This window comes from Streptomyces sp. NBC_00285, from assembly GCF_036174265.1.
Taxonomy (GTDB): Bacteria; Actinomycetota; Actinomycetes; order Streptomycetales; family Streptomycetaceae; genus Streptomyces.
The window spans coordinates 3422048-3537390 of the sequence record NZ_CP108055.1 but is presented as its reverse complement, the minus strand read 5'-3'; the positions used below and the strand labels follow the sequence as shown (position 1 = coordinate 3537390).

Genomic DNA, 115343 nt, shown 5'->3' with positions numbered 1-115343 from the left:
TGGGCTGGCGCATGGTCAACCCGAGGATGGACCCGCAGTGGACGATCCCGCTCGGCGAGTCGGCCGAGCTGATCGCCGAGAAGCACAAGATCAGCCGTGAGCAGCAGGACGAGTTCGCGCTGGCCTCGCACCGCAAGGCGGCGGGGTCGTTTGACGCCGAACTCGCGCCGGTGCCGGTGCCGGTCCCGCGGCGCAAGGGCGAGCCGGTCGTCTTCGGCGCCGACGAGTGCGTACGGCCGGACGCGTCCCTGGAGGCGATGGCGAAGCTCAAGCCGTCATTCCGCAAGGACGCCGGCACGGTCACCCCGGGCAACGCCTCACCTCTCAACGACGGGGCCGCCGCCCTGCTGCTCGTCGACGACGAGGGCCTTGCCGCGACCGGTCGCGAGCCGCTGGCCCGGATCTCCGCGACCGGCGTCAACGCCCTGGACCCGCACTACTTCGGACTCGCCCCCGTCGAGGCCGTAAACCGGGCCCTCGCCAAGGCGGGCAAGGGGTTTGACGACCTGTCAGTACTGGAACTGAACGAGGCCTTCGCCGCCCAGGTGCTCGGCTGCGTGGCCGAGTGGCCCGAGTTCGACCCGGCGATCCTCAACCCGCAGGGCGGTGCGATCGCCCTCGGGCATCCGCTGGGTGCGTCCGGGGCGCGGCTCGCCGGCACCGTCGCCCACCAACTCGCCCGCAGGGGCAGCGGGGTGGGTGTGGCCACGCTGTGCATCGGAGTGGGCCAGGGTCTCGCTCTCGTCCTCGAACGTTTCCCGGGGCACGCGGGTTCACTCCGCAGCCGAAGCGGTGGGTGGTCGAGCAGACTCTCGGCACCCTCATGCTGCACAGACGAGGAGCGGGGCGGTACCACTCGCTCGAACAGTTCCCACCACTCATCCGGCACCAGACGCTCAGCGTCCCCACCACGCCGGAACATCGAGCACGCCACATTGAGACGACGTCCAATAACCGGACTTACCGGTAGACCCTGCCTGGGCACGCCGCGTCCTTCCCGGTGATTTCCCGCTGCTCCCCGAGGAGTGCACCGAAGAGCCCGGCTACGGCAAGGAGCGTCTCCACGACGGCCAGGGCGAGAGCCGCGTGCATCAGTGTGAGGCTGCCGCTCTGGTAGTGGTTCTGGAGATGGTTCGTGTGATCCATCCCGGGCTGGACCGCCGGCCACAGGACATGGGTCGTCAGCATCACGACGTTGAGCATCGCCATGGCCGTCCATTCGCCTGGTCCTGACGACCGCCACAGCATGACCGCACAGCCGAGGCAGGTCAGTGCCAGCACCAGCAGGACGACGGCGAAACGGTCGACGTGCTGGCGCAGCATGGCCGCGTGGACAAAGGCGGAGATCACGGCCAGGCTCGCGGCCACCCGGCGGAGGGTCCCATGCCCTGTGGATGCGGTCATGGCCTTACGATCCGTGGCAGTGCGACGTCGTGCCGCGAGGTGCGTCGAGTGCGGGATTGCGGTCGAAGAAGCCGACGGGCTTGAGCTTGAAGCCGGTGTAGTCGACGGGCATGACCGGCCAGTCCTCCGGGCGTGGGAAGTGGGTGAGGCCGAAGGTGTGCCACAGGACCACGTCCTCGCCGTCCAGCGGGCGGTCACCGGCGACGAACGACTCCAGGCCGTCACCGCCGGGGCTCTGGTTGACGATCTCGCCGGCGGGCCACTTCTGAGCGGGGTCGTACTGCGTGACCCACAGGTGACGAGTGGCGAAGGCGCCGCGCTTGGCGATCACGCTGGACGGGTCGGCCAGCAGGGTCGGCTGTCCCTCCGGGTGGAGGGCGTAGGACACGTCCTCGCCCAGTCGGTTCTGCTTGTCGGGGTTGCTGACCAGCCACGTACGCGAGCGAAGATTGTCCGCCGTGCGGCGGGCGTCGAGTTCCGAGGTGAGCCGGGTGCGAGCCTGTCGGAAGGCGTTGCCGTGGGGGTTGGTGTCGCTGACCGGGACGGCCACTGCGTCGAGTTCGTCGACGGCATTGCGGTGGCCGTCGACCGCCAGGTCGAGGCGGGCACAGAACAGGTGCTGGTGGAAGGGGGCGCCCAGACCGGGAGCCATCTGGGTGGCGAAGCCGTCCGGGCCGGTGTAGGCGGAGGTGAAGACGATGCCGGTCGCTTTGGCCTGCAGTTCGATGGTGCCGTCGAGGTAGAGGTACCAGTAGAAGCCGTAGTCGTAGTTGCCGATGGTGAGGAAGAAGGAGATGACCAGGCGCCGTGAACGGCGGGTCTCGGTCATGCCGTTGAAGAGGTCGGTGTGCTTCCACAGCACGCCGTAGTCCTCCTCGTGCAGACAGATCGCGTTCTTGACGATGCGGGGGCGGCCCTTCTCGTCGCTGATCGTGGCGTCGAAGTACGTGATCTCTCCGAGACAGTCGCAGCCCAGCTCCAGGGAGTTGGTGTAGCGGCCGAACATGTACTCGCCCTGGTCGAAGTAGTTGATCCAGTAGCGGGCGGGAGAGGGGTCACCGTACGGGACGACCATCTCGGGGATGGACGCCCGGTAGACGACGGGGCGCACCTCACCGCCGTCGCGGAAGCCGAGCTGGTGCAGCACGAGTCCTTCACGGACATCGAAGGTGAAGCGGAACGACCAGTCCGCCCAGCTGATCAGATTGCCGTCCACGGTGAAGCTCGGGCCGTCGGGCTGGATGATCTCCAGGGCCTTGAGGTCGGTCCGCATCGGCGCCGCATGCGGGCTTGCGTCCCACTCGCCGCGCTCCATCGGCACCGCCAGTTCGGCGCTGTCGACCACCTCGAAGACCTCGCCGGCCGTCAGGTCCACGTAGGCGCACACGCCGTCGATGGGGTGGGCCCACGGCAGGTCGGCTTCGTCGAGCTGGAGGAACGCCAGCACGCGGCAGACCCGTCGAGCCGTCTCGTCCTCGTGGCCGAAGTTCCCGGCCGAGAGCGGGACGGCACGCACCTTCTGCGGGTCTACGCCCCGCTTACCCAGGGCGCTCAGCCACTCCTCGCTGCGCAGCAGCATGGCCTCGATGTCGTCGAACTCCTCGTCGAGGATGGGGGCTTGCCCCTCGCCCGCCGCGTCCACGGTCCTCGACTCGACGACTCTGCCACCCTCGCCGCTGGTGACGTCGGCCACGGCGACGGTGGCGACCGAAGTCTCGCGGTCGATGAGGATCATGTTCACCCGGCGTCGTACGGCGTCGCCGTCGCGGTGGGCGAGGACCTCGTGCTTGGGCGGCTCCTCCAGCCCGACGTACACGAACCGGGTGGTGTCCGTCGTCAGTCCGGCCTGCTGGGCGGCCAGCCGTGCGGCGTCGATCTCCTCGGCTGCGAGGAGTGACAGGGGGTGGGTGGCCGAGGGGGACGTGCCCGTCCGCTCGGTCGAGGCGGTGGCGTGGGTCATGGCGCTTCCTTTGTGAAAGTTCGTTGCTACGGAGACATCGCTTGTCGTCGGCCCGGGCGGCTGCGTTGCCGCTGGTTCAGTGGTCGTGCTGGGCGATTGCTCGCAGGAAGGCGACGGTTTCCATCTCGCGGTTGGTGGACTCCTCGCTGGACGTCCCGTATCTGCGGTTGGCGGACAGCTTCACGATGGTCGTGTTGCTGGCCGGGTCGACGTAGACGAACTGGTTGTAGACGCCGATAGCGCTGAACTCGCCGCGGTTCCCGGCTGGGATCCACCACTGGTAGCCATAGCCCAGGTCGAAGTGGTGCCCGCCGACCAGGGGCCGGCCGGGCTCCAGATGAGGGGCGGCGACGGTCACGGAGTCGCGCACCCAGTCCGCCGGGACGATCTGCCGGCCCTGCCACACGCCACCATTGCGGTAGAGCTCGCCGAGCCTCGCGTAGTCGCGGGCGGTCAGGTTGAGGCCGGCGAAGGACAGCTCCGTGCCGGCGGGGTCCACGATCCAGTAGCCGGGCTCGGCCATACCGAGGGGCTCGCCCAGCTTCTCCCGCATGTAGTCCGCGACCGAACGTCCGGTGGCCCGTGCCACGAGCGCTCCCAGCACCTGTGTCTCGCCCGAGTTGTAGCGACACAGGGTGCCTGGCTCGCTCTCGCGGACCATGGTGGCGACGAAGTCGTCGAGCGTTCCGCCGATGCCCAGCGCGGCCATGGTGAGCAGGTAGACGTCCGAGGTCGGGTCGTTGTAGTCCTCGTTCCAGCGGGCGCCCGAGGACATCCGCAGCACGTTCTTGATGGATACGCCGTCGTACGCGGAACCGGGTTGCACCGGCACGTAGGAGCTGATCGGCTCGTCGATGCTCCCGATGTGTCTTTCAGCGACCGCGATCCCGACGAGCGCCGAGAGGAAGCTCTTGGCCACCGACATCGACAGCCACTGGACGTCCGGTCCGCCGGTCAGGGCGTAGCGCTCGTACCGGGTGACGCCATCGATGAGGACGAGCAATGCCGCCGTGTCGGTGTCGGCCATGAACTCCTCGGCCGATCGCACGGTGCCGTCGAACTCGTAGGTCTCCGGCAGGCCGATCGGATCACCCTGCGGCAAAGCGTGGGGCTTGGACGAAGAAGCCATCTCGCGGGTGTCGAGCAGGTCCTTCACCCGGGAGAAGTTCTCGTGCTGCGGCGCCCCGGTGAAGAGGTTGAGATCGGCCAGGGTCTGGCGCTTCTGATCGGTCATGGTCGTCCTTCGATCGGTGAGGAGGAGATCGGCGCTCACCACTGCCCGCCTCATCGAGGGGAGTGGGCTCACCGCCGGCTGAGCCCAACGTCGGGGCTTGCGTGGACAACGGGCTGGAGCAGGGCCGATACGCGGAAAGTAGCAGTACCACTCGGTTAGGATAACCACTTGGTACGCTTATTGTCCCTTTGGCGTGGAGTGAGGATCTGTGGCGATGAGTACAGAACGGGTCGACGGGAGAACACTCCGCTTCCAGCACCGGAGACCGGAGCTACTGGCGGCGGTTACTGAGTACGTCCTGGCCCACGGCGTCACCGACCTGTCCCTGCGGCCGCTGGCCCAGGCACTCGGAGTCACCCACGCGACGCTGCTGCGGCACTTCTCCTCGAAGGAGGAGCTGATCACGAGCGTCGTGGACAAGATCCGCACCGACCTCGCCGACCGGCTGACCGGTGACGAGGAGCTGCGCGCGGCCAATTCGGCAGCCGAGCTGGTGAAGGCTCTGTGGCCGCGGCTGTGCGAGCCCCGGGAGCAGCGTCAATTCCTGCTCCTGTTCGAGATGGTCGGGTACAACGGCTGGAAGCCGGAAGGCGACCGTGGCTCGGCGCGATCGCTTGTCGGCGACTGGCTGGACATCCTCATCGGAAGGCTCATGCAGGACGGCTGGCCGTCCGAGGATGCCTCAGCACTCGCCACGCTCCTGCTCGCCCAGGTCAGGGGACTCCAGCTCGACCTCCTCGTGTCCGGGGACCGGACGCGGGTCGATCGTGCGCTCGAATTCTCGCTCCGGCTCATGGAGCGTCCGGCAGCGCGTGATACGCCGGGCTCTCACGGCTGAGGGTCGCCGTGCACGCCGTGGACGGCATCGGTCGTAGGGCAAGGCGATCAGGCGGTCTCGGGGACAGGCTGTGCGACGGCGGTCTCCAGGTTCCGTGGCCGCCGCCACAGTGCCAGGAGTACGCCAACCGCGAAGGCCCCCAGTGGTACGGCACCCAGGGCAGTCGCCAGCGTGGTCGAACCACCTATGAGCAGAGGGAAGTTCGCGACCGCGAGCACCAGGCAGCCGGCCAGGCCCAGCAGACCGAGGCCCGGGGCGACCACGGTGTGCCAGGTGCGCGGGTCCCGGCGGGTGCGGCGGAAGTAGACGATGACGGCCAGGCAGGTCAGGCTCATGAGCAGCAGGATGCCCAGGGTCGCGGTGCCGGCGAGCCAGGCGAAGACCTGGGTGACCGGGTCCATCCCCGTCACCGCGCAGACAGCCACCAATACCGCTGCGCAGGCCGACTGCAGCAGCGAGGCCATGTGTGGCGAGCCGTGCCGTGGGTGGCGGCTGCCGCTCAGCCGAGGGAGCAGGCCCGAGGTTCCCAGGGAGTGGCCGTAGCGGGCCAGTACGTTGTGGAAGGACAGGGCAGCGGCGAACAGGCTGGTCAGCAGCAGTACTTGGGCGATGTCCGCCACCGCGGAGCCGAGATGGTGCTGCATCGTGGTCAGCAGCATGCCGCCCGGGTCGGTTGTTGCCGCCCGAACGGCTTGGTCGTCGCCCCAGGCCGACACCAGCGCCCAGCTCGACAGTGTGTAGAAGCCACCGATCAGCAGAAGGGACAGGTACGTGGCGCGCGGGATCGTACGGTGCGGATCGCGGGCCTCGTCGCGGAAGACGGCGGTGGCCTCGAATCCGAGGTAGCTGGCGATGGCGAAGACGAGGCCCAGGCCGAGCGAGCCGGAGCCGACCTGTTCGGGCTGCAGGAACGCGGTGGAAAGCCCCGACGAGCCACCCCCGCGTACGACGACCACGGCGTCCAGGGCGAGAACGACTCCCACCTCGCCCAGCAGCAGGACGCCGAGCACTTTGCCGCTCACGTCGATGTGCCGGTAGCCGAGGAATCCGACACCGGCCAGGGCGACCACCGCCCACAGCCACCATGGAAGCGACGGTCCGCCGTAGTGCTGCACCAGGTCGGCGGCCACCGCCCCCAGGTAGCCGTACACCGCCAGTTGTACGGCGGTGTAGGTGACCAGGGCCAGGTAGGCGGCGCCCTGACCGGTCGGCCGGCCCAGGCCGTGCTGCACGTAGGTGTAAAAAGCGCCGGCCTGCGGCACGTGGCGGGTCATCGCGCCGTAGCCGACGGCGAACAGCAGCAGGATCACGCAGCAGATCACAAACGTGGCGGGGAAGGCGGCCCGGTCGCCCAGCGCGATGCCCAGCGGGACCGTGCCGCTGACGACGGTGAGTGGGGCGGCCGCGGCCACCACCATGAAGACGATCGAACCGGTGCCGAGGGAACCGGTCAGCGTGGGTGCCGCACGATCGGCGGACATCCGACCTCCATGAGGGAGTGGCGCCCGGGGGCGCTGGGAGCGGGGACTGCCGCACACACTGGAGCCTCGCGGTTGCCGGACCGTCACCGGAGCGTCAAGCGGCTGTCATCCGTAACGGGAAAACCGGCGCCGTTCACTCTCAGGCGAGGAAACATGCCGGACGCCTCTCCGACACGTCCGGCAACAGTCGCGCCGCTTACCGTGCCGCCCATGACGATCCAGACGGAGCAGCCCACGTTGCGTCCAGGCCCGCGCTTTCCGGGCCTGGACCGGCGCACCCTCGGGCCGATCCAGGTATTCGCCCAGTCGGTGTCCGCTGCCGCTCCAACGGCGGGGATGGCCGCCACGCCTGCGATCGCCGCATCCACCGCCGGAAGCGGCACGGTCTGGTCGTTCGTCATCGCCACCGTCGTCGCGCTTCTCATCGCCGGATGCATCGGGCAGTTCACCCGGCGCATGGCCGCCGCCGGGTCGCTGTACAGCCTGGCCGCCAAGGGCTTGGGACCCGCCGGGGCCTTCGCCTGCGCCTGCGCGCTGCTGGTCGGTTACGCACTGCTGGTCTCGGCGGCGCTCGCGGGGGCGGCGATCCACCTGCATGCGCTGCTGGGCCGTACCGGAGCGTCGGCCGGGGTCTCGGTGGCCGCCACGACAGTGCTGCTGGGCCTTGTCGTCGCGGCCTGCGCGGTCCGCGGCATCCGGCTCTCCGCCGGGGTGGTGCTGCTCGTCGAAGGGCTGTCGATCACTTTGATGCTGACGGTGTTCGGCCTCCTGCTCGGCGGCGACGTCTCTCGGCTGCCGACCCCCTCCGCGCACGCCGCGGAACCGGCCGGCGGCTTCGGCGGAGTGGCCGCCGCGGTAGTTCCCGCCCTCGCTGCCTTCATCGGCTTCGAGTCCGCGGCGGCCCTCGGAGTCGAGGCTCGCCGCCCGTTCCGCTCCGTCCCCCGCGCGGTGATGTGGACCGCAGGTGTCGCGGGCGTCATGTACGTGTGTGCGGCGGCCGTCCAGGTAAGCCTGACCGAGGACGCCCGCGTGCTGCCCCTCGGCGTCCTGGCTTCGGCACAGCGACTGCCCTGGGTATCGCCCCTGTTGGACGCGGGCATCGCCAGCTCCTTCCTGGCCTGCGCGCTCGCGACCGCCAACGCCCTGGTCCGGGTGCTGTTCTCGCTCGGTACCGAGGGCCTCGCGCCCCGTGGACTGCGCCGCACCCATCGCGTTCACCGCACTCCGCACCTCGCCATCGCGGTGGCGCTCCCGGTGACGACCGTGTTGCCGGCGGCCATGATCGGTGGCGGTGTCCCGGCCGAACGGGTCCTGGATCTGTTGCTCCAGGCTTCCACCGTCGGCTACCTTCTCGCCTACCTGCTGGTCTGCCTGGCCGTACCGCTCTTCCTGCGCAACATTGGCGAGTCGACCCCCGGGCCGGTGGCCGTCGCCCTGGCGGTCGTGCCGGTGCTGCTCATCGCGCTGGGGGCGTTCGCCGTCTCGGTGCCGGGCGGCGCGTTCGCCCTGACGTTCGCGGTGCTCGGCGCGGCGGCGCTGGCCTGGTACGGGTGGCTGCGCCGCCGCCTGCCCGACCGGCTCGCGGGCATCGGCGTATACGACGAGACGTCCATAGCCGACGTGCTCGACGACCACCCACGAACTCCCGTCCCCGGCCGGTTCAGATGAGCACCCAGGGCAACGCGCTGCACGTACTGGAACAGGTCGTGGCCGCCGGCCCCGGGGTGACCGCGAAGGAGATCTCCACCGCTCTGCGGCTGCCGCCCGCAACCACCTACCGCCTGCTCAACCTACTCGTGGCCGAGGAGTACCTGGTCCGCCTCCCCGACCTGCGGGGCTTCGCCCTCGGCCGCCGCGCCGCCCGGCTCTCCCTCTCCCAAGTGCCCGAACCCTGCGCCGCCGCCCGCGCCGTGGTCACCGCACTCAGGCACCGGGTGCGCTGGGGAGTTCACCTGGCCGCCTACACAGGCGGACGCCTCACCCTGACCGATCCCGATCCCGACCACCCGCCCACTGATGGCACCCTCCTCGCCCGCCACCCGCACGCCTCCTCCCTCGGCAAACTCCTCCTCGCCGACCAGTCCACCCGCCGCGCCGGAGCGCACGACCTGCGGCACCTCACCGAGCACACCATCACCGACACCGCTCGCCTCTCACACGAACTCGCCGCCGTATCCGACACCGGAGTCGCCAGCCAACTCGGCGAACTCCGCCTCGATCGCGGCTGCCTCGCCGTCGCCATCCGTAACCCCGCAACCAGCGTGCTCGTCGCGGGCCTCGCACTGTGCGCTCCACCCGACCGCATCCAGAAACTGGGCACCGAACTACTCCCGGTCCTCCGCGACCACGCAGACCAACTCACCCCGCTGCTCTCCTGAGACCGTGTCCTGAGTGGTGAGGCGGATGAGCCGTTTGTAGCAGCAGAGGACGGCGGCGAGTCCGAGAAAGGCCAGGTAGTTGCGGGGATTGTGTCGTAGCAGGGGCTCAAGCGTCGGTAACCGGACAGCCAGGACCGCGTCCGCTCGATGACCCAGCGGCGTCGCACTCAGCGTTCGCTGGACTCGACGCCCTTGCGGGCGATGCACCCCCCGATCCGCTTGCCGCGCAGCCAGACCCCTGCCCCCAACCTCGCCTGGAAAGGGACATCACCTCACGAACCACCCTCTGAAACCAAGACACATCCGGTGTGCAGCAAAGCCGGAAAGGGAATCCGCTGCGCATGGTTTCGAGACCCGCTCCTCAGCTAGGGAGAGGGTCCGTGAACCGAGTGCGCGTGCCCATCCGGGACGCGTTCTGGACGCAGGTTGGACACAAGGATCGGAAAAGACTGACAAGGGCCGAGAAGGGGCGAGGTGCCAAACCCCTTCTGAGCTGGGAAAACTGCCAAGATTGGCATTGATCGGCAAGGACCGCCAAGATCCCCAATGGACTCATAATCCGTCGGCCGTGGGTTCGAGTGTCACCCGCCCCACCTGTGCAGGCTTCTGACCTGCTGAAACGTTCATTTTTGGGTGGCGGATCGTCAACTTTGCCTGGGCGGACTGAATCCGCTGCTCGTGGGTTTGGGGTCCGGCGGCGTTCCGGGGGGATTCAACCCCTCTGACCTGCGGCGGAGTGGGTGATCGAGGTCGTCACTCGCCGGCCGGGCGACTCCCCGAGGGCCGATGCCAAGGCCCAGGGGCCGTACAGGGGCCGAGAGGGCGCAGCGGTGTCCAGGCCGGGCGACTCGTTGCCCGATTCACCTGCTGTGTGGGCACTAGCGGTGCGGCCGTTGGCCCTCGCGCGGACGGCCGTGAAGAACTCGTCGCCCGGGGCGTCCTTGAGCAGTTAACCCGCGCCCGCCTCGATGGCCGGCAGGGTGTTGGAGTCGGCGTCGAAGCCGACAATGACGGGACCGGCGTGGGGCTGCCCTATCGGCGCGACGGTGGCGAGGCGGCTGAGCTTCTGGCCCCCGGAGAGCACGCTCTCGTTTCCTGGGCCGCTACAACTTCACCGCCTCCACCCCGGCCGGCGGCGCCCTACGCCCGCTGCGCGACCCGGACATACTCGAACTCGACGAACTCGACGAACTCGACGAACTCGACGAACTCGACGAACTCGACGAACTCGACGAACTCGACGAGGGCGACGAGGGGTAGCGGGAGCGGACTCTGGCCAGATATGTGCGCTGACGAAGACGTACCACTCCGGTGTGTAGACGCGCTTGAATCGGTTTGCACCCGACGATGCTTTCAGCGCTTGACCTTGACGCAACGGCAGGGTTTCTACTGGCGGCATGCGAATCGGAGAGATCGCCGCGCTCGTAGGGCTCACCACCCGGGCGATCCGGCACTACCACCATGTCGGGCTGCTTCCGGAACCGGAGCGGCGCCCCAACGGCTACCGGGCCTACAGCGTCCGTGATGCCGTCATGCTCGCCCGGGTGCGCAGGCTCACCGAACTCGGCCTCAGCCTCGATGAAGTGCGCGACGCCCTCGCCGATGATGCCGGGCGCGAACTGGCCGAGGTGTTGGAGGAACTCGACGCCGACCTGGCCCGCCAGGAAGCCGACATCCGGGAGCGCCGCCGCCGGCTCAGCGCCCTGCTCGCTGAGCCGCCCGGCGCGACCGGGCCCGTCTCACCCGCCCTCGCCGCACTGCTGGCGCAGGCCCCCAGGACAGACTCTCCGAGCGCGGCCAAGGACCGCGAGTACCTCACGCTGATGGACGCCACCAGCTCCAGTAGCCAAGAGATTTTCGCGCTGCTCGGAACACTGGTCGCCGATCCCGCGGTCGTCGAACTGTATGAGCGCCTCGACGCGCTCGCCGAAGCCCCCGCCGACGATCCGCGGATCGCACCTCTGGCAGCTGACCTGATGGCAGCCGTCCCCGAGGAACTGTTCGCCGCAATCCCCGAGGACGGGGCGGTCGTGACCGGGTTCAAGGAGGCGCTGCTCGCCGAGTACACCCCCGCACAAGCGGAAGTCGTGGGCCGGCTCATGGACGCGTTCATGGAGAGGGGCCGGGGATGAACGGCCGACCAAGGGGCGTACGGGCGGCGCGGGTCGCGGTGGCCGCGGTGCTGCCGGGGGAACTGGCCCTGGCGGCCTGCCTGGTGGCCGGGGTCCGGCCGCCCGGGTGGGCGCTGGCGGGCGCCGAGGCGCTGGTGCCCGCAGTGCTACTGCTGGAAGCCTGGGTGCTGCGCTCGCTGTACGTGGCCGCGCGCACCCGCGGCGCGGACCGCCGGGCGGCGCGGCGGGTCGCCGTACAGGAGGCGGTGCCGGTGACCGTCCGGCGCCTGGTCCTCCACGAGCTACGCGCCCTCGCCTCCCTGGGGCGGTGGGTCCGGCGCGGCACGCACGGGGTGCGCCCCGGGGACCTCGCTGCCGCGTACACCGGGCCCCAAACCGCGATGATGTACGGGCTGCTCTTTGTCATGGTCGTCGAGACGGTGGGCCTGGCCTTCCTCATCCCTTGGCCAGTGGTCCACCGGGTGATCCTGGTACTCGACCTGTACGGCGTCCTCCTCGTACTGGCCCTGCACGCCGCCTGCGTCACCCGGCCGCACGTCGTGCGCCCCGACGGCTCTCTGCGGATCCGCTACGGAGCCCTCTTCGACCTCGCCGTACCGCCGGACGCGGTCGCCTCGGTCCGCGTCGACCGGCGCTACCCCGAAGGCCACCTGGTCACCCTCTCCGAAGACGGGGTCCTCGACCTGATCGTGGGCAGCCAGACCTCGGTGACCCTGAAGTTGAACCGGCCACTCCCCTTCACCCGCCCGCTCGGCGCATCGGAAGAGGCTCACACCATCCGCTTCCACGCCGACGACCCGCGCGCACTGGTCGGCGCACTCCGTCAGCCCGCCTGAGCACACAGGTTGGTCTTCGCCGAGACGTGACGCCCGGCAAGGTGCTCCCTTTTGGCTGACCGGGCTGGCCTGGTCCCACGTCTGTCATTATGACGTCAGTGGCGTATGCTGCCAGTGTAATAAATAGCAGATGGGGGCATGTGTAGGGCTTGGGAGATCGTTGTGGTCGAGCCAGCTCTTTCGTGGCTTCACAGCCTGCGCCGTACTGACCGCGACACCCTGATTCAGGTCAGCCAGGCTGTCACTGCCCTTCAGGAGGAAGGTCCCGCGCTAGGCCGCCCTCTGGTGGACACGATCAAGGGCTCGGCGCTGTCCAATCTCAAGGAGCCCCGCCCCGGCTCGGCAGGAGCCACGGAAGTGCGGTTGCTGTTCGTGTTCGACCCGGACCGCCAGGCCGTGATCCCGGTCGGCGGTGACAAGGCGGGCAACTGGACCGGCTGGTACCGCGTCGCGGTGCCCCAGGCGGAGCAGGCGTATGCGGAACATCTGAAGCGAATCGATGGAGAGGACGGGGCACGATGACTGATCACCTCAAGGACCCGCAGGCCGTCTCCTGGGGAGACCTGGCCGAGGACTTCGCCTTCACCGATGCCGAAAAGGATCAGGTTCAGAAGGGAGCTCAGGCGATGGTCCTGGCCTCTCGTGTGCACCGCCTCGCCGAGTTGCGGAAGCGGCAGCACGCCACACAGGTCCAGGTTGCCGAAGCCATGGGTGTCACCCAGGCTCGCGTCTCACGCATCGAGAAGGGGCAACTGGAGCGCAGCGAGGTCGACACCCTCGCTGCCTACGTCAAGGCGCTCGGCGGCAAGCTGAAGATCGTCGCTGATTTCGGTGACGAGACCTACGTCCTCGGCTGACCCGACCGATCGACAAGCTGTGACCCAGGTTCACGCGCAGTCCCGGGGGCACGCTCCTCGGCTGGACTGGGCGGACGCGGCTGATGCTGTGGTAAGCGTCCAACTCATCGGCCCCCAGGGGCCATTGAGGGGCCGCAAGGACAGGAACAGCTCGACAAGCACTGCACAGGGCTGACACTGACCAGCACGTCTGACCTGCAAGAACGGCCTGAATGGGCACTGATCGGCAAGGACCGCCAAGATCCCCAAAGGACTCATAATCCGTCGGCCGTGGGTTCGAGTCCCACCCGCCCCACCTGTGCAGGCTTCTGACCTGCGGAAACGTTCCTCGTGAGGTGTCGGAGCGTCAACTGTCGCTCAACGGACTGAATCCGCTGCTCGCGAGTTCGGAGTGGGGTGAGGATCTTGCTCCCTCGCCGGGCAAGCGTCGCGCTGACCTGCGGGAATGCTGACGAGCGAAGCTTGAGCCGACGAGTCGGCAACATCTTCTCGACCTCATTTTCATGATCGTAGGGACGTGTTGGGGACGCGGGGTTTCAGTGGGGCCGTCGGCCTCCGTCCGCAGGCTCTTCGTTCAGCGTCCGGAAGGCCTCCGGCCGGGGCTGCCTACCGGATTCGACCACAGCTTCGAGGAGCCTGATCGCACCGGCACCAGGACGTGAGGGGCTGGTGCGCGCGGACGGAAACTGCCCGAATTGAAACGGCCCAGGTGTTCCGATGAGTGGCTCGACCGCGGGGCCGCCGTCGCTCACGCTGTGATGCGGTCCCCAGAGGCATGGCGCGCCGACGCCGGTGGCGAGGGTGCCCAGCAGGATCCGGAGCGCGGTTTCGGGTAGAAGCGGTGGGAGGCGGACCCCGAGGTAGCCGGGAGTTCTCGACTTCGGTGGTCGTGGTCAGCGAGCCACCGACGAAGATCGCGCCGCCGAAGACGAGCAGGCGGAACGCGGTGACGATCTGCTCGGCTCAGGGCCAGCTTGTGGGGGTTTTCAGTCTTCGGCGGCGCCGGCCAAGCGCGATCACGGCGCGCACGTGCAGGAAGCGGTAGTGCAGGGTCTTCGGAGTAACTTTGGCCATGGTGCCTGTGCAGGTGAGGAGTTGGTGCCAGCAGCGCAGGTCGGCTGCGATTGCGGTGCCGGTGAGGCATGCCCGGTTGACGCGCATCCAGCGCGAGGGGAAGCGGCTGAGGCTCTCGGGAGTCGGCTGCTGGGCGCACCGCCGTGGGGCGCCAGGGCGGTGCGCCGCGGCGCCACTATGACTGCTGGTTGATGAGCCCGGCGTAATAGCCGAGGTTCCGCTCGATCTCATCGAGACCGACCTCGGCGATGGCCTTGCCCAGCTGCGGCACGCGCGCCTGGAATCCCGGCCAATTGACCGACTTGGCGAACTCCGCCCAGGACGCGCGCAGGTCGGCCACCGGCGGCAGGGTCGACCGGTTGATCTGTGCCTTCGCGCCCAGGACGGACGCCCTGTCGAAGGACGCGATGCGCGCTGCCACGCCGTTGACGAGGTCATCGAGTTCGGCGTCGGGGACGGCCCGGGTCACCCATCCGTACTTCTCGGCGCGCTCGGCGTCGTAGTCCTCGCTGGTGAGGACCGCTTCGAGCGCGCGATCCCGTCCCAGCAGCCGAGCCAGACGGTCGCTGCCGCCACCGCCGGGGACGATGCCGATCGCGACCTCGGGCTGGCAGAAGACCGCCTCCTCGAGGCTGGCGTAGCGCAGGTCGAAGGCCAGGGTGATCTCGTCGCCCCCGCCCCGCGTACGCCCGCGGATGGAGGCGATGCTGACGAAGGGGGCGCTGCTCAGCCGCGTGACGAGTTCGACCCACGTCGGGGTCCCGTCCGCGCCGTTCAACGCCAGGAGTTCGGGCACCTGGCCGAGATCGGCGTGGTTGAAGAAATATCCGGGCGTACCGCTGTCGAAGACGACGACCTGGACCTTCTCGTCCCTGCTCAACTCATCGACGACAGCGAGCAGTTGGACGACACTGTCCGCGCCGACGACGTTCACGGGCGCATTCGTGAAAGTAACGCGGCGGATCTTCGGCGCCACGGTCTCGATGCTGAACATGCTGTGCTGCGTCATGCTGTGCTCCGGTTCTGAAGTGTTCGAGTGGTGGTGGGAAGGGTTGTGTGGGCCGGCGTGAACGCGCGGTGCAGGTACGCCGGCGGGAGATTCGGCCGTACGACCCGGCTGCGCTCCACGCTGGAGAACCGCGTCGCCAGCTCGGCCGCGAAGCGGGCCGGGGGAGTCCAGGCCGCGTGGACGTAGGCGAAGGTGCTGAACCGGCCGTCCGCGCGCAGTACGCCGGTCACCGCGTCGAGGATCCCGCGCTGCCGCCGTGCGGCATGACGGTCCACGGCAGACCGGACACGACGGCGTCGACCGGATGGGGGACGAGCGCCGGCAGGTTCTCGGCGGAACCGTGGACCACCTCGACGGTGCTGTCCCGGCACCGGTCCGCGAGCCGGCGGGCGAAGACGGGGTTGAGCTCGACCGCGACCAGCCGTGTCCCCGGTGCCAGCCGTCGCCGTATCGCCTCGGTGATCGCACCGTGCCGGACCTCAACTCCACCACGGCGTCGGCGTGTTCCAGATCCAGGCCGGTGGTCATGGCCTGCGCCAGTGTCGCTGAACTGGGGGCGACGGCGACGGCGCCGGTGAGCCGGGGGCGGCGAAGGAACTCGCGCATGATCGACATGTCCGAAACCTAGGGAGCGTCTGGGTCGTCGGAAACCATCCCGAGCGCCCGACGGGGTCACCCGCCAGGACGAACCAGTCCGCTCTCGTAGGCCATGACGACGGCCTGAATCCGGTCGCGAAGGCGCAGCTTGGTGAGGATCCTGGCCACGTGAGTTTTGACCGTGGTCTCGCCGAGGAACAGCTTCCCGGCGATCTCCGCGTTGTTCAGCCCGCGGGCCACCAGGCTCAGCACCTCGCGCTCGCGGTCGGAGAGCACGTCGAGCGTTGCGTCGGTGAGCGGAGCGAGGGCACCTGTGATGTAGCGGTCGATGAGCCGCCGTGTCACCGAGGGGGCGATGACCTTGTCGCCGCGCAGGACGCTGCGGATGGCCACGAGCAGCTCGGCGGTCGGCGCGTCTTTGACGAGGAAGCCGCTCGCTCCCGCACGCAGCGAGGCGTAGACGTACTCGTCGCGGTCGCACATGGTGAGGGCCAGTACCTGCGTCCGGGGCAACGCGGCCCGAACCTGCTCGGTCGCCGAGATGCCGTCCAGGCAGGGCAGCCGTACCTCCATGAGGACGAGGTCCGGGCGCAGGGTGAGCGCCTGCGCCACTGCCGTCTCGCCGTCCCCGGCCTCGCCGACGACCGTGAGGTCCGGCTGGCCGTCCACGACCATGCGGAGGCCGGCCCGCATCAGCTCCTGATCGTCGCAGATCAGCACGCTGGCCTTCTGCGTCATGGCGCCCGGCCAAGGCCCCGGCCGGCCCCGGTGACGAGGACGGTGTGAGTGGAAAGGTTCATGGAAGGCTCCGGTGAGTCGGTCGGTGAGCAAGTGCGTCGGTGGAGGTCAGCGCGGTGGGATCGGCTTCGCACGCGCCCTCCCCGGCTGATGGCGGTCTTCGAACGCGGCCAGCGCGACGACGATTGCGGCGGCGACGACGGCCGACAGGCAGGCCGGCACCGCCGTCGTGACCGCGCATCCGACGACCAGGGCGGACAGCGTGATCAGCCGTGCCGGGCTCAGTGCGTCGAACAGGGTCGCCCCGTGCCAGGTCTGCGCTCCGATGTAGAGGGCCGGCCCGCCGAAGAGGAGCAGGTTCGTGGTGATGCCGGCGTGCTCCACCAGATGTGCGATGACCCGTTCGTCGCCCGCGGCGGCGGCGATGATTCCGGCGACGGAGGCCATGAGGCTGATGACGCCGCTGCGCCCCGCCCGCATGGGGTCCTCGGTCTGCTCGTAGTGGTGGACGACGTGTTCTGAGCGGCTGAAGAACAGCCAGAACAACGCGATGGTGCCGGTGAGCGCGACACCGCTGGTCAGCAGGGTCATGGGCGCGTACGGCGCCGTGGTGAGCGCGGTGCCGGTGGTCATGATTGTCTCGCCGAACGCGATGATCATGAACAGTCGACCGCGTTCCAGCAGGTGGCCGCCGGCGAAGGCGACCTCTCGGGAGTCCAGCCTGCGGCCGGGCAGTGGATGCGCCGCCCAGGTGCCCGCCAGCTCGATCAGGATGGCGGCGGCCCACCAGGTCAGCCGCGCGCCGCCGTGGACCGCCGCGCCGATCAGCCACAGAGGTGCGGCCGCGACGAACCAGACCAGGACGCGGATGAAGTGCTCCTGATTGACCCGGTCGAGGCCGACGGTCAGCAGCCATACGGTCCGGCCGATGTGAATGAGCAGGAAGGTGGCGACGAAGACCCAGCCGGCGTCGTCGAAGGCTCGTGGGATCGCGGCGTTCATGAACAGCCCTGCGAGCATGACCCCCAGTAGCATCCGCCTGGTCCGCGGGTTCTCGGCCGGGACGAGGGTGACCGCCCAGGTGGTGTACGCCCACGCCGCATAGACGGCGAGGTAGAGCACGAGCGCCTGGGCGGTGCCGGTCCAGGTGGGATGTACGAGGAGCCGGTGCGACAACTGGCCGATCGCGAAGACGTAGACCAGGTCGAAGAACAGCTCCAGCGGCGTGACCTCCCGGCGCGCCGGGTCGCTGGTCACCTGCACGATGACTCTCCTCAGTGCGGGAGGCGTCCCGACTTTGTCGTGCCTCCTGTGGGGCCGGTGTCCGTGTGAACGTCAGTCGGCGAGGAAGGCGCTCACCTGGCGGGCGAAGTCCTTGGCGTGCTGGAAGAGGAAGGCGTGCCCGGCGTCGCTGTAGGCGACGAGGGTGGCGTGGGTGAGGTGCTGGACGGCGGTGTAGGAGGCCAGGGCGGGGATCATCGCGTCCTGCATGCCGGTGGCGTACAGGACGGGTTGCTTGATGGACGCCAGGTCCGCCCGCACCTGCTCGAAGGGGATCTGCGCGTCCTTGCCGATCGCGGTGATCTGGCCCATGGCCGCCGCCTCGGACACGTCGGGGTGGCCGGTGGCCAGCCGGGTGGCGACCCGGGCGAGGTGTGCGTACCCGGCGGCGCGCCCGGTGTCCGTCTCGGGGAAGAAGAGGAACACCAGGTCGTCCCCGGTGACCTCGGGCTTGGTCATGGTGGCCCGCACCTTGGGGTCCGGGTCGGGAGCGCCGGGCACCGTGCCGCCGGGGTTGGCGGCCGCCACGACCAGCTTGCGGACCAGGTGGGGCCGGGTGCGGGCGATGTGCTGGGCGACGGTGCCGCCCAGGGTCCAGCCGAGCAGGTCGACCTGCGTGAGGCCGAGGGCCTCGATGAACTCGACGGTGCCGTCGGCGAGTCCATCGACGGAGTCGCGTGGGGTGCCGGTGGTGCAGCCGGTGCCGACGTTGTCGAACACGATCACGTCGTGGGAGGCGGCGAGGTCGTCCAGGAACTCCGGGTCCCACCAGTCGAGGGTCCCGCGGACCCGGTTCAGCAGGACCAGCGGGATGCCGCCCCGGGGGCCGATGCGCCGGTAGGTGAACGTCGCGGAGGGGCCTTCCACGGTGAGGTCCTTCGCCGCGTCTGCCAGATAGGTGCTCATGGCGGGCTTCGCTTTCCTGTCGCTGCGTTTCATGACGGTCTTGTGGGAGTGGTCAGGCGGGCAGGCGGTTGAGCTTGCGCAGCTGCTGATCGAACATGCGGGAAGGGACGATGCGGCGCATGGTGCGCACGCGCCCGGTCATGGCGCCGGCGGTGTAGCGCAGCTTCGGCTTGGCGTCGGTCGCCGCCGCGACGATCTCCTTGGCGACGACGGCGGGGTCGTCGCCGTCCTTGACCGCGCCGGCCATGTACTCCTCGAAGACGTGGCGCTGCTTGGCGTAGACGTCCAGGGGCTGGTCGGGTCGCACGCTGGCGGCGTCGAACGCGGTGTTGGTCCAGGCGGGTTCGACGAGCAGGGACCGAACGCCGTACTCGCGGAGCTCGTGGTCGACGGACTCCGAGTAGCCCTCGACGGCGTGCTTGGAGGCGGCGTAGACCGCCATGTAGGGCTGCGGCATGAAGCCGACGATGGACGAGATGTTGACGATCCGTCCGCTGCGCTGGGCGCGCATGTGCGGCAGGACGGCGTTCGTCATGCGGATGACGCCGAAGACGTTGATGTCGAAGAGGCCCTGCGCCTGCGCGGCGGAGCTTTCCTCGGCGGCGCCCGCCGAGCCGATGCCGGCGTTGTTGACCAGGACGTCGATCCGCCCGAAGCGGTCGATCACCTCACCGACCGCGGCGGTCACCGAAGCGTCGCTGGTCACGTCGAGGTCGAGGAAGGTCACGCCGTTGAGGGGGGTGACCTGCGAGGTGTCGCGGCTGGTGCCGACCACCTCGTGGCCCGCCGCCACCAGCGCGAGGGCGGCCGCCTTGCCGATGCCGGAGGACGCACCCGTCACGAGGGCTACCGGACGTGTTGTCGCCATTGTGGGCTCCTGATTCATGGACTGCTTCGTCTTTACGGGGGTGTGGGGGTCGCGGCGTCGGACGCGGACGCCCGTCATGCCGAGGTACGTCGCCGTCGCCGCAACCTCCAATCAGTTTCACCAATGTATCAACTTTTCATTCAAAGGCAACATGAGAGCATCAATTAAAAAGACATCCGTAGCGTTCACGTATCTCTTACGGAGGGTCACGACGTCAGCGGGTCCCCCCCCCGGAGGGCCCGCACCGCACCCGAGGAGCGCCCGCTCGAGCACTGTGGGAGGCATGCCTCTGTGTCGGTGCCCGCCCTGCTGCGGCCCTCCGGATGGACCAGGTCGGCGGCCCGTTGCGCGGCGATGCCCCGCCGGGCTCGGCTCCGGCGGGGCATCGGGCATGGGGCCGGTCTGCGGTCACCGCTCCTGTCGGCGCCGGCGACCGTCTCAGGGGGAGGGGCCGTCAGTGGTCGAGGAAGGCGTTCACCTCGGTGCCGAACTTGACGGCGTACTGGTAGAGGAAGCCGTGGCCGGCGTCCGGGTAAATGTGCAGCTGCGCGTTGGGGAGGTACTTGGCCAACAGGTGGGAGTTCTTGGCGGGCATCAGGATGTCGCTCTCGCCGTCGGCGACCAGAGTCGGCTGGAAGAGGGCGTTCAGGCGCACCAGCTTGGACTTGTCGGGGATGCCCCACTCGGACCACGCGGTGAGCTGGCGGTCGCGGGTGGCGAGGCTGGAGGGGGCGTCGGGGTCGGTGGTGCGCTGCCCGAGGCGCTGGAGGAACTCGCCTCCCGCGGCCTGGCTGGAGGCGGTGTTCTTGAAGAAGAGGAAAAGGTAGTCCTCGGGGCCCGGGTTGTCCTTCAGGGTTCGCTGCAGGATGTTCGGGTCGGATGCGCGCTGGTCCACTCCGCCCTGGGGGCCGGTGGCGGCCAGGACCACACGGCGGACCTGCCAGGGGCGGCGCAGCGCGACCTCCTGGGCGACCTCGCCGCCGAGGGAGAAGCCGAGCACGTCGTAGCGGGGCAGCCTGAGGGCGTCGATGAAGTCGATGGCGTCCAGGGCCATCTGCTGGACTGTGCTGGCGGTGGTGCCGGTGGAGCCGCCGACACCGACGTTGTCCACGAGGATGACCTCACGCTTGGCGGCGATGGTGTCGATGAGCTTGGGGTCCCAGCTGTCGAGAGTGCCGCGGAAGTGCTGGAAGAAGACCAGCGGCACGCTGCCCGCGCTGGGGTGGCCGAAGCGGCGGTACTGGTAGGTGACGCCGTTGGCGGCCTTGACGCGCAGGTTGGGGGCGGTGCTGGCGCTTTCCGCGTTCTGCGCCTGGGTGGCCGAGTGCCGCGTGCCGCCGGAGCTGGCGCTCACGGCATTGGCCATGCTCGGTGCCGTGGCGACGACAGCCGCGACGACCGACATACTGGCCAGCGCCATCGCGGTCCGCCGGGAGATACGGGTACCTCGAGTGTTTGAGGACATGCCAATTCCTTGAGTCGGGCCGGAGATCTCCCCCGGCGCGTTGAACCTGCCGTGCGCTCCGCGCATGCTCTGCGGGCGCGCGGGAGTTGGGGCTATTCCTGACCCGGCGACTTCGTCGAAAAGGGCTCGCCCCCGTACGCATGTGAAAGCCCCAACGGGTCCGGGGACCTCCCGCTTGGATGCAGACCGGAGGTCACGGACTGCGCGAGGGTGGGGGAGCTGGGAGCGGCGACGCCGGTGAGCCGGGGGCGGCGAAGAGACTCCCGCATGATCGACATGTGCTGAAGCTAGGGATCGGCAATGTCGTCGGGAGTCGTCCCGGGCGCTCGACTGCGTCATCCGCCAGGGTGAATCAGTCCGCTCGCTTGGGTCATGACGACAGCCTCTGTCCGGTCGGGCCCGAAGCGTCGAGAGCATGACAATTGCTCGGGTCATGACCGGAGGGCTTGCCCCGGAGTGGTGAATCTGTCGTGCGCCGACATGGTGAGCTGCGCGAGCCGGTGTCGCCGGCTTCCGGCCGCTGTCGCGACGCACCTGTCGAGTGGGCACCGGCGTGGAGGGCGAAAGCGTCGCCTGACCGGCGACTTCGTCGAGTCGTCGCCTGTCGGGAGGTGTGACGCAAACCCCGATATGTATCATCTATGTATCAGGTAGAGGTGCATGCGCGGCAGGGGAGAGTCAGTTATCGGGATACCCGTAGCGTTCACGTATCCTCTACGTGGGGACGAAGACGAACGAGACAGGGAGACCGCTATGGGCCGACCGCTGCGGGCAGATGCCGAGCGCAGTGTGCGTGCGATTCTGGAGGCGGCCGAGCGGGTCCTCGCCAACGACGCCGGTGCCTCCATGGAGCAGATCGCCGAGGCGGCGGGGCTGACCAGGATCACGGTGCACCGCCGGTTCGCGAATCGGCAGGCGCTGCTGGAGGCGCTCGCCGTCTCCGCGAAGCAGCAGCTCCTCGACGCCATCGGGGAAGCCCGGCCCGACTCCGCCCCCGCGCTCGTGGCCCTGTACCGGGTGACCGCGAACGTCCTGCGGGTCAAGGACACCTGGCGCTTCACCCTCAGCCACGCCACGCCCCATACCAGCGCCGCAGCCGCCATCTGGGAAGAGATCGACACCTACACCCTCGAACTCCTCGCACGAGCGCAGAACGAGGGACTCCTCGCCCCGGACGCGGACCTGGACTGGACGCGGCAGGTGTATTACGCCCTCCTGAGCGAAGCCCTCGACAGGCCGGGCGCCGACCAGGATTCAGCCGCGCAGGACCCGGACGCGCTGGCCGCACTCGTCATCGACACACTCCTGCACGGCGCGGGACCACGCGGCTGAGCCTCAACTGCTCGACAGGACGCCGGATCCACCGACCGACCGTCAGCACCGTCGAAGCGTGTCGACGACCCTCACTCACACCTGGCGGCGCTGGTTGGCCTGCGTAGCCACGCGGACGCGCGGGACGATCCCCACGGCAGCCCCCGTTTCGGCCTGCTGGGTTCCGGTGCCGTATGAGGTAGGCGCCCTCGGCTGCCTGGGGAGTCGCCCCTGGCCAGGCAGCGGGTCGGCCTACGCTTTACGCGGTCGAGGGGCTCAGGTCCAGGCAGGCGCCGGGATCGGTGGTCCCGTACGTTCGCGGACGTCCGAGAGGGCCACTCCGGGGGCGAGTTCGACCAGGGACAGGCCGTCGGCCGTGATGTCGAGGACGGTGAGGTCGGTGATGATGCGGTGGACGCAGGCCTGTCCGGTCAGCGGGAGGGTGCACTCGTTGACGATCTTCGGGGAGTCGTCCCTGGCGGTGTGTTCCATGAGGACGATGACCTTGCGGGCGCCGTGCACCAGGTCCATGGCGCCGCCCATACCCTTGATCATTTAGCCGGGTACGGTCCAGTTGGCGAGGTCACCGACCGCGGAGACCTGCATGCCGCCCAGCACGGCGACGTCGATGCGGCCGGCCGCCAGCAGGATGCCGAGCCCCCGGCCGTCCACGCCGCAGTTGTTGGAGGCCACACGCAGTCCGCCGGCGCCCTGGGCGTACAGGGCGTCGATGAGGACGGTGGGGATGCCGCACAGCCCGAAGCCGCCCACCGCCAGCGAGGCCCCTTCCGGTATGTCGGCGACCGCGTCGGCGGCCGAGGCCATGACCTTGTCCACGTTGTGCATGCCTTTCTCCCGGTGCCGGGCACTGTGTCGGGCACCGGGGTTTGGCAGAGGCGGGTTGTTCAGGGGCGGAGGCAGCAGACGGGGGAGAGCCGTCGCTCCGGCCCGCCCCCACGAGTACCGGGAGTCATCCCCTGCGGCGGGCAGATGGCAGACGGATTGGGGCGACGCCCTCGACGACGGTGTTGCTGATGATGCCGATGCCCTCGACCGTCATGGTGACGATGTCGCCGGGGGCCAGCGGCGGGGGTTCGAACGTGCCGTTGCGGCCCCAGAGTTCGGCCAGGCAGCCGCCGTTGCCGCAGGTGCCGGAGCCCAGGACGTCGCCGGGGCGGATCCAGGTGCCGCGGGAGGCGTACGCCGACATCTCCTCGAACGTCCAGGCCATGTTGGCCAGTCGGTCCTGGCCGACGGTCTCGCCGTTGACCTGCACGGTCAGTCCGAGGTCGAGGAAGCCTTCCGGGTTGCGGTGGGGTTCGAGCTCGTCGGCCGTGACGAGCCAGGGGCCGAGGGTGGTTGCAGTGTCCTTGCCCTTGGCCGGGCCGAGTTTGACCTTCATCTCGCGGCCCTGGAGGTCGCGGGCGGACCAGTCGTTGAGGATCGTGTAGCCGAGGATGTGGTCGCGTGCCTGCTCGGGGGTCAGGTCCCGGCCGGCCTTGCCGATGACGGCGGCCACTTCGAGTTCGAAGTCGAAGCGTGCGCAACCCGGCGGCACCGGCACGTCGTCGTGGGCGCCGATCACCGAGTACGGGTTGGTGAAGTAGAACGCGGGGGCTTCGTACCACTCGGCGGGGACGGTGTCGCCGTATCCCTGGGCGATGCCCGCGACATGGCTCTCGAAGGTCACGTAGTCGCGTACGGTCGGCGGTCGCAGCGGTGGCAGCAGCCGTACGTCGGCCAGGGGCAGCGGCAGGGAGCCGGTCAGGGCACGTTCGCCCGCCCCGCGCAGGGACTGCTCGCCCTCCATGACCAGATCCAGCAGTTCGACGGGGTATTCGAACGGGTGGACCTGATCGTCGGCGACGGCTCCCGCCTGCCATTTCCCGTCGTGGACGAAGGTCGCGAACCTCATGCCGGGCTCCCCTCCGCCTCGGCCGGCCGCGTGCCGCTGGGCCGGAAGCCGACGAAGACGGCGGCGATCACAGCGGCGGCCGTACAGGCGGCGGCGGTGAGGATCAGTCCGTTGTTGTAGCCGTGGGCCAGGGCGTCCGTGGTGTACGGGGCGAGCTTGGCGCTGAGCGGGCCGAGGTCGGCGGTGTGCAGGGCGATCGGGCCGCCCTCGTGCAGGACGGCGGAGGCGATGCCGTGCTCCTTGGGGGTCAGGCCCGCGTCGGCGAGGCTGCCGGTGAGCTGACTTGTGGCCATGCCGAGGGCGACGGCGCCGACGATGGCGGGGCCGAGGGTCTGGCCGAGGTCGCGGACCAGGCTGGTGGTGGCGCTGGCCATGCCGGTCAGGGTGGGCGGTACGACGTTGACGGCGGCGGCGGTGAGGGCGGCGACGACCAGACCGAAGCCGACACCGTTGAGCACCAGCGGCCCGAGCAGGGGGATCAGGCCGCTTTCGTGGATCGGCACCGCGCGCAGCCACAGTTGGGCGCCGGCCAGCGAGACGAACCCGGTGACGAGCATGGGGCCGGGGCCGACGCGGTGCAGCAGGCGGACCAGCAGCGGCCAGATGAACGGGGTGATGCCCTGGACGATCACGAAGGGCACCGCGGCCTGGAAGGGGCTCTGGTGCTGGATGACGCCGAGGCGGATGCTCAGGTCGTACGCGCCGCCCAGGAAGCCGAACATGCCGATCACCGCCATCGCGGCCGACGCGGCGAAGGCCGGAATGCGGAACAGCTCCAGGCGCAGCATCGGGGCCGCGCTGCGGCTCTCCACCAGCACGAACGCGACGATGAACACGGCGAAGGCGACGAAGGACGCGACGACGGGTGCCGAGCCCCAGCCGTCGGAGGGGCCTTGGATGATGCCGTACAGGAGGGCGACCATGGCCACGGCGATGGTGATCTGGCCCGGCCAGTCGAGCGAGCGACCTTCGGGGGCGCTGGACTCGGTGGCCAGCAGCCAGGCACCCACCGCGGTGATCACGGCGAGCACGCCGGTCACGCCGAACGCCCACTGGAAGGAGGCGTGTTCGACGATCCCGCCGGACATCAGCGGGGCGATCAGGGCACCCAGCGACAGGGCCGTGGTCCAGGAGGCCAGCCCCTTGGCTCGCGCGGCCGGTGTCGGCGTGCCGGCGATGATCATCGACAGGGAGGCGGGGAAGAGCGCGGCGGCTCCGATGCCGGAGATCGCCTGACCGGTGATCAGCTGGGCTGCCGAGTCGGAGGTGGCTGACACCAGATAGCCGACGGCGGACAGCAGCGCCGCGCCGACCACCAGTTTCTTACGGCCGTACAGGTCGCCCACGACGCCGAAGGTCAGCGCGAGGACGGCGGCGGGCACCAGGAAGGCGTCACTGATCCAGGTCAGTTCTCCGCCTGATGTCTGGAGGGTGCGCTGCATGACGCCGTTGATCGCGGCGGGCAGGACCAGGCCGATCTGGGCCAGGCAGACGGCCAGACAGGCGGCGATGATCGTGCGGGTGTGGTGTGCCGTGGCGGCCGGTGGGGTGTCGGACCACGACGGGGCGGCGGATGGGTCGTAGGCGGGGACGGAGACCATGTCTCCTCCTTGGCAGGGTTGGCGGGACGTATGGCCCGAGGGGACGGCGAGGAGTACGCGCACCGGAAGGGGCGGTGCGCCGGTCGGCGGAGGGCGGGGCGTCGTCAGACGCGGGGGCAGAGCTCGGCCATGCAGCCGAACAGCCCGGGGCCGTCGAGTGGGGGCAGGGTGGGGTCGAGCTCCCGGTAGACGGTGTGCACGTTGACGGCGAGGCGTTCGCTCTCGTGCAGGTCGGCGAAGCGGCCGAGGCGGATGTCGCGGGCCGCGTCCAGGGCCGGCATTCCGGCGGTGAAGCGGGCGGTGGCCTGCTCGTGGACGTATTCGAGGTAGTCGCGGATCTCACGGACCGCCTGTTTGGTGGTGACGGGGCCGTGGCCGGGCACGACAGTGTCTGCGTCGAGGCCCAGCAGCAGATCGCAGGCGGCGAGCCAGTGGGCGAAGGGGCCGTGCCAGACGATCGGCGCCGCCCCGGCGAAGACGATGTCGCCGGTGTAGACCGTCCGGGCCTGCGGCACGTGCACGATCGTGTCCCCGGCGCTGTGCGCGGGGCCCACGTCGATGAGGCGGACCTCGGTGCCGCCGATGTTCAGGATCGTCTCGCCGTCGAAGATTCGGTTCGGGAGGGCGGGTTCGATGCCCGCGTAGTCGAAGCGGCCGAAGATCCGTCGCGCGAAGTATCCGGCGGGGCTGTCCATACCGGTCAGTGCCAGCATCTCGGCCGGACCCACCTGCCGCATGTCGGCCACGGACCCGCGGGCCGCGATGATCTCGGCGTGGGCCACGAGCTGGTTGCCGAACCAGTGGTCGCCGTTGCCGTGGGTGTTGACCACGGTGGCGATCGGCGCGGTGGCGGTCAGCGGCGTCAGCGCGTCGAGCATGGTCTTGGTCAGCCGCAGGTCGTAGAGGGTGTCGACGAGCAGCGACTTGCCCCGGCCGGTGATCAGCCCCGCGTTGCTCATGCCCCATCCGGCATCGCCCGCGATCCAGGCGTAACAGCCGTGTCCGAGCTCGACACAGCCTGTTCGGGATGCCACGGAAGCCACGTTGCCTCCTGTCTCGTCCCGCGTCAGATAGCGAGACCTCGGTATATGTTTGGACTGGAGTCCATCAATGGAGGACAATCTAAGAAGGTGGTATGGCGGCGTCAATACCCGTGCAGCCCTGTGCTGTACTGGAGGCCATGAAGATCCCGGAGGCAGGAGTCGAAGTCGTGCCCGCAGCGCCGCCCGTCGGACGCCGGGAACGCAAGCGCCAGCAGGTGCGCGATCAGCTCTACGCCGCGGCGCTGCACTTGTTCGTCACCCAGGGGTACGAGGCGACGACCATGGACCAGATCGCCGAAACCGCCGACGTTGCCCGGGCCACCGTCTTCAACTACTTCTCACAGAAGGTCGGGTTCCTCGAGGAATGGGGAGCCCGCCGCCGAGCCCGCGTCAACGAGATCCTCGGCTCCCAGCGCGCCGAGGACCTGCCGGTCGGAGACCGGCTGCGCCGTTACCTGAAGGAGATGGCCGACCTCAATGTCGCCTCCCGCGCCGAGACCACCGTCCTGATGGACGCCTCCGCGAGGTATGGCAGCCTCCTTCAGGATCCGTCCCTGGAGATCGAACTCGCCAGGATCGTCGAACAGGGTCAGCAGCGCAGGGAGATCAGGGCAGACGTCGGCTGCGACCAGGCCGGACAACTGCTGGCCGCCTGCTATTTCACGACAATCCTGCGCTGGATCCGAGAAGAACCAGCCCCCTTCGACCTCCACGAGCGACTCACGGGGGCGCTCGACATCATCCTGCCGGGTCTCCTCGTCGGCGAAGCGGCCTGACGCGGCACGTCACCTTCATCCAGCGGCTCACGCAGAGGCGACCCCACCCTTCAGCCGCCCTACGCCCCGGGCCTACTGGTGGGCCGCTGGGGCACTGCCGCCGTGGGAGGGGTACATCGCAGCCGGGGTGTTTCACCTCTGTGAGCCGACACGCGCCGATTTTCTCTACTCGGTAACCAGCCCGTCTCACCGGGACGAGCTCGCGGAGGAACTGGACGCGCTCTGCCTGCTCTCTCCCGATGGCGGCTTGGCGCTCGTGGGCGTCCGCGTCGGCGGCGGCGCTCTTCGAGCGGTTCCAGACCTCCGGCGGTCCAGTGCGGGTCACGATGGCCGTCGGGGACGTACAGGCCAACGTACGCGTCGAGCCGTTCGCGGGCTGACGATGCCCCTACGAGCAGCCGCCCGCGCTCGGTGCCGACCACCCCTCGCTCCACTCCAGGGTGCGCAGCAGTAACTCGTCCTTGGAGTGGAAGTAGTAGAGGAGATCACCGCTGCTCATGCCGGCCTCAAGACCGAGTGCTGCCATGGTGAGCTTCTCCAGACCGCGCTCGGCGATCATCTCCATGGCCGTGGCGAGCAGGTCCTCGCGGGGCGGTGCGGTGTTGCGACGATGGGTGCTTATGGGGCGGACTCCACCCGGACGGTGTCCGGGACGAGCCGGGTCTCGTAGCCGCCCGAGCAGTCGGAGGCCGTGATGGCGACCTCGGCTCCGCACGAGCAGACGCGATTGACTCCGTAGTACGGGCTCAGGCCACAGCAACCGCTGATGCGCGAGGTGTCGGGGTGAAAGCCGAGGTCGACGACGTCGAGCGGGTGCAGGACGTACGTGCCGCACGGCCCGGCGGAGACGAGTGAGCCCCGCTCGTCGGACATCCACATCCCGCCGGGCACGATTCCGTCGTACGCGTCCTCGTCCTCGCACGGCTCGAACGGCGCCCCGAACGGCAGCGGATCGACCACATAGACGCCGCGCGGCACGCTCGCCGGGCCGTGTCGTCGTCCCTCCGCGTCGGGCCTGCCGTCCCAGCCGGGGTACTCGGGCATCTCGTCGATCCGCCGGACGGGCTCGGTCAGACGGAGCCCGCAGGCGGCGCAGCACAGTACGTTCACTTGTATGTTCTACCTGACCTTCGTGGCTCTCAGGCCTTCGGCTACTGCGTGACAGGACGGTCGCCAAAGGCCGGGACAGCATGACCTTCACCGACGTGGCAGCCCGGTCTCTGGCCCTCAGTCGCAGGCAGGGTTGTGGGTTGTGGACGCGACCGGTCTGTCTGAGGCTGGTTCCGGTGGACGGGATCGCATCTTGACGTCAGGGAGGATGCTCCACCCCGGTGCCTGGGATGGAGCATCAGCGCGTCGGTAAGGGACTCCGTCGCGCGAAGGGTTCCAGCCACTCGGCTGAACTGGGCGGACGCGGCTGCTGCTGTGGTGAGCGTCCAACTCATCGACTCCCAGGGGCCATTGAGGGGCCACAAGGACAGGAGCAGGCCGACAAGCACTGCACAGGGCTGACACTGATCAGCACGCCTGACCTGTAAGAACGGCGTGAATCGGCAATGATCGGCAAAGGCCGCCAAGATCCTCAAAGGACTCATAATCCGTCGGCCGTGGGTTCGAGTCCCACCCGCCCCACCTGCGCAGGCTCCTGACCTGCGGAAACGTTCATTTTTGGGTGGCGGACCGTCAAGTTTGCCTGGACGGACTGAATCCGCTGCTCGCGACTTCTGAGCGGGGCGAGACTCTTACTCCCTCGCCGAGCAGACGTCGCGCTGACCTGCGGTAATGCTGATGATCAGGGCTTGTGCCGACGAGCCGGCAGTGCCTCCGCGGCTTCGACCTTTGATCCTGGGGACATGTTGGGGACGCGGGGTTTCGGAGGGGTCTGCTGACCACCGTCCGCGGGCCATCCACCGGCCGCCCAGGAAGCTTCCGTGCGGGACTGCTGACCAGGTTCGGGTGCAACTTCGAGGAACTCGCACCGGGGCGCGAGGGCTTGGTGCGCGCTGGGCGGAAACTGCCCGAACAGAAAAACGGCCCGGTCTGTTCGATGAGCTGCTCGAGTGGGCCGCCGTCGCCCCGCGCAGCCCATGGCTTCATGGAGATCGCTGTTCCTCGGGGGTATGGGCGCCGAGGTCTGGTCCGATGATGTCGGCCGGTTCGGCTCGAGGGCCGGGAAGTCTCCCGCCGGCCAGGGCGTCGCCGACCAGCGTGCTTCGAAGAGGGCAGGGCGTAGTACTGCGGTACTAACGGGTCCCGCCGTATTCCGTTCCGCGGTACGGGATGGTTGCCCGATACCGCTCCTACGTTGAGATCGCGGGTCAGTCAGGACCGGCTCACCCAATGATCTCTTCTCCTGGTGGGAGTACTCCGTGGCCACCTTCCTCTATCGGCTCGGCCGGCTGGCGTTCCGGCGACGACGCGTCGTCGTGATGCTGTGGGTCGCCGTCCTGGCCGCCATCGGCATCGGCGCCATGACTGCGCCCGGCACCTCCTCCGGGGCCCTGAGTGTTCCGGGTACGCAATCGCAGAAGGCGATCGACCTGCTGCGGAAGGAGTTCCCGCAGGCCTCCGCCGACGGCGCCACCGCACGTGTGGTGTTCGAGGCACCCAGCGGGCAGAAGCTCACCTCCGCCGCCAACAAGGCCGAGGTCGAGTCCCTCGTGGCGAAGCTGGAGAAGTCGCCGCAGGTGTCGGGCGTCACCGATCCCTTCACCAGCGGCCTGGTCAGCAGGTCCGGCACCATCGCCTACACCCAGGTGTCCTACAAGGTCACCCAGGCCGACGTCAGCGGCGCGGCCCACGCCGTCCAGAGCGACGTCGTAGCCCAGGGTGAGAAGGCCGGCCTGAAAGTGAGCCTGGGCGGCAACGCCGTCGAGGCCAAGGCCGCGAGCAAGGCGGCCGAGCTGATCGGTGTCGGGGTCGCCGCCATTGTTCTGGTGATCACCTTCGGCTCGATGATCGCCGCCGGACTGCCCCTGCTCACCGCCATCCTCGGGGTGGCCGCGGCCGTCCTGTCGGTCACGCTCGCCACCCGTTTCTTCGACCTGGCCTCGTCCTCCACGACCCTGGCACTGATGCTGGGCCTGGCCGTCGCCATCGACTACGCCCTGTTCATCGTCTCCCGCTACCGCAACGAGATCCGCGACGGCCATGAACCGGAGGAAGCCTGCGGACGTGCCGTGGGCACCGCCGGGTCGGCGGTCGTCTTCGCCGGCCTGACCGTGATCGTCGCGCTGAGCGGCCTGAGCGTCATCGGCATCGCCCTGCTCACCGCCATGGGGCTGGCCTCCGCCTTCGCCGTGGCCGTCGCCGTGGTCATCGCGCTGACCCTGCTGCCCGCCCTGCTCGGCTTCGCCGGTATGCGAATCATGAAGGGCAAGCTGCACACCCGCCGCATGAAGGCGCTGGAGCGCGGCGAGGGCGAGTCGATGGGTGTGCGCTGGGCGAAGTTCGTCACCCGCAACCCGGTCAAGGTGCTCGCGGTCTCGGTGGCCGGCCTGGCATTGGTGGCCATCCCCGCGATGTCCCTGAAGATGGCCCTGAACGACGACTCCGGAAAGCCCCCCGGCAGCACCCAGCGCATCGCCTACGACACCCTCAGCAAGGGCTTCGGGCCGGGCTTCAACGGGCCGCTCACCGTGGTCGTCGACGCCCGCAACAGCGACGACCCCAAGGCCGCCGCCCAGAACGCGTACACCATGCTGGGCAAGCTGGACGATGTCGCGGCCGTCCGTCCTCCCTCCTTCAACCAGGCGGGCGACGTGGCCCTGCTCGGCGCCGTCCCCAAGAGCGCCGGCACCAGTGAGGCCACCAAGAACCTCGTGGGCGAGATCCGCGGCCACGGCGGCGCCCTGCACCAGGAGACCGGCGCCGACCTGATGGTCACCGGCCTGACCGCCGTCAACATCGACGTCAGCACCAAGCTCTCCGACGCCCTCATCCCCTACCTGGCCATCGTCGTCGGCCTGGCCCTGATCCTGCTCCTGCTGGTCTTCCGGTCGATCGTGATCCCGCTCAAGGCCGCCCTGGGCTTCCTGCTCAGTGTGGTCTCGACCCTCGGTGTCCTGGTCGCGGTCTTCCAGTGGGGCTGGCTGAAGGACCTCTTCGGCGTTGATCAGACCGGGCCGATCGTCAGCCTGCTGCCCATCGTGCTGGTCGGCGTGGTGTTCGGACTCGCCATGGACTACGAGGTCTTCCTCGTCTCCCGCATGCGGGAGGAGTACGTCCACGGCGCCGAACCCATACAGGCCATCGTGCAGGGGTTCCGACACAGCGGCCGGGTGGTCACCGCCGCCGCCATCATCATGATCTCCGTCTTCTCAGGATTCCTCCTCGACGACGAGGCACTGATCAAGTCGATCGGTCTGGGACTCGCCGCCGCCGTGTTCTTCGACGCCTTCGTCGTCCGGATGACCATCGTCCCGGCGGTGATGGCCCTGCTCGGCCACCGCTCCTGGACCCTGCCGAAGTGGCTCGACCGCATCCTGCCGAACGTGGACGTCGAGGGCGAGAAACTGCGCCACACGCTCGAAGCCGAGCAGACGGACTCCGCGCCCGCGTCCGTACCCGTGCTCGCCGGTGCCGCCGCTACGGTCCACGTGGGCTCGGACGACCACCGTGCCCCCCGAGCCTTCACCGGCGTCCGCGGTTCTGACGACACGGAGACGCAGGCACCTGCCCAGAAGGCCGACGCGACGGAGCCGCAGGCACCGGCCCGCAGGAAGCTGCTGAAGAACCCGTTGCGCAGGAGTTGACGACAGCGAGCCGCAGCACCGGCTTCCGCACCGGCTCCTGACGTGGTGGCCGACTCTCACCGGCCGTCCTCCCCGCCCCGCCCGCCGGCCCGATCCCCCCGGGTCGGCGGGCGGCCCGACCTTGCGAAGGGCCCACCACCGTGCCCGCACCGAGTGCCCCCGCGCCCGCCCCACACCCGGACGAACGCCAGTTCCTCCAGGCTCTGACGAGCGATCCCGAGCAGCGGGTGATCGCGTCGGTGGTCTCCCGGCTCGCCTCGTGGCGGCGGGCCGACCGGGCCCACCCCTGGGTCCGGCGGTGGGGGGTCCCGGTGTTCTGCCTCGCGGTCGGCAGCGACGCCTACGCCAATCCCCACAACGTCAGCGACCCCCAACTGCCGATCGTCCTCGCCTTCTGCATCCCGCTGCTGTGGCGGGAACGACGCCCCCTGCTGGTCTTCGCCCTCACCACGGCCGTCTCGATCGTGTCCCTCCCTCTCGGTGTGCTGACGGGCGCGGAGTTCGCCCGGGTGGTTGCCCTCTTCAACGTCGGCCGTCACTGCAGCCCACGCCAACTGGCGGCCGCCACGGGCGTCACCCTCGTGCAACTCGTCGCATGGGCCTACTTCTTCTGGCGCGGCCGGCAGCTGGAGTACGTCACGCGTCCGGAGCCCGTGACCTTGATGGTGATGGTCGCCATGGCGGCGTTCGCGGCACTGGGCCTGCTCCTCAGGCTGGCCTACGCCTACATCGACGCACTGAAGAAACAACGCGACCAGCAGGCCCGGCTCGCCACCGCGCAGGAACGCACCCGCGTCTCCCGGGAGATGCACGACATCCTCGGCCACACCCTCGCCGTCATCGTCGGCCTCGCCGACGGCGCCGCCGCTCTCGCCGAGGCCAAGCCCGAACGCGGCGCTCAGACCCTCCGTCTCATCGGCGTCAGCGGCCGCGACGCCCTGGCCGAACTGCGCCGCCTGCTCGCCGTCATAGGCGACGACCACGACGACCACGACGGCCGGGACGGATCGCACGGCGTCCCACTGGCCCCGCAGCCCGGCCTCGCCGACCTCGACGCGCTGCTCGACCGAGTCCGCGCCGCCGGCCCCACCGTCGCCCTGCACGCGCACGGCGACCTCACCGGTCTGGCCCCCGGACTCCAGCTGTCCGTCTACCGCATCGTCCAGGAAGCCCTGACCAACACCGTCAAGTACGCCGTCCACGACACCTCGGTCCACGTCTCCATCGCCGTCGACCCCGACACTGTGCGCCTCACCGTCGAGGACACCGGCCCGCCCCGCTCGCCACGTGCCCGCCGTGGCCCGACCGGCGGTGGCCGGGGCCTGGTCGGTATGCGTGAGCGGGCCGCCCTCTACCGGGGAGAGGTCACCGCCGGCCCCAACCCGCACGGCGGCTGGACCGTCCACGCCGTCCTCCACGTGCTCGCCCCATCCAGCACCGCCACGACGACAGGAGAGAACCCATGGGAGCCTACGCACGCGCAGCTCTGGCCGGAATCGTGAGCTGCGGTGTTCTGCTCACCGCCGTCCTCATCGGACGGCCGGACGGCAACCGGGACAGCTTCCAGGACGAGCGACCGAGGCCGGGGCCCTACGTCGCGCTGGGCGACTCCTACACCTCCGGCCCGAAGATCCCCCGACAGTCAGGGACACCGGCCGGCTGCGACCGCTCCGACCACAACTACCCCGCCCTGGTGGCACGCCAACTCGGCGTGCCCGCCGCCGACTTCAGGGACGTCAGCTGCAGCGGCGCCACCATCAGCGCCCTCACCGCGCCGCAGAAGACGTCCAACGGCACCAATCCCGCCCAGCTCTCGGCCCTCTCGGCACGGACGCGACTGGTCACCCTCGGCATCGGTGGCAACGACATCGGCTTCGGCTCGACGGTCACGAAATGCGTCACGATGGGTGCGATGTACCGCGCGACCGGCAGCGGCCGCCTCTTCTCCGACGACGCGCCCTGCGAGAAGCAGTACGTCGACGGCGGCACCGACGAAGTGAAACAGAAGATCCAGGCAACCGGCCGAAGGCTTTCCGCGGCGCTGGCCGAGATCGAACGGCGCGCGCCGAAGGCCCGGGTCTACGTCGTCGGCTATCCGTCGATCCTGCCCGCCGGAGGGAAGGGCTGCGGCAGGGAGCTGCCCCTCGCACCCGGCGACGCGAGCTACCTGCACGACAAGGGGGAGCAGCTCAACACCATGCTGCACGAGCAGGCCGAGGCAGCGGGAGTGACGTACGTCGACACCTACTCACCGTCCGTCGGCCACGACGCGTGCTCGGCGCAGAAAACCCGCTGGATAGAGCCCCTCCAGCCCAGCAGCCCGGCCGCCGCCGTCCACCCGAACGCGCACGGCGAGCAGGGCATGGCCGATGCCGTGCTCCGCACGATCGCCCCATAGCAGCCGCGAGGAGGAGGAACGTAGTACTCCGGTACCGGCCGGCGTCGCCGTATTCCCGTCCACGGTGCCGTAGCGCCCGTCGATACCGCTTCTAGGGTGAGGTCCGGGCCCGGCAGGCCCGTCCGCGCAAGACCTCTTACGATCACGGAAGAGCGATCGGTCCCGGTCGGCGCTCTGCCCCAGGCGCCGCCCGCCCGCACCGCGAAGGGCACAGACCTTGACCCCCACGCCGCCACACGATTCCCGGCCCGAGCTGCCCGAGGCACTGACGAACGACGCCGAGCAGCGTGTCATCGTGTCGATCATCGCGTGGCTGTCGTCCTGGCGGTGGGCGGACCGGGCCCACCCCCGGGTCCGGAGGTGGGGCGTACCGCTGTTCTGCGCCGCCCTGGGACTGCCCTCCGTACTCCATCCTGTCGGCGGATCCGGGGTCTCCGAAGAGCTGGTCCTCACCGTCGCCGTGGCCGTTCCGCTGCTGTGGCGGGAGCGCAGGCCCATGCTGGTCTTCGCGCTCGTCACCGCCACCGCCGTGCTGACGGAGTCCACCGGGACCCTCCACGGCGCCAACGCCAGTGCCGACGTCGCCCGCATCGTGGCCCTGTTCAACGTCGGCCGCTTCGCCACCCCCGGCCGGCTGCTCATCGCCGTCGCCGTCTCCCTGACGCAGCTCGTCGCCTGGGCCGCCACGCTCTGGCGCGACGGGCAGCTGCAGTACGCCGCACGGCCGGAAATCCTCATCCTGCTGGGGGTGGTGACCGTGACGGCCATCGCCGGTCTCGGTCTCGCCACCCGCCTGGTCAACGTCGTCATCGCCGCCCTGCAGAAGGAGAAGGACCAGCAGGCCCGACTCGCCGTCGCCCAGGAACGCGCCCGAGTCTCCAAGGAGATGCACGACATCCTCGGCCACACCCTCGCCGTGATCGTCGGTCTGGCCGACGGCGCCGCGGGCCTGACCGAGGCGAAGCCGCACCGCGGTGCCGAGACCCTGCGGATCATCGCCGGCAGCGGCCGCAGTGCCCTCGCCGAACTGCGCCGCCTCCTCGCCGTCATCGGCGACGAGAGCGACCGGCCGCACGATGCCCCGCTCGCCCCGCAGCCCGGCCTGGCCGACCTCGATCCGCTGATCGAACGTGTCCGCGCGGCAGGTACGGCCGTCACCCTCGGCACCGACGGTGACCTCACCGCACCGGCCCCCGGTCTCCAGCTCGCCGTCTACCGCATCGTCCAGGAAGCCCTCACCAACACCCTCAAGTACGCCGCCGCCGACACCTCCGTCAGCGTCCGGGTTGCCGTCGGTTCCGACACGGTCCACGTCGATGTCGAGGACACCGGCCCCCCGCGCGCACCCCGGTCCCGCAGACGGAGCACCGGAAGCGGCCGCGGTCTGGTCGGCATGCGCGAGCGCGCGGCCATCTACCAGGGCCGGGTCATCGCCGGCCCCAACCGCGAAGGCGGCTGGAGCGTCCACGCCCGCCTCCTGACCGCCCCGCCCCTCCACACGACCACAACGGAGAACCCCCGCACATGACCACCGTGCTCATCGTCGACGACCAGGCCCTGCAACGCCTCGGCTTCAGCATGCTGCTGGAACAGCACCCCGACCTGACCCTCATCGGCGAGGCCACCCACGGCGCCGAAGCCGTCCGCAAGGCCGCCGAGCTCAAGCCCGACGTCGTCCTCATGGACGTCCGCATGCCCGGCATGGACGGCATCGAGGCCACCAGACGCATCGTCGAGTCCGGCGGACGCTCCCGCATCCTGGTCCTGACCACCTTCGACCTCGACGAATACGCCTACGACGCCCTGCGCGCCGGAGCATCCGGGTTCCTGCTGAAGGACGCCATGCCCGACGAACTCGTCGCCGGCATCCGCGCGGTGGCCGCCGGGGACGCCGTCATCTCGCCCGGTCTGACCCGCAAGCTCATCGATGCCTTCGGCAGCCGTCTGCCGGGCCACACGCCCGAACAGCAACGTCAGCTGGCCCGCCTCACCAACCGCGAACGCGAGGTGCTCACCGCCGTCGCGACCGGCTGGAGCAACACCGAGATCGCCGAACGCTTCTCCCTCGCCGAATCCACCGTCAAGTCGCACGTGAGCAGCATCCTCACCAAGATCGGGGTCCGGGACCGGGTCCAAGCCGTGATCTTCGCCTACGACACCGGCCTTGTCCGGCCCGCCTGAACGTGGCCGGTGGGCGTTGTCCCAGGCCCGGACGCCGGTTCCTGGGCTTCATCAGACAGCGGACGGCGCTTCCTTCGCCGCAGCAGCACGCCCCCGATCACGATCAGCGCGACCAGGGCGAGGGCAGGGCCGCCCAGGGTGAGGACGCGCTGGAGAGAGGTCGCGGCGGCGTATCCGACACCTGCTTCCGCCGTGGCCCACACACAGGCGGCGACGACGCTGTAAGGAGCGATGTGGCGGTAGGGCAGGCGGGTGACGCCCGCGGAGTGCGGGGCGAGAGTGCGCACCACCGGCAGGAAGCGGGCCAGGAAGACCGCTCGGCCGCCGTGGCGCGTCATCAGCGTCTCGGCCTGGTGCCAGGCGGCATCCGGTATCCGACGGCCTATCCGGCCTCCGCGCAGCCGGGCACCGAGGAACCTGCCGGTGCGGTGGGCGAGGAAGTCACCCGCAACCACGGCTCCGGCCGCGGCAGCGATCACGAAGGGAAGGCTGAGGGGGCCGGTGCGGGCCATTGCGCCGGCGGTCAGGAGCAGGGTGAGCGTGGGGATGAACGCGCCGACGAGAAGGATCGACTCGGCCAGGACGGCGGCGGCCACCACCGCGTACGCCGAGGCCGGCGAGATATGACCGAGGATGTCGGAGAGCGCGTTCACCGACTCGCCCAGCCGGTCTGCGGTTCGGGCTGGTCCGTTTCCGTGGAGACGAGAGGGCGTTGCAGATGCCAGACGTAGGCGGGGGGAACGTTGGCCCATACCGTCCAGCGGCCTGTGGCGTAGGTGCGCTGGTAGGCGGCCATGACGTCGTCGACGGCGGCGTGGCGTCGGGCTTCGGCTCGCGATGCCGTCAGGGCACGCGCCTTGCGGGTGCCGAGGTAGGCGAAGTAGGTCAGCGTGCCGCCGGGGTGGAGCAGTTCCATGTAGCGGGCCATGATGCGCTCGACCTGCACGGGCGGGAAATTGGTCAGCGGCAGCCCCGAGACGATCACGTCGTACCTCTGGTCGCTGTCGAGCTGCTCGACGTAGGTCTGATGCACGTTCACCTGTGCGGGCCTGGCAGCCAGGTCTGGATGCGTGGTGACGAGATGGCGCAGTCGCGCGGCGAAACGTGGGTTCGCCTCGACGATGTCCAGGCGGCTGGCTCGGGGCAGTGCGGGTATCAGGGTGCGGGTGACCGCGCCGGTGCCGGCACCGGCCTCCAGGACCGCAAGCGGGCGGGGCGCCTGAGCCCGTACGGGATCGGTCAGAGCGCGGGCCAGGGCCTTTCCGCTGGGGGCTATGGCACCCGTGGTGCGCAGATCACGGGCTGCCTCGATCAGGAACATCCAGCCTTCGGCGTTGCGCTGCGCCAGGACACGGTCGTGGGAGGTGGTCCAGTCGTTCATGGAATCAACGCTAGAAAGCAGCGACCGGCATCGGATCCGCCGTTCTGCGACGGCTTCCCCCTACGAAAGTAGGGGATGAACATCGCCGACCGCCGGACCGAACGGCGCACCGGTCTGCCTAGCATGGGCCAGGTGAGCAGCAGAGAAGGCCGCAGATGGGCGGCCTACGGGCGAGGCGCACTCGTGGGGTTGTGCGTACTGGCCGCCGCGTCGAACGACATCTCGTTCGACGGGCGCCACCTGGTCCCCGTCATCACCGCGGCGCTGGTGTGCGGAGTGGCCCTGCTCGTGCCCCGACTGCGCCGGCCGGTCGCGCCGCTGCTGGTCACCGTGGCCACGGCATGGTGGGGATGGCCATTGCTGCCGCTGCTGGCAGTCGCCCTGTTCGACCTGGCCGTGGATCGCCGGGCGCGGGTGGCGGTGGGATGTGCCGTCGCCGCCCTGGGCGCCAACCTGCTCAGCTACCGGGCCACCTCCCTGTGGACGGCGCAGACCTACGCGTCCACGCTGCTCCTCCCTGCGCTGGCCGTCCTCGTCGGGCTGTGGCTGGGTGGCCGGCGCCGCCTGGTCCGGGCACTGGCAGCCGACGTCGAGCACCTGCGCGTCCAGTCGCAGCTGCGCGAGGAAGCGGCCCGCATCGCGGAACGCTCCCGTATCGCCGCCGAGATGCACGACGTCCTGGCCCATCGCCTGAGCCTGATCGCGCTCCACACCGGCGTGCTGGCCACCAAGGGCGACATGCTGCCCGCACCGGTCGTCGAACGGCTCGGTCTGCTGCGCACGGCATCCGCCGAGGCCCTCACCGACCTGCGCGACGTCCTCGGTGTGCTGCGCGACCCCGACGCCCCGCCGGCCGGCGCCGCGCTCACACCGGTGATGGGGGACGTAGGGGAACTGGCGGCCGAGGCCCGCGCCGCCGGCCAGCACGTCGAGCTGACCACCGACGGCCTTCCCGAGCAGGCTCCCACCACCCACCGCCTGGCCGTGCACCGCGTCGTCCAGGAAGCACTGACCAACGCCCGCAAGCATGCCGACGGCGCTCCGGTGACGGTACGCATCGACTACCGGCCGCCCGCCACCCTCGTCGAGGTCACCAACCCTCCTGGCACTCCCCGCACGGACACCGTCGGCAGCGGCTACGGACTCGTCGGCCTGCGAGAACGCGTCACCACCCTCGGCGGCAGCCTGAACGCCGGACCGGCCGGCGCGGGCGCGTGGCGACTGGCCGCCCGCATCCCCCACCCCGCCGGCATCGAACAGAACGGCACCCGCACATGATCCGCACCATGATCGTCGACGACGACGCCCTGGTCCGCCTCGGCCTCGCCGACCTCCTGGACGGCGACCCCGGCATCGAGGTCGTCGCCCAGGCCCCCGACGGCCTGAAAGCCATCGAACAGGCCACCGCCCACCGCATCGACGTCGCCCTCGTCGACGTACGCATGCCCCGCATGGACGGCATCACCGCCACCGCCCGCCTGCGAGCCCTGCCCCACCCGCCGAAGGTGATCACCCTGACCACCTTCGACCTCGACGAATACGTCTACGACGCCCTCGCCGCAGGAGCCGACGGATTCCTGCTCAAGGACACCGACCCCGCCGAAATACTGCGCGCCGTCCACCTGGTGGCCGCCGGCTCGGCCATGCTCCACCCCGCCGCGGCCCGCCGCCTCATCGACCGCTACCACGCCACCAACCAACCCCAGGTCACCGCGGCCCAGGCCCGGCTGGAGCGGCTCACCCCCCGCGAACGCGACGTACTCGCCCTGCTCGCCCAGGGCGACACCAACGCCGACATCGCCGCCCGTCTCGCCATGCGCGAGAGCACCGTCAAGGCCCACGTGAGCCGCATCCTGACCGCGCTGGAGGTCACCAACCGCGTCCAAGCCGCCCTCGTGGCCCGCGACGCAGGCCTGGCCACCTGACCCGAGCATGTTGTTACTGCCAGGTCGGCATCATGGCCGCCGGGTAGCGGGAGCCGGCCGATCCGTGCGGCAGGATCTCCTGGACGCGGGCGAGGTCCTCGGATGTGAGCGTGACCTGCGCGGCGGCCACGTTCTCTTCCAGACGCTGCGAGCTGCGGGTGCCCGGGATGGGCACGATGTCGTCGCCCTGCGCGAGCTGAGCGCAGGCAACTGGCGCAGTGGGCGCGGCGGGCCAAGACCGCCCATTTCCTCGCGCTGCGAGCCCGGGGCGGCAGAGTGTCAGGTCTGGCGGGCGCGGGCGCGGGCGCGCCGGCCGACGCACCCGCCCCACGTCTATACCCCTGGGTGCAGTCCCAACCAGCCGGGCGTCGGGTCGCCCTTGACCTCGCCGAAGTACAGGGCGAAGGTCTGCTTCCAGCGCTCGATCGCGGCGCGGTCCTCCATGAAGCGGGGGAAGCCGTCCACGTGGGCGTTCGGGTACTCCCACATCGGCTTCAGTCCCGCCGGGGGTGTGATGTCGGTGCGGACGGACCAGCCGTTGAAGGAAGCGTTCTGCATCTCCTTCGACAGCTGCCAGTTGAGGAACAGCTTGGCGGCCGTGGAGTTCTTCGCCTGCTTGAGGACGGCCACGCGCTGGCCCCAGGCCATGAACGGATGTCCGGCGTCGATGGCGAACGTCACGGGAGAGGTGCTGACCGCGGACCCCGCGGTGCCGACACCGATGACCTGCTGCCCGCCGAAGACGGCATCGCCCGGGGTGTTGCTGCCGCGCGCGAACCGCACGTCCTGGGCGGCGAACTTCGCCACCCAGTCCCAGCCGTACTTCTGCACGTACAGCGTGAAGAGGTACAGCACCGCGTCGTCGTCGTGCGGGTAGGAGGAGGCGATCTTGCCCTTCCACTTCGGGTCGACCAGGTCACGCGGGGTGAGCGGTGTCTGCGAACCGACCGCGGCCGTGTTGTACATGAAGCTGAAGGCGAGCGCGGTGGTGGCCACCCAGGCGCCCTGCGGGTCCTTGAACCCGTCGTAGACCTTCGAGAATCCGGCGGGCTTGTAGTTCAGCAGGCGGCCCTGTCCCTTCCAGCGGGTGAAGTCCTGGAGGGTCTGGAGCTGGACGACGTCCGGGACGAGGGTGCCGGTGGCGAACTGGTTGTCGACGCGGACGTCCTGGTACTTGCTGTAGTCGACGATCAGCGTCAGGTCGATGTCCGGGAAGCGGGCCTTGAAGGCCGCCTTGGTGCCGTCCTGCTGGGTGGGGGTGTCGCCGCCAGCGTACACGACGAGCTTCCCGCCCTCCGCGAGCGCGGCCTGGTAGAGCTCGTCGAGCGTCCGCGTCTCCTCGCGCCCGCCCGCACCGCGGTAACCCGCCGGGGCGGCCGTGGCCGGAGTCGCGGTGGCGCCGAGGGCTCCGACGCCGAGGGCGGCACTGGTGGCCAGGACATGTCGTCTGCTGAAGGTGGGCACGCTGAGGAGGCCTCTCTCGTGGGGGGTGGTGAAGCCCGGCGCTGGGTGCGGCCAAGGTCGTCGGGCGCCCTTCATTCTTGCCTGGCCCCGCCCGGATGGGCAACGTTCCCCACAGGCTTAATCCAACGTTCAATCGAACGATTGAACGCCCGCTGCACAACTCGGAGCTGACGCCCTACTCCGCCAGCCGCGCAGTGGACCGGCGCGGAACGAGCGTGGGAGTGAGGGTGATCTGGGCTGATCGGCGGCCACGGTCGGCGATCCGTTCCAGGAGGAGGCGTACGGCGTTCCGGCCCATCTCGCGACCGCCCTGGTCGACGCTGGTGAGGGAGATCGGGCCGAACGCGGCGAACGTGGTGTTGTCGTAGCCGGCCACCGAGAGGTCGCCGGGCACGGACAGACCGGCTTCGGCGACCGCTTCGAGCACGCCCATGGCGACGATGTCCGCTCCGGCGAAGATGGCCGTGGGCCGGACGGGCCGGGTCAGCAGTTCCTTCGTGCCCCGGTAACCGCCGTCCTGGGTGTAGCTGGTGGAGACGACGTCGATCCACTCCTCCAGCCCGTTCTGCCGCATGGCCTGGCGATAGCCGTCGGCGCGGCGGGCGTTGGGCATTTCCGTGAGGCGCGTCGGGTCGGTCTCGTGATGCTCGATGTGGGCGATCCGGCGATGTCCGAGGCCGGCCAGGTGGCCGACGACCAGGGCGGCGCCCTCGATGTCGTCGTCGGCCACCGTGTCGTACGCGGGGGATGAGCCGTGGCGGCCGATGACGACGGTCGGCACCGCGGTGCCGATGCGCTCCATATGGGCGCGTGGCGAGATCGGTGCGACCAGGATGATGCCGTCCATGCCGCGGTCGACCATCGCCTCGGTGACGCGGGCCTCCTCCTTCTCCCCGTTGCAGCCCGGGCCGAGGAGCACCTGGTACTCGGTGTCCGCGAGCGAGGCGGTGATGCCGTCGAGGATCTCGGGGAAGAAGGGGTTGCGGATGTCGGGCAGCATGACGCCGATGGTGTACGTCTGTCCGCGCAGGCCCCTGGCGCCGGCGTTCGGCCGGTAGCCCAGTTCGTCGATCGCGCGGCGCACCTTGGCGCGCATCTCGGGGCTGGCTCCGTACGCGTTGCGCAGCACCTTGGAGACGGCTGTCGTGGACACCTGCGCGTGACGGGCGACGTCGACGATGGTGACGCGTCGAGGCCGGGCCTGCGGCTCCATCCGGTTCCTTGTCCTTCGGGAAACGTTGTCGGCGAGTGTAGGGCGGAATCGCGACTTGGTGGGGCCGTCGCAGGGGCTGAGCTGCGTCGCCGCCGTAACAATCACGCAGCTTGTGCGGCATCTTGACGTCACGCAGGACGCTCTCTAGGGTCTGGCAACACCTTTGGGAAACGTTACCCATCGGCCCCCGGGTCATCCGTCCCCGCATCCGACCACCGGACCATCCGACACCTGGACCGCATCACCCACGACGACAACCGGTCGGCGCCCCGCGCAACAGTCCGCAGTGCTGGAGCCTCGATTCAACACTCTGTTTGAAACGTTTCATGAGAGGAGGTCCGTCGATGACCCTCGCCCCGCACGAGCAGCTGCCGGACCATGACCGGCCTCCGGATGCGGAGCCGGTGCCGAAGGTCCGGCGGGCGCGCACCACCCCGCCCTGGTGGTTCGCGCTGCCCGCGCTGCTGCTGTTCGCCTTCGTGGTCCTGGTGCCGAGTGTCCGCGGTGTCTACTACGCCTTCACCGACTGGGACGGTCTCGACCCCGACTTCTCGTTCATCGGCCTGGACAACTTCTCCGACATACTCGACGACCCCGACGCAATGCAGGCCATCTGGCACACCCTGCTGATCGCCGTGTCGATCACGGTCGTCCAGAACGCCGTGGGTCTGCTGCTGGCCCTCGGCGTCAACTCGGCGATCAAGTCCCGCAACGCGCTCCGGGTGTTCCTGTTCGCCCCGGCCGTGATCACCCCGATCGTCACCGCCTACCTCTGGCGCAACCTGCTCGGCCCGGACGGCGCGGTCAACAGCCTGTTCGGCGCCGTGGGGCTGGACGGCTGGCAGCAGGACTGGCTGGGCAGTCCGCAGGTCGCCTTGTGGTCGGTGATCGGAGTGATCGTCTGGCAGTACGCCGGCTACTCGATGGTCATCTTCCTGGCCGGACTTCAGTCCGTGCCCAAGGAGATCCATGAGGCGGCCGCCATCGACGGGGCGGGCCCCGTGCGCCGCTTCTGGTCGGTCACGCGCCCGCTGCTGGCCCCGGCCCTCACCATCAACCTGATGCTGTCGATCATCGGCGGGATCAAACTCTTCGACCAGGTCTACGCGTTGACGGGCGGCGGCCCCGGCCACGCCACCGACACCCTCTCCACGCTGATCTACAAGGACGCCTTCACACTCGGCGAGTTCGGCTACAGCATCGCGCTCGCCGTCGTCCTCACGATCATCGTGGCGGTCGTCTCGACCGGTCAGTACCTCGTGCTGTCCCGCAACGAGAGGACCATGTCATGATCCGCTACCGCCGCCGCACCCTCGCGCTGGAACTGGCGATGATCGTCGCCGCCCTGGTCGTCGGCTTCCCGGTGTACGTCCTGGTCAACCTGGCCGTACGCCCGGCGTCGGACACCTCGTCGCCCATCAGCCCGACCACCTCACCCACCCTGGACAACTTCACCCAGGCCTGGCAACAGGGCGCGCTCGGCGGGGCGTTGGCCAACAGTCTCCTGGTGACGGTGTGCAGCGTCGTCATCGTGCTGGCCGTCTCGTCGCTCGCGGCCTACCCGCTGGCCCGCGTAGCGGCCCGCTGGTCCCGGGGAACGTATCTGACCTTCCTCCTGGGCCTGGTCCTGCCCTTCCAGCTGGCCGCGCTGCCGCTCTACCAGACCATGCGCGACATGGGACTCCTTGGCGCTCCCTGGGCGTTGGTCCTCTTCTACTCCGGCCTGCAGGTGCCGTTCACCGTCTTCCTCTACGTCGGTTTTCTGCGCGCCCTGCCCCGGGACTTCGAGGACGCCGCCCTGATCGACGGCTGCACCCCGCTCCAGGGGTTCCGCCACGTCGTCCTGCCGATGCTCAAACCGATCACGGTGACCGCCCTCGTGCTCAACACGGTCGCCATCTGGAACGACTTCTTCACCCCGTTGCTGTATCTCAGCGGCAGCGCGCAGCAGACCATGCCGGTCGCCATCGCCGGGTTCGTCGGTCAGTACGTCACCGACTGGAACCTCATCTTCGCCGCACTGGTGATCAGCATCCTGCCCGTCCTGCTCGTCTACTTCCTGCTCCAGCGCAGCATCATCAACGGCTTCGCGGGAGGGCTGCGCGGATGACACACGCCGCCCACCCGTCCCTCATGCCCGGTGGCTCTTCCCCGAGGGGGACTTCATGAAGACACGCACACTCCCGGCCCTGATCGCGGCGCTGACATCCGTGGCGGTGCTGGCCGCCTGCAGCGGCGGTACCAAGGCAGGAGACTCCGGCGGGGGATCGAAGACCCTGACGCTCGCCTCCGTCGACCAGGGCTCCGTCGAGGACGTCGTCAAGGCCTTCGAGAAGGCCAACCCCGGCGTCAAGGTCCGCTATACCACCAGCGGCGCCGACCAGTACCAGCAGCAGATCCGCACCCAGCTGTCCTCGGGCACCGCGCCCGACGTGATGTCGGTGTGGCCCGGCAACGGCAACCCGGGCGCCACGGTCGTCCTGGCCAAGCCCGGCTACCTGCGCGACCTTTCGGACCAGCCCTGGGCCGCCAAGATGCCGGACGCCATCAAGACCGTCGCGCAGTACGAGGGCAAGACGTACAACGCGATCTTCGGCCAGAACGGCATCGGCGCTGTGTACAACGAGCAGGCCATGCAGAAGGCGGGCCTCACCCCACCCGACACCTGGACCGATCTGCTGGCCTTCTGCAAGGCCGCGAAGGCCAAGGGAACCCCCGCCTTCGCACTCGGCAACCAGGACAACTGGGTGACCCAGCTGGTCCTGTACGCACTGGTCGCCACGACCGTCTACGGCCCGGACCGCGACTTCGACCAGAAGATGCAGGCGGGCCAGGCCACCTTCGCCCGGTCGCAGTGGGCCACCGCCCTGGGCAAGTACCTGACGATGGAGAAGACCGGCTGCTTCCAGAAGAACCCGCTGGGCACGAACTACGAGGCCAGCCAGGCCCTCGCCGCCTCCGGCAAGACGCTCGGCATCATCCAGGGCAACTGGGTGATCGCCCTTCTGAAGGGCAAGAACCCGCAGGGCACGTTCACGCTCAAGGCGCTGCCCGCCACCGACGACCCGTCCCAGACCCTCATCCCGGCGGCTGCGGGCGCAGGCTACGGCGTCAACGCCAAGGCGAAGAACAAGGAACTCGCCCTGAAGTTCGTGAACTTCGTGATGGCACCCGAGGGCATGAACCTGTTCGTCAAGAAGCAGGGCGGTCTGCCCTCCCTGCCGGACACGGGGTACGTGGCGGATCCGTCCCTGGCCGAACTGTCCAAGTTCATCACGTCGGACCGCACCGTGCCGTTCATGGACCAGCTGTGGCCCAACGCCAAGGTCCAGCAGACCATGCTCAGCGGCCTTCAGGAGATCTTCAGCGGGCAGTCCACGCCCGAAAAGCTCCTCGACGAGATGGACACCGACTACAAGGCCGGCTCCTGACCACCCCCCCCAACACGCGAAGGGATGACGGTGTGAGCAATGCACCCCACCATGCGGACAGCACGGACCGTGACCTCGGCAAGAGCGATGCCCCCGGCGGAGGCCACGCGGGAATCCGCCGTAGAACCATGCTCGTGGCGACGGCCGGCGCGGTGCCGGTAGTGGCCGGCGCCGTGGGCGGCTCGGCCACCGCGCAGGCGGCACCGTCCCGCCGTCCGGACGCCGCGGTGTCCGGACTGACCGTGGAACACCGCACCGACCCCCTGGGCGTGGACGCCGAGCGGCCGCGCTTCGGCTGGCGCATGCGGTCCGCGTCGCGCGGGCGGAGCCAGGGGGCCTACCAGATCCTGGTGGCGAGCTCACGGGACAGGCTGACTGCCAGTCGCGCGGACGTCTGGGACAGCGGCCGCGTACGCTCCGCCGATTCTGTGGCTGTCCGCTACGAGGGCAGGGCGCTGAACACCTCGACCCGCTACCACTGGACCGTCACCGTCTGGGACGCCGAAGGCCGTCCGGTCGGTACGGCGCCCCCCGCCTTCTTCGAGACCGGCCTCATGAGCACCGACGGCGTCGGCGGATGGGAGGGCGCGCAGTGGATCGGGATGAAGGGGAAGGTCCCCAACTCGGCTGGGGCGCCGATGCTTCGGAGGCAAGTGGTTCTGAAGAAGGGGATCCGCGAGGCGCGGCTGTACGTCTCGGCCCTCGGCGTGTACGAGGCCTATGTCAACGGACGCCACGTGACCGTCCCGCAGGACGACGGCACCGCGATCGAACTGCTCCCCCCGGGCTCGACGAACTACGACGCGCGCGTCAACTACATGACGTATGACGTCACGGACCTCGTGACGCGAGAGCGCGCGGACGTCACCCTCGGGTTCGTCCTGGGTAACGGCTGGTACAACGGCCGTATATCCGACGGCAGTACGTACTACTCGGCGGACGGCAACGCCTTGGCCGTCAAGGCCAAGCTGCTGATCCGGTACGCCGACGGGATGTCGCAGACGGTCGTCACCGGGCCGGACGGCGGCTGGAAGGCCACCGACACCGGCCCCTACCGCGCCGACGACATCTACGACGGCCAGACCTACGACGCCCGGATGGAGCTGCCGGGCTGGACAGCGCACGGGTTCGACGACTCCGCCTGGTCGGACGTGGAGCGAGTCGCCTTCGAGGACAAGTTCCCGGACGCGCAACTCCTCGCCTACCCGGGCGAGACCGCGCGCTTCATGGACCGTTGGGACCGGCGACCGCGGTCGATCACCGTCACCACGGGGGTGACCGGGCAGGACGGCAGCCCCAACGGCAGGGGCCGCATCGTCGTGGACCCCGCCCGGACGGTGACCGACCCCGTGAAGGCGGCCTCCGCCTCGGCCACGATCGGCAGTGGCGAGACGGCCGTCTTCGACCTCGGTCAGAACATGGTCGGCGTGGCCCGCTACAGCCTGCGCGGCCCCGCCGGAGCCAAGGTCGAGTTCAGATTCGGCGAGATGCTCAATGACGACAGCACCGGCGCGGACGGCCCCGAGGGCTCCCTCTACCGGGCCAATCTCCGAAGCGCCAAGGCCACCAGCACCTACATCCTCAAGGGTGACCGGCACGGCGAGACCCACCAGGACTCCCTGACCTTCTACGGCTTCCGCTACGTGTCCGTCACGGCGACGGACACCGTCACGATCACCGGCCTGACCGGCAAGGTCGCCACCTCCGCGATCCGAGAGATCGGCACCGTCACCACCAATGACGCCGACATCAACCAGCTTGCGAGCAACATCCGTTGGGGACAGCGCGGCAACTACCTCTGGGTGCCCACCGACTGCCCGCAACGCGACGAACGCCTCGGTTGGACCGGCGACACCCAGGTCTTCTCCACGACCGGTCTGTACAACGTGGACGCCGGGGTCTTCCTCAGCCACTTCCAGGACACGGTCGTCGACTCCCAGGCCATCTACGGTACGGACAAAGCCCAGTTCACCGGGGTCGCCCCCACCGGACGTTTCAACTTCCCAGGCGGCGGCAGCGGTTGGGCGGACGCCGGTGTCATCGTGCCGTGGACCGTGTGGCAGATGACCGGTGACGCGACCATCGTCAAGGACAACTGGCCGGCGATGACCCGCTACCTGGACTGGATCCAGAAGCAGACCGGCGACACCTACGCCGGACAGGGCTCTCTCACCGGCGACTGGTTGGGGCCCCAGAAGACCAGCGCCCAGCTGATGAGCGACGTCTACTACGGCTACAGCACCCGGCTGATGGCACAGATGGCCCGCGCGATCGGCAGGACGGCCGAAGGGGCGGCCTACGACGGGCTGTTCGGACGCATCAAGCAGGCGTTCATCACCAAGTACCTGAGCACCGAGGGCGGCACGGTCACGGTCAGGTCCAGCCTCGGCGACGCCTCCCCGATCGAACCGGGCTCCGACCCCAACCAGAAGACGGAGGACAACAGCCAGACGGCGCTGCTCTGGGTCCTCAAACTCGGTTTCTACGAGACGGAGGCCCAACGCCGCACGCTCGTCGGGCATCTCGCCGACAACATCGGCAACGACGCGGCCTACAAGGCCGCGCACCCGAACAGCAGCCGGATCAAGTACGCCGAGAACACGCTGTCCGTCGGCTTCCTCGGCGTCAACGTCCTCGCCCCCATCCTCACCGACGAGGGGCGCGCGGACCTGGCGTACAAGCTGCTCCACCAGGACGCCCTGCCGTCCTGGCTGTTCTCCGTGAAGAACGGCGCCACCACCGTCTGGGAACGATGGAACTCCTACTCCAAGGAGGACGGGTTCGGGCCGGTCAGCATGAACTCCTTCAACCACTACGCCTACGGCGCGATCATGGAGTGGATGTACGCCCACATGGCCGGCATCGCCCGCGACCCGGACAGCCCCGGCTTCAAGCACTTCGTCCTGCACCCCCACATCGATCCCACCGGCAGGATCACGCAGGTGTCGGGCTCGCACGAGTCGCCGTACGGCGAGATCAGGAGCGAGTGGAAGATGGAGGACGGAGGCGGGAGCCTTGTGTACGACGCGCTCGTGCCCGCCAACAGCGAGGCGACGCTGCGACTTTCTGCCGTCTCCGCCGATGCCGTCCGCGAAGGACGGACTCCGCTGGCCCGAGTGGACGGGGTGCGTCTCCTCGGCCACAAGGACGGTGTGGCCTCGTACAGGTTGCCCTCGGGCCGATACCACCTGACCGCCCGGCTCCGCTGACCTGCCGCCCGACGCCTGTCAGGCAGGTGCCGACATCACGAAGCGGCCGTGTTCGCGGCGCCGAGGGGGCATCGCGGACGCGGTCATCGACAGCACCCGGCGAGCGGGCGTCGCGACCGCTTCGTCCGTCCCTGACCGCCGCCGCACCCATGGCCTGCTCCACCTCGCCGGCACCCTGCACTTCGACGGCACGAACGCCACGCTCCTCGCCGCCTGCCCGGCGTTCGGCTTCGCGGGCCCGACAGCGGCGAGTGCGGCGAGCCCCCCGCTGCCGCGCACGGTCGCGCGGGAGGCGGGGCCGGCCTACCGCACGCGGCTGGAGCAGGGGTGGCCGGCAGGCGTTTCCGGAACAGGGCAACCTCCAACGGTACCCAGGTTGTTGACGACATGGAGGCGGTGGCCCCGCGATCGTGCGGAGCCGTCTGCCCTGTGTCCGAATGCCGAGCGACCGAAGGCTGCGTCCATGCGTTCCCACCGATCTGATGCGTCACCTCGCCGACGCGGGCCGCGCGCGCCGCTGACCGTGGCGGTGATCGCAGCGACGGTGGCCGCCGTGCTGCTGGCCGGCGTCCATTTCCTGGGAGGTCCGTCGACGGCGGAGACGGGCGGGTCGGCCTCTCCGGCGGTGAGCGGGCCGGACGGGTCCGGGACGGGCGAGCCGGGTCTGTCCGGGGAGAGCAAAGCGGTGTACTCGTACCAGAAGGCCGTGCGGGAGAGCGTCTGGGTCGGCACCGGACTCGACTCGGACGGCGACGGGAAGGAGGACCGGGTCGCCGTCGACATCGTGCGTCCGGGCGAACCCGCGGCGAAGGGCCGCAAGATCCCGGTCGTCATGGAGGCCAGCCCCTACTACTCGTGCTGCGGCCGCGGAAACGAGAGCCAGAAGAAGACGTACGACGCCAAGGGCCGTTTGATCCGGATGCCGCTGTTCTACGACAACTACTTCGTGCCCCGAGGCTATGCCTTCGTCGCCGTCGACCTCCCCGGCACCGGCCGCTCCGACGGCTGTACCGACGCTGGTGGACGTATCGACGTGCAGTCCGCCAAGGTCGTCATCGACTGGCTGAACGGACGTGCCCACGCCTACACAACCCGTACCGGATCCCAGCGTGCCGCCGCGTCCTGGACCAATGGCGCCACCGGCATGATCGGCAAGAGCTGGGACGGCTCCGTCGCCAACGGCGTCGCCGCCACCGGTGTACGCGGGCTGAAGACGATCGTCCCGATCAGCTCCATCTCCTCCTGGTACGACGCCTACTTCTCCCAGGGGGTCCAACTGGTCGGCAGCGCCCCGACCCCTGGCACGCTGATCCGCACGGTCGAGACCGACGCCACCGGCGCCCGCTGCGCCGCCGTGAACAAGCCGCTGGGCGACCAGGCGGCCCGGTCCGGTGACTGGTCGCCGATCTGGAGCGAACGGGACTACGTGGCCGCCGCGGACAAGGTCAGGGCGAGTGTCTTCGTCGTGCACGGTCTGCAGGACCTCGCCGTTCGTCCCAAGGAGTTCGGCCGGTGGTGGGACGCCCTCGCCAAGGCCGGGGTGCACCGGAAGATCTGGCTCAGCCAGACCGGGCACGTCGACCCCTTCGACTACCGTCGCGCGCAGTGGGTGGACACGCTGCACCGCTGGTTCGACCACGAACTCCTCGGCTACGACAACGGAATCGACCGCGCGCCGATGGCTGACGTGGAGCGCACACCCGACCACTGGACCACGGACACCGTCTGGCCACCCAGGGCAGCCGCGTCCGTGACGCTGAGCCCCGGCAGGGGCGCGAAAGAAGGCGTGGGCACCCTCGGCACGTCACCCGGCACGGGGACCGCGGCCTTCACCGACGACCAGGGCCACAGCGAACTCGACTGGGCCGAGCAGGCCGCCACCTCGACCCCGGACAAGGCCGGCTTCCTCACCCAGCCGCTCGGCAAGGCCCTGCACCTGACGGGTTCACCCGAGCTGACCGTCACCGCCACCCCGACGACACCCACCGCCGGCCTGTCGGCCGTCCTCGTCGACATCGGACCGGCGACCATCCGGCAGTACGGCTCCGGTGGCCTGGGCATCACCACGCTCGTCGGCCGGACCTGCTGGGGCGCGAGCACCACCGCGGACAGCGCCTGCTACAAGCAGACGGAGGCCGACACCACGCACGTCACCTCCACCGTCTTCAGCCGGGGCTGGGCCGCCCTGGGAACCTGTGCCGACGCCCACAAGGTCGCGGCGTTGGCGCCCGGCAAGCCCTGCACTCTGACTCTCGACCTCGCGGCCACCGACCACGTCGTCCCGGCAGGACACCGACTCGCCCTGATCATCGCGGGGACCGACCGCGGCTTCGCCCAGCGGGCCGCCGACCGGCCGACGATCACCCTCGACCTGGCCCGCACCTCCCTGCGGGCAGCGGCTGTCGGCGGATCCAAGACCCTCACGGCGGCGCTGGGTTGATGGCGACCGGACAGTTCACTGTGCCCGAGCAGGCAACCGTTCGGCCACGCCGTGTGGTTGACGGGGTACGGGAGGGACGACGAGGGCAGGGGCGCGACGGAGTGAACCAATCGGCGGCGGACGGCGAGCCGGGATTCGAGGACTTCGTCGCCACCCGCGGGGACCGCTTGTACCGGGCCGCATGGCTCCTGACGGGCGACGCGCACGCGGCGGAGGATCTTTTGCAGACGGTTCTGGCCCGGGTGTGGCCCAAGTGGTCGCGCATTGCGGGGGACAACCCGGAGGCGTACACGCGCCGGGCGCTGGTCAACACCTACGCGACCTGGTGGCGACGGCGCTGGCGGGGCGAGACACCCACGCGGGACCTCCCGGAGGTCTCCCCGGCCCGGGACGTCTTCGCCGACATCGATCTGGAGCAGTCGCTGGCCTCCGTGATCCGTCAACTACCGCCACGGCAGCGGGCGGTGGTGGTACTGCGCTACTTCGAGGACCTGAGTGTGGAGGAGACCGCCCAGGTGCTGGGCTGCCGTCCCGGCACGGTCAAGAGCCAGGCCGCCAAAGCACTTCGGCTCCTGCGCCACCAGCTCACGCCGTCACATCTCCTGGAAGTCGGTGAACAGCCGTGACGCGTCCGGAAGAAGAGACGGCACAGGGGCCGGAAGAGGAACTGCTGCGCCTGATGCTGGCCCGGGCCACTCCGGCGGGCTCGAATCCCCGGCGGGTCCAGGAGATCCGGCAGCGGGTGACGGCGTACCGGCGCCGTCGTCGTATCTGGCTGGCGGGCGCCACCGCCGCAGTCGTCGTCGCGGCGGTCGGCGTGGTGGTGCAGACCTGGCCCTCCTCCCCGCCTCCGGAGCGAACTGCGGCAGCACCGCCGGCATCCTGGGTGCCGCCCGGGTTCACCGACATCCCGCGGGCCGGTCTGTCCCGGGAGCCGAGTCGGGGGTGGCAGGTCGTCCTGTCGGCGGGCGCCCGTTCAGGGGCCCGTGCCATCGTTTCGTTCAGTCCGGTTTCCCGGTCCCCGTTGACCCCTCTCAACGTGGGCGCGGTGCTGGTGTTCTACGTCCGGAGCGATGACACCGACGCGCGCGTGACGGTGCGTCAGGTGTACCCGGTCGACGACTGGTGCGAACGGGCGGGAGGGAACCGGCAACTGGTCGCCGTCCGGCCGCGGGCCGACGACGGGGGAGAGACACGGGGCGGCTACGCCTGCCTGAACGACGCCTCGCGGGCAGTGATCGACCAGGCGAGCGAGATCCTCACCCGGACGTCCGCCACCGCGGTGGGCGCGACCAGGAACTGAGTGCGGCCGGCCCCGCCGCGGGCGCGGGTCGGGTACCGAGCCGGACCAGAGGCTCAGGTGAGCGACCTGGTCGGGGTCCGTGATGACCACCAGGTCCGCGCCCGTACCGCTACCTGGCCCTCACGCCAAAGGCCCGTACAACCATGGGACTTGAAGCCGCCTGGTTTCACCCTGCGAACGTTTCTGCCCGCGGATCTTGCGAGAAGTATTGACGTCATTCATGGGATGTCTAGCATTCTCCCGATCGGCACTTCGACCGCTGTTCGGTATAGCGAACAGTCGGACTTCCGCCACACCGGCATCCGGGCAGCCCTTCACGGGCCCGACCGGAGTCGCTTGCTCAAGGATGACGAGGTCCTTATGCGCAGACGTAGTTTCAGCCGCAGACGCCCGTCCGCGGTGCTCGCCGCCGTGGTCGCGGCCCTGGCCGCGTTGGCGGCGCTGCTCGTCGCCGGTCCGGCGCAGGCGGCCACCACCAGCGACGTACGCGGTGTTGACTCCGGCCGCTGTCTCGATGTGGCGGGCGTCAGCCAGACCGACGGCGCGAACGTGCAGATCTGGGACTGCCACGGCGGCACCAACCAGCAGTGGACGCTGACGGACAGCAGCCAGCTGACCGTGTACGGCAACAAGTGCCTGGATGCCCGGGGCGGAGGCACCACGGCCGGGACCCCGGTGCAGATCTGGACGTGCACCGGCACGGAGAACCAGCAGTGGCGGGTGAACCCCGACGGCACGATCGTCGGCGTGCGGTCCGGGCTGTGCCTGGAGGCCTCGGGCTGGGGCAAGACCAACGGCACGGAGGCGCGGCTCTGGTCGTGCCAGGGCGGCACCAACCAGAAGTGGACCGGCCTGTCCGGGGCGAGCAACGCGTGCGCTCTTCCGTCGACCTACCGCTGGACCTCGTCGGCTCCGCTGGCGCAGCCGGCGAACGGGCAGCTCGCGCTGAAGGACTTCGCCACCGTGAAGTACAACGGCCAGAACCTGGTCTACGCCACCACCGCCAACGAAAGCGGGTGGGGCTCGACGGGGTTCAGTCCCTTCACGAACTGGTCGGACATGGGGGCGGCCACCCAGACCAAGACGAACCAGGACGCGGTGGCACCCGACCTGTTCTACCTCTCGACCAAGAACATCTGGGTGATGGTGTACCAGTGGCCGTCGTTCGTCTACAGCACGTCCAGCGACCCCACCAACCCCCAAGGCTGGTCCGCCCCGCAGCCGCTGTTCACCGGCAGCCTCCCCGCCGGTGAAGACGGCGCCCCGCTCGACGCGACCATGATCGCCGACAACCAGAACATGTACCTGTTCTTCGCCGGTGACAACGGCAAGATCTACCGGACGAGCATGCCGCTCGAGAACTTCCCCAGCAGCTTCGGCTCCTCGTACACGACGGTCATGAGCGACACGAACAGGGACCTTCTGTTCGAGGCGCCGGAGGTCTACAAGGTCCAGGGCCGGGACCAGTACCTCATGATCGTTGAGGCGCAGGGTTCGAACCGCTACTTCCGCTCGTTCACCGCCTCCAGCCTGAACGGTCCGTGGACCGTCCAGGCCGGCAGCGAGAGCAGCCCCTTCGCGGGACAGGCCAACAGCGGTTCCGACTGGGCCCAGGGCGTCAGCCACGGTGACCTGGTCCGCAACAACCCCGACCAGACCATGACCATCGATCCCTGCAACCTGCAGTTCCTCTACCAGGGCCTTCTCAAAGACATCCCGCCGAACACCGACTACATGAGCCTGCCGTACCGGCCGGGCCTGCTCACCTTGCAGCGCTGACCCGCCTGATCCACGGTGATCGCGATGGGGTGCGGTGCGCCGCCGCGTGGACGAGGTGTCTACGGCGCGGGTAACTCCACCTGCTGACCGATACTCACCGCCTTGAGGAACCTCAGCCGCGCGTCGGCTGGGGTTCCTCTCGTTCGTGGACTCTCATCGTGGGTACGGACCGAAGCCCTATGACGCCACCGGGGATCCCGGGATCCGCATGCCGGCCGTGGTCAGCGTCCCTGGTGGGACCCCTTCCAGACGGCCCCGGGCCAACCTCACCGGGTCCGGTGAGACGGTGCGACCGCGTCTTGGCGAAAGAAAATGATTGAGACGGCAACCTTTCCGCTCTGACTGGCCACTTGGGGGTGTACCGACGAGGGCGAGCCGTGGTCAGCGGCGCTACGCCCTCTGTGTCACCACCCGATCGGAGCATTACGTGTCATCAGAAGACCCGAGATCCGCCGAGCAGCCGATGCCTCGGGGCCGCACGCCCCGCCATGGCCGGATGCCCCTCCGCTTTGTCGCGGGGGCGGTGGCGGTGCTCGCCGCCTCGGCCGGTGTCGGCGCCTTGGCGCCCAGCGCGGACGCCGCGGCGGCCGTCGGCATCAGTGTGGATGCCGGTACCTCTTTGGGCACGGTGCCCAGCAGTGGTGTCGGCCTCAACACGGGCGTCGGCGACGACCGCATGGGGGACGCCAAGGTGACATCGCTGATGAAGGGCGCGGGAGTTCGGCAGCTTCGCTATCCCGGCGGCTCCGGCGCGGACGACTTCCACTGGAAGACCCACACCATGGGCAACGGCGGCTGGATCGTCCCCAACACCGACTTCGACAGCTTCATGGCCACCGCGAAGAAGGTCGGCGCCCAGCCGATCCTGACCGCGAACTACGGTTCCGGCACCCCCGAGGAGGCCGCCGACTGGGTCAAGTACGCCAACGTCGACAAAGGTTACGGCGTGAAGTACTGGGAGATCGGCAACGAGGTCTACGGCAACGGGCACTACGCCAACGGCAAGGGCTGGGAAACCGACAACCACGCCGACAAGAGCCCGAAGGAGTACGGGAAGAACCTGGTCGCCTACTCGAAGGCGATGAAGGCCGTGGACCCGAAGGTGAAGATCGGAGCGGTGCTCACCACCCCGGGCTCCTGGCCGGACGGGGAGAAGGCTCCCGGTGACAGCGCCGACTGGAACAACACGGTGCTCTCCCTCGCGGGAGACTCGATCGACTTCGTCATCGTCCACTGGTATCCGGGCGGCAAGACCACGGACGACCTGCTGGAGACCCCCTCCAAGATCGCCGGTGTCACGTCCACGCTGCGCTCGCTGATCGCCAAGTACGCGGGCTCGAACGCCGCTTCTGTGGAGATCGCGGTCACCGAGACCGACGCCGAATTCTCGCCCGCCAAGACCAGCCAGGCCGCAGCCCTGTTCGCGCCGGACACTTACATGACCTGGTTCGAGCAGGGTGCCACCCACGTGGACTGGTGGAACCTGCACAACGGCTCGGGCCAAGCACCCACCACCGTCAACGGTGAGACCGACTACCAGGACGGGGGCATTCTCTCCGCCGGAACCTGCGCCGGGGGGAAGTGCCAACCGACGCGCGACACGCCCTTCCCCACCTACTGGGGCATCCGCTCGCTGACCGCACTGGCGCAGCCTGGCGACACCATGGTCAAGTCGTCCTCGGGCGACTCGTCGGTCACCGTGCACGCGGTGCGGAGCAGCGACGGCGGTCTGAACGTCATGCTGACCAACAAGAGCCCGCAGAACGCGGCGCAGGTGTCGCTCTCGTACACCGGATTCACCCCGGCCGCAGGGGCGGTCACGACCGTTTCGTATGCCAAGGGAGGAGCCGCCCTGACTACGGCGAAGCAGGGCACGGCGGTCGCACAGACGCTGCCGCCGTACTCGATCACGACTCTTCAGCTGAAGCCCGCGTCGGGGACCGCCGACGCCGACAAGCCGACGCCCGCCCCCACGCCGACCGCCGCCACGCCGGTTGACGCCGACCCCGACACGACCGGCACCCGTGCGCAGGGGGAGTTCAGCGCACCCGTCGGCCAGCCGACCCCGAGCAGCACGTCCGGCGACCTGGCTTCCACCGGGGCGAGCAGCGCTGTCACGTACAGCGCCCTCGGTGGCATGCTGATCATCGCTGTCGGCGGCATGCTGATGCTGCGCGGACGCCGCAGCAGGGCTTCGCACGCAAAGTGAGACCGCATGAGTGACTGACGGCCCGGCAGCAACGCCACCCACCCGTGGCATGCGCGCCGGGCCGTCGGCCTCCGCGCCGGCGCCGGTGTCGGCGGTCAGAAAACGCACTTCCCTCCCCTGGAGCGGTCCATTCGTGATCGGTGGTCGTGCCGAATGCTGGACCGGTTCACGCTGTCGGCCTCTCGATGATCGACGTCCCAAGTCATTGCCCCAGAACTGTGAACCTGGTCGGTTCTCTGGGTGCGACCACCGCACCGTCCAGATCCGCGAGCCGTGCGGCAAGGGTGGCCTCCGCGAGCCGGGTCGGCAGTGCGGCAGTGAACTTGAGGCCGTTCAGCGCACGCGCATCCACTGCGGGAAGGCACAGTTGATCGGCGGCCTCCGAAGTGACCTTCCCCCATTCCACGGGCGTCACATCCTCGCGAAGGCGGATGCACGTGTCCGTTGGCCTCTGGAGGGGATCGGCGATCGTGGTGAGTGTGGCGGCCAGGGTGGCGTTGGCCCGGTAGCCGGCCCAGGTCCATCAGCGCACGTTGGTGTCGCCCCCGCCCCTGGCGACCACTGTCCCGTCGGGGTGGACCAGTTCCGAACTGCTCTCGCGTGCTTGGGCGAGCGCGGTCTTGGCGCGCCCGGTAAGGGTGGACGGGCGTGAGCCACTGCGGCGAAAGCCGGAGTTGAGGGGGCTACCGACAGGCGACGCCACCTCGTCGATCAAGCTCATCCCTTCGGAGGTCTTGCATACGCTCGGACGTGCCACCGTGCTGCCCCGGCAGCGGGTGGGCCGGCGTCACGCACCTGGCCGGAGCAGATGGAGTATTGAGATGCGAGAACCTAGGGTCGGCACGTGGCTTTCATCCTGGTGTGCGAAGACGACGCGGCGGTTCGCGGCATCCTCAGGCGTGCCCTGGAGCACGACGGGCACACCGTTTCCGTCGCCGCCACGGCGGACAGCCTGCTGCGCCAGCTCGCACCGGTGCCCCAGCTGGTCGTCCTGGATCTCGGGCTGCCGGACGCCGACGGCCGCGATGTCTGCCTGGCCCTGAGGGCTCGCGGCGTCGACGTGCCGGTGTTGATGCTCACCGCCCTGGACGGTCTGCATCACAAGGTGGGCGGCTTCGAGGCGGGCGCCGACGACTACATGACCAAACCCTTCGACATCCCGGAACTGCTGGTCCGCGTCCGGGCGCTGCTGCGCCGGGCTACCGTGGCGCCCGCATCGCACGAGGTCGTCCTCGATCCGGCGAAGCACATGGTGACCTACGATGCGGCGAGCATGAGCCTGACCCCGACCGAGTTCCGCCTACTGGGCCGCCTGATCGCCTCGCGGGGCGACGCGGTGCGCCGCCACGCCCTCGTCGCCGCCGGCTGGCCGCACGGGGCGCATGTCAGCGACAACACCCTCGACTCCTATGTGCGCCGGCTGCGGACCAAGCTCGGTCCGCTGGGTGTGGCCGGGCGGCTGGCGACGGTCCGCGGCGTGGGCTACCGATGGCAATGACGGGATTCCGCAGAAGCGTCGTCGCGCTCACCGTCCTGATCGCCACCGGCGTGGTCGCCATCCTGGTCGTCGTCTCGCATGTGCTGCTGAGCAGGGTGACGGACGCCGACGCGCACGATCTGGCCCGTACGCGCGCCGAGGCGGTCGCGGCGAACGTCACCGTCAAGGGCGGCCGTGTCGTGCTCACGGAGAACGGCAGTGAGGCGATGGACGAGGTCGCCTGGGTGTATGCCGACGGCCGCCTGATCGACGGGAACGTACCGGCGAGCGTGGTCAGGCGTGTCGAGGAGCTGGCGGACTCGGAGCGTTCACAGACCGCGACCGTCAGGGACTCCCTCCTGTACGCGCGGCAGGTCCCGGTCGACGGCCACCACGTGATGGTCGTCGTCCGGGTGGACCTCACGCCTTATGAGACGTCCGAGCAGCGCAGTCTGACCTTGTCGCTGATCCTTGGCGGCCTCACGATCGTCCTCGCCGGCGGTGTCGCGCATCTCGTGGTGCACCGCGCGCTGCGGGTCGTGCACGAAATGGCCGCCCTCGCCGACGACTGGGGCCATCACGAACCCGGACGCCGCTTCAACCTCGGCGTGCCCCGCGACGAGTTCGGGGAACTGGGACAGACCTTGGACCGCCTCCTGGAGCGCGTCGACAACGCGTTGGCGGACGAACGCCGGCTCACCGACGAGATCGCCCACGAACTGCGGACACCGCTCACGGTCCTGCGGGGCGAGGCGCAGCTGGCTCAGCTCTCCGGCGACCCGGTGCCGCCGGAGGCGGTACTGAGCGAGGTCGACCGTCTCGACGCGGCGATCACGACGATTCTGCGCGCCGCGCGCGCCCGCACGGACGAGGGGACCCGGTGCGATCTGCGCTCCGCCGCGCGGCAGGCGATCGGTGGCCGCGCGGTCGAGGTCGCCTTTCCCGCGAAGATCGAGGTGGCCGTGGCGCGCGACGTCGCCGTGTCGCTGCTGTCACCGCTGCTGGAGAACGGCCTGCGGCATGCGAAGACGCGTGTGTGGATCACCGCGCGCAACCAGGGTGCGGCCGTCGTGGTCGATGTCCTGGACGACGGCCCGGGGATCGATCCCGCAGACGTCGAGCGGGTCTTCGAGGCGGGTGTCACCGGCGGCGACGGATATGGGCTGGGTTTGCCGGTGGTCCGGCGCATCGCCGCCTCGGCCGGTGTGGAGGTCCGTGCGATCGCGGACGGCCGCGGTCATGTCGAGGTGACGCTCCCGGCCGTGGATGCGCTCACGTAGTCAGGTTGCTTGCAGGTTCCCCGCGTGAACCTGGCCGCATGACAACGACAACGGAAGCGCACACGCGCAGCGGGCGCCTCATGCTCAACAAGGTCCCCGAGGTCACCATCTGGTTCTGGGTGATCAAGATCCTGTGCACCACTGTGGGTGAGAGCTTCGCCGACTGGATCAACATGAAGCTGGGCGTCGGCCTGGTGAACACGGCCTGGATCTTCACCGGGGTGTTCGTGGTGGTCCTGGCCGTCCAGCTGCGGCTGAAGCGGTACGTCCCGTTCCCCTACTGGCTGACCGTGGTCGTTGTCAGCGTCACGGGGACCCTGTACACCGACATTCTCACCGACCAGCTCAACGTGCCGCTGTGGATCAGCTCCGCGGTCTTCTCGGTGCTGCTCGCGGTGGTCTTCGGCGTGTGGTGGCTGCGCGAGCGCACGCTGTCGATCCACTCGGTCACCACGCTTCCGCGCGAGTCGTTCTACTGGCTCGCCGTTCTCGTCACCTTCGCGCTCGGTACCGCGACCGGCGACTGGACGCTCGAGCTCACCGGCTGGAGCCCGGGCGCCTCGGTGCTGCTGCCGCTCGGCCTCATCGCGGCGATCACGCTGCTGTGGAAGTTCGGCGCGAACCCGGTGCTGTCCTTCTGGCTCGCCTACATCCTGACCCGCCCCCTGGGCGCGAACATCGGCGACTGGCTCGCCTCCCCGAAGGTCGCTCAGCCGGGCGAGCCGACCGGCCTCGCGCTGGGCACCTTCACCACCAGCCTGATCTTCCTCGGCCTGATCCTGGCGACCGTGGTCTACCTGACGGTGACGCGCCCGGACGTGACCGAGACCTACGAGGCCGCCCACGCCGGCCACGTCACCGGTGATGTGCGGAAGGAGCGCGTCGGTCTGGCCGGCTTCGGACTGCTCGCCGTCGCCACCACGGGTCTGCTGGTCTGGGCCCACGGCCAGCCACACACCGGCCCGGCGCCGGAGGCCGACAACACCTCCGCCGTTCAGATGGCCCCCGGCGAGGCCGTGAAGAAGTTCCCGCCCGCCAAGGTCACCGCCCTGAAGACCCTCGCCTCCACCTCGCTCAAGGACGCCCGCTCCGGGAACGCGAAGGGTGCGCACACGGCCGCACAGTCGCTGCGTGACCTGTGGGATGCCGACCAGGCCTCGCTGCAGCCGCTGGACCAGACCGGGTGGACCTCCATCGACGCCCAGATGGACAAGGTGCTGGGGACCTTCGGCATCGACCACTCGAACCCGCCCATGCCGCCCGCGCAGCAGGAGAAGGAACTGAACGCCCTCCTGACGGACATGGGCTGACAGGCCGGCCCATCCCCGCGATCTCCGTCGGGGCGGTCGAAGCCGGTGTTGACGGCTCCGACCGCCCTGTGTCTCACAGCGAGCCACCACCGTGGTCGGGAGTCGTTCGTTGGGCCGGGTTGGGGCCGAACGACCTCCCAATGGAACTTCTCGGCGAGGACGGCGGAGGTCGCTCGAGCTCGTCGGCACTACGCCGTTCCGGCCCCTCGCGTGGGCCGCGGCCCGCCATCCCCTCACCTTGGACAGGGGCGAGGGAGACGACTTCTTCTCACCCGTCTCCAACCGACGAGCCGTACGGTGAAGCGGCCTCCTACGAAATGTAGGAGAACATGATTCCGGGGCGCGCGACGACGAAAGGTGCGGGATGGCCGACGGCTCGAACGTGACGATGACCGGTGCCTCTCGCACCGGCTTCCCGCTGCGGACGGCCCGGCCTCGGCGCCGGTGGGGCGAACCTTGGCTCGCGGCGGTCGCGGGGGCTTTCACGCTCGCCCAGCTCGTCCTCGTACGACCGGATCTTGGTCTCGGCTGGGACGAGACGGTCTACGTCAGCCAGGTCAGCGGCCAGGTTCCCGCCGCCTTCTTCAGCGCGCCCCGCGCCCGCGGCATCTCTCTGCTTGCCGCGCCGATCGCGTCGTGGTCCGACTCCACCGCCCTTCTCAGGGTCTACCTGGCGGTCCTCTCCGGCCTGGGCCTCTACTGGGCCCTGCGCATCTGGCGAGCCCACGTCATGCCGCGCGTCCTGGCGCTGGCGGGTGCGCTGTTCGCCTCGTTGTGGGTGACCCTGTTCTACGGCCCGCAGGCCATGCCCAACTACTGGGTCGCCGTCGGCGCCCTGGCCTGCGTCGGCTGCTTCCTGCGCGTCCGCGCGAACGCGAGGGACCGGGCAGCCTGGTGGGGCGTGTTCGCGGGCGTGGCACTGATGGCGTGGATGCGCCCGATGGACGCCGTGTACGTGGTGCTTCCCCTGCTCGCCCTTGCCCTGCGCCGCCCCCGCCTCCTTGCCGTACTGGCCGCCGGTCTGCTGGCCGGTGCCGGTGAGTGGGTGATCGAGGCGTACCTGAGCTACGGCGGCCTCGCGCAACGCCTCTCCGACGCCTCCCGCATCCAGGGCGGCCTCGGATGGCACCTGGCGGTCGTCGACCAGGTGCACAGTCTCGGCGGGCGCACCCTGTGCCGTCCCTGCACCGGATCGGCCCCCAGCCCGGTGGTGACCCTGTGGTGGTTCGCGCTGCCCGTCCTCGCCGCGCTCGGCGCGCTCACCGCCGTCCGCGCCCGCCGCGCCCAGCCCGTCCTGCTGCCGCTGGCCTGCGCGATCACGGCCGCCGTCCCCTACCTGTTCCTCATCGGCTACGCGGCCCCCCGCTTCCTGCTGCCCGCCTACGCCCTGCTCGCCCTCCCCGTCGCCCATGGCCTCGCTCACCTGGTCGGCGCCCCGACTCGGGGGAGCGCGCGCACCGTCGCCGTGAGCCTCGTCGCGGCCTGCCTGGCGGCTCATCTGGCCGTGCAGTACGTCGTCCTGGAACACACTCTGCGCAGTTCCGCCGCCAACCGTGACAACTGGTCCCGCACCGCCTCAGCCCTCCACACTCTCGGCGTGCGGCCACCATGCCTGCTCAGCGGCTACGAGGCCGTGCCCATCGCCTTCTACACCGATTGCGGCTCGGCACAGACCGACGGTCACGACACCAGCACCACCGCGGCCGCACTGGCCCGGACCGCCCACCGGACCGCCGTCGCCGTCCTCGCCCAGCCCGGCGACCGTCCGCCCGCCTACGCGCGCACCTGGTCCATGGAGCGGGCCGGCGTTCTCCACGCCTACGTCGCTCCCTTCGTCCGGCAGGGGCGGTGACCGTGGTGACCGTGTCCGACAGCGTGACCGTGGCCGCGGGCAGGCGCCACTACGTCCAGCTGGGCGTCACCCTCGCGGTGCTCGTCCTCGCCTGCGGCATGCTCGCGGCGCACCGGGCCACCCTCGACAGCGGTACCGACCAACTGGCCGCCGCCGACGGGGAATGGCTGGTCCTCGCCTGCTTCGCCACTCTCGCCACGTGGGTGTGCGCGGCTGTGGCGCAGCAGGGGGCGGTCGTCGAGCGGCTGCCCAAGGGACGGCTGGTGGCCGCTCAGTTCGCGGCCTGCGCCGCCAACCACATCCTGCCCGCAGGGGCGGGGGCGAGTTTGGTCAACCTGCGGTTCCTGACGCGGTGCGGCCTGTCCACCAGGCGCTCGGCGACCGCGCTGGCCGTGAAGGCCGCTGCCGGCGGGATCGTCCGGTGCGTGCTGGGCGTCGTCCTGCTGGTGGCATCACCGGGCGCGGTCCCGCTGTCGGCACGCGTCCCCCACGTGCTGGTCCTGGCGCCGGTGGCGGTGGTGACCGTCGTGCTGGCGGTGGTGGCCAGCGGTCGGCTCAGGCGGGTGGTGGGGCGGGCCGTGACCGACGTGCGGGAGGTGCATCGCTCCCGAGGGCGGGCCTGCGCGCTGTGGGGCGGCTCGGTCGCGTTCGCGTTGCTGCACGCGGGCGTGGTCGTGGCCGTGGTCCACGCGCTCGGCCTCGCGTTGCCCACGAGCCATGTGGTGATGGCGTACCTCGTTGCCAGCGGGGCGGCGGCCCTGCTTCCCACGCCCGGTGGACTGGGGTCGCTGGACGCCGCGCTCGCCTTCGCGCTCACGGCCGCCGGAGCACCGGGGCAGACGGCGATCTCGGCGGTCATCGGCTACCGCCTGCTCACCGGATGGCTGCCGATGGCACCGGGCCTGCTGGTCCTGGGGTTGCTGGCCCGCCGTTCGGCGCTCTGAGCGGGTGGCGGCGCTCGTTGCCCCTCTCCCTTGTCAGGTGACCGGAATGATGGGTGACCATCGACGCGAGGGGTCCCAAAGGCGTGGTGCGGGCGGGGAGGAGGCAGGCCTGGCAGCTTTTGGGCGGGGTGGTGAACAGGCCGGGCTGCTCGCCGGGTCTGTGGACGTCCCTCGGCCTTGAAGAAACGCAGACCTGCTTGATGAAGACACGACCGCTTCTTCCGTGTGCGTTCACACATGCGCCGTTTCCGGTACGCAAGGCGCGCCTCTGATGGGCCGGGCCCTCGCACATCGCCCCAAAGAGCCGGGAGATGCACAGATGTCCAGAAGCCATGTCAGACTCGCAGCCGTTTTCGCTGCTGCCGGAGCCCTGACCGGCGTGACTGCCGTCCAGCCCTCGGCGTTCGCCGCCTCCCACCACCAGGCCCCCGCCAAGCACGTCCTGCTGATCTCGGTCGACGGACTGCACCAGTCGGACCTGGCCTGGTACGTCTCCCGGCACCCGACCTCCGCGCTGGCGCGGCTGGTCGGCGGCGGTGTGGAGTACACCCACGCCAAGACCACCACGCCGTCCGACTCCTTCCCCGGCATGGTCGCCCAGGCGACCGGGGGCGGCCCCGGCACCACCGGCGTCTACTACGACGACACCTACAACGCGGCGCTCCTGCCCGCCGGGACCACCAGCTGCAAGGCCGTCAAGCCCGGTGTCGAGGTGGACCTCACGGAGGACCTGGACAAGAACCAGGCATCCATCGACGCCGGTCAGGGACTCACCGGCCTGCCGGACAGCATCCTGTCGATGACGGGCAACCCGGCGAGCCTGATCGATGCCTCCAAGCTGCCGGTCGACCCCAAGACCTGCAAGCCGGTCTACCCGCACTCCTATCTCAAGGTGAACACCGTCTTCGAGGTGGCCCGCAGCGCGGGTCTGCGCACCGCGTGGTCCGACAAGCACGCGGCCTACGAAATCCTCAACGGGCCCTCGGGCACCGGCATCCAGGACCTGTTCACGCCGGAGATCAACAGCGACGCCCTCGGCTACCCGGCCGGCGACGACTGGACCAAGGACAACCAGGCCACCGAGCAGTACGACGGCTACAAGGTGAAGGCCGTCCTCAACGAGATCGACGGCTACGACCACAGCCGCGCCCACAAGGTCGGCACCCCGGCGATCTTCGGCCTCAACTTCCAGTCGGTCTCCACCGCGCAGAAGCTGCCCGCCTCCGACGGCCTCCAAGGCGGCTACACCGCCAAGAACGTGCCAGGACCGCTGCTGGCGAAGAACCTTGACTTCGTCAATGCGGAAATCGGTGCCCTGACTTCTGAGATCGCCAAGCGGCACCTCGCCGACAGCACCACGGTCATCCTGTCCGCCAAGCACGGTCAGTCGCCCACCGACCCCGCCGCGCTCACCCGGATCGACGACGGCCCGCTGCTGGACGGCCTCAACGCCGCCTGGAAGAAACTCCATCCCGCCGCCGGCGAACTGGTCGCGCACTCCGTGGACGACGACGCGATGCTGCTCTGGCTGACCGACCGCTCACCGGCCGCCACCGAGTTCGCCAAGAGGTACCTGCTGGCGCAGAGCGGCACCGGGACCGACATCAACGCCGCACCCAAGGCCTTCACGCGCAGCGGGCTCGGCAAGGTCTACGCCGGGAGCGCCGCGGCCCGATACTTCCACGTCGAAGCCGGTGACGCCCGTGTCCCGGACATCTTCGGCCTCGCGCAGTACGGCGTCGTCTACACCGGCGGCACCAAGAAGATCGCCGAGTACGGCGGCGCCCACGCTGACGACCTCGACGTCCCGTTGGTCGTGTCCGGCGCCTCGGTTCCGGACGGCGTGCGCGACTCCGCGAGCGTGCAGACCAAGCAGATCGCACCGACGATCCTGAGCCTGCTCGGTCTGAACCCCCGCTCATTGCAGGCCGTGCGCGAGGAGCACACCACAGCGCTGCCGGTCCGCTGACCCGTCCGGCGCGTGGTCGGCGACGAGGGAGTGACAGATCAGCCGACCTCGCTCGTTTCGGGGGTTACGAAAACCCCGGGATGACGACCGCTCGGCGATCGTGACCGAGGACGCCGTAGGCAGGTCGTGCCATGACGGCGGGGCCGCCCAGGTGGATGTCACCTGGGCGGCCCCGTGCCGGGTGGGAGTTCAGCCGGTCGGTCCTGCCGGGGTCGTGGTGGTCTTGAGGCCCTCGGTCTTGTTGGCCTGGAGGGCGAAGTCGTTGGTGAACGTCTTGCTGAGGTCCACCGATCCCGTCACGTTGCCGACCAGTTTCTCCGTCGCCAGGGAGGTCTTCGGACCGCCGGCCGGCATGATGCCGTCCGGGAGGAACTGACCCTTGTCCTCGGTGAGGGCCTGGATGTAGTCGTCCTTGGTCACCAGTTGGTTCGACACGAACGATGTTGGCAGTTTGTTCGCGATGTCGGACGCGCTGTGGGTGTTGATCCAGTGCATGGTGGCGACGAGCGCGTCGACGACTTTCTGCACGGTGTCCTTGTGCGAGTTCACCCAGTCGGTGCGGGCGAGCACACTGGCCGCGGGATAGGCGCCGCCCATCGCCGCCGTGGCACCCTGCGTGGTGGCCAGGTCGATCGCGGAGGTACCGACGCCCTTCTTCTGGATCGCGGCGACCGTCGGCTGCGTCGTCATGACGCAGTCGACCTTCCCGTTCTGCAGCGCGGCGATGGCGGTGGAGCCCGCGCCGACCGCGATCCGGTGGAACTGGCTGGTCTTGATGCCCTTCTTGGCGGCCAGGAACTGGGTGAGGGTGTCGGTTCCCGAGCCCAGGTCGGTGACACCGAGGGTCTTGCCCTTGAAGTCGGCGCCCGAGGTGACGCCCGACTTCTTGGTGCACATCTCGCGCTCGCCCGGCGCACCGGAGAGCTGGACCACGTCCTCGACGGCTTTGCCCTTCGCCTGGAACTCGATGGTGTGGTTGTACCAGGCGCCGGCCATGTCCACCTGCCCCGAGGCCATGGCCTCCTCAGCGCCGACCCCACCGTCCTGCTCGGTGCTGAGCTCGACGTTGACGCCGTACTTCTTGTAGAAGCCCAGCTGCTGCGCGAGCTGGTACGGGAGGTAGATCTGCTTGTCGAGTCCGCCGGCCATGAGCTTCACGGTCGGCGTGCCGCCGGAACCGCCGCTCGTGGTACTGGCGCTGGAGTTGCCCGAGCAGGCGCTGACCGCACCGAGGGCGAGGACGGTGAGGAGAGACGCGGCGACGGCGACGGGTCGTCTGGACATGGCTGGCCACATTCCTTTGCTGAGGTGGAACAGAGGAGGGGAGAGAGGGGGTCAGAGGGCGTTCGACGCCTCGGAGGGGGCCGGCGGGCGCCAGGACAGCAGCCGGCGTTCGAGCTTGCTGATGAGCCACTCGGCGCCGAGCACGATGACCGAGATGACGAGCATCGTGGCGAACACACCGTTGGGGTCGAAGTTGTTCTGCGCGGTCTTGATGACCAGGCCCAGGCCGCTCTGCGCGCCGAGCACCTCGCCGACCAGCGCGCCGACGATGGCGAAACCGAATGCGCTGTGCAGGCTCGCGATGATCCAGGTGAGGGCGGACGGCACGACGACGTGCCGGGTGATCTGCGCCTGCGAGGCGCCGAGCACCTTGGCGTTGGCGAGGATGTTGAGGTCGACCTCACGCACGCCCTGGAAGGCGTTGAAGAAGACGATGAAGAACACCAGTACCGCGGCGAGCAGGATCTTCGGCAGTACGCCGATGCCGAACGCGACGATGAAGATCGAGCCGAGGACGATCCGCGGGATCGCGTTGACCATCTTGATGTAGGGGCCGAGCACGTCGGAGAGGTAGCGGCTCTGGCCGAGGACGACACCGAAGACCACGCCGGTGACGGCTCCGAGGGCGAAGCCGGCGAGCGCCTCCTGGATCGTCGTCCAGATGTTGGCGTAGAAGGATCCGAACTCGGTGCCGTTCCGGAAGAGGTCGACCAGCCGTTTGGCGATGCCGGAGGGCTGCCCGAAGAAGAACGGGTCGACGATCCCCCAGGTGGTGAAGGCCTGCCAGCCGCCGATGACGAGGACCGCGAGGCCGATACGGCCCGCCCACACCAGGGCGACGCGGCGCCGCACAGCGCGCTTGGCGGCGGACGCGCCCGAGCCGTGCGCCATGGCCTTGACGGGAGCGGGCGAAACAGCGGACGTCGTGCTCATGCCGTACCTCCTGCGGTGCGTGCGTAGGCGCGCTCCACCTCCTCGCGCAGCGAGTCCCAGATCTGGTGCTGGAGTTCGATGAACCGTGGCTGGAAACGGATCTCCTGGACCGAGCCGCGCGGGCGGGGCAGGTCGATGTCGAAGACCGCCTTGACCGAGCCGGGGCTGGACGTCATGACGACGACCCGGTCGGCGAGTGCCACTGCCTCGTCGAGGTCGTGGGTGATGAAGATGACCGACGGACGGATCTGCTCCCACAGACCGAGCAGCTCGGTCGACATGATCGCCTTGGTCTGCACGTCCAGGGCGCCGAACGGCTCGTCCATGATCAGGATCCGGGGTTCGTTGATCAGCGCCGCGGCCATCGCCACGCGCTTGCGCATGCCGCCGGACAGCTGGTGCGGGTAGCGGTCCTCGAAGCCCGTCAGCCCCACCCGGCGCAGCCAGTCGCGAGCCGAGGCCTGGGCCTGCTGCCTGGGCACCCGGCGGAAGACCGGGCCCATCAGCACGTTGCCGAGGACGGTCTTCCAGGGCAGCAGCGCGTCGGCCTGGAACATGAAACTGACGCCGTCGGTGACGCCGTTCACCTCACGGCCGCCGACCTTGACCGAGCCCTCGCTGGGCCGGTCGAGCCCGGACACCATGCCGAGCGTCGTGGACTTCCCGCAGCCGGTCGGGCCCACCACGGCGCAGAACTGGCCGGGCTCCACGGTGAACGACACGTCCTGCAGCGCCGTGAACACCTCACCCGCGGGAGTGAGAAATCTTTTGGTGAGTCCGGAAATCTCGACTCGCGCGCTGTCCTGGCCGACTTTGTCGGCGGCCGGGCTCACCGCGGCATCGTTTCGCGAAGGCATCTGAGGCTGTCTCCTTCCTGACCTCGGAGGTCGAGGAAGGCAGACGCTAGAGGCCTGCGGGTGTTACGTCGCTGTTTCATCCGTATCTCGCGTTAGCCGTGTTAGCCATGCTTTTGCTCGTTCTGCTCAGCCGGCCGGGGGTGGGCAGAAGGCCGGTCACGGGGGCACAATCACGCCACCACGGGTACGGCGCAGGGGCCGCGCCCGGGCCCCGCACGACAGGCAGAGACACCCGTGACACGCATCCGTATCCCGATCGGCCGCGGTGGGAAGGGGCGGCTCTCCGCGCGGATTCTGGCCAACCAGCTGATCATCCTGGGGCTGACCGGGGTGATCGGCTTCGTGCTGTTCGCCTTCGCGCAGCGAGGCGAGATCGACCGTGCCTACGAGAAGCGGGCCCTGGCCATCGCCGAGACCACGGCCGCGGAACCGCAGATCCGCCACGCCATGCAGTACGGGGGCGGTGGCGACGTGGTGCAGACGGTGGCCGAGCGGATCCGGAAGGCGTCGGGCGCGTCGTACGTGGTCGTGCTCGACCTGCGCGGCATCCGCCACTCGCACCCCGACCCGGCGCTGGTCGGTGAACCGACGGGGGACCGGATCGTGGTGCTGGACGGCAGGACGCACGTCGGAACCGACCAGGGTGCGACGGGGCGTTCCGCCAACGGCAAGGCCCCGCTGTACGGGCCCACCGGCAAGATGGTCGGCGAGGTGTCCGCGGGGATCCCCGAGCACTATGTGCTGGGTGAGCTGTGGCGTGAGCTGCCCACCTTCGGCCTGTACAGCGCCATCGCCGTCGCGCTCGGCTCGACGGCCGCGTTCTTGCTGGCCAGACGGCTCAAGCGGACGACGTTCGGGCTGGAACTGGAGGAGATCGCCGGGCTGCTGCAGGACCGGGAGGCGATGCTGCACGGAATCCGCGAGGGAGTCGTCGCCTTCGACCCGGACGGCAGGATCACGCTGGTCAACGACGAGGCCCGGGACCTGCTAGGACTCGGCACCGCGCTCGGCAGCACGCTCGCGGAGGTCCTGCCCGACGGGCGGCTGCGCCGCGCCCTGGACGGCACCCTGGCGGGCGGCGACATCAGCGTGCTCACCGACGACCACTGCCTGGTCGTCAACCGGATGCCGGTCGCCTTGCACGGACGGGAGCTGGGTGCCGTGGTCACCGTGCGCGACCGCACCGAGATGGTCGGTCTGTTGCGCGAGCTGGACTCCGTGCGCGGGCTGACGGACGCGCTGCGTGCACAGCAGCACGAGTTCACCAACCGTATGCACACGGTGGCCGGGCTGCTGGACATCGGCGACCACGATGCCGCCTACGAGTTCGCCGTCGACACGGCCGGCGCCGAGCCGGCGCTGACCGAATCCGTACGGGAACGGATCGGCAACCCGCTGCTCGTGGGACTGATCGTCGCCAAGACCACGGTGGCCGCGGAACGCGGAGTGCGGATCGTCCTCAGCGAGGACTCCGCCCTCGGCGAGGACCCGCCGCATCTGCCTCGGCTGCTGACCATCATCGGCAACCTGCTGGACAACGCGATCGACGCGTCCGCGACCGGACCGGTGCCGTCAGGCGGTGCCGAGGTCCGTCTGTCGCTGATCGAGGCCGTCGACGCAGTGCGGGTGGAGGTGGCCGACACCGGCCCCGGCATCCCGCCGGACACCGCCGAGTCCATCTTCGAGGACGGCTGGTCGACCCGCCCGGACCGCGGCACCGCCCGACGGGGCCTCGGCCTCGCGCTCGTCCACAGACTGGTGCAGCGGCACGGTGGCACGATCGCCGTCAGTGCAGGGCCCGGCGCCGTCTTCACCGTGACGCTGCCGGTGCCCGATGCCGCGCCAGGCCCACGGGGCGCCCTGTTCACGACGGCTTCACCGGTACTGAACGGCGTCGCAGGAGGTGATCGCTGGTGATCCGGACCCTGGTGGTGGACGACGACTTCCGGGTGAGCCGCATCCACTGCGACTACGTGTCCCGCGTCAAGGACTTCGAGGTGGTCGGCCAGGCGGCGACGGTGGCCCAGGCACTGGCCGCGGTGCGCGACCTCCACCCCGACCTGCTGCTGCTCGACATCTTCCTGCCGGACGGCAGCGGACTGGACGTGCTGCGCAGGCTGAGCGGCGACGAGGGCGGCGACCGCCCCGACGCCATCATGATCACCGCCGACCGGGACATCACCTCGGTACGGATCGCGATGAAGCTCGGCGCCGTCGGATACCTGGTCAAGCCCTTCGGCGCGCCCGACCTCGCCGAGCGGCTCACCGCCTACCGGGAGCTCCAGCACCGTATGGACGCTCTGGGCACGGTCCCCGAGACCGACCAGGCCGACGTGGACGCCCTGTTCAGCGCCGCCCGGCCGCCGGCCGTGCCCCGCGTCCCGGCGAAGGGGCACTCCGCGCCGACGCTTGCCCTGCTGCACCAGACCCTGCGCGGCGCGCACGACGCCCTGTCGGCTGCGGAGGCCGCCGAACGCACCGGCGTCTCTCGCGCCACGGCTCAGCGTTATCTCTCCTACCTGGTCAGGGAGGGCATGGTCCGGCTCGAACTCCGCTACGGGGCCACCGGCCGCCCCGAGCACCGCTACCGCATCACGCACTGAGCGGACGTTCTTGTTCATCGAGCCTGTCCGCGGTGTTCACGGTGACGCAGGGCAGGGCGGGTGCCGACGGCCCACTGTCCGCACGACCCGGCTCGCGGCTGTCTTCTGCAGCAGCCCGTAGGCGAGCACCGGCAGGAGCAGGTGGGGTTTGTCGGGCAGCGTGGCGGTGATCAGGACCGCGCCTGCGCTGCTGTTGTTCATGCCGCAGGCGAGCGTCAGCGAGGAGGAGGCGGGGCCGTCCAGATGCAGGAGCCGCGCGGCGGTCCGGCCCAACAGGAAGGACAACAGGCAGACGAGCGCAGCCACGGCCAGTGCAGCGGCGAACAGGAGGGGGCGTGGGTGGGTGAGGAACGAGCCCAGGGCACCACTGGCGTTCACATAGGTCAGGACGAGCGATCCGGCCAGCGCCACGGGCACGATCACGCGCAAAGCCCGGCTGAGCCACGCCGTCGGCAGCGCGAGTCGGAACAGGATGCCGACGGCACAGGGGAGGACCACGGTGACGAGGGCGAAGGCGCCGTTGGCCGTGCGGCCGGTCGTTGCGAGCGTGTCCGCGTAGCCGTCGTCGAGGAGCGGCACCAACGTGGTGATGACCAGCGGGATGGTGAGCGGGCTGAGGAGCGTGGAGACGAGGACGAGCCCCACCATGGTGGGTTGGTCGCCGTCACCCTTGCCGGTCCATACGGTGGCTCCGGCGGCCACGGGCATCGCCACGATCAGGATCATCGCGGCGATCAGGCCGCTGCCGCCGTCGCTGTCCGGGGTGCGGTGCAGTCCGAACGCGACGACAGGGATGACCAGGAGCGGGATCACGAGGTGGAGGACCATCCCGGCCAGCAGGGTGGTCGGCTTGCGGAGCAGCCGGCCCAGTTCGCGGACGGGTACCTGGAGCCCGGCGGAGAAGAGCACCAGGGCCAGCAGCAGCGGGGCGGTGCTCACAGGCAGGCCGGTGACGGTGCCGATCGGCACGGTGTGGTCGCGACGCAGCCACAGGCCGGGGGCGGGCAGGAGGAGGGCGGCGACGTAGGACAGCACGACAGCCCGGCCGAGCCGACGGCGCAGCCAGGCCGTCACCGGGTCGGCAGGCGGTGGGGAGGCAGTCGGACGGTTCAAGGCGGCCTTCCTTCATGGCGGCGTGGGGGACGGGGCGGAACGCCGCTATGCAGGAGCCGTGATCACGAGTCGTCATGTCGCTCATAGTGCTCGGGTGAGGCGGATGGGACAGCCGATGACGCACGGCAGTCAGGATGCGTTCAGGTGTCCCGCGGCACGGTCGGGCCTCACGACGTACGAGACCTCACAGACGCCCGGGCCGTCGGAGGCCGACACACAGGTCTCGCCCTCCGGTCGCCGACCGGGCTGGAACAAGGTGCCCGAAGTCACCGTCTTCTTCCGGGTCGTCAAGGTGCTGTGTACGACGGTCGGCGAGACCGCGGCCGACCTGCTCGACGAGAAGGCCGGTCTCGGTCCGACCGGTGTGCCGGTGCTGATGAGCGCCCTGCACCGGCGCCCTCCGCCTCACCGGCCCGGTCCGCGGGGCGGGCCACGACCGGGTGCTGCACACGCCGGCTCACACCGACTGAGTCAGGGCGCCGGAATCTCCCGGTCCGCGGCGGCGGCAGGCTCCGCGGCATCTCCCGCGGGTAGGCTTGGCTGATCAGGCGATGTCGGCGGGGACGAGGCATGGGCGGGGTCGAGAAGGCGCGGGGCGGCGGGGCTGAGCGGGCGACCTCGCGGGACGTCGCCCGACTTGCCGGGGTGTCGCACACGGCCGTGTCCTTCGTCTTCAACGGGCGTGCCCAGGGCAACCTCTCCGCCGAGACACAGGAGAAGATCCGCAAGGCCGCCGCACAGCTCGGCTACCGGCCGAACGCCGTCGCCCGTGGCCTGCGCACGCGTCGTACCGCCGTGATCGGGCTGGTCACGGACGAGATCGCCACCTCGCCGTTCGCCGGGCGGCTGCTGCGCGGGGCCATGGACATGGCGTGGGGCAGTGAGCATCTGGTGCTCACCGTCGACTCCGGGCAGGACCCTCGCGCCGAGGACGCGGCCGTCGCCGAACTGCTCGACCGCAGGGTCGACGGGATCATCTACGCCGCGCTGTCGCTCCGCCGCGCACGAGTCCCGGAAGGGCTGCACGGCACGTTCGCCGTGTTCGCCAACTGTCTCCCCGAGGACGGCTCCCTCCCGGCCGTCATCCCCGCCGAGCGGGCCGGTGGCCGCAGCGCTGCCAGAGTCCTGCTTGACGCGGGGCATCGTCGTATCGCCCTGGTGGGAGGCCTGGAGGACATCGCGAGCGCGGAGCGGCTGCGTGGTTTCCGGGACGCGCTGCGGGCGGTGGGGCTGACGGCCGAGAAGGACTGGGTCGTGCGGACGGGAGGGGAGATCTCCGCCGGGTACGAGGGCGCGCTGCGGCTGTTGGACGGTGTTCCCGCCGACCGGCGGCCCACGGGCATCGTCTGCTACAACGACCGGGTCGCCGCCGGTGTCCTCCATGCCGCCGCGCGCCTGGGCCTCGACGTGCCCGCCGAGCTGTCCGTCGTCGGCTACGACGACCAGGAGCACATGGCCGCCTTCCTCAGCCCGCCCCTCACCACGATCGCTCTGCCCCATCGCGCGATGGGGGAGACGGCCGCCCGTCTGCTCCTGGACGCCATCGACAGCGGGATCGCGCCGCCCGTCACCACCCGGCGGCTGGAGTGCCCCGTCGTCACGCGGGGTTCGGTGGGACCAGCTCCCAGCCCGTGACCTCGACGTCCGTCCCGGACACCGCCAACTCCGCTGTGTCGTCGGCCCGTTGGTACACCCGTTCCGTGGCCGTCGTCCGGTCGCCTGCGAACAGTTCCAGCAGGGAGCCGTCCACCAGGATCCGTACGGTGAGGGTCTCGCCCGGCGTGGTCGGCAGGACCAGGGGGGCCGAGCCGTCCGGGCGGTCGCGTGGCCAGGCCGTGCGGTCCAGGGTCACCGTGCCGGACACCGGGTCGAGCCGCACGGTCAGTTCGGCCCCGGACGCCGCCCGCAGCAGACTCAACGTCGCCGCTGAACGGGCGGTCACCAGCAGGTCGTAGGCGAGGGGGAGTGGCCGGTGCGATCCGGGGGCGGCCGTGAACGGGACGGCAGCTCGCAGGAGTTCGAGCTCCGGAGCCGGTACGACCCGTAACGTGCCGTCCTCGTGGGTGTCCATCACCCGGGGTGCCGTGAGGACGCCGGACCAGCCCGCGCGGGCCGCCTCCTCGGGCGGGCGGGACTCCCAGGACCAGCCCCAGAGCAGGGCGCGGCCGGACTCCGTGTCCTGGAGGACGGAGGGGGCGTAGAAGTCACGGCCGAGGTCCAGCGGGCCGCCGGCCCCGCCTGCCGCGAACCTCAACTCCCCTTCCTGCAACTGGATCAGACGTCCCGTCAGATACGCCGTGCTCAGCGGGTCGCCGTCCCACAGGGCCACCGCCAGCACCCGGTCGCCCCCCGGGGTCTCCCACAGCTGAGGGCACTCCCAGCCGATCGACCGCGAACCGAAGGCACGGACCGCCGCCGCGTCCCGACCGTCCAGCAGGACCCCGGCGAACCGCCAGTCGTACAGGTCCTCACAGTCGTACACCAGGACGGACGGGGTGCCGTCGGCGTGGCCGGCGCCCATCAGGGCCCAGCGGCGTCCGGCGTGGCGGAAGACGAACGGGTCCCGGAACATCGTCACGTCCAGGCCGGGGGGTGGGCCGGCGACCACCGGGACCGGCAGTTGCTTCCACGTCCGGAGGTCGTCGTCCTCGGCCACGGCGAGGCAGATCGTGCTCAGGCCCTGGTGGTTGTGGTCGATCCCGGAGTACACCGCCGTTGGTACGCCACCGTCGTCCACCACGCAGCCGGACCAGCAGCCCGCCTCGTCCGGGCCGTCGGGCGTCGGGCGCAGGGCGATCCCGTGGTCGTCCCAGTGGGCGAGGTCGGGGCTGGAGGCGTGGCCCCAGTGGACGTTCGCATGGACGGGGGCGTCGGGGTTGTGCTGGTAGAAGAGGTGGTAGCGACCGCCCCAACGGAACGGGCCGTTCGGGTCGTTCATCCAGTTGGCCGGCGGGCGGACCCTGAAACGCGGGCAGTTGACGTCGGTCGACCGGCTCACGGAACTCAACGATTGACTCCTGCGGATGTGATGCCCTCACGCAGAGGGCGCTGGCCGACGACGAACACGAGGACGGCGGGGATCATGGAGAGGACAACTCCGGCCAGGACGACGGAGATCGAGCCGGTGCCGAGATTGCCCTGGAGGGAGACCAGCCCCAGGGGCAGCGTGAGGTTCTCGGTGGAGGTCTCCAGGATCAGCGGCCGGAAGAACTCGTTCCAGTGGTAGTTGAAGGCCAGCACGCCGACGATGGCGAGACCGGGAGCCGCCAACGGGGCGTACACCGACCGGAAGACACGCCAGGGACCCGCGCCGTCGATCATCGCCGCCTCGCCCAGATCCTTCGGCATGCCCATGAAGTACTGGCGCATCAGGAAGGTGCCGAAGGCCGTCGGGAAGGCCGGGACGATGAGGCCGAGCAGGGTGTCGGTCAGCCCCATCGTCTTCAGTTCCAGGAAGACCGGGACCATCGTGACCTGCAACGGCACCATCATCGTGGCCAGCACCAGCGCGAACAGCGCCTTCTTGAAGCGGAATTCGAGACGGGCGAAGGCATAGCCCGCCAGGCCCGCGGTGATCATCTGGCCGACCGCGATCAGCCCGGTCACCAGGGTGGAGTTCAGCGCGTACAGCCAGACGTCGATCTGGTCGAAGACCCCGCGGTAGGCGTCGAGGGTGGGGTGCGTGGGGATGATCTTCGGCGGCAGGTCGAAGGACTCCGCCGGTGTGCGCAGTGACGTCGACACCGTCCAGATGACCGGGCCGAGCGTCAACAGGGCGCACAGCGCCAGGCCCGCGATCCGGCCCCAGGGCGCCAGACCGTGCCGTACGCGTGACGCGGTGGGGCTCGTAAGCGAACTCGTACTCATAGGACTCACCCGGCTCACTGGTAGTGGACGTAACGCCGGCTGAGCCGGAACTGGAGTGCGGTGACCGCCATGATCAGGACGAACAGCAGGACACCCACGGCGGACGCCTCACCGAAGCGGAGCTGCTCGAAGGCCGTCTCGTAGATGACCATCACGACCGTGCGCGTCGAGTCGCCGGGGCCGCCCGCCGTGAGGACGTACGGCTGCTCGAAGACCTGGAGGGCGTTGATGATGCCGACCACGGACGCCACAAGCAGCGTGGGCGACAGCAGCGGCAGGGTGATGGCGAGGTGTTTGCGCACCCCGCTCGCGCCGTCCAGCGAAGCCGCCTCGTGCACCTCTTGCGGGATGTTGTTCAAGCCGCCGACGAACAGCAGGAACGAGAAGCCGAACTGCTGCCAGACGTACGCCAGGACCACGGCCGCCATCGCCCCGTTCTCCGAGGTCAGCCAGGGGACCGAGGGGATACCGACCGTGCCCAGGAGCCAGTTCACCGGGCCGAAGTCCTGGTTGAACAGGTACTTCATCACCACCGAGATGGACGCGGCGGACAGCACCAGCGGGAAGAAGAACGCCGAACGGAACACGGACCGCAGCCACTTGGGCATCCGGCCGTTCACCACGATCGCCAGCACGAGCGCGATCAGCAACTGGAGTGCGACCGCGAGCACCATGAAGACGAGCGTGTTGCGGAAGGAGACGAGGACCGTCGAATCGGTCAGGATCTCCCGGTAGTTGGCCGATCCGGCCCACCGCGGGTCGTCGATCACGTCCCACTGGAAGAGGCTGAGGACCACCGAGCCGACGATCGGTACGACCGTGAAGACGACGATGCCGACGACGGTGGGCGCGAGGAACAGTACAGCCAGGAGGCGGGTGCCCCGGGCTCGGATGGTGGTGGCTGCCGTGGACTCGGATGCCTTACCGGTCTGCCCCGTCCTGCGGTTCCTGCGGGTGCGGGCGGGCTCCGGACCCGCGGGCCTGATCTCGGTGTTCGTCACAGCTCACGCTCCATGGCCTTCTCCAGGTCCCCCTGCAGCCGGCGCAGCGCGGGACGCACCGCACCGGGGCTCGCGAGGGCGGTTCCGGTGTGCTTGATCAGCAGCTGCTCGACCTCGTTGACCTGCGGCGGGGCCGGGATCGGGCCGGTGGTGGGAATCTTGTCGAGGGTGTCGTAGAAGACCTGCCAGTGGGCCGGTCCTGTCTCCCGGTAGCGGGCCGCGTCGACCATGGAACGGCGGGCCGGAGTGGTCTGGTTGGCTGCGAAGAGCTGGGTCATCACGTCCTTGCGGGCGGTGTACTTGATGAACTCCCAGGCCTCGTCCCGCATCTTCGACGTGCGCAGCATCGCGTACCCGGCGGCGCCGAACTGGTGACGCCGTGTGCGCCAGCGGGGGAAGTACCGGACGTCGTAGTCGCCCGGTTTCATGCCCGCCTCGTGCAGGCCGCCGGCCCAGAACCCGCCCGCAGGGGTGACACCGACGCGGCCGGTGGAGAAGACGCCGACGAGGTTGCGGCCGTCACCGCCCTCGGGCCGGGTGCACAGGTCGTCCTGGATGAGGGAGGAGAGGTAGTCGTAGACCTCCGCGACCCGGTCGGAGTCCGCCAGGGGTGTCGTCCACCGGTAGCCGCCGCCCCGGCCGCGCCGCTCCGCCTCGGGATAGAAGGAGTTCCAGAGCCAGTTACCGCCGGGGGCCTTGGACTCGGTGAGGAGGTTGGTGCCGTTGGCGAAGAGCCAGGGGACCACTCCACCCCACAGCCTGTTGGTCCAGAAGTACGGGGTGAACCGGTCGCCGTTGCTGCGTTTCATCGCGCGCAGCAGCGCCGTGAAGTCGTCGTGGGTCCAGTCGTCGTCGGGGAGTTCGGCGCCCGCGCGTTCGAGGACCTGGCTGTTGAGGTACATGTCGGCCGCGTTGAACTCGACCGGCAGCTGGTGGAGGCTCCCCTCGTACATCATCGACTCGACCAGCGAGGGATGGACGTCGGCGAAGTACGAGCGCAGCTCGGCCGCGTCCCGCTTCGCCCACCGGTCCAGGGGTACGCCGAGCCGCTGGGCGAAGAGCTGCACGCCCTCGGTGGCGACGTACACGAGGTCGGGTGCCGTGCCCGCGGCGATCTGGGTGAGGATCTTGGAGAAGAAGTCCGACCAGTCGTAGGCCTGCACGGGGTTGATACGGATTTTGATGTCGGGGTGTACCTCGCGGAATCCGTCGCGCAGCGCGCGTTGCGCCTCGGGGTTGAAGGCGGAGCCCAGGGTGGCGATGACGAGCGAGCCGTCGTCGCGGCCGGGGATGTCGGCGGCGGTGAGGCGGTCCCATTCGGTCGCGACACCGGCCAGAGCGGCGGCTCCGGCGCCGTACGCGCCGTAGCGCATCAGGGCCCGTCGGGAGAGGAGCGAGTCGGTCATCGGGGAGCCTAACTCGTGTTAGCCGAGGTTGATTCCACGATGATGAGAACCCCGCTACGGCTCTGTCAAGGGATGTGTTCGGATGGGAAGTTACGTGAACGGACTGTGCGCGATGGCTTGACCTTTAACGAGTTAGGTCTACGGTTCCGGTCAGAATGAGCCGCGTCCCGACGACGATGTCGGGGAAGGGAGCCGCACGATGCGTGGCATGAAGAGGAGTTCGCCAGGTCGTCCGTCGGGCCTGCCGGGCCTGCCGGACCCAAGGGGGATTCTGTCCAGGCGGTCGGTGCTGACGGCCTCGGCCGCCGGCGCCGCCGGCACTCTGCTGCCGGGCCTCATGGGACCCGCGGTGGCGGTGCCCGACGAGGCGACGGCCGCGTGCACGGGCAGCTACCGCGCCGAGTACCACTTCACGGTCCCCGACCAGTGGATGAACGACCCGCAGCGCCCGGTCTGGATCAACGGCGAGTACCGCTACTACTACCTCTACAACCCCGACTACTCGACGGGCGGCACGACGGCCGGCACCGCCTGGCGCCTGGCCACCAGCACCGACCTCGTCTCCTTCACCGACCGGGGCATCGCCGTGCCGAAGGACACGACGTCCAACGGCGATGTCTGGTCCGGCTCGGCGGTGGTCGACACGGACGACACGGCGGGCTTCGGCGCGGGCGCGGTGATCGTCATCGCCACCATGGCTCCCGACGAGGTCACCCAGGCCCAGTACCTGTACTACTCGACGGACAACGGCCGCACCTTCACGAATCACGGCACCGCCCCGGTCCTCGCCAACCCCGGTGTACGGGACTTCCGTGACCCCAAGGTGATCCGCGACGAGGAGCGCGGGCGGTGGGTGATGGCGCTCGCCGAGAACGACAAAGTGGGCTTCTACCACTCCACCGACCTCAAGGCGTGGACGTACGTCGGCGGCTTCATCAAGGGCGGCATCGGCGTCCTGGAGTGCCCCGACCTGTTCCGCATCAGGGCGGCGAACGGGACCTGGAAGTGGGTCCTGGGCGTCAGCGCCAACGCCAAGGGCTCCGGGCTGCCGAGCACGTTCGCGTACTGGACGGGTGCCTTCGACGGTACGACCTTCACCGCCGACGCGTCCGATCCCCAGTGGCTGGACCACGGCTGGGACTGGTACGCGGCGGTCACCTTCGAAAGACGTGACGCGAACGGGGTCCTCGACCCGGCCGCACGGTACGCGATCGGCTGGCTGAACCACTGGGACTACGCGACCACCACGCCCACGATGGCCTGCGACGGCTTCAACGGCACCGACTCGATCGTCCGCGAAGTACGGCTGCAGCAGGCGTCGTCGGGTACCTACTACCTGGCGTCCCAGCCGGTGGCGGCCCTGGACAACCACGTGTCGCGCACGGTGAACCTCGGCGACATCACGGTCGACGGCACGCGACTGCTCGGCTACACGGGTACCGCGTACGAGCTGACCTGTGACATCACCTGGGCCCAACTGTCCGGTGCCGGGCTCCAGTTGCGACGGTCGTCGGACGGTGGGCGGCACATTGACGCGGGGGTCTACGGCAACTACGCCTTCGTCAACCGCGGTTACACCATCAGCCCCGACACCTCCGGCCGCTGGCAGGAGAGCCGCACGCCCTTCGACCTGTCCGCCGGCACGGTCCGCCTGCGGATCCTCGTCGACCGGACATCCGTCGAGATGTTCGTCGGCGACGGCCGGTACGTGCACTCGACCGAGGCCTTCCCCGACCCGTCCGACACCGCACTGGCGCTGTTCACGATCGACGGGCAGGCGGTGTTCCGGAACGTGGTGATCCGGGAGTTCACGGTCTGATCCGCCGAGAGGCCGCCGACGACCGGCGCGCCAGGGTTCTCCCTCCCGGGACAGGCCGCGCATCGGTACTGCGGAAGGGCACGAAAACGCCTCCGCGGGACGGTCGACATGACGACGTGCTTCGGACGGCTTCGTCAGCGCCGGATGCCCGGGGTGGCCTGGGCATCCGGCGATGCGACGCGTTACTGCATGGCTCCGTACTCATGGACCCGGTCGACCAGGGCGAGGAGTTCGGCACCCTGGGCGACGACGGCGAGCACCGTGCCGGACAGGGAGGGCGCCGGCAGGACGCCCTGAGCCTCCGTCACGTGTGCGCATACGTACCTTTAATACGTACTCCTACCGACGTCTCCCCGCCGTCCGTGGCGTTTTCTTGCGCTCATGACAACACCGAGCGTGAAAGCGCAGATGCCGGGGAACGTCAAGCTGGCGATCGTGGGTGTATGGGTCCAGGCCGTGTTGAACCTGGCGGCGGGATTCCTGGTGCTGGCCGTGGTGAACGACGCGGTGGACCACGGCCGGGACGAAGGGGCCGGGCTCCTCCGGTTCCTGGCCGTGGTGACGCTGGCGATCGCCGGGGCGCTTCTGCTGTGCGGCGTCTTCGCGCGCACGCGGTCGCACGGCATACGTGTCACGGTCATCGTCATCGAGACACTGAGCCTGCTGAGCTGCGTGGTGGGCCTGTTCCAGGGGGGCGGCGTCTCGGTTCTCCTGGGAATCGTCCTGCCCCTCGTCGTGCTGAGGGGCATCGGTTCCGCCGAGGCCAGGCGCTGGTTCGGCGGGTGAGGCACATGCCGAGGCGCATATCCGGGTCGAAGAACTCCGTCGTGCCCGTCGTCGCGGCCGTCGCCGTGACCGTCCTGCTCACCGGGGGGTGTTCGAGCGCCCACGGCACGGCCCTTCCCGGGGATCCGTCCGAGAGCGCGACAGAGTGGTCCGAGTCGCCGAGCCCCTTGCCGACCCCGTCCCCTTCACCGCCGTATCCGACCGGGGCGTCGGGCTGTCACGACAACACGGGGTGGTCGGCCGAGCAGACCAAGGACTGGGTCCGGCTCCTCATGGACACACCCAAGGAGAACTACCAGGGCGACGAGGTGACGTTGCTCAGCGTGCCGGGGTACGGCCCGCTCTGCCGGAAGATCACTGTGCAGGTCGAGTTCTGGAAACTGGTCTACGGAGTCGCGACCGTCACCGACAACGACCGGCTCTCGGACGGGAGGCGAGCCGACTACTACTTCGACATCCGCCATGTGAAGCGCGTCGAACTCCGCGTGGACGGCAGCGTCGACCGGACGGTCCTCCCGCCCGCGTCCTTCGACGCCAAGGACCGCAGCCCCTGCGAGGGCGCCCTCCTCTCGATCACCGTGGGCAAGCCGCTGAAGAGCAAGGAACTGCCCAAGGAGGTCGATGTCGGCGGCCGCGAGGACTCCTGGGGCCGCGCCACGGTGGACTTCCGGTCGGAGCGGGTCGCCGACCACGAACTGTCCGAGCCCTCGGCACCGCAGGTGTGCAGCCCGGAGGGCAAGCCCACCGCCGACCCGGCCGACGTACCCGCACCGGGCTCCCAGCCGACGGACCTCTACCCGACGGACCTCTTGCCGACGCCCGACTACAGCTTCGACATCGACGACGTCCTCCGCTCTCCCTCGCCCTGAGCCCGTCCGCGGGGTCCGGGCGGGCACCGAACGTTTCACCACATCAACAGGCCCTGCCACAAGGACACTTCGGCAGGGCCGGCCGACATCTTCCTGGGGACATCACATGCGTACACACACGGCGACCGCCGTCCTTTCCGGCGCGGTCGTGCTCTCGGCGCTCGTTCTTCCGGGTGCCGCCCAGGCGGCGGAGCACCCTGGAGCGGCGACGGGTCTGAGAGCCTTCGCCGCTCAGAGCGTCCAGCCGAAGGACGCGGTGGGCGGCACCACCTTCAAGGACGGGCTGCTCAACAACGGCAAGGACGTCGTTCTCGGCGTCACCGGCAAGAAGTCCGTTCCCGTCATGTTCACCGCCTTCGACGAGGAGGGCCTGGCCCTCACCCAGGCGTTCCTGTGGCAGGGCACCGACAGTTCGAGCACGGACACCATCACCGGCGCCCTGGGGACGGACGACGACCCAGTCTGCAATGAGACGACGGTCGAGGGCGGCTACAGCTACAGCTGCAAGGCGGTCTTCACCATCGACCCCGCGGTCGACTTCAAGGACGGCAACGGCACCGCGGGGCCCTGGAAACTCTTCCTGGGCGCCTTCGACCTCTACCTGAACATCAGTATCGACGACGACGTCGTCAGGAGCAGCATCAAGCGTGCCGCCACACTGACCGCCAACGCCTCCCCGGAGCCGGTGAAGAAGGGGAAGACCATCACGGTCACCGGCAAGCTGAGCCGCGCCAACTGGACCACGGGCAAGTACGCGGGATACGCGACCCAGCCGGTGAAGTTGCAGTTCCGCAAGAAGGGCACCAGCACCTACACCACCCTCAAGACGGTCAACACCAGCAGCACCGGCACCCTGAAGGCCACCACCAAGGCAGTCTCCGACGGCTACTACCGCTTCGTCTTCGCCGGCACCGGCACGACCGGCACCGCGACGGCGCCGGGCGACTTCGTCGACGTCAGGTAGGCGGCTCCCCGGCCGCGACCGCGGTGACCGGTCCGCGCAGGCTCACCGATCACCGCCGAGGGCACCCGGAGCAGGCTCAGTCCTGCTCGGCGCGGGTGTCCCCGAAACGGCTCCCGGTGCGGCGGCGGGCCATCAGCGTGGCAAGGGCGGTACGCGAGGAGACCCCGGTCTTGCGGAAGGCGCGGGAGACGTGGGTCTCGACGGTACGCCGGCTGACGTAGAGCCGGTCCGCGATGGCCTGGCTGGTCAGTCCCTGCGCCACCAGCTCGGCTATCTCCAGCTCCCGGGCTGTCAGGGCGGCCAGCCGCTCGGCGAGTTCGGCGCGGTCCGGTGAGTCGTACGGCGCCTCGGGGCCGCCACCGGGCGGCCGGGTGGCATCGGCGAGGCCGACCAGCATGCCGCTGCCGCCCGCCTCGGCGAGTCGGCGCCCTCGGAGCCAGGCGCGCGCACCGCTGCGGACCCGGCCGGCCGCCGCTTCCAGAGGGGCGCCGAGCAGCAGGGAGTGGGCCTCCCAGAAGACCGCGCCGCAACGGGCGCTCTCCGCCGCGGCTTCCGCGAAGAGGTCCGCCGCCGCTGCCATGTCCCCCTGAGCCAGCGGCAGATGGGCGCCGCTGCGCAGCGCGGACGACCGGAGCATCGGCAGCCCCAGCTGTTCCGCCTCCTTCCGCGCCCGCTCGGCCCAGCCGCGGGCCTCCTCGGGCCTGCCCGTCACCAGGGCGGACGTGACCAGGATCTCCAGGTAGAGCGGCCGCAACGAGGGCTGGATCCGCTGCAGTTCGGGGCCGCCCGCCTGGAGCATCGCGTCCCGCGCGCGGACCGGGTCTCCGGCCATGAGCGCGGCCCAGCCGAAGATGCACCAGGCCGTGGAGGCCCACCAGCCGACCCCGGGACCGGCCGCGGCCACCGCTTCCTCGGCGACGGCGAGAGGTCGCGGATCGCCCGGCGGGCAGGCGGCGACGAGAGCCGCGGCCTTGCTCGCCAGTACGAACGCGAGCAACTGGCCGCTGCCGATCCCGCGGGCGATGTCCTCGGCCCGGTCGGCGAGTTCCAGCGCCGAGGAGATCCGGCAGGTCTGGACCCGTACATGGGACAGGCACAGCAGCAGATGGGGCACGACATAGAGCTGACCGCTGCGGCGGGCGATGTCGAGGCCGCGCTCCGCGTGCCGCTCCGCGTCCGGGTAGTGCTCCAGGAAGGCCTCCGCCCAGCCGAGCCGGGCCAGTGGTTCGCACAGCGCGGTGAGGTCGTTGTCGGGCAGGGAGTCGACCAGGGCGGCGGCCTGGCGGGCCAGTCCGTGCGCGGCGGTCATGTTGCCCTCGTACGCCTCTCCCAGGGCGGCGACGGCCAGGACGCCCGCCTCCCCGACCTCGTCCCCCATGGACCGGGCCGCCGCGAGCGCCGCCTCGACGGCGGGGCGCACCTCGGTGTAGGAGGTGCCGCTGTCCTGGGGCGCGGCCGAGCCGAGCTCCAGGCCGAGCCGGACGACGTCGGCCGGTGCGGGGCCGCGGGCCAGCTCGCGGCGCAGCAGCGCGACGGCCTCGGTGCAGCGACCCAGGTGGCGCTCCACCAGCGCGCACAGGACGACCGCGCGCACTCGGAGACTCCGGTCCTCGGCGCCGGCCTGGACGTCGGCCGGCCGCCGCGGGGTGGCGATCAGCTCCTGGAGCAGGTCGCGACTCTCGCGCAGACCACCGCAGGCGGCCAGGGCGTGGGCCCGTCTCAGGACCAACTCACGTCGCCGGGCGGCGTGTTCGGGAGTGTGCGGAAGGTGGCGCAGGGCCACATCGAGCCAGTGGGCGCAGCTCGCCGGGGCCGTTCGGGCGGTCCTTGCGGCGGCCTCGTCGAGCACGGCCACCGCCGCCGGGTCCCAAGCGGTCAGCGACCGTTCCACGTGGTGGGCGCGCTCGGCGGCGGAGGCACCGGCGCGGGCCAGTTCCCGTGCGGCGAGCCGATGGATCTCGACGCGCCGCAGGAAGGGCGTGCTCTCGTGGACGAGGGTCCGCACGACCGGATGCCGCAGGGTCAGCAGGCCCTGCGGGGCGGAGCGCAGCAGGTCGCGCCGGGTCAGAGCGTGGACGTCGTCGGTGAACGCGGTGCCGGAGCGGTCGGTCACCCGGCTCACCATCGCGGGCGTGGCGTGTTCGCCCAGTATCGCCACGGCCTCGATGATGCCGACCCGGGAGGGGGCGAGCGCGGTGAGTTCGTCCAGCAGCAGGGTGCCGAGCCCGGGCGGCGCCGAGGACTCGGGCGTCGTACCCGCGCGGTGGGCCTGGAGGAGGGTCAGGAAGTAGAACGGGTTGCCCTCGCTCGCCGCGTACAGCGCGGTGGTCTCGGCGGGTTGCAGGCCGGGGCCGGCCAGTTCGGCGCAGTCGCGTGCGCTCAGCGGTCTCAGGCCGAGTCGGACGACCGTGCCGGTGTCGAGTCCTCGGGTGAGCCTCGCGGCGAGGGACTCGGGACTCTGGCGGTCGCGGCGGGTCACGGCCAGGACGACGGGGGCGTGCACGGGATGGCGTACGAGATGGTCCAGCAGTTCCAGTGACGCCGGGTCCGCCCAGTGCAGGTCGTCGAGGGCCAGCAGCAGTCCGGACGGGCCGGCGAGCCGGGCGAGCAGGGCGGCGGCGGACCGGTGCAGTCCGAAACGGTCGACCGCGCCGCTCCGCTGAAGGAGGGGCGCGATCGCGTCGGTCTCCTGGAAGCCGTCCAGGGCGTGCGGTTCGAGGTGGGCGAGCGCGTCGGTGAACACCTGGAACGGCACCTGCCGCTCGTACTCCGTGGCTCTGCCGCGCAGAACCGTCATTCCCCGTCGGCGCGCCCGGGCGCAGACCTCGCCGAGCAGTCGGCTCTTGCCGATGCCGGCCTCACCGGTGATGTCGACGAGCCGGGAACGGCCGCCACCGAACTCCTCGCCCCTCGCCGTGCCGTGCGCGTCGCCTGCCGCGCGGTCGAGCAATTCGTCCAACCGTGACAGTTCGACGGAGCGGCCCAGTAAGGGAGCCCCGTATCCGCCGTCCCCAACTACCGGCTCCGCCCCCACAGTTGCCCCCTGTCTTTACAATCCCCTCACACATCATTCTCTCCTGGTGATCGTCGTAACCGCTCTGTCGGCGAACCCGAACGGACAGATCTCACACACCTGTTACGCGCCGGCCCCGAGGCTTCAAGGGCGGCCGGCCGGTTCCATGACGGGCTTCCTCTCTGCTGCAGGCCGCCTGCGCCCGGGCCGGCCTCGTTCCTGTGCTCTGCGCGGGTGAGGCGACCGGATGCCAAGCCTGCATCACGTGGAACAATATTCTCTGGAAGTTGATTCCATGGAAGATAAATGGTTGGCTGGGTGGGCGGCTCACCCGAGGCCGCGCTTGCCTGCTCCAGCAGGCAGGCCCTGTCGGTCCGTACGAACCCGAGGAGCACGCGACATGACCAGCTCGAACATCGACATCGCCCGCACCTACTTCCAGGCCGTCCAGACCGGAGACATGGCCGCTCTCGGTGAACTCCTCGACGTCGACATCGTCTGGCACCAGCCCGGCGCGAACCGGTTCTCCGGCGAGCACAAGGGGCAGGGCGCCGTCTTCCAGATGCTCGGCGGGATGATGGAGGCCAGCCGCGGCACCTTCGCCATCGACAAGATCCACACCCTCATGGGCAACGGCGACCTGGTCACCGCCACCATCCACTTCACCGGCAGCCGCGACGACGCGTCGATGAGCATGGACGGCGTCGACCTCCTGCGCATCGAGAACGGCAGGATCGCCGAGATGTGGCTCTTCTCCGCCGACCCGGCCGCCGAGGACACCTTCTGGGGCTAGGGCGCGAAAGTCCCGTCTGCCCGGCGGGGTTCCGCTCCGCGTCCAGGGCGTGCCCGGCCGCCCGCAGTGTGTTGAGGGCCGCGGTCACCTCGCGTACTGACTCGGGAATCACCGACCGTTTGACCATGGCTTGTACACCGGGCGCCTGTCGTTGACCAACTGATCGGCCACGACGTTCAGGTTGTGTTCAGGCTCGGACGGGTCCGGGGCAACTCGTGTACCAGGGGCGTCAAAACTCTGGCAAAAGGGGCTGGGGCAACCGTCGGGCGTCATGCCATCGTGCCGCCATGACAACAGATCACCTCACGCACAACCAACCCCTGCGCCACGTACGTCACGCGGCGAGCAAGGTGCCGGAGGTGACCGTCTACTTCTGGATCATCAAAGTGCTGACCACGGGGATGGGCGAGACGGCATCGGACTGGCTCGCCCACCTCCTCGGCCCGATCCCGGCGGTCGGCCTCGGCGGCATCGCCCTGTCGGTCGCCCTGGCGATCCAGTTCACCGCGCGCCGGTATGTGGCCTGGATCTACTGGACGGCGATCGTCATGGTCAGCGTGTTCGGCACGATGGCCGCCGACGTGCTGCATGTCGGCCTCGGTGTGCCGTACACCCTGTCGACACCGTTCTTCATGGCCGTGCTGGCCGCAGTCTTCGCCCTCTGGTACCGCAGCGAACGCACCCTGTCCATCCACAGCATCCACACCCGGCGCCGCGAGGTCTTCTACTGGGCCGCCGTGCTGGCGACCTTCGCGCTGGGCACCGCCGCGGGGGATCTCACCGCCACGATCGGCCTCGGATACCTGGGCTCCGCAGTCCTGTTCACCGCCGCGATCGCGGTTCCGGCCGTCGCCCACCGCTGGGGCAGTCTGAACGCGGTCGCCGCGTTCTGGGCCGCCTACGTCATCACCCGCCCGCTCGGTGCCTCCGTCGCCGACTGGATGGCCGTCGGACGTCAGCGGGGCGGACTCGATCTGGGCCTGGGGCCGGTCACGTTGTCCTGGACCGTGGCCATTCTCGGCTTCGTCGGCTATCTGGCCGTCTCCCGCAAGGACATCCGACGTGACGTGACGCCGTGACGTGACGCCGTGATGCGCACCGAGCGGGGCGGCTGTCACCCGGCCGGGAGACTGACCACGAACCGTGCCCCTGGTGTGTGTCCGGGGTCGTACGTCACCTCGCCGTCGGCGGAGCGGGCGAGGCGTCTCGCCGGCGGCGGCCCGAGGCCCGCTCCGGGATGTCCGTCGCCGGGATCGGCCCGTCGGCCCGGTTCGAAGAGCCGGGCGGCGAACGGGGGCGGTACGCCGGGGCCGTCGTCGGTGATGTCGATGCGCACGCCGTCGGGTGTGCGGCAGACGCGAACGGTGATGCCGGAGCGGGCGTAGCGGCAGGCGTTGGCGAGGAGCGGGCTGACGATGCGTTCGAGGAGGCCGGGTGGCACTCCGACTTCCAGATGCGGATCGTCGGTGGTCAACGTCAAACGGCCGCGCGACCAGGAGTCGGGCGAGGCGTCGCGACGTGGGCAGGACCTCCGCGGTGCCCGGCCACTGCGTTGAAGGCGATGGTGAGGACCAGCATCAACAGGGTGGCCGTGGTGAGGGCCACGAGGGAGAGCCGGCCGCGCAGTGTGCGGGGTGCCGGCCGGTCGTGATGGGTGGCGGATACCGCTCATGACAGGCGGTGGCCGATCCCACGGGCCGTGCCGATCGTCCGGTCGCTGCCGGCCGCGCGGAGCTTGCGGCGCAGTCGGGTCAGGTACTGGTCGAGGGTGTTGTCGTGGACCTGGGCGCCCTCGGGCCAGCCCGCCCGGACCAGTTCGCGGCGGCTCACGATGCCGCCGGAGGCCGCCATGAGCGCGGCGAGCAGGCGGAACTCGGTCGGTGTGAGGTCGACCCGGACACCCCGCACGGTGACCATGTGTCGGACGGCGTCCAGTGCCAGGTCTCCCGCTGGGGTGGCGGGCGGCGGGGCGGCCCGTTTCAGGGCTGCTCGCAGGCGGGCGGCGAGTTCGGTGAGGTGGAAGGGTTTGGTCAGGTAGTCGTCGCCTCCGGCCGAGAACCCGGACAGCCGGTCGGTCAGCCTGTGATGGGCGGTCAGGAAGATGACGGGGGACAGGAATCCGTTGGCGCGCATCGCCTGGCACACGTCCCGCCCGTCGGCGTCGGGCAGGCCGATGTCGAGCACGGCGGCACAGACGTCGGTGGTGGCCAGCCGCAGGGCGGTGGCGCCGTCCGGCGCGGGCACGGTGTCGAAGTCCTCCTCGCGCAGTCCCCGCATCAGGACGTCACGCAGGGCGTGATCGTCCTCGATGACGAGAATCCTCTGGCGCACCATGCTTCCCCTGTTCTCGTGCCGGATCCGTCCGCCTGTCGGTGGTGCCCGTCGCTTTTGTTGTTCCGAGCGATGTGTCCGGATCCGTCCGCCTGTCGGTGGTGCCCGTCGCCTCTGTTGTTCCGGGCGATGTGTCCGGGTCGGAGGTGCGGGGCGTCCATCGCTCCGGCAGTCGGCGGGCCACGGCGTACATGCACACTCCCAGCCAGCCGAGGGCGAACAGCCAGCCGCCGACGACGTCGGTGAACCAGTGCACCCCGAGGTAGACGCGGGTCAGCCCCACCGAAGCGCCCCAGCCGCCGATGATCAGGATCAGCGGGATCCTGCCGCGCGGCCCCCGCACACAGACAGCGATGATCAGCAGCCCCGCGGTGACGGCCGCGGTGGTGGAGTGACCGGACGGGAAGGCCCATCCCGAGGCATGTGTGTCCCAGTCCGCGCGGGGTGGCCGTGGTCGGGTGACCGACGCCATCACCGCGTACCGCAGTGCCTGGCCCGCCCCGAGGCAGGTCATGCAGAGTACGGCTGCCAGCGTGCGTTGCCTGAGGGTGCGCCCGATGACGACTCCGGCCAGAGCGGCCAGCGCGAACGGGATGACGCCGGTTCCGGTGGCGGTCAGTCCGCGGGCGAACGCCACTGCCACCTCGGGCCGGTGGCCGACGGACCACGACAGCAGGTCGCCGTCCGCGAACAGCGGTATGCCGTCGTGTCCCACCACACCCATGGTCAGTACGCCGAGCGCCGTCCACGCGCCGAGACCGCAGCTGCCGGCCAGTTCGGTGATGTCGCCGCGCTTCATGACCCCACCGCCAGCAGTGGACGCAGGCGGGTGGCCGCGAGCCGCAGGGCGACGGCCTCCGCGCACCTGCGCAGGGCGGACCTGGTGAGCAGCACGGTGAGCGCGCCCACCACGCACCCTGCCAGCACGTCGTGCGGGTAGTGCGCGCCGACCCAGACCCGAGAGACCGCCATCGCGGCGGCGGCCACCACAGCCACCACCCCGAGCCGGCGGGAGACGAACAGCAGGGCGACGGCTGCCGCGGCGGCGATGGCCGCGTGGTTGCTGGGGAAGGACCAGTCGCCGGGCGCCGGACACGCCTCCAGCGTGGTAACCCGCAGGCTCTGGCAGGGCCGGTCCTCACGCACCAGCACCTTCAGCACGCTGTCCACCCCAAAGGCCAGGACCACGACGAACGGTACGGCGAGCGCCGTCACCGAGGCGGTGGCGCCCACACGCCGGGAGTGCCACCAGCCGATGGTCATGAGCACCGCGAAGAAGGCGAGTCCGTACGTCGACCACGCCGACACCGCGTCGTCCAGCCAAGCGGGGGAGTGCCGGGCGAGACCCACCACGTCGGTGTAGGCCGTGCCGTCGATCGAGGAGCCGTCAAGGGCGAGGATCATCGGCGTGCCTCCATCGGCTGTGCGGCCCGGCGTGAGCGGTGCGCCTCGGAGGCGACCGGAATCAGCGACCGGGCCACCGCTGGAGCGCTACGGGCGAAGAAGCCGATCAGCAGCCCCGCCCCGGCGGACAGCACCACACCCACACCCGGTGCACCGACGGCCGGCAGCAGCGACGGGACATCCAGCGCATTCACAACGAGCTGCGACGATAGGTGCGTGGCTGTGGTCATCGTCGGGAGCCCCTTCGTCGTTCTTCCGGACTGTCGGACGCGGCGAAACGGTCACACGGCGGCATCCAACAACCGACTACAGTTCTGTAGACGGTCTACTGAACTGTAGACGATGGCGGAATGAGGAACGTTCCCATGACCGACTCGAGGGATGAGAGGCGGCCGGCCGGTGAGCTCGAGGCCGCCGTCATGGCCGCGCTGTGGGCCGCCGGGGCCCCGCTCACACCTGGACGGGTGCAGGTCGAACTCGGCTCGGGCCTGGCCCGGACGACGGTGACGACGATATTGACCCGCCTCCACGAGAAGGGCGTCGTCAGCCGTGAGCGCGAGGGGCGCGGCTATGCCTATTCCCCTGTGCAGGACGCCCCCGGGCTGACTGCTCGCCGCATGCACACCGAGCTCGACCGGGACACCGACCGGGAGACGGTCCTGGCCCGCTTCGTCGCCCAGCTCAGTCCCGGCGACGAGGAACATCTGCGCCGACTTCTCGAAGGGGACGAGCGATGACGACCGCCCTGCTGCTCGTACCGTTGATCCTGCCCTTCCTCGCGCCCGCGCTGGCCCGACGGACCCTCGACCGGCTGGCCCCTGCGGCCGCGTTGTGGGTCCTCACCGCGTCGGCCCTGGCACTGGCCGGAGCCTGTGTCGTCGCGCTCGGCGCCCTGGTGCTGACGGGGCTGCTCAAACTCCCTGCCCTCGCCGCCCTCGGTGAACTCGTCCACCCCCTGCGCACCCCCTCGGACTACTTCGTCCTCCCCGCCGCCGTGGCGGCCACCGGGGTGCTCACCGTCAGTTCCTGGACACTGGGGCGCTCGGCCCTCGTGCAGGCCCGCGCCTTCCGCACCGCCCGCACACAGGCCGACTGCCGTCCAGCCGCCGGTGACCTGTGCGTCGTCGATTCACCGCACCCGGACGCGTACGCCCTGCCGGGACGACCCCAGCGCATCGTCGTCACCACCGCCATGCTGCGCAGTCTGGGACCTGCCGAGCGCGAGGCCCTCTTCGCCCACGAACGCGCCCACAACCGGTCCGGCCACCACTACTTCCTGGCCGCGGCCGAACTCGCCGCCCACTGCCACCCCGCCCTGCGTTCCACCCGGAGCACCATCCGGCTCGCCGCCGAACGGGCCGCCGACGAGGCCGCCGCCCAGGTCACCGGCGACCGGCGCCTGATCGCCACAGCCATCGCCCGCGCCGCCCTCGCCTGTCACGCCTCGCCGTCCACCCGCCCGGACTTCGCACCCGCGGCGACCACCGGCCCGGTTCCGCAACGCGTCACCGCCCTCCTCGCCCCCTCTCCGGGGCGTGCCCGCGCCAAGCGCCCCACCGCGCTCCTCCTCGCGGCATGCACGGTCCTGTCCGTCGCCGCCGGAGCGGCGGGCGTCGTGGACTTCCACCACGACATCGAGATCGCCCAGGGGGAGGCGCGTCCCTGACCGGCATGCATGCGGACGCGGCGGGGCCGGACGCCTGAGTCGGTCCCGACCCATCGGCCCACAGGCGCCGCGCGGTCCGTCGCTCACGACGCCGGTCGGCCCGGCTGCTTCGGCGCCCGCATGTCCGGCAGCGGCGTCTGCCCGGCGGCCTTCCGCTCCGCGTCCAGGGCGCGTCCGGCCGCCCGCAGCGTGCTGAGGACCGCGGTCACCTCGCGTACGGACTGCTCGGGAATCACCGACCCGATGCGCAGTTCCAGCTCCTCCTCGAAGACCTTGAGTGCCCCGTCCACCAGCTTCCGTCCCTCGGGCGTCAGCTCGACGATCGAGGAGCGGCGGTCGTCGGGATTGGCACGCCGTGCGCACAGCCCCGTCGACTCCAGACGGTCGACCACCTTGCTGGTGCCGCCCACGGTGATGGAGAACTCCTCGGCGATGTCCTGGATCCGGGACCCGGGCCGGCGCAACAGCAGGTGCAGTACCTCGAACGAGGTCAGTGGCAGGCCGTACTCGGCGCGCAACCGCCCCTCGATGCCACTCCACAGCTCGATCTCCATGGAGACCAGCTCCCGGTACAGCCGCTTCAGGTCAGCCATTACTCATCTTCCGAAGAATTATCTTCCATGGACGGTTAATTGTAGGCCATCGAGTGTTGGCCTTCCCGTCGCGGACGGGAGTTACCGCCCACGTCCCCGCCGTGCCGGAGCGGGGTTCCAGGACGCGTCGTGCGGTGGCTCCGCGCCTCCCGCTCCGGGCCGTCCTCGGCTCGACCGGCCGATGAACCCCTCCGGAGGGGTCCGGCCAAGGAGTCGGTGGCATTTCGGAACCGTCACAGGTCTTGTCACCGAGGCGGGCAACGTGCCAGTGTCCGGCCATGGTTACGTAACCATGGCCGGATTACACGAGTCCGAGTATCCGTATCCGGACCTTGGTTCCTCACTGACTCGGCTCAGGTGACGAACCCGCACTCCGCCCTCCGCGATTTCCGTCACTGGAGACGACATGACCAAGACCCCGACGCGGTCGAGAAGACTGGCCAGTGTGCTCGTGGCCGGCTTCGGCGCGACACTCATGTTGCTGACCGCCCCCGGTTCCGCCCTCGCCCAGCAGGCCCCCGAGCGGTCAGCCGCCTCAGCCGTGCCGGGGAAGCCCGTGCCGGGGAAGCCCGCGCCGAAGGGCGGTACCAGTAACTTCCGCGGAGTGAACTGGGCGGACCCGCGCGACAACTACGCCAGTGACGCCGTGGTCCCCAGCGGGCTGAAGGTGACCGACAGCTACCGCACCGTGTACCGCACCACCGAGAAGATGGTGGGCGGCTTCAAGAAGAACCTGGGCGCCAACACGCTGCGACTGCCGATCAACCCGGCGTCCGTGGGCACCACTTGGTGGAAGTCGTACCGGGCGACGATCGACGCGGCCACGGCCAGTGGTGACAAGGTCATCGTCAGCTACTGGGAGGCCGACAGCAGCAAGGACGGCCTGGTCGACGACACGGCCGCCTGGACCAAGATGTGGAACACCGTGGTGCGGGAGTACAAGCACAACCCGCGGGTCTACTTCGAGCCCATGAACGAGCCGCACGGCTACACCCTGGACCAGTGGGTGGCCGTCACCAGTAGCTGGCTGGGCCGCCACAAGGACGTCCCGCGCGGCCGTGTCGTGATCAGCGGCACCGGCTACAACGACGACGTCACCGGTGTCGGCGCGGCACCCGCACTGCGCGGAACGCTGCTGTCGCTGCACTTCTACGGGTTCTGGAACAGCTACACCAAGCAGTCCGACTGGACCGCCGACCTCGAAAAGCGCCTCGGCAAGTACACCGGCCGGACCATCATCGACGAGGCCGGCTCCCCGATGACCATCGGCCTGAACTACGGCGCGTGGAACGGCAACATCTACACCTCGTACCTCGCGGCCGTGGCCAACACCGCCCGCAGCAAGGGGATGGGACTCGTCTACTGGCCGGGGCTGCGCTTCGGCGACTCCTACTCGATCGAGTCCCTGGACTCCAAGGGCAACATGGTGGACAACAGCGCCACCGGCGTCGCGCTGCTGCGCTGGGGCTACGGCTTCGGCAAGACCCCGCCCGTCAACGACCTGCCGCCCGCGCCTCCCGGTGAGGTCCTGCGCGGAGTCGGCTCGGGCCGCTGCGTCGACGTGCCCGGCTTCAGCACCACCAACGGCACCCAGCTCGACCTCTGGGACTGCAACGCGGGCGGCAACCAGACCTGGAACTGGAACGCGGACAAGCAGCTCACCATCTACGGCAACAAGTGCATGACGGTGGGCGGCACCGGAGCCGCGGCGGGCGACCCCGTGGTCATCACCGACTGCACCGGCGCGACGGCACAGCAGTGGAACGTGAACGCGGACCTCTCCGTGACCAGCGTCGCCAACCCGGCGCTCTGCCTGGACGCGGCCGGAGCGGGCACCGGCAACGGCACGTCGGTCGACGTCTGGTACTGCAACGGCAGCAGCAACCAGCAGTGGAACAGGAGCTGACGCTGCGGAGCGGATGACGCACGTTCAGGCGCTCGGCCGGGGCAACCCGGCCGAGCGCCTGTCGGCTTCGCAGGGGAACGACATGACACCCCCGGCAGGAATGCTCACCGGCAGCACAGCACTGCAGTTCTCGATCACCTGACCGACCCGAGACCAAGGCGGTCGGGGGCGCCGGTCGGCCGGTTCAGTGGTCGTCGAGCAGCCCGGCGTCGTGCGCGAGGACGGCGGCCTGCACGCGGTTGGCGCAGCCGGTGCGGGTGAGGATCCGGCTGATGTGCGCCTTGACCGTGCCGACGCTCAGATACAGCTGATCGGCGATCTCCGCGTTGGACAGGCCCGTGCCGAGCAGCCGCAGGACGTCCCGTTCGGTGGGGGTCAGTTCGTCGGTCCGGCGCCGGGCGGCCTCGATGTCCCGGCCGGACCGCACGTGCCGTTCCAGCAGCTGCCGGGTGATCCGGGGAGCCAGTACCGGTTCACCTTTCGCGGCGAGTTGCACGGCGCGAATCAGCTCGGCGGGACCGGTGTCCTTGAGGAGGAAACCGCTGGCCCCGGCCCGCAGGGCGCGCGTCACGCTCGCTTCCTCGCCGAACGCAGTCAGCATCACGACACAGGTGCGGGGCGAGAGCCGGGCGATGTCCTCGGCGGCGGCGATTCCGTCTCTGGACGGCATCTGGATGTCGAGCAGGGCCACATCGATGTCCTGTGCGCGGCAGGCCGCGGCGGCCTCCAGACCGTCGCCCGCCTCGGCGACCACCTCGATGTCCTCGGCGTTCTGAAGGATCAACCGGATTCCCGCGCGCATCAGGGCCTCGTCGTCGGCGATCAGAACTCGGATCATCAGCTCATCCTAGAGTCGCGCACCTGCGAGGTCGTACACCGTCAGGGTCGTTCATCTCAGGACCGCGTCTGCCAGCAGCACGATCAGGAAGGCGACCGTCGGCAGGACCACGAGCAGTGTCAGACAGCCCGATCCCAGGACTCGCGGCCACGTCAGGATCTCGTCCGGCAGCGGGGCGCGCGCCCCTCTTGGTTCGATGCCGTCGTACTGGAGGCGGTTCATGTCCGGAAGGGAGCCGGCCGCGGCCCCCGTGTGCGCGGCCACGTCCAGGGGGCCGCTGTCGTGAGCCGGGAGCCGGGCCGTCATGCGGAAGCCACCGCTCGGCAGGGCGCCCGCCTCGAACGTGCCGCCGAGCAAGGAGATCCGCTCCTGGCAGCCGGCCAGCCCGCTGCGGTTTCCTCCCTGGGAGCGGCCCGCCGCGCGGGGGGCTTCGTTGCTGACGGACACCTCGATCCCGCTGTCCGTACCCCTCTGACCGACCACCACCCTGGTGGGTGCGCCGGAGGCGTGTTTCAGTACGTTCGTCAGCCCTTCCCGGACCACGCGGTGAACCGCCTGACGCGTACGGAGCCCCACCTCCGCCGTGTCGGGAAGGGACCAGTCCAGCTCGACGACGCTGCCCGTCCGCCGGGATTCCGTCACCAGAGCGGTGATGTCCGCGCGCGTTCCCGTCTCGTCCCCGGTTCTGCCCGCCGGGTCCGTGAGGTCCTCGTACCGCAGGACGCCGAGGATCTCGCGCAGTTCCGCCATGGCCGTACCGGCGGTCGTGCGCAGCAGTTCGGCCTGCCCGGCGAGGGCGGGTGCCTGCCGCGCGGCAGCGAGTTCCAGCGCCCCGGCGTGCACCGAGATCAGGCTCAGCCGGTGGCCCAGCAGGTCGTGCATCTCGCCCGCGATCCGGGTCCGTTCCTCCAACCGGGCCGTCGCGGCGGTCAGCGTGCGGGCCTGTTCCAGAAAGGCGTTGCGTTCCCGGAGCAGGCTGACGAGGGGCCGTCGCCGACCCCACAGGTTTCCCGCCAGGGCGGGGAGCAGAAGCAGCAGAACCGCCGAGACCGCGTTGTCGGCCAGTTCCGACGCCAGGTTCTCGGGCCGGACCAGAGCACGGACGACGGTGAGGACACCGACGGCGGCGCAGGCCGCTCCGACGAGCTGCCACGCTCGCCGCGACGGCGCGACACGACGGGTGGCGGACAGGACGACCAGCGGCACCACCGCCAGCGTCCACACGTTGTCACCCACGACCAGGGGAGCGGACCCCAGGATCACGATGATCGGCCGGCCGCGCCGAGCGGGCACGAGCCCAGTCGCCCACAACGCCTCCAGAACGGCCGACACCGGCCGATGCGGGGGCGCCAGCAGCAGCGGTGTCAGACAGAAGGCCGCCGTCAGGGCACAGACGAGCGACTCGACGACGACCGTACGGCGTTCGGCGGCACGCACGGAGGCCCAACTCCCGGTCACCTCAAGGCGTATCCGCCGCGGTACACCCGCCAGCGTGTGCTGCAGCCGTGCGGAGGGGCGCGACAGCTGTGTCTCGTCGGACGCCTGACTCATGATCTCCCTTTGCCCCGTCACCGTGGATCCCCCGTCATGCGCCCAGCCTCAGGCCCAACTCCGCACGCAAGGCGGCCACATCGACCTGACCGGCGGTGAGCAGGTGTACGACCGTGCCCTCGGCGCCGGTGTCCGTCGCCGACTCGTCGAGCAGCGCGGACAGCAGGTGGACCGTGCCGACCGTGGGTGACCCGTGCTCGGCGGCGGACAGCCGGGCCACCGCCACGACCCGGTCGGCGGCGGCGGACGGACGTACCCTGCCGCCGTCGGGAACACCGGCGGCCGGGATCGGCGTGGCCGAAGGGAACCGGGAGGCCGCGGAGACCAGGGAGGACTGCCGTACTCCGTGCCGACGCAGCAGGGCCGGGGCGGAGTTGGCCTGTGCGAGAGCCCCGGGCAGCGAGCGCCCGGCGACGAACAGGGCCCGGTCCAGGGCCAGTACCCCCAGCAGCAGATCCACCGGTTCCACCGCGGCGCGCCCGCACCGTACCGCCTGCCGCATGGCCTCGACGGACACCGCGAACAGAACCGGTGAGCCGTTCACGGAGCTTCCGGAGGTCCACGAAGTCAGGGCGCGGGTAAGGGGGTTACCGCTCCGGCCCAGGGTTCCGGCCCGCCGGAGGAGGGTGACGCCGCGGGATTCCGGCCCCTCGGTGTGCGCCGGTGCACTCGCGTCCGACAAGTCGATGGCGTCCAACGCGTCGGCCGCGGCGGAGAGATCCAGCCGCTCCAGGACCATGGCCTCCCGTGCCCGGCTGTCCGGCAGTTCCAGCAGGGCGCGGGCGACATGCCGGCAGCGCACCGAGATCGACCCCTCGGCGCGGGCCTTCCTGAGCGCGAGCAGCAGACAGGCGCGCATCGCCCCGGTCATCCCGGGCAGCACCCGGCCGCCTTCCGGGGCCGGTCCGCGCACACCGAGGCCGTAACGCCACCGAGCCTCACGCCAGGCGGCGTCGGCCTCCTCCTCGTCGGCTTCCGGCCGGGCTCCGGCACCGGCCGTGACCGGCACGCCGTGTGCCTCGTCGTCGCTCACCCAGCCGAGGCCCGCCCGGCCGGCGATCAGACCACTGAGCGAACCGGCCTTCCGCATCCCCGGGGCGATCGCCTCACCGGCACCGGTGTCCCCCGACACGAGTTCCCCCAGCAGGGTGTCCGTCCCCACGGCCGGCACCTCGCGCCCGACCGCCCGGCGCACCGTCTCCACCAGCAGGTCCATGACGTCCGGCTCGAACTCCGTGGTCGCCCCGCACACGGCCGTGCCGTCGTCGGCCTGAGCGTCGGTCATCTCTCGCGGTCCCATCAGTGTTCCCCTGTCAGTGCGGTGGCCCGGTCACCACGACGCTAGGTGCACCCCGCGCGACACGGCGACGGCCGACCGGCCAGACTCCCGGTCCGATCGGCCATCCGGCCACGGGACTTCATGCCCCTGCGGGGAGCGCGAGCGCGGTCGGGCACGGTGCGGGGGCTACGGGAGACAGGACACGAGAGCTCACGAAGGTGATTCCGCACGAAGGTCAGGAGGCGCCCGGCAGACTGGCGAGCAGTTGGAGCCGCTCGGCGTCCGGGCTGCCCTCGGCGGCGGTGTAGACGACCATCATCGGGCCGGGAGTTCCCGGCAGCGGGTAGGCGTCCCAGTCCAGGTTCAGCTCCCCGACCAGTGGATGCATGACGCGCATCCGGCCGCGCGTCGTCTCCTCCACGTCGTGCCTGGCCCACAGCGTGGCGAACTCATCGCTGTGGACGGCGAGTTCGCCGACGAGTTCCACGGCGCGCGGATGCCCCGGATCGGCGGCGACCTGCGCGCGCAGCATCGCGGTCAGCTCGGCGACGGTGGCCGCCCGCTCCGGGCAGGTCTGGTCGGCCTCGGGGTGCAGCAGAAGCGCCAGCAGGTTCCGCTCCGGCACCGCGAGCCGGGTGAACTCGCCCAGCAGGGTCCCGGCCAGCGGGCTCCAGGCCAGGACGTCCAGGAAGCGGCCCACGACCAGCGCGGGCGAGGGCATCGTGCGCAGCAACCGCGCTGTGGTGTCCGGTACTTCCTCGGGTTCGTACCGGCGCGCGGCACGGGCCGGTGTGCGCGCGGCGACGGCGAGGCTGTGCAGGTGACGGCGTTCCTCGGCGGTGAAGTTGAGGGCGCGCGCGAGGGCGTCCAGGACCTGTTCGGAGGGCCGTACGTCACGGCCCTGCTCCATGCGCTGGTAGTAGTCCGAACTGACCCCCGCAAGGAGGGCCAGTTCCTCCCGCCGCAGCCCGGCGACGCGCCGCCTCGGGCCGGGTTCGAGTCCGACGTCCTGCGGTCGCAGCCGGGTCCGGCGGGTCCGCAGGAATTCCGCGAGTTCGCGTCGGGGATCGTCGGTCGGGGTGAGAGGTGAGTCGGTCACGGCGCCAGTATGCCTGCGGCCCGGCTCGGGAGGGTGGGTCTGCCGGTCCCAGGAAAAGCCGGCCGACCGTGATGCCGCGCGCAGGGACCAGCATCGGTTCCACACCAGCCGACCACGGAAGGAACAGCGCCATGAAGGCCGCCCAGATCACGAGTTACGGTGCACCGGACGTCCTGCGGATCAACGAGGTCGACCGGCCCGCCCCCGGGGCCGGCGAGGTTCTGGTGGCGGTCGAGGCGTCCAGTGTGAACGGACACGATGTGATCGTCCGCGCCGGGGAGTTGAAGATGATGTCGGGGCGCCGCTTCCCGATCGGCGCGGGGCTGGACTTCGCGGGAGTCGTCGTCGAGTCCGGCGCCGGTGTCGAGGGCTGCCGGGTCGGGGACCGGGTGTGGGGCATGGTGCATCCCCGCCGGCGGCACACCACCGCGGGGGCGGCCGAGTACGTCGTCGTCTCCGCGGACCGGATCGCACCCGCCCCGGCGGACCTCTCGCCGGTCGAGGCGGCCTCCCTGGTCGTGGCGGGCGCCACGGCACTGATCGCGCTGCGCGACAGTGTGCACCTCGCGGCCGGGGAACGGGTTCTCGTGCGGGGCGCGGCCGGCGGAGTGGGCACCGCCGCTGTGCAACTGGCGCACGCGCTGGGCGGCCATGTGACCGCGCTGGCCCGCGACCGCCACGCCGGAGCGCTCACCGAACTCGGTGCCGACGAAGTCCTCGACCACGGCTCCACCACCTCGGACCGGATCGGGCCCTTCGACGTCATCGTCGACACCGTGGGAACGGAACTGCACTGCTACCGGAGCCGGTTGGCGGGGAACGGCCGGATGGTCACCGTGGGCCTGTCGGCCGCCGCGCTGCCCGCGATCGCCGCGTCGAGCGTGTACGGCTCCCGTCGTATCCGCACCTTCAGCGCCAACCCGGACACCGCAGTGCTGCGTGACGTGGCCGGCCATGTCACGTCGGGTGCGCTACGGCCGGTGGTGCACGGTGTGTACCCGCTCGCGGACATCACCGCGGCGCACGAGGCGTTCGAGCGCGGCGGCGTCGTGGGCAAGCACGTGGTCGCGGTGTCGGCGTAGCTCCGAGGACGTCGAGCGGCTCTGATCTGCCGAATCGCGGTCGGCCCGAACGGCGACGTGGGTCACGCCGTGCGCTGTTCAGGCGCACGGCGTGACCTACGGGCTGTCGGGCGTCGGCGTCAGCCGAGGAGCTTGCTCGCCAGCGTCGCCGCGTTGTACGAGCCCCAGCCGGTGGTGAAGTCCCAGCCGGTGGCGGACGAGTAGGCGCCGTTGCTGCCGCTGGTGATGTCGTGGAAGCCGGTGCCGGAGGCGGTGTAGAGGGCCGGGTTGGCGAAGCCGAGGTTGGCCTTGCCCGCCGCCGCGGCCTGCTGGTTGTAGAGGGCCGCGAAGGCCGCCCACTCGGGGGCCGCCGCGCTGGTGCCGCCCACCGCGGACCAACTGCCCTGGGAGTAGATCGAGACACCGGGGCTCGGGTTCGCGTGTGCCGAGACGTCCGGCACCTGGCGGAAGCCGCCGCCGGCGGTCTTCTGCACCGCGGTCTGCCAGCTGGGGATCTTGAAGACGGAGGACTTGCCGCCACCGCCGCCGGACCAGGCCACCTCCTTGCTGAAGGCGTTCGCCGAGGTGACGGTCAGCTTGGTGCCGCCGACGCCGGTGACGTACGGGTCGCTGGCCGGGTAGTCGACGGTGGTGGTGCCGTCGCCCGCGTCGTCGGAGCCGTCGTCACCGGAGGCCGCGTAGAAGCCGAGGCCCTGAGCGGCACCGGCCTTGAAGACGGCGTCCACGGCGTTGATGTTGGAGGTGGTGCGGGCGCTTTCGGAGGCGCCCCAGCTGATCGAGGTGGTCGGGATGCCGCTGTCGACGATGGCCTGGTAGGTGTCGACCTCACCAGCGTCGGAGTTGGGTCCCTCGAAGACGGTGACGTTGGCCTTGGGAGCGATCGCGTGCAGGACCTCGATGTCCAGCTCGACCTCGACCTGCCCGTCACCGAGTGCGCCGGAACCGCCGTCCACCTTCGACACGGTCGGGGTGGGCGAGCCCAGGCTGTAGTTGGTGTCGTACTTGGTGATGTTGGCCTGCTGGAAGCCGTCGAACTCCAGCAGCGCGATCTTCTGGCCGCTGCCGGTGTACGTCCCGGAGACGTTGTAGCCGCCCTTGAGCTGGGCCGGGGTGTAGCCGCCGCCCGGTCCGTTGCGCGGGGCGACGGTGTGCGGGGTGGCCTGGTGGCGGAGCTGGACGTGGTTGTTGAGGCCGGCCACGTCGCTGACCAGGGAGGCGATACCGGAAGGCAGGGTCGGTGCGCTGTCGTTGGCGTAGAAGGAGCGGCCCGACGCGGTGTCCTTCCACGTCGACAGCTTGGTGCCGAAGGCCTTCTCCAGCTGGGCGGCGGTGCCGGTGGCGTCGACCAGCAGGTTGCCCGAGTGGACCTTGCCGACGGTCAGGCCCTGCGCCTTCAGGTACTCCTTGAGCTGCTTGACCTCGGCGTCGGTGCGGCCGAACCGGGCCGCGAACCGGGCCTTGGTGAGGTAGTGGCCGTAGGAGGCCGAGTGCGGGTCGCTGACCTTGGCTATGAACGTGTCGAGTGCCGTGCCCCCTCTGGGGGCCAGACTGATCGCCACGGGGATCCGCTTCCCGGCCGCGACCGAACCGGTGCGCTTCGCCTGCTTGCCCAGGCCCTTCACGACGTCTCCTGTGACGGCCGCGCGGGCGGTGTGCGGCTGGGGGGCGTTCGCCGCGTAGGCGGCGGGGACGGCCGCGACGAGCAGGGCGGGCACGGTGACCAGGCCGAGCAGTTTCAGACGGGACTTCACTGTGGTCCTCCGGAGAGTGGGGGATGTCCCGGAAGCGGAACGGCTTCACCGTAGGAACACCGGGCCCACCCCCGTAAGCGGGGGAACCCTTGCGTCATGTGTTAACTGCGCATGTCACGTCAGCGGCGGGTGCCGAGAACGCGGGGGATGCGGACCCGGACCGCCTGACCGACCGTCACCGCATGGGCGGGCGGCCGTGCCTGGTCGTCGTCGGCCAGGTCGACGGTCGCCGCGCCGGTCGCGAGGACGGCCACGGCCATGGCGTGGGCGAGCGCGGTGCGGGACCGCACCCCGAACTTGCGGTACACCCGCGACAGGGCCCCCTCCACCGTCTTGACGCTGATGAACAGCTCGGCGGCGACTTCCCGGTTGGTGGCTCCGCCGCCCACCAGCGCGGCGATCCTGGCTTCCGTGGGGGTGAGTTCGGGCCCGCCGGCCTCGCCGGCGCGGTCCACGGCGTCCAGCCGAGCCAGCTCGTCCCGGGCCCGGGCCGCGAGCGGGGCGGCGCCGATCCGGGTGGCGGTCTCCAGGGCCTCGCCGAGGACCTTGCGCGCCGTACTCCTGCGGCGCGAGCGGCGCTCGACCGCGCCGAGGGCGATCAGGGTGCGCACCAGCTCGACGGGGAGGGGGAGTTGACGCAGCCGGTCCACGGCGGCGCGCAGCCGCGCGGCGCCTTCCTTCGCCCGGCCGAGCCCCGCCTCCCGCAGGCCTTCCGCCCGCTCCAGGGCGGCCGGCACGCTGCCCGGCGTGGCGGCGGACACGCGGGCGTAGGCCTCGCGGACCACCGCCCCCGCCTCGTCGTTCTCGCCCAGGACGACCAGTGCCTCGGCCAGGTCGGCGTACCAGTGCAGCAACGGCGGGTCGGCGGCGCACATCGCCGTGCCCAGCTCCCTGACCCGCTGGAGCGCCTCGACCGCGGCCGCCGCCCCCAGCGGGTCACCGCCGAGCAGTTCGGCCTGCCCCAGGACCGCCAGCGCACGCACCAGGAACAGTTGGTCGCCGTCGGCCTCCGAGGCGCGCACCGCCCGCCCGGCGAGTTCCCGGGCCTCGTGCACGCTGCCTCCCGCGGTCGCTGCCAGGGCCGCCGCGTACAGAGCGGGAGCGGCCTGTACGCCTGCCTCGGCCAGCGCCCGCGAGCAGCGGTCCGCGGTGTGCAGCGCCTCCCGGCAGTACCCGGCGCGCACCTGGACCCGGGTGAGCGTCACCAGGGTCGCCAGGACGTCCTCGACGCCCGCGAACTCGCCGATGGCCGCGAGGAGCCGGGTCAGCTGTCCGTGGGCCTCGGTCACCCGGTCGGAGTCCAGGGCGAGGATCGCCCGCATCCGGACCAGCCGCCAGCTGTCCGGGCCGCCGTCGGTGCCGCCGCTCAGGGTCAGGGCGGCTTCGAGCGCGGCATCCGCGGCGACCGGGTCACCGGCCAGGGAGCGCACCCGGGCCAGGGTCGCCAGGGCCCCGATGCGGGTGTCCGTGTCACCCGCCAGGGCCGCCTGCCGGGCATGCCGGTCGGCGGCCTCCAACTCCCCGCACAACAGGCCCCGTACGGCGGCCCAGTGATGCAGCCGTGCCTCCGACTCCGGGTCGCCCGCGGCGTCTTCGAGGCCTTCCTCGATCAAGTCGCCCGCGCCTTCGAGGGCTTGGCCGGCGTTGCGCAGCAGGATCAGCCGGGCCCGCACCCGCAGGCGCGCCGAGTCCGACTCGGCGAGGACGGTCCCGGCGGCCGCGCCCGCCTCCTCCAGCCGGCCGGCGTCACAGGCGTACTCGGCCGCGGCCAGCAGCCGGCCGGCGCGGTCGGCGGGGCGGTCGCCCGGTGTGCGGCGGGCGGCGAGCGCGGCGAGTTCGAAGGCGGTGCCGGGCGTGCCGCCCTGGCGCGCGGTCTCGGCGGCGGACGTCAGGGTGCGGGCGGTGGCCTCGTCCTCGTACGGGTGGGCGTGGGCGAGGTGCCGGGCCCGCTCCACGGGATCGGCGACCGCGCGCGCCAGCAGGGTGTGCGCCTGTCTGCGGTCGTTCTGCGGGGCGTCGGCGTAGAGCGCGGCCCGGATCAGCGGATGCCGGAAGCGTACGGTCCCCTCGGCGTCGGCGGTCGCGACGCCGAGCCGTTCGGCGGCCGCGAGGTCGGCGACCGGGTCGGGGAGCCCGGTGGCCCGCAGCACGGTGAGGCTGGGGCGGTCGGCGGCGCTCGCGACGAGGAGGGTGAGGCGGGCCGGTTCCGGGAGGGCGCGGGCCCGGGGCAGCAGGAGGTCACGCAGTCTCGGCGGTACGTCGCTGCCGTTCAGGGCCGCCCGCCCCAACTCCTGGGCGTACAGGGGGTTTCCGGCGGCGCTCTCCTGGACCGTCCGCAGGGCTGCCGGGGGCAGGTCGGTGCCCAGGTCGGCGCGCACGAGGTGGACCACCTCGGCGTCCGTCAGGGGCGGCACGGCGAGTTCGAGGGTGCCCGGCGGGCAGCAGCGCAGCCCCTCGGGCTGTCCGCCGTCGGCCACGCGTTCGGCGGCAAGCACGCGGATGCCGGTTCCTTCGAGGCGGCGTACCGCGAAGGCGAGCACCTCGGCCGTCAGTCCGTCGAGCCACTGCACGCCGTCGATGACCAGCAGAACGGGGTCCGTCGACGCCAGGGCGCGCAGGGCGTCGAGGACGGCGACGCGCAGCGCGAGCCGGCTCCGGCCGTCCTCGGGCCCCGGGTTGTGCAGCAGGGCCGCCCCGAGTGCCGTGCGGGGCTCGGGTGCGAGGTGCTCCAGGCAGCGCCGCGGCACCCGCGTGAACAGGTCGACGAGCCCGGCGAACGGAAGCCGGGCGTCGTCCTCGGCGGGTGAGCAGGACAGGACGGTGCCGGACGCGGAGGCCGTCAGGGCTGTCAGGAGCGTGGACTTTCCGATCCCCGCGGGGCCGTGGAGGAGGACTCCGGGGCGGGCCGCCGACTCGGCCCTGGCGAGGTCGAGAAGCTTGTGCCGCCCAGTCAGCGGGCGTGTTCCCATGAGGTTTCGGCAGGTCGGAGCATGTGCTCATGACAACCCTGGTGGATCACGGTTGTCAATGCCGTCCGTCACCTGTCCATGGGGCCGTCATGTTCGCCGACGGCGGTGACCGCAGCGCCGCCCCGGGACCGGGCGGGGGGACGAACATCAGCCGTGGTCCGAGCACGGCGCAGAGCGGGCCGAGGGCACACATCGCGGCGGCGCTGACGAAGGCGGCACCCAGGTGGTCGGCCTGACGGACGTGAGGACGGCTGACACCACGGCACGACAGCTCGCCGGTCAGGACGTGCGGGCGAACGGCAGGAGCGATGGTCTCGTTCAGTCCGCGTCGGCGACGACGGAGCCGATGCGATCGGCCAGGGTCGGGTCACGGCGGACCAGGAGGGCCGCGTAGCCGACGGCGGCGAGCAGGGCGGCCAGCGCCGCGTACGGGAACCAGTTGTACGGTCCGGGCTGGCCCGGCTTGGCGAGGTAGTACAGCGGGACCAGGATGGCCAGTGTGCCGAGCGCGGGCAGCACCAGGTGCCGTACCACCCGGAACTCCTGTGGCCGGTACCTGCGGTAGTACAGCGGCAGGGCGATGTTCGAGGCGAGGTAGACCAGCAGGATCAGGATGGTGCCGAGGGTCGAGGACTCGGTGAAGAAGACCACCGGGTCCATCGAGCCGTCGCCGGATCCCAGCAGGTGGCCCAGACCCCAGCCGCCGATGATCAGCAGGGCGGTGGCGGCGAAGGTGACGATCGCGTTGTTCGGTGTACGGCGGGTGGGGTGCACGTAACCGAAGAAGGACGGGAGCAGGCCCTCGCGTCCGGCGTTGAACACCAGGCGGGCCTGGGAGTTGATGCCGGCGATCAGCACGCCGAGCGTGGAGGTCAGACCGCCCAGATAGGTGAGGAACGCCAGCGCGCCCAGGGTGTGCTGGGCCACCTCGACGAAGGGGATCGGGGAGGCGCCGAGCCTGTTCACGTCGTAGCCGAAGCCGGTCACCGTGGCGTAGGCGAAGACGACGTAGCTCACCGTCATGATCGCGATGGAGGAGAACACCGCGCGGCCGACGTTGCGCCGTGGGTTCTCCGTCTCCTCGGCGAGCGCGGCCGAGTTCTCCCAGCCGACGAACAGGTACACCGCCAGCGGGAAACCGGCCGCCAGTCCCCTGAAGCCGTGGCTGATGTGGCTGGGCAGGAACGGATCGAGGGAGAGGGAGCCGCGGTGTTCCACGAGCGCCGCGACCGAGACGACGGCCAGCACCAGCATCTCCACGCCGAAGAAGTAGCCGGCCCACTTGGTGGAGACGACCACCCCGCGCAGCATCAGCCCCACGGCCAGCCCGGTGAGCAGCAGTGTCCAGATGATCCAGGGCAGGTCCACGCCGGTGTAGTGGTACAGGGTGATCTGCACGAACCCGCCGGAGATGGCGATGACGGAGGCCATCGCGATGATGTAGCCCAGGCCCGCCAGCAGTGCGGTGGTCACCGCGCTGACCGGACCGAAGGTCTTGCCCACGAAGGTGGTGAAGCTGCCCGCCGAGGGGTGGGCCCGGGAGAACTCCGCCAGCGTGTTGCCGAGCAGTGCGACCGCGATGCCCGCGGCGACGATCGTCAGGGGTGAGGCCACGCCCGCGGTGGTGGCCAGGAAGGCGAAACCGAAGAAGAAGCTCATGGCCGGGCCGACGTTGGCCATCGTGGCGGCGGCGATGTCCGCCATGCCGAGGACGCCGCTGCGCAGCCGCTGCGGCGCGTCGCCGACGGGACCCGGTGGGGACAGCGGGCCTGTTCCGGGGTCGGGCATAGCGGCAACTCCTTGTGCGGTGGTGACCTGATGGGTGCGCGGGTTCTCGACGGCCGGACCGGCCGGCCGGGCGTCAGCGGTGCCGGGAACGCTGGTGCGCCTTCACCGCCTGCACGGCCGGATCGGTCGCACCCCGGCCCAGTTCGGCGAGCAGTTCGGCGTGGCACAGGTTCTGCGCCCGGAGCACCGCGGGGTGCGGCACGGGCAGCAGCAGGCAGAGCCGGCCGAGCAGGTCGGCGGCGAACTCGCGCATTCCCGCGCCGCCGAGCGTCTCCGCGAGGTCCAGGTGGAAGCGGGCCTCCAACTCGGCCTGGCGTGCCGGGTCGTCGGTCCGTTCCGTCTCCTCGACCAGCGCCCGAAGCCCCTCAAGACGCTCGGCCGGAACCTCTCCCGAGCCGTGCGCCACCAGGCCGCATTCGAGCAGCACATGGAAGGCGTCCAGGGAGGCCGCCTCCTCGGCGTCATGCATCACGGCGACGACGGTGTCCCAGTCCTGCGCGACGAAGGTTCCGCCCGCCCGTCCGCGCCGGCGGTCGAGCAGGCCGTCCTGGCACATGCCTTCCAGCGCGCGACGGACGGTGATCTCGCTGATCCCCAGTTCCTCGGCGAGGACCCCGGCATCGGGGAGCCGGTCCCCGGGCTGCACGGAGCGCAGGCGTACCCGCAGCGCGATTCTCGACCGGACGAGGTCGGAGCCGTTCTGGCCCCCGCCGGGCAGGGCACGGGCGTGTCCCACGCCGGTGACCGGCGTCGTCCGAGCCGGGCCCGGCTGGTTGTAAGGCCCGAACTTGCCCGCTGCATTCACCACGACGCCACCCTAACGGCCTGCTGAACGCGGTCGCGGCCCGCGACGGAAGCAGTCCGGCGCGTCGGACCGGGGCCCGGCACGCGACCTCGGCCGGCCGAACCGGACCCCGGGTCCCGGGAGCGATCTCACGCCGGCCGAGGTCCCGCGCAGCCTTCTCGCCGGTGGTTCCCGCGACGGTGTCACGGTGTGGTGCACAGGGGCTCCCGGGGGGCGGGGAACGTCGGAGGAGGTTCGTCCGAAGCAGCCCGAAACAGCCGGGCCACGGCACTGCGCGGGTGTCGCGCCGGGAGTGGCGGGCCGCGATGCAGGAAAAATTAGAGCAAGGTGAACAGTTAAACAAGACCTTGTGGCGGCCGGTTCGCCGGCGGGGGAGGGGTCCGGGCCGACGGCCGGGTGGTCATGGCCCTGAGCAGGGGATTCGCATCCCGGCGGGCACCTCTCCGGGATACGTCGACGGGGGCGCGAGTGGGTGTCCGGGAGGCGCGGATGCCCCGTGGGGCGGCGCGCGGAAGCCATCGGCCCGCCGATGGCACCCTTGTTTTTTCTGATCGCCGTGAACTATTTTCCTGAACGTCACCGGGCGAACCGAAGCAGCAGACCCCGGTCGGCGGCCGTGATCCACCATGCCCTCCCCGCGACCGTGATCGCCACCCCCGACCCGGCCCCGCCCCCCGACCCGGCACCCCGCACGCCGCGCCCGGCGGAATCCACACGGCCACCCCCGTCCGATCCCGCCGGAACCGTCCCCGTCCCCGCCAGCCCCTGGATGTCGAGATGACCACACGTCCCCCTGCCCCCGCACCCGACAAGGTCACCACCGCCGAAGGCCCACCGGCAGAAGCCGGTCTGCAGGCCGGACTGAAGAACCGTCACCTGTCGATGATCGCGATCGGCGGTGTCATCGGAGCGGGCCTGTTCGTCGGCTCCGGCTCCGGCATCGCCGCTGCGGGGCCCGGCATCCTCGTGTCGTACGCACTCGTGGGCGCCCTCGTCGTGCTCGTGATGCGCATGCTGGGTGAGATGGCCGCCGCGAACCCGACCTCCGGTTCCTTCTCCGCCTACGCCGACCGCGCGCTCGGCCGCTGGGCCGGGTTCTCCATCGGCTGGCTGTACTGGTTCTTCTGGGTCGTGGTGCTCGCCGTGGAGGCGACCGCCGGCGCGAAGATCCTGGAAAGCTGGATACCGGCCGTGCCGCAGTGGGGCTGGGCCCTGCTCGTGATGCTCGTACTGACCGTCTCCAACCTCGCCTCGGTCGCCTCCTACGGCGAGTTCGAGTTCTGGTTCGCCGGGATCAAGGTCGTCGCGATCGCCGCGTTCATCGTCGTGGGCCTCCTGGCGGTCTTCGGGATCCTGCCGGGCACGCACAGCGACACCGCCGGGCTGTCCAACCTCACCGCGCACGGCGGCTTCCTGCCCAACGGGCCCGGCAAGATCCTCACCGGTGTGCTGATGGTCGTCTTCTCCTTCATGGGCAGCGAGATCGTCACCCTGGCCGCCGGTGAGTCCGAGGACCCGCAGCGCGCGGTCGCCAAGTCCACCAACAGCGTCATCTGGCGGATCGGCGTGTTCTACCTCGGCTCGATCTTCATCGTGCTGACCCTGCTGCCCTGGAACTCCCCGGCCATCACCAAGGACGGCTCGTACGTCGCCGCCCTGGACTCCCTGGGCATCGCGCACGCCGGGCAGGTCATGAACTTCATCGTGCTCACCTCGGTGCTGTCCTGTCTGAACTCCGGCCTCTACACCGCCTCCCGCATGGCCTTCTCCCTCGGCCGTCGCGGCGACGCCCCCGCCGCCTTCGGCCGCACCAAGCGTCAGGGCGTGCCGCAGACCGCGATCCTCGCCTCGGTCGTCTTCGGCTTCGTCGCGGTGTTCTTCAACTACGCCTGGCCCGACACCGTCTTCCTCTTCCTGCTCAACTCCTCAGGCGCTATCGCCCTGTTCGTCTGGCTGGTCATCTGCTTCTCGCAGCTGCGCATGCGCCGGATCATCCAGGCGGAGTCGCCGGAGAAGCTCGTCGTACGCATGTGGCTCTTCCCGTATCTGACCTGGGCCACCATCGCCCTGATCGTGTTCGTGCTCGGCTACATGCTCACCGACACCGCCTCCGGCGGCGGCCGGGACCAGGTCGTCCTGTCCACCCTCGTGGCCGCGGGCGTGGTGGTCTTCGCACTACTCCGCCAACGGCTGTCGTCGCCGGCCCGGAAGCGGTGATCACCGCTTCGTAGAAGCGCGGGGTCGCCTGCCGGCAGGCACTTGCCCGGGGTCGCTCGCTCGGGGGTCGCCTGCCGGCAGGCACTCGCCTGGGGCTGCTCGTCCCGGGGCCACACGCCGGCAGCGACTCGCCCGGGGCCGACCTGCCCCGGGGCCACCCGCCCGGTCCCACGCGGGGTCGACCCACCCCGGTCCCACCCGGGGCCGACCCACCCCGGCCTCACCCACCCGGGGTCGACCCGCCCCCTCGCCGGTGACGCGGCTCCCCTCGCGTCACCGGCTTCACGGCTGCAGCCGTCATCGTCGTTCGGCTCGCGGCGCGCGGCGCGCGAGAGCACCGTCGAAGCCCACGTCGGCCGCATGCCGGCCGTCCTGGAGTTCACGGACCGCGTCCCGGTGGAGCGAGGGTCAACGGGGCTGTTCTCTCGACGGGTTGACGGTGTCGAGGATCAACCGCACCTGGTCGGTCAGGCGTTCAGGGGTGAACCTGCCCGGGTCGGTGAGGGCGAGGCGGCCGAAGTGTTCCGCGCAGGCGACGAGCGCGTGGGCGAGGATCTGCGGGTCGAGCCGGGGCTCGCTCCGGCCGGCCACGGCGAGGGAGATCCACTGTTCCACCCGCCGCCGGAACCGTTCCCGGTCCGTCTCGATGCGGTCGCGGACCACCGCAGGCATGCTGCCCGGGGTCAGCAGGATCAGCCGCCAGGTGTCCGGATCGTCGTGGAGCATCGCGGACATCCGGCGTACCGTCTCCGCGGCGAACCCGCCCGGGTCGCGCAGCTCCCGCGCATCGGGGACCGTCGCCAGCAGCCGTGTGTAGGCGCGCGCCTGCTGGCGGTCGAGCAGGGCCAGCAGCAGGGCGCCGAGGTCGTCGAAGGCGCCGTAGACCACCGACCGGGCGATACCGGCCCGCTTCGCCACGGCGTCGATGGAGACCCGTTCGTACCCCTCGCTCACGATCACGGCGAGGGCCGCGTCGAGCAGCTGCTCGCGGCGCTCGCCGATGGGTACGCGCGGCGCGTACGGGCGCCGCCTGCGCGGCCGGTCTGCCGAATTCGTGGACGCTGACACCTTGGCAGTTTACGACACGCGTGTCTTAATTTACGACAGCAGTGTCGTAATCGAGGGGCGGCCCACGCCGCGAAGCACAGGGAGCGGCTGGATGACGAAGCTGAGGCGCAGTGAGGTCGAACCGCACGAGGACTACGGCTTCTTCGGCCCGGGCTCGGTGGTCTGGAAGGTCTGGAGCTTCCCGACCGCGCCGACCGTGGGTTTCCAGCGGGCCGTCGTGGTGGAGGAACTCGACCCGCCCTTGGTGGCCGCCGTCCACCAGACCCAGGGCATCTACCAGCGCCCCCGCACCCGTTACGACCGGACCCTTCGCTACTTCGCGATGGTCGCCTTCGGCGGGTCGCGGGAGGTGTGCAAGGCCGCGGACATCCTGGTCAAGGTCCACTCCAAGGCGATCGGCCACCTGCCCCACGGGGAGGGCACCTACGACGCCAACGACCCGGCCTCACAGCTGTGGATCCAGCTCACCGGCTGGCACTCCGTCCTCTACGCCTACGAGAAGTACGGCCCCGGCAAGCTCACCGAGCAGGAGGAGTCGGAGTACTGGGAGGCCTGCGCCCTCGCCGCGGAACTGCAGACGTGCTCACCCGACGACGTCCCCCGCACCCGTGACGGCGTCCGGGCCTACTTCGAGCGGATGCGCCCGCGCCTGTCCGCGAGCCCCATCGCCCGGCAGGCCATGAACCACCTCCTCACCACCGAGCTGGTCCTGCCGCCCACCCCGCGCTGGGCGAGGCCGGTGAGCAAGGCCGTGGCGAGGGCGCAGCGCGTCGCGACCATCGCCACCATGCCGCGCTGGATGCGTGAGATGGCCGGCATCCGGCAGTCACGCCTCCTCGACGTCCTCATCGTGCCCGTGATGAAGGTGTCCTTCGCGCTCGCCCACCTCGACGCCCGGGTCGAACTGCGCCTGCTGGAAAGGCTCTCGCCCTCCACGGTCTCGGTGATCGCCCCGGTCAGGCTCGGTGTCCCGCCGCGCAACAAGGAAGTGCTGACCCCTGCCGAGGCCCGCGCGAGGTACGGCTATGCCAAGCCCGCCGAAGCCCATCTCGAGTTCCGGGCCCTGCAGGCCGCGCGCGTCTTCGGCGAGGGCGGGGCCCCCAGCGACCAGGGGCTCGTCGAATCCCAGGAGATCCTGGGACCGCTCGCCTGACGCCACCCGCCCGTCGGCCCGCCTGCCCGCCCGTCCGTCAGCGGCGGGCCGCGCGGGTCGGCTTGCCCAGGGCCCAGAACAGGACGCCGAGGAGCATGAACCCGATGAGCGGGAGCAGCTCCGTCAGCAGGTACTTCCCGCGTTCGGCGTGGCTCCAGCCGTCCGGGGCGTAGGCGGAGCTGAACCAGTTGAACGGAGCGCCCGGCGCGACCAACTGCACGCAGGCGTACAGGACGAACGCGGTGAGCACGATGCTGATGGCGAGGGGAGCGGGCGCCTTGTAAGGGCGCGGGACCTCCGGCGCCTTGTGGCGGAGTACCGCCAGGGCCGGGAAGATGCCCAGATAGCTGACCAGGGTGGTGGAGACGGCCAGGCCCAGGACCGCGCCGAAGAGTTTCGCCGCGCTGCCGTTGGTGAGTTCGTGGGCCAGGACCAGGACGGCCGTGGAGACCAGGCCGCTGAGGATGTTGACCCGGACCGGGGTTCCGAAGCGGCTGGAAATGACCCCCAGGAAGCGCGGGGCAGCGCCGTCGTACCCGGAGACGGCGAGGGCGCGGTCGGAGCCCATCACCCAGGTGACGCCCGAGGACAGCACGGTGAGGATGAACAGGATCGCGGCCAGGTCCCCGAGCACGCTTCCGACCCCGTTCAGGGTCGCGGTGCCGTCGCCGGTGACGTGGCCGCCGTACACCGTGAAGACCTGGCGGATCGCGTCGATGAAGCCGCCGAGGCCGGTGATGGTCTTGACGGGCAGGACGAGCAGGATGCCGAGGATCGGCAGCGCGTAGAGCAGTACGGCGAGTGCGGCGCTGCGGAATACGGCGTACGGGATGTCCTTCTGGGCGTCGGTCATCTCGTCGCCCGCCGTGCTGGGCAGCTCGAAGCCGACGAAGTTGAACATCAGGACGGGCACCAGGACGACGAAGCCCGCGTACGTGGGGGAGAAGTCGCCGAGGCCGAATCCGTGCAGGCCGTGCTGGATGCCGTAGACCACGACGGTGACGGTGAACAGGCCGAGCAGGAGGAAGCGGCTCCAGGCGCCGATGGTGGGGATCCACTTTCCGACGTCGAAGGAGAGGATCGCGGCGAGGACCCCGATCCAGACGAAGGCCACGGTGAAGACGTAGAAGGCGGGGGTGCTCAGGTCCTTGCCGTCGTTGAAGAAGGTCGTGTAGGCCGTGACGGCGGAGACGGAGAGCGTGCCGCCGAGCCACACCGGGTTGGTGATCCAGTAGAGGAAGTTGTTGACGGCGCCGGCCAGGCGGCCGAAGGCGCGGCTGGTCCAGATGTAGGGGCCGCCCTCGTCGGGGAACGCGGCCCCCAGTTCGGCGGTCAGCAGGGCCGAGGGGACGAAGAACACCGCGGCCAGCACGATGAGCCAGGTGAACGACTCCGCGCCGGAGGAGGCCACCGTGCCGATGGTGTCCACGCCGACGATGGTGCACAGCAGGAAGAACAGGATGTCGAAGCGGCCGAAGTGCTTGCGCAGCTTCTGGCGTTCCGACTCGGCTGCCGTCGGCGCGCCGACCGGTTCTGAGGTGAGGGGGCCAGCGGTCACCAGGGGCTCCAGCGGATGGGCGGTACAGGCGGAATTCGGCCAATGATCGGCCTTGTCGCACAAGCTCACAAGCGTTCATTAGGAAGACTTGACTATGAATGTCTGGGCAGGGTGCGCAGTCCGCACGGACGGATGACGGTTCGGGGAAGGCTTGATCGGGCATCCCCGGGGGTAGTTGTCCTCCCCCGGGAGTAGCGGGAGAGGGCACGGTCGTCCCGGGGAGGCAGGGCAGGTGCCTCCGTGGGCACGATGTGCGGGCGCGTCTCAAGGGCGAGGCTGGTCCGTGTCGGGGAAGAGCAATCCAGGCCCGAGGAGGGCGCCATGAACCGCCAGATCCGTGTTCGTGTCAGCCGTCGACCCTCGTCCTCCCGTGACACCCGTCAGCCGGAAATCGACCGCAGGACCCCGTCGGGGCGGCTGCTGCCGTACTGATGCCGATGCCGGTTCCGCTGTGTGGGGCGGACGGCGGCGAGGTCACTTCAGGCAGTGGTCGATCGCCGTCCGCAAGGCCCGGCGCAGTGCGGGCGACGGGAGCGGGCCGCTGCCCTCGGCGCCGGCCGTGACCACCGCGGCGACCTCGCGCAGCTTGGTGTTGGAGAGCTGGGAGGCCTCCCGCAGGACGTGCCACGCCTCGTCCGAGGAGCAGGCGTGGGTGGCCATCAGAACCCCGCGTGCCTGGTCGATGACCGGGCGGGTGGCGATCGCCTGCCGGAGTTGTTCGACCTCGGTGCGCAGCAGGTCCAACTGCTGTGTG

Annotated in this window: 92 protein-coding genes and 10 pseudogenes (2 of these 102 running past the window's edge); 50 read left to right on the top strand and 52 right to left on the bottom strand. The window is 70.2% G+C overall.

Annotated features, from left to right (window positions below):
• A pseudogene (locus tag OHT57_RS16305) lies at positions 1–755 on the top strand (thiolase family protein); its annotated part reaches 199 nt to the left of the window's first position; the annotation flags it as partial.
• Between the two features lie 205 nt (positions 756–960).
• On the opposite strand, the gene OHT57_RS16295 reads toward OHT57_RS16305, so the two are convergent.
• From OHT57_RS16295 to OHT57_RS16285, 3 genes are all read right to left on the bottom strand, one after another.
• Complete coding sequence (locus tag OHT57_RS16295; protein WP_328747134.1) at positions 961–1404, bottom strand: hypothetical protein; 444 nt, start codon at positions 1402–1404, stop codon at positions 961–963.
• Between the two features lie 4 nt (positions 1405–1408).
• Positions 1409–3364, bottom strand: a complete 1956-nt coding sequence (locus OHT57_RS16290; RefSeq protein WP_328747133.1) for a primary-amine oxidase — start codon at positions 3362–3364, stop codon at positions 1409–1411.
• Between the two features lie 76 nt (positions 3365–3440).
• Positions 3441–4598 carry a serine hydrolase domain-containing protein gene (locus OHT57_RS16285; protein ID WP_328747132.1) on the bottom strand — a complete coding sequence of 386 codons (1158 nt, stop codon included), beginning with the start codon at positions 4596–4598 and terminating at the stop codon, positions 3441–3443.
• Between the two features lie 214 nt (positions 4599–4812).
• Here OHT57_RS16285 and OHT57_RS16280 point away from each other — a divergent pair, with 214 nt between their 5' ends.
• A complete protein-coding gene (locus OHT57_RS16280) occupies positions 4813–5436 on the top strand; it encodes a TetR/AcrR family transcriptional regulator (protein WP_328747131.1) in 624 nt (207 codons plus the stop codon).
• 47 nt (positions 5437–5483) lie between these two features.
• Here OHT57_RS16280 and OHT57_RS16275 read toward each other — a convergent pair whose 3' ends face one another.
• Positions 5484–6917 carry an APC family permease gene (locus OHT57_RS16275; protein ID WP_328747130.1) on the bottom strand — a complete coding sequence of 478 codons (1434 nt, stop codon included), beginning with the start codon at positions 6915–6917 and terminating at the stop codon, positions 5484–5486.
• A 210-nt stretch (positions 6918–7127) separates the two neighbouring features.
• On the opposite strand from OHT57_RS16275, the gene OHT57_RS16270 reads away from it, so the two are divergent.
• Positions 7128–8585, top strand: a complete 1458-nt coding sequence (locus tag OHT57_RS16270; RefSeq protein WP_328747129.1) for an APC family permease — start codon at positions 7128–7130, stop codon at positions 8583–8585.
• Positions 8582–9295: an IclR family transcriptional regulator gene (locus tag OHT57_RS16265; protein WP_328747128.1), complete on the top strand. Its 714-nt coding sequence runs from the start codon at positions 8582–8584 to the stop codon at positions 9293–9295. Before OHT57_RS16270 ends, OHT57_RS16265 begins: the two co-directional genes overlap by 4 nt.
• Before the next feature lie 12 nt (positions 9296–9307).
• Here the strand turns inward: OHT57_RS16265 and OHT57_RS16260 are convergent.
• The 3 genes and pseudogenes from OHT57_RS16260 to OHT57_RS16250 all read right to left on the bottom strand — a co-directional run.
• Positions 9308–9528: pseudogene (locus OHT57_RS16260) on the bottom strand (IS5/IS1182 family transposase); the annotation flags it as partial.
• 650 nt (positions 9529–10178) lie between these two features.
• Positions 10179–10292, bottom strand: a pseudogene (locus OHT57_RS16255) (DNA-binding response regulator); the annotation flags it as partial.
• Positions 10293–10435: 143 nt separating this feature from the next.
• Positions 10436–10636 carry a hypothetical protein gene (locus OHT57_RS16250; protein WP_328747127.1) on the bottom strand — a complete coding sequence of 67 codons (201 nt, stop codon included), beginning with the start codon at positions 10634–10636 and terminating at the stop codon, positions 10436–10438.
• Between the two features lie 56 nt (positions 10637–10692).
• On the opposite strand from OHT57_RS16250, the gene OHT57_RS16245 reads away from it, so the two are divergent.
• From OHT57_RS16245 to OHT57_RS16230, 4 genes are all read left to right on the top strand, one after another.
• Positions 10693–11427: a MerR family transcriptional regulator gene (locus OHT57_RS16245; RefSeq protein WP_328747126.1), complete on the top strand. Its 735-nt coding sequence runs from the start codon at positions 10693–10695 to the stop codon at positions 11425–11427.
• Positions 11424–12263 (top strand): hypothetical protein, encoded by an 840-nt coding sequence (locus tag OHT57_RS16240; RefSeq protein WP_328747125.1) that lies wholly within the window; start codon positions 11424–11426, stop codon positions 12261–12263. The genes OHT57_RS16245 and OHT57_RS16240 overlap by 4 nt, the downstream gene beginning before the upstream one ends.
• A 138-nt stretch (positions 12264–12401) precedes the next feature.
• Positions 12402–12785, top strand: coding sequence for a type II toxin-antitoxin system RelE/ParE family toxin (locus OHT57_RS16235; RefSeq protein ID WP_328747124.1), 384 nt, complete (start codon positions 12402–12404; stop codon positions 12783–12785).
• Positions 12782–13120 (top strand): XRE family transcriptional regulator, encoded by a 339-nt coding sequence (locus OHT57_RS16230; RefSeq protein WP_328747123.1) that lies wholly within the window; start codon positions 12782–12784, stop codon positions 13118–13120. Before OHT57_RS16235 ends, OHT57_RS16230 begins: the two co-directional genes overlap by 4 nt.
• Positions 13121–14369: 1249 nt before the next feature.
• On the opposite strand, the gene OHT57_RS16225 is transcribed toward OHT57_RS16230, so the two are convergent.
• From OHT57_RS16225 to OHT57_RS16195, 7 genes are all read right to left on the bottom strand, one after another.
• On the bottom strand, positions 14370–15203 hold the full coding sequence (locus OHT57_RS16225) for an enoyl-CoA hydratase/isomerase family protein (RefSeq protein WP_328747122.1): 834 nt from the start codon (positions 15201–15203) through the stop codon (positions 14370–14372).
• Positions 15200–15478, bottom strand: coding sequence for a hypothetical protein (locus tag OHT57_RS16220; RefSeq protein ID WP_328747121.1), 279 nt, complete (start codon positions 15476–15478; stop codon positions 15200–15202). The genes OHT57_RS16225 and OHT57_RS16220 overlap by 4 nt, the downstream gene beginning before the upstream one ends.
• Before the next feature lie 397 nt (positions 15479–15875).
• A complete protein-coding gene (locus tag OHT57_RS16215) occupies positions 15876–16538 on the bottom strand; it encodes a response regulator transcription factor (protein ID WP_328482045.1) in 663 nt (220 codons plus the stop codon).
• A gap of 108 nt (positions 16539–16646) precedes the next feature.
• Positions 16647–17801: a low temperature requirement protein A gene (locus OHT57_RS16210; RefSeq protein WP_328747120.1), complete on the bottom strand. Its 1155-nt coding sequence runs from the start codon at positions 17799–17801 to the stop codon at positions 16647–16649.
• 72 nt (positions 17802–17873) lie between these two features.
• Positions 17874–18725 carry an alpha/beta fold hydrolase gene (locus tag OHT57_RS16205; RefSeq protein ID WP_328747119.1) on the bottom strand — a complete coding sequence of 284 codons (852 nt, stop codon included), beginning with the start codon at positions 18723–18725 and terminating at the stop codon, positions 17874–17876.
• A gap of 52 nt (positions 18726–18777) precedes the next feature.
• Entirely contained in the window at positions 18778–19593 is an 816-nt protein-coding gene (locus OHT57_RS16200) for an oxidoreductase (protein ID WP_328747118.1), read from the bottom strand.
• A 454-nt stretch (positions 19594–20047) separates the two neighbouring features.
• Entirely contained in the window at positions 20048–21058 is a 1011-nt protein-coding gene (locus tag OHT57_RS16195; RefSeq protein ID WP_328747117.1) for an alpha/beta fold hydrolase, read from the bottom strand.
• Positions 21059–21811: 753 nt separating this feature from the next.
• Between OHT57_RS16195 and OHT57_RS16190 the strand changes: the two genes are divergently transcribed.
• A complete protein-coding gene (locus OHT57_RS16190; protein WP_328747116.1) occupies positions 21812–22390 on the top strand; it encodes a TetR/AcrR family transcriptional regulator in 579 nt (192 codons plus the stop codon).
• Positions 22391–22645: 255 nt separating this feature from the next.
• On the opposite strand, the pseudogene OHT57_RS16185 reads toward OHT57_RS16190, so the two are convergent.
• The 4 genes and pseudogenes from OHT57_RS16185 to OHT57_RS16170 all read right to left on the bottom strand — a co-directional run bounded on the left by OHT57_RS16185 (position 22646) and on the right by OHT57_RS16170 (position 26919).
• A pseudogene (locus OHT57_RS16185) lies at positions 22646–23206 on the bottom strand (CoA-transferase).
• Positions 23207–23339: 133 nt separating this feature from the next.
• On the bottom strand, positions 23340–24284 hold the full coding sequence (locus OHT57_RS16180; RefSeq protein ID WP_328747115.1) for a fumarylacetoacetate hydrolase family protein: 945 nt from the start codon (positions 24282–24284) through the stop codon (positions 23340–23342).
• Entirely contained in the window at positions 24281–25885 is a 1605-nt protein-coding gene (locus OHT57_RS16175; protein ID WP_328747114.1) for an MFS transporter, read from the bottom strand. The genes OHT57_RS16180 and OHT57_RS16175 overlap by 4 nt, the downstream gene beginning before the upstream one ends.
• Before the next feature lie 104 nt (positions 25886–25989).
• Positions 25990–26919, bottom strand: coding sequence for an MBL fold metallo-hydrolase (locus tag OHT57_RS16170; protein WP_328747113.1), 930 nt, complete (start codon positions 26917–26919; stop codon positions 25990–25992).
• Between the two features lie 146 nt (positions 26920–27065).
• Here OHT57_RS16170 and OHT57_RS16165 point away from each other — a divergent pair, with 146 nt between their 5' ends.
• Together OHT57_RS16165 and OHT57_RS16160 are read left to right on the top strand one after the other, a co-directional pair.
• The gene (locus OHT57_RS16165) at positions 27066–27704 is read left to right on the top strand and encodes a TetR/AcrR family transcriptional regulator (protein WP_328747112.1); all 639 of its coding nucleotides are present in this window, start codon (positions 27066–27068) and stop codon (positions 27702–27704) included.
• 94 nt (positions 27705–27798) lie between these two features.
• A pseudogene (locus OHT57_RS16160) lies at positions 27799–27942 on the top strand (VapC toxin family PIN domain ribonuclease); the annotation flags it as partial.
• Here OHT57_RS16160 and OHT57_RS16155 read toward each other — a convergent pair.
• Together OHT57_RS16155 and OHT57_RS16150 are read right to left on the bottom strand one after the other, a co-directional pair.
• A pseudogene (locus OHT57_RS16155) lies at positions 27943–28326 on the bottom strand (TetR/AcrR family transcriptional regulator); the annotation flags it as partial.
• Positions 28323–28814 (bottom strand): hypothetical protein, encoded by a 492-nt coding sequence (locus OHT57_RS16150; RefSeq protein ID WP_328747111.1) that lies wholly within the window; start codon positions 28812–28814, stop codon positions 28323–28325. The pseudogene OHT57_RS16155 and the gene OHT57_RS16150, both read right to left, overlap by 4 nt.
• Positions 28815–30073: 1259 nt before the next feature.
• Between OHT57_RS16150 and OHT57_RS16145 the strand changes: the two genes are divergently transcribed.
• From OHT57_RS16145 to OHT57_RS16125, 5 genes are all read left to right on the top strand, one after another.
• Positions 30074–32458 carry an MMPL family transporter gene (locus OHT57_RS16145; protein ID WP_328747110.1) on the top strand — a complete coding sequence of 795 codons (2385 nt, stop codon included), beginning with the start codon at positions 30074–30076 and terminating at the stop codon, positions 32456–32458.
• Between the two features lie 140 nt (positions 32459–32598).
• Positions 32599–33960 (top strand): sensor histidine kinase, encoded by a 1362-nt coding sequence (locus tag OHT57_RS16140; protein WP_328747109.1) that lies wholly within the window; start codon positions 32599–32601, stop codon positions 33958–33960.
• A complete protein-coding gene (locus tag OHT57_RS16135; RefSeq protein ID WP_328747108.1) occupies positions 33921–34856 on the top strand; it encodes an SGNH/GDSL hydrolase family protein in 936 nt (311 codons plus the stop codon). Before OHT57_RS16140 ends, OHT57_RS16135 begins: the two co-directional genes overlap by 40 nt.
• A gap of 217 nt (positions 34857–35073) precedes the next feature.
• Entirely contained in the window at positions 35074–36384 is a 1311-nt protein-coding gene (locus OHT57_RS16130) for a sensor histidine kinase (RefSeq protein WP_328747107.1), read from the top strand.
• A complete protein-coding gene (locus OHT57_RS16125) occupies positions 36381–37037 on the top strand; it encodes a response regulator (RefSeq protein ID WP_266717383.1) in 657 nt (218 codons plus the stop codon). The genes OHT57_RS16130 and OHT57_RS16125 overlap by 4 nt, the downstream gene beginning before the upstream one ends.
• On the opposite strand, the gene OHT57_RS16120 is transcribed toward OHT57_RS16125, so the two are convergent.
• The gene (locus OHT57_RS16120) at positions 37007–37690 is read right to left on the bottom strand and encodes a DedA family protein (protein WP_328747106.1); all 684 of its coding nucleotides are present in this window, start codon (positions 37688–37690) and stop codon (positions 37007–37009) included. The genes OHT57_RS16125 and OHT57_RS16120 overlap by 31 nt on opposite strands.
• The gene (locus tag OHT57_RS16115) at positions 37687–38418 is read right to left on the bottom strand and encodes a class I SAM-dependent methyltransferase (RefSeq protein WP_328747105.1); all 732 of its coding nucleotides are present in this window, start codon (positions 38416–38418) and stop codon (positions 37687–37689) included. Before OHT57_RS16115 ends, OHT57_RS16120 begins: the two co-directional genes overlap by 4 nt.
• Positions 38419–38550: 132 nt before the next feature.
• On the opposite strand from OHT57_RS16115, the gene OHT57_RS16110 reads away from it, so the two are divergent.
• The gene (locus tag OHT57_RS16110) at positions 38551–39696 is read left to right on the top strand and encodes a sensor histidine kinase (RefSeq protein WP_328747104.1); all 1146 of its coding nucleotides are present in this window, start codon (positions 38551–38553) and stop codon (positions 39694–39696) included.
• Positions 39693–40343: a response regulator transcription factor gene (locus OHT57_RS16105; RefSeq protein WP_328747103.1), complete on the top strand. Its 651-nt coding sequence runs from the start codon at positions 39693–39695 to the stop codon at positions 40341–40343. Before OHT57_RS16110 ends, OHT57_RS16105 begins: the two co-directional genes overlap by 4 nt.
• 13 nt (positions 40344–40356) lie before the next feature.
• Here the strand turns inward: OHT57_RS16105 and OHT57_RS16100 are convergent.
• The 3 genes and pseudogenes from OHT57_RS16100 to OHT57_RS16090 all read right to left on the bottom strand — a co-directional run.
• A pseudogene (locus OHT57_RS16100) lies at positions 40357–40539 on the bottom strand (aldo/keto reductase); the annotation flags it as partial.
• Positions 40540–40676: 137 nt separating this feature from the next.
• Positions 40677–41807, bottom strand: a complete 1131-nt coding sequence (locus OHT57_RS16095; protein ID WP_328747102.1) for an ABC transporter substrate-binding protein — start codon at positions 41805–41807, stop codon at positions 40677–40679.
• 175 nt (positions 41808–41982) lie between these two features.
• Positions 41983–43020, bottom strand: coding sequence for a LacI family DNA-binding transcriptional regulator (locus tag OHT57_RS16090; RefSeq protein WP_328747101.1), 1038 nt, complete (start codon positions 43018–43020; stop codon positions 41983–41985).
• A gap of 344 nt (positions 43021–43364) precedes the next feature.
• Here OHT57_RS16090 and OHT57_RS16085 point away from each other — a divergent pair, with 344 nt between their 5' ends.
• From OHT57_RS16085 to OHT57_RS16015, 15 genes are all read left to right on the top strand, one after another.
• On the top strand, positions 43365–44312 hold the full coding sequence (locus OHT57_RS16085; RefSeq protein ID WP_328747100.1) for a carbohydrate ABC transporter permease: 948 nt from the start codon (positions 43365–43367) through the stop codon (positions 44310–44312).
• Positions 44309–45130, top strand: a complete 822-nt coding sequence (locus OHT57_RS16080; RefSeq protein WP_328747099.1) for a carbohydrate ABC transporter permease — start codon at positions 44309–44311, stop codon at positions 45128–45130. Before OHT57_RS16085 ends, OHT57_RS16080 begins: the two co-directional genes overlap by 4 nt.
• A gap of 55 nt (positions 45131–45185) precedes the next feature.
• Positions 45186–46451, top strand: coding sequence for an ABC transporter substrate-binding protein (locus OHT57_RS16075; RefSeq protein ID WP_328747098.1), 1266 nt, complete (start codon positions 45186–45188; stop codon positions 46449–46451).
• A 128-nt stretch (positions 46452–46579) separates the two neighbouring features.
• Positions 46580–49660, top strand: coding sequence for an alpha-L-rhamnosidase (locus OHT57_RS16070; RefSeq protein ID WP_328753216.1), 3081 nt, complete (start codon positions 46580–46582; stop codon positions 49658–49660).
• Positions 49661–50123: 463 nt separating this feature from the next.
• Positions 50124–52100: a Xaa-Pro dipeptidyl-peptidase gene (locus OHT57_RS16065; RefSeq protein ID WP_328747097.1), complete on the top strand. Its 1977-nt coding sequence runs from the start codon at positions 50124–50126 to the stop codon at positions 52098–52100.
• Between the two features lie 101 nt (positions 52101–52201).
• Entirely contained in the window at positions 52202–52726 is a 525-nt protein-coding gene (locus OHT57_RS16060) for a SigE family RNA polymerase sigma factor (RefSeq protein ID WP_328747096.1), read from the top strand.
• Positions 52723–53403: a hypothetical protein gene (locus OHT57_RS16055; RefSeq protein ID WP_328747095.1), complete on the top strand. Its 681-nt coding sequence runs from the start codon at positions 52723–52725 to the stop codon at positions 53401–53403. The genes OHT57_RS16060 and OHT57_RS16055 overlap by 4 nt, the downstream gene beginning before the upstream one ends.
• A 360-nt stretch (positions 53404–53763) precedes the next feature.
• Positions 53764–55182 carry a non-reducing end alpha-L-arabinofuranosidase family hydrolase gene (locus tag OHT57_RS16050; protein ID WP_328747094.1) on the top strand — a complete coding sequence of 473 codons (1419 nt, stop codon included), beginning with the start codon at positions 53764–53766 and terminating at the stop codon, positions 55180–55182.
• 496 nt (positions 55183–55678) lie between these two features.
• Complete coding sequence (locus OHT57_RS16045; protein ID WP_328747093.1) at positions 55679–57391, top strand: LPXTG cell wall anchor domain-containing protein; 1713 nt, start codon at positions 55679–55681, stop codon at positions 57389–57391.
• Positions 57392–58235: 844 nt separating this feature from the next.
• Positions 58236–58889 carry a response regulator transcription factor gene (locus tag OHT57_RS16040; protein ID WP_328747092.1) on the top strand — a complete coding sequence of 218 codons (654 nt, stop codon included), beginning with the start codon at positions 58236–58238 and terminating at the stop codon, positions 58887–58889.
• Entirely contained in the window at positions 58880–60148 is a 1269-nt protein-coding gene (locus OHT57_RS16035; RefSeq protein WP_328747091.1) for a sensor histidine kinase, read from the top strand. Before OHT57_RS16040 ends, OHT57_RS16035 begins: the two co-directional genes overlap by 10 nt.
• Positions 60149–60186: 38 nt before the next feature.
• Entirely contained in the window at positions 60187–61458 is a 1272-nt protein-coding gene (locus OHT57_RS16030; RefSeq protein WP_328747090.1) for a COG4705 family protein, read from the top strand.
• Positions 61459–61822: 364 nt separating this feature from the next.
• Entirely contained in the window at positions 61823–63310 is a 1488-nt protein-coding gene (locus tag OHT57_RS16025) for a hypothetical protein (protein WP_328747089.1), read from the top strand.
• A gap of 5 nt (positions 63311–63315) precedes the next feature.
• Entirely contained in the window at positions 63316–64254 is a 939-nt protein-coding gene (locus OHT57_RS16020; RefSeq protein WP_443053616.1) for a lysylphosphatidylglycerol synthase transmembrane domain-containing protein, read from the top strand.
• A gap of 379 nt (positions 64255–64633) precedes the next feature.
• A complete protein-coding gene (locus OHT57_RS16015; RefSeq protein ID WP_328747087.1) occupies positions 64634–66223 on the top strand; it encodes an alkaline phosphatase family protein in 1590 nt (529 codons plus the stop codon).
• Between the two features lie 189 nt (positions 66224–66412).
• Here OHT57_RS16015 and OHT57_RS16010 read toward each other — a convergent pair whose 3' ends face one another.
• Genes OHT57_RS16010 through OHT57_RS16000 form a run of 3 tightly spaced genes read right to left on the bottom strand, consistent with a single transcriptional unit; the run spans position 66413 to position 69297 of the window.
• Positions 66413–67507: an ABC transporter substrate-binding protein gene (locus tag OHT57_RS16010; protein ID WP_328747086.1), complete on the bottom strand. Its 1095-nt coding sequence runs from the start codon at positions 67505–67507 to the stop codon at positions 66413–66415.
• A 51-nt stretch (positions 67508–67558) separates the two neighbouring features.
• Positions 67559–68440 carry an ABC transporter permease gene (locus OHT57_RS16005; RefSeq protein WP_328747085.1) on the bottom strand — a complete coding sequence of 294 codons (882 nt, stop codon included), beginning with the start codon at positions 68438–68440 and terminating at the stop codon, positions 67559–67561.
• Positions 68437–69297, bottom strand: coding sequence for an ABC transporter ATP-binding protein (locus tag OHT57_RS16000; protein ID WP_328747084.1), 861 nt, complete (start codon positions 69295–69297; stop codon positions 68437–68439). The genes OHT57_RS16005 and OHT57_RS16000 overlap by 4 nt, the downstream gene beginning before the upstream one ends.
• A 234-nt stretch (positions 69298–69531) precedes the next feature.
• On the opposite strand from OHT57_RS16000, the gene OHT57_RS15995 reads away from it, so the two are divergent.
• Together OHT57_RS15995 and OHT57_RS15990 are read left to right on the top strand one after the other, a co-directional pair.
• A complete protein-coding gene (locus tag OHT57_RS15995; protein WP_328747083.1) occupies positions 69532–71214 on the top strand; it encodes a sensor histidine kinase in 1683 nt (560 codons plus the stop codon).
• Positions 71211–71900: a response regulator gene (locus OHT57_RS15990; RefSeq protein ID WP_328747082.1), complete on the top strand. Its 690-nt coding sequence runs from the start codon at positions 71211–71213 to the stop codon at positions 71898–71900. Before OHT57_RS15995 ends, OHT57_RS15990 begins: the two co-directional genes overlap by 4 nt.
• Before the next feature lie 36 nt (positions 71901–71936).
• Here OHT57_RS15990 and OHT57_RS15985 read toward each other — a convergent pair whose 3' ends face one another.
• Complete coding sequence (locus OHT57_RS15985; protein ID WP_328747081.1) at positions 71937–73013, bottom strand: sodium-dependent transporter; 1077 nt, start codon at positions 73011–73013, stop codon at positions 71937–71939.
• A gap of 115 nt (positions 73014–73128) precedes the next feature.
• On the opposite strand from OHT57_RS15985, the pseudogene OHT57_RS15980 reads away from it, so the two are divergent.
• A pseudogene (locus OHT57_RS15980) lies at positions 73129–73401 on the top strand (hypothetical protein); the annotation flags it as partial.
• A gap of 182 nt (positions 73402–73583) precedes the next feature.
• On the top strand, positions 73584–74648 hold the full coding sequence (locus OHT57_RS15975; RefSeq protein ID WP_328747080.1) for a LacI family DNA-binding transcriptional regulator: 1065 nt from the start codon (positions 73584–73586) through the stop codon (positions 74646–74648).
• Here the strand turns inward: OHT57_RS15975 and OHT57_RS15970 are convergent.
• Genes OHT57_RS15970 through OHT57_RS15955 form a run of 4 tightly spaced genes read right to left on the bottom strand, consistent with a single transcriptional unit; the run spans position 74611 to position 79287 of the window.
• Positions 74611–76020 (bottom strand): glycoside hydrolase family 32 protein, encoded by a 1410-nt coding sequence (locus OHT57_RS15970; protein ID WP_443053450.1) that lies wholly within the window; start codon positions 76018–76020, stop codon positions 74611–74613. The two genes, OHT57_RS15975 and OHT57_RS15970, sit on opposite strands and share 38 nt — an antisense overlap.
• Positions 76017–76880 (bottom strand): carbohydrate ABC transporter permease, encoded by an 864-nt coding sequence (locus OHT57_RS15965; RefSeq protein WP_328747079.1) that lies wholly within the window; start codon positions 76878–76880, stop codon positions 76017–76019. The genes OHT57_RS15970 and OHT57_RS15965 overlap by 4 nt, the downstream gene beginning before the upstream one ends.
• Before the next feature lie 14 nt (positions 76881–76894).
• A complete protein-coding gene (locus OHT57_RS15960; RefSeq protein WP_328747078.1) occupies positions 76895–77881 on the bottom strand; it encodes a carbohydrate ABC transporter permease in 987 nt (328 codons plus the stop codon).
• The gene (locus OHT57_RS15955; RefSeq protein ID WP_328747077.1) at positions 77878–79287 is read right to left on the bottom strand and encodes an extracellular solute-binding protein; all 1410 of its coding nucleotides are present in this window, start codon (positions 79285–79287) and stop codon (positions 77878–77880) included. Before OHT57_RS15955 ends, OHT57_RS15960 begins: the two co-directional genes overlap by 4 nt.
• A 337-nt stretch (positions 79288–79624) precedes the next feature.
• Here OHT57_RS15955 and OHT57_RS15950 point away from each other — a divergent pair, with 337 nt between their 5' ends.
• Positions 79625–81106 (top strand): glycoside hydrolase family 32 protein, encoded by a 1482-nt coding sequence (locus OHT57_RS15950; RefSeq protein ID WP_443053615.1) that lies wholly within the window; start codon positions 79625–79627, stop codon positions 81104–81106.
• A 185-nt stretch (positions 81107–81291) separates the two neighbouring features.
• Here the strand turns inward: OHT57_RS15950 and OHT57_RS15945 are convergent.
• Positions 81292–81390 (bottom strand): annotated as a pseudogene (locus tag OHT57_RS15945) (AraC family transcriptional regulator); the annotation flags it as partial.
• A gap of 97 nt (positions 81391–81487) precedes the next feature.
• Here OHT57_RS15945 and OHT57_RS15940 point away from each other — a divergent pair.
• From OHT57_RS15940 to OHT57_RS15930, 3 genes are all read left to right on the top strand, one after another.
• Positions 81488–81892 carry a hypothetical protein gene (locus tag OHT57_RS15940; protein WP_328747075.1) on the top strand — a complete coding sequence of 135 codons (405 nt, stop codon included), beginning with the start codon at positions 81488–81490 and terminating at the stop codon, positions 81890–81892.
• Between the two features lie 5 nt (positions 81893–81897).
• Positions 81898–82761 (top strand): hypothetical protein, encoded by an 864-nt coding sequence (locus OHT57_RS15935; protein ID WP_328747074.1) that lies wholly within the window; start codon positions 81898–81900, stop codon positions 82759–82761.
• A gap of 106 nt (positions 82762–82867) precedes the next feature.
• Positions 82868–83725, top strand: coding sequence for a hypothetical protein (locus OHT57_RS15930; RefSeq protein ID WP_328747073.1), 858 nt, complete (start codon positions 82868–82870; stop codon positions 83723–83725).
• 76 nt (positions 83726–83801) lie between these two features.
• Here OHT57_RS15930 and OHT57_RS15925 read toward each other — a convergent pair whose 3' ends face one another.
• A complete protein-coding gene (locus OHT57_RS15925; protein ID WP_328747072.1) occupies positions 83802–86759 on the bottom strand; it encodes a helix-turn-helix transcriptional regulator in 2958 nt (985 codons plus the stop codon).
• A 379-nt stretch (positions 86760–87138) separates the two neighbouring features.
• Between OHT57_RS15925 and OHT57_RS15920 the strand changes: the two genes are divergently transcribed.
• Both OHT57_RS15920 and OHT57_RS15915 read left to right on the top strand, forming a co-directional pair.
• The gene (locus tag OHT57_RS15920) at positions 87139–87531 is read left to right on the top strand and encodes a nuclear transport factor 2 family protein (RefSeq protein ID WP_328747071.1); all 393 of its coding nucleotides are present in this window, start codon (positions 87139–87141) and stop codon (positions 87529–87531) included.
• A 287-nt stretch (positions 87532–87818) separates the two neighbouring features.
• Positions 87819–88610, top strand: coding sequence for a COG4705 family protein (locus OHT57_RS15915; protein ID WP_328747070.1), 792 nt, complete (start codon positions 87819–87821; stop codon positions 88608–88610).
• 35 nt (positions 88611–88645) lie between these two features.
• On the opposite strand, the pseudogene OHT57_RS15910 reads toward OHT57_RS15915, so the two are convergent.
• The 5 genes and pseudogenes from OHT57_RS15910 to OHT57_RS15890 all read right to left on the bottom strand — a co-directional run.
• Positions 88646–89075: pseudogene (locus OHT57_RS15910) on the bottom strand (sensor histidine kinase); the annotation flags it as partial.
• 124 nt (positions 89076–89199) lie between these two features.
• Complete coding sequence (locus OHT57_RS15905) at positions 89200–89862, bottom strand: response regulator transcription factor (protein WP_328753214.1); 663 nt, start codon at positions 89860–89862, stop codon at positions 89200–89202.
• The gene (locus OHT57_RS15900; protein ID WP_328747069.1) at positions 89816–90661 is read right to left on the bottom strand and encodes a phosphatase PAP2 family protein; all 846 of its coding nucleotides are present in this window, start codon (positions 90659–90661) and stop codon (positions 89816–89818) included. Before OHT57_RS15900 ends, OHT57_RS15905 begins: the two co-directional genes overlap by 47 nt.
• Positions 90658–91266, bottom strand: coding sequence for a phosphatase PAP2 family protein (locus OHT57_RS15895; protein WP_328747068.1), 609 nt, complete (start codon positions 91264–91266; stop codon positions 90658–90660). Before OHT57_RS15895 ends, OHT57_RS15900 begins: the two co-directional genes overlap by 4 nt.
• Positions 91263–91496, bottom strand: a complete 234-nt coding sequence (locus tag OHT57_RS15890; protein ID WP_328747067.1) for a hypothetical protein — start codon at positions 91494–91496, stop codon at positions 91263–91265. Before OHT57_RS15890 ends, OHT57_RS15895 begins: the two co-directional genes overlap by 4 nt.
• Positions 91497–91631: 135 nt before the next feature.
• Between OHT57_RS15890 and OHT57_RS15885 the strand changes: the two genes are divergently transcribed.
• Together OHT57_RS15885 and OHT57_RS15880 are read left to right on the top strand one after the other, a co-directional pair.
• Entirely contained in the window at positions 91632–92003 is a 372-nt protein-coding gene (locus OHT57_RS15885) for a BlaI/MecI/CopY family transcriptional regulator (RefSeq protein ID WP_328747066.1), read from the top strand.
• Positions 92000–92932, top strand: coding sequence for a M48 family metalloprotease (locus OHT57_RS15880; protein ID WP_328747065.1), 933 nt, complete (start codon positions 92000–92002; stop codon positions 92930–92932). Before OHT57_RS15885 ends, OHT57_RS15880 begins: the two co-directional genes overlap by 4 nt.
• 83 nt (positions 92933–93015) lie before the next feature.
• Here OHT57_RS15880 and OHT57_RS15875 read toward each other — a convergent pair whose 3' ends face one another.
• Complete coding sequence (locus OHT57_RS15875; RefSeq protein ID WP_328747064.1) at positions 93016–93525, bottom strand: MarR family winged helix-turn-helix transcriptional regulator; 510 nt, start codon at positions 93523–93525, stop codon at positions 93016–93018.
• A gap of 406 nt (positions 93526–93931) precedes the next feature.
• On the opposite strand from OHT57_RS15875, the gene OHT57_RS15870 reads away from it, so the two are divergent.
• On the top strand, positions 93932–95431 hold the full coding sequence (locus OHT57_RS15870) for a ricin-type beta-trefoil lectin domain protein (protein WP_328747063.1): 1500 nt from the start codon (positions 93932–93934) through the stop codon (positions 95429–95431).
• Between the two features lie 13 nt (positions 95432–95444).
• Positions 95445–95573: a hypothetical protein gene (locus OHT57_RS15865; RefSeq protein WP_328747062.1), complete on the top strand. Its 129-nt coding sequence runs from the start codon at positions 95445–95447 to the stop codon at positions 95571–95573.
• 42 nt (positions 95574–95615) lie between these two features.
• Here OHT57_RS15865 and OHT57_RS15860 read toward each other — a convergent pair whose 3' ends face one another.
• The 4 genes from OHT57_RS15860 to OHT57_RS15845 all read right to left on the bottom strand — a co-directional run bounded on the left by OHT57_RS15860 (position 95616) and on the right by OHT57_RS15845 (position 100198).
• Positions 95616–96269, bottom strand: coding sequence for a response regulator transcription factor (locus OHT57_RS15860; protein ID WP_328747061.1), 654 nt, complete (start codon positions 96267–96269; stop codon positions 95616–95618).
• A 51-nt stretch (positions 96270–96320) separates the two neighbouring features.
• The gene (locus tag OHT57_RS15855; protein ID WP_328747060.1) at positions 96321–97820 is read right to left on the bottom strand and encodes a sensor histidine kinase; all 1500 of its coding nucleotides are present in this window, start codon (positions 97818–97820) and stop codon (positions 96321–96323) included.
• A gap of 34 nt (positions 97821–97854) precedes the next feature.
• Positions 97855–99105: a Clp protease N-terminal domain-containing protein gene (locus OHT57_RS15850; protein WP_328747059.1), complete on the bottom strand. Its 1251-nt coding sequence runs from the start codon at positions 99103–99105 to the stop codon at positions 97855–97857.
• 229 nt (positions 99106–99334) lie between these two features.
• Complete coding sequence (locus OHT57_RS15845; protein ID WP_328747058.1) at positions 99335–100198, bottom strand: helix-turn-helix transcriptional regulator; 864 nt, start codon at positions 100196–100198, stop codon at positions 99335–99337.
• A gap of 131 nt (positions 100199–100329) precedes the next feature.
• On the opposite strand from OHT57_RS15845, the gene OHT57_RS15840 reads away from it, so the two are divergent.
• Positions 100330–101280 (top strand): NADP-dependent oxidoreductase, encoded by a 951-nt coding sequence (locus OHT57_RS15840; protein WP_328747057.1) that lies wholly within the window; start codon positions 100330–100332, stop codon positions 101278–101280.
• Between the two features lie 119 nt (positions 101281–101399).
• Here the strand turns inward: OHT57_RS15840 and OHT57_RS15835 are convergent, their stop codons facing one another.
• The 4 genes from OHT57_RS15835 to OHT57_RS15820 form a co-directional block, all read right to left on the bottom strand.
• Positions 101400–103031, bottom strand: coding sequence for a S53 family peptidase (locus OHT57_RS15835; protein ID WP_328747056.1), 1632 nt, complete (start codon positions 103029–103031; stop codon positions 101400–101402).
• 119 nt (positions 103032–103150) lie between these two features.
• Complete coding sequence (locus tag OHT57_RS15830) at positions 103151–106000, bottom strand: AAA family ATPase (RefSeq protein WP_328747055.1); 2850 nt, start codon at positions 105998–106000, stop codon at positions 103151–103153.
• A 318-nt stretch (positions 106001–106318) separates the two neighbouring features.
• Positions 106319–107788, bottom strand: a complete 1470-nt coding sequence (locus tag OHT57_RS15825) for an APC family permease (protein ID WP_328747054.1) — start codon at positions 107786–107788, stop codon at positions 106319–106321.
• Between the two features lie 73 nt (positions 107789–107861).
• Complete coding sequence (locus OHT57_RS15820) at positions 107862–108596, bottom strand: FadR/GntR family transcriptional regulator (RefSeq protein ID WP_328747053.1); 735 nt, start codon at positions 108594–108596, stop codon at positions 107862–107864.
• A 774-nt stretch (positions 108597–109370) separates the two neighbouring features.
• Between OHT57_RS15820 and OHT57_RS15815 the strand changes: the two genes are divergently transcribed.
• Positions 109371–110810 carry an amino acid permease gene (locus tag OHT57_RS15815; RefSeq protein WP_328747052.1) on the top strand — a complete coding sequence of 480 codons (1440 nt, stop codon included), beginning with the start codon at positions 109371–109373 and terminating at the stop codon, positions 110808–110810.
• Between the two features lie 408 nt (positions 110811–111218).
• Here OHT57_RS15815 and OHT57_RS15810 read toward each other — a convergent pair whose 3' ends face one another.
• Positions 111219–111878, bottom strand: a complete 660-nt coding sequence (locus OHT57_RS15810; RefSeq protein WP_328747051.1) for a TetR/AcrR family transcriptional regulator — start codon at positions 111876–111878, stop codon at positions 111219–111221.
• 91 nt (positions 111879–111969) lie between these two features.
• On the opposite strand from OHT57_RS15810, the gene OHT57_RS15805 reads away from it, so the two are divergent.
• A complete protein-coding gene (locus OHT57_RS15805; protein ID WP_328747050.1) occupies positions 111970–113031 on the top strand; it encodes an oxygenase MpaB family protein in 1062 nt (353 codons plus the stop codon).
• A gap of 37 nt (positions 113032–113068) precedes the next feature.
• Here the strand turns inward: OHT57_RS15805 and OHT57_RS15800 are convergent, their stop codons facing one another.
• Both OHT57_RS15800 and OHT57_RS15795 read right to left on the bottom strand, forming a co-directional pair.
• Positions 113069–114589, bottom strand: coding sequence for an APC family permease (locus OHT57_RS15800; RefSeq protein ID WP_328747049.1), 1521 nt, complete (start codon positions 114587–114589; stop codon positions 113069–113071).
• A 474-nt stretch (positions 114590–115063) separates the two neighbouring features.
• Positions 115064–115343 carry the final stretch of an ANTAR domain-containing response regulator gene (locus OHT57_RS15795; RefSeq protein WP_328747048.1) on the bottom strand. Its footprint extends 392 nt past the window's final position, so the window shows 280 of its 672 coding nt (coding positions 393–672); its start codon lies beyond the right edge, outside the window — the gene reads right to left on this strand; the stop codon is at positions 115064–115066.

Excerpts from the sequence above, each read along its gene's own strand:
- OHT57_RS16295 (WP_328747134.1), bottom strand. The coding sequence starts at position 1,404 with ATGACCGCATCCACAGGGCATGGGACCCTCCGCCGGGTGGCCGCGAGC.
- OHT57_RS16290 (WP_328747133.1), bottom strand. The coding sequence starts at position 3,364 with ATGACCCACGCCACCGCCTCGACCGAGCGGACGGGCACGTCCCCCTCG.
- OHT57_RS16285 (WP_328747132.1), bottom strand. The coding sequence starts at position 4,598 with ATGACCGATCAGAAGCGCCAGACCCTGGCCGATCTCAACCTCTTCACC.
- OHT57_RS16280 (WP_328747131.1), top strand. The coding sequence starts at position 4,813 with ATGAGTACAGAACGGGTCGACGGGAGAACACTCCGCTTCCAGCACCGG.
- OHT57_RS16275 (WP_328747130.1), bottom strand. The coding sequence starts at position 6,917 with ATGTCCGCCGATCGTGCGGCACCCACGCTGACCGGTTCCCTCGGCACC.
- OHT57_RS16270 (WP_328747129.1), top strand. The coding sequence starts at position 7,128 with ATGACGATCCAGACGGAGCAGCCCACGTTGCGTCCAGGCCCGCGCTTT.
- OHT57_RS16265 (WP_328747128.1), top strand. The coding sequence starts at position 8,582 with ATGAGCACCCAGGGCAACGCGCTGCACGTACTGGAACAGGTCGTGGCC.
- OHT57_RS16245 (WP_328747126.1), top strand. The coding sequence starts at position 10,693 with ATGCGAATCGGAGAGATCGCCGCGCTCGTAGGGCTCACCACCCGGGCG.
- OHT57_RS16240 (WP_328747125.1), top strand. The coding sequence starts at position 11,424 with ATGAACGGCCGACCAAGGGGCGTACGGGCGGCGCGGGTCGCGGTGGCC.
- OHT57_RS16235 (WP_328747124.1), top strand. The coding sequence starts at position 12,402 with ATGTGTAGGGCTTGGGAGATCGTTGTGGTCGAGCCAGCTCTTTCGTGG.
- OHT57_RS16230 (WP_328747123.1), top strand. The coding sequence starts at position 12,782 with ATGACTGATCACCTCAAGGACCCGCAGGCCGTCTCCTGGGGAGACCTG.
- OHT57_RS16225 (WP_328747122.1), bottom strand. The coding sequence starts at position 15,203 with ATGACGCAGCACAGCATGTTCAGCATCGAGACCGTGGCGCCGAAGATC.
- OHT57_RS16215 (WP_328482045.1), bottom strand. The coding sequence starts at position 16,538 with ATGACGCAGAAGGCCAGCGTGCTGATCTGCGACGATCAGGAGCTGATG.
- OHT57_RS16205 (WP_328747119.1), bottom strand. The coding sequence starts at position 18,725 with ATGAGCACCTATCTGGCAGACGCGGCGAAGGACCTCACCGTGGAAGGC.
- OHT57_RS16200 (WP_328747118.1), bottom strand. The coding sequence starts at position 19,593 with ATGGCGACAACACGTCCGGTAGCCCTCGTGACGGGTGCGTCCTCCGGC.
- OHT57_RS16195 (WP_328747117.1), bottom strand. The coding sequence starts at position 21,058 with ATGTCCTCAAACACTCGAGGTACCCGTATCTCCCGGCGGACCGCGATG.
- OHT57_RS16190 (WP_328747116.1), top strand. The coding sequence starts at position 21,812 with ATGGGCCGACCGCTGCGGGCAGATGCCGAGCGCAGTGTGCGTGCGATT.
- OHT57_RS16180 (WP_328747115.1), bottom strand. The coding sequence starts at position 24,284 with ATGAGGTTCGCGACCTTCGTCCACGACGGGAAATGGCAGGCGGGAGCC.
- OHT57_RS16175 (WP_328747114.1), bottom strand. The coding sequence starts at position 25,885 with ATGGTCTCCGTCCCCGCCTACGACCCATCCGCCGCCCCGTCGTGGTCC.
- OHT57_RS16165 (WP_328747112.1), top strand. The coding sequence starts at position 27,066 with ATGAAGATCCCGGAGGCAGGAGTCGAAGTCGTGCCCGCAGCGCCGCCC.
- OHT57_RS16135 (WP_328747108.1), top strand. The coding sequence starts at position 33,921 with ATGGGAGCCTACGCACGCGCAGCTCTGGCCGGAATCGTGAGCTGCGGT.
- OHT57_RS16125 (WP_266717383.1), top strand. The coding sequence starts at position 36,381 with ATGACCACCGTGCTCATCGTCGACGACCAGGCCCTGCAACGCCTCGGC.
- OHT57_RS16115 (WP_328747105.1), bottom strand. The coding sequence starts at position 38,418 with ATGAACGACTGGACCACCTCCCACGACCGTGTCCTGGCGCAGCGCAAC.
- OHT57_RS16105 (WP_328747103.1), top strand. The coding sequence starts at position 39,693 with ATGATCCGCACCATGATCGTCGACGACGACGCCCTGGTCCGCCTCGGC.
- OHT57_RS16090 (WP_328747101.1), bottom strand. The coding sequence starts at position 43,020 with ATGGAGCCGCAGGCCCGGCCTCGACGCGTCACCATCGTCGACGTCGCC.
- OHT57_RS16085 (WP_328747100.1), top strand. The coding sequence starts at position 43,365 with ATGACCCTCGCCCCGCACGAGCAGCTGCCGGACCATGACCGGCCTCCG.
- OHT57_RS16080 (WP_328747099.1), top strand. The coding sequence starts at position 44,309 with ATGATCCGCTACCGCCGCCGCACCCTCGCGCTGGAACTGGCGATGATC.
- OHT57_RS16075 (WP_328747098.1), top strand. The coding sequence starts at position 45,186 with ATGAAGACACGCACACTCCCGGCCCTGATCGCGGCGCTGACATCCGTG.
- OHT57_RS16070 (WP_328753216.1), top strand. The coding sequence starts at position 46,580 with ATGCTCGTGGCGACGGCCGGCGCGGTGCCGGTAGTGGCCGGCGCCGTG.
- OHT57_RS16065 (WP_328747097.1), top strand. The coding sequence starts at position 50,124 with ATGCGTTCCCACCGATCTGATGCGTCACCTCGCCGACGCGGGCCGCGC.
- OHT57_RS16050 (WP_328747094.1), top strand. The coding sequence starts at position 53,764 with ATGCGCAGACGTAGTTTCAGCCGCAGACGCCCGTCCGCGGTGCTCGCC.
- OHT57_RS16045 (WP_328747093.1), top strand. The coding sequence starts at position 55,679 with ATGCCCCTCCGCTTTGTCGCGGGGGCGGTGGCGGTGCTCGCCGCCTCG.
- OHT57_RS16035 (WP_328747091.1), top strand. The coding sequence starts at position 58,880 with ATGGCAATGACGGGATTCCGCAGAAGCGTCGTCGCGCTCACCGTCCTG.
- OHT57_RS16030 (WP_328747090.1), top strand. The coding sequence starts at position 60,187 with ATGACAACGACAACGGAAGCGCACACGCGCAGCGGGCGCCTCATGCTC.
- OHT57_RS16025 (WP_328747089.1), top strand. The coding sequence starts at position 61,823 with ATGGCCGACGGCTCGAACGTGACGATGACCGGTGCCTCTCGCACCGGC.
- OHT57_RS16010 (WP_328747086.1), bottom strand. The coding sequence starts at position 67,507 with ATGTCCAGACGACCCGTCGCCGTCGCCGCGTCTCTCCTCACCGTCCTC.
- OHT57_RS16005 (WP_328747085.1), bottom strand. The coding sequence starts at position 68,440 with ATGAGCACGACGTCCGCTGTTTCGCCCGCTCCCGTCAAGGCCATGGCG.
- OHT57_RS16000 (WP_328747084.1), bottom strand. The coding sequence starts at position 69,297 with ATGCCTTCGCGAAACGATGCCGCGGTGAGCCCGGCCGCCGACAAAGTC.
- OHT57_RS15975 (WP_328747080.1), top strand. The coding sequence starts at position 73,584 with ATGGGCGGGGTCGAGAAGGCGCGGGGCGGCGGGGCTGAGCGGGCGACC.
- OHT57_RS15965 (WP_328747079.1), bottom strand. The coding sequence starts at position 76,880 with ATGAGTACGAGTTCGCTTACGAGCCCCACCGCGTCACGCGTACGGCAC.
- OHT57_RS15955 (WP_328747077.1), bottom strand. The coding sequence starts at position 79,287 with ATGACCGACTCGCTCCTCTCCCGACGGGCCCTGATGCGCTACGGCGCG.
- OHT57_RS15950 (WP_443053615.1), top strand. The coding sequence starts at position 79,625 with ATGGGACCCGCGGTGGCGGTGCCCGACGAGGCGACGGCCGCGTGCACG.
- OHT57_RS15940 (WP_328747075.1), top strand. The coding sequence starts at position 81,488 with ATGACAACACCGAGCGTGAAAGCGCAGATGCCGGGGAACGTCAAGCTG.
- OHT57_RS15935 (WP_328747074.1), top strand. The coding sequence starts at position 81,898 with ATGCCGAGGCGCATATCCGGGTCGAAGAACTCCGTCGTGCCCGTCGTC.
- OHT57_RS15930 (WP_328747073.1), top strand. The coding sequence starts at position 82,868 with ATGCGTACACACACGGCGACCGCCGTCCTTTCCGGCGCGGTCGTGCTC.
- OHT57_RS15920 (WP_328747071.1), top strand. The coding sequence starts at position 87,139 with ATGACCAGCTCGAACATCGACATCGCCCGCACCTACTTCCAGGCCGTC.
- OHT57_RS15915 (WP_328747070.1), top strand. The coding sequence starts at position 87,819 with ATGACAACAGATCACCTCACGCACAACCAACCCCTGCGCCACGTACGT.
- OHT57_RS15900 (WP_328747069.1), bottom strand. The coding sequence starts at position 90,661 with ATGAAGCGCGGCGACATCACCGAACTGGCCGGCAGCTGCGGTCTCGGC.
- OHT57_RS15895 (WP_328747068.1), bottom strand. The coding sequence starts at position 91,266 with ATGATCCTCGCCCTTGACGGCTCCTCGATCGACGGCACGGCCTACACC.
- OHT57_RS15890 (WP_328747067.1), bottom strand. The coding sequence starts at position 91,496 with ATGACCACAGCCACGCACCTATCGTCGCAGCTCGTTGTGAATGCGCTG.
- OHT57_RS15885 (WP_328747066.1), top strand. The coding sequence starts at position 91,632 with ATGACCGACTCGAGGGATGAGAGGCGGCCGGCCGGTGAGCTCGAGGCC.
- OHT57_RS15880 (WP_328747065.1), top strand. The coding sequence starts at position 92,000 with ATGACGACCGCCCTGCTGCTCGTACCGTTGATCCTGCCCTTCCTCGCG.
- OHT57_RS15875 (WP_328747064.1), bottom strand. The coding sequence starts at position 93,525 with ATGGCTGACCTGAAGCGGCTGTACCGGGAGCTGGTCTCCATGGAGATC.
- OHT57_RS15870 (WP_328747063.1), top strand. The coding sequence starts at position 93,932 with ATGACCAAGACCCCGACGCGGTCGAGAAGACTGGCCAGTGTGCTCGTG.
- OHT57_RS15865 (WP_328747062.1), top strand. The coding sequence starts at position 95,445 with ATGACGCACGTTCAGGCGCTCGGCCGGGGCAACCCGGCCGAGCGCCTG.
- OHT57_RS15860 (WP_328747061.1), bottom strand. The coding sequence starts at position 96,269 with ATGATCCGAGTTCTGATCGCCGACGACGAGGCCCTGATGCGCGCGGGA.
- OHT57_RS15855 (WP_328747060.1), bottom strand. The coding sequence starts at position 97,820 with ATGAGTCAGGCGTCCGACGAGACACAGCTGTCGCGCCCCTCCGCACGG.
- OHT57_RS15850 (WP_328747059.1), bottom strand. The coding sequence starts at position 99,105 with ATGACCGACGCTCAGGCCGACGACGGCACGGCCGTGTGCGGGGCGACC.
- OHT57_RS15840 (WP_328747057.1), top strand. The coding sequence starts at position 100,330 with ATGAAGGCCGCCCAGATCACGAGTTACGGTGCACCGGACGTCCTGCGG.
- OHT57_RS15830 (WP_328747055.1), bottom strand. The coding sequence starts at position 106,000 with ATGGGAACACGCCCGCTGACTGGGCGGCACAAGCTTCTCGACCTCGCC.
- OHT57_RS15825 (WP_328747054.1), bottom strand. The coding sequence starts at position 107,788 with ATGCCCGACCCCGGAACAGGCCCGCTGTCCCCACCGGGTCCCGTCGGC.
- OHT57_RS15815 (WP_328747052.1), top strand. The coding sequence starts at position 109,371 with ATGACCACACGTCCCCCTGCCCCCGCACCCGACAAGGTCACCACCGCC.
- OHT57_RS15805 (WP_328747050.1), top strand. The coding sequence starts at position 111,970 with ATGACGAAGCTGAGGCGCAGTGAGGTCGAACCGCACGAGGACTACGGC.